The organism is Pandoraea sp. LA3 (assembly GCF_022696215.1).
Taxonomy (GTDB): Bacteria; Pseudomonadota; Gammaproteobacteria; order Burkholderiales; family Burkholderiaceae; genus Pandoraea; species Pandoraea capi.
The window spans coordinates 1-115,343 of the sequence record NZ_PTPY01000039.1 but is presented as its reverse complement, the minus strand read 5'-3'; the positions used below and the strand labels follow the sequence as shown (position 1 = coordinate 115,343).

Here is a 115,343-nt window from a genome sequence, read left to right as displayed (position 1 = left end):
CCGCGCATCATCGAGTTCCGGCAGGGCGAGTTGCCCAAGACGACCGTCGGCAAGATCCTGCGGCGCGAACTTCGCGATCCTGCGCCGAACGCCGCCGCGTCGACGCCGTTTTCGGGGAGGTAACGCAATGCCCCGCCACGCTGCTTCGCCCGCGCGTCGTCAGGTTTGTCGCGTCTGCCATGGCGCACGCGGCCTCGGTCGCATGGCACTGACGCTTGCGCTGATGCCGACGGCGCTCGTTGCCGGTGTTGTGTGTGCGTTGGGTACGGTGGCGGCGTCGCCTGCCGTCGCTCAGACCAGCGCCGCCCCTCCTGCGGCCTCAGCAACCTCGGTGGAAAGCCCCGTCAGCGCGTCTGCCAATGTTGCCGGTGCTGCCGGCGCAGACGCCGACGTCGCCAAACTGGCCGCCCTGCCCGTCGCGGCGCAAACGCAGTGGCTCTCGCGCACGATCAAGAGCGGCGAACTGGCGAAGATGCGCGACGACCAGATCGTCGCGTATGTGCAAGCCATTGCGCCGGACGCCCTCGTGCGTTTCCTGAAGGCCGAGTCCGCCGCCCTGCCCGAGTATCAATACGAGCTCACGCGCCACGAACGCATCAACGACCAGTGGCAGACCACGCCCGATCGCATGCTCGTGAAGATTCGAGAAAACCCGTTGCAGGTGTACGCGAAGTGGCTGCCCGATGGCGCCCACGCGGGTCAGGAGATCCTTTACGACGAGACGAAGCGGCCGAAGGAGATGTACGGCCATCTTGGCGGCATTCTTGGCTTCACGTCGATCTGGAGCAGTATCGACGGCACACTCGCACGCTCGCAGTCGAACCACACTGTGCGCGATCTGGGCTTCGGCTTCATCGCGGAACAGATTGCACACGATGGCAGGAGCTTCCGGGCGGCCGGACTGAGCGGGAAGCCCGCCAAAGTATCGGTCTCCGAAGTGAATGGCGTTCGCGTGCTGGCGCTGGAGTGGAACGCGCCCTCCGGGCCGCCGCAACATTACGCCAGCAAGTCGCGCTTGTTGTTAGACCTGAAGACAGGCAGGCCGCGCGGTATCGAGGCGTGGGATGCCGCCGGTCAGAAGACCGAGGAGATGCGCTTCGAGAAAGTTCGCAAGGAACAGTGGACAGACGCGACCTTCGATCCGAAAAACCCCGACTACAAGTTCTGAGCGGCGCGGCGCAACACTGAGGAATAAGCGACGACGAAAGCCCGCCACCCTTTCTCCAGGGTGGCGGGCTTTCGCGTATTCGCACATCCGGCACTATTCACCGGCGGCGCCATGCGGCGCCTACCGGGGCGGTCAACCGTTCAGGTCTGCGGCAGTTCGATCTTCACTTCGAGCACTTCCAGGTTGTCCTGATGCTCGACGCTGACCTTGATGTCGTCTTGCGCGATTTTCACGTACTTGGAGATGACGGCGACCAGCTCGCGTTGCAGTGCCGGCAGGTAATCGGCCGGCGGCGACGAGCCCGCGCGTTCGTGCGCCAGAATGATTTGCAGGCGCTCTTTGGCAACGGCGGCGGTCTTTTTCTTCTCCCCCAGGAGGAAAGACAGGAAGGACATGGGCGCTCCTTACTTCGAGCCGAAAATGCGCTGCAACAGGCCCGGCTTTTGATAGTCGGTAAAGCGCATGGGCTTGTCTTCGCCCTTGAATCGGCTCACCACGTCGCGATACGCGTCGGCCACGTCCGTGCCGTCCAGATGGATGGCGGGCGTACCCTGGTTCGAGGCATGGAGCACCGACTCCGACTCCGGAATCACGCCGATGAGCTTGATTCGCAGAATTTCCTGAATGTCTTCCAGCGACAGCATCTGACCGTCGTTCACACGCTTCGGGTTGTAACGCGTAATGAGCAGATGCTCCTTGATCGGCTCGCTGCCTTCGATGGCACGCTTCGTCTTCGACGACAGAATGCCCAGAATGCGGTCCGAATCGCGCACCGACGACACTTCGGGGTTCGTCACCACGAGCGCCTCGTCGGCGAAGTGCATCGCGAGCAGCGCGCCCGACTCGATACCGGCCGGTGAATCGCACACGATGTATTCGAAGCCCATGTCGGCGAGGTCCTTGATGACCTTTTCGACGCCAGCTTGCGTGAGTGCATCTTTGTCACGCGTTTGCGAGGCGGGCAGGATGAACAGGTTCTCGCAGGACTTGTCCTTGATGAGCGCCTGATTGAGGTTCGCTTCGCCCTGAATCACGTTGATCAGGTCGTACACCACGCGGCGCTCGCAACCCATGATCAGATCGAGATTGCGCAGGCCGACGTCGAAATCGATGACTGCCGTCTTGTGCCCCTGCAAGGCGAGGCCGGCGGAAAAGCTGGCGCTGGTCGTCGTCTTGCCGACACCACCCTTGCCAGAGGTCACCACAATCACTTTTGCCATCTGTCGATGCCTTCCCAAACTTGAGGATGAAATTAGCTACGAATCATTTGAGCCCGAGGGGCTCGAAAATCAGTTTGTCGTCTACCAGCCGCACCTGCACCGACCGCCCCTGCACGTCAGGTGGCAGCGCATATTCGCCAGTCCGGTAAATCCCGGCGATGGAAATCAGCTCGGGCTCCAGGCAGGTGCAGAAGATGCGCGCATCGAGCTTGCCCTTCACACCTGCCAGTGCCCGCCCCCGCAGCGGCGCGTAAATGTGAATATTACCTTCCGCGATCACCTCGGCCCCATAACTGACAAGATCGAGGATGATCAGATCGCCCTTCGCATAGACCTGCTGGCCCGAACGCAGCGGTTTGTCGATGATGGTCGACGGAATTACGGAGGCCTCGGCGACGACCGGCGTCGGCGCTGTCTGGACCGACTCGACGGCCGTCTCGGTCGCGCCTTCGGCCTCGCGGCTCGCACGCGTTGCACGGCGCTCGTGACGCTCCTGACTGTCCAGTCGCGGCAAACCGCCCACCACCGCCCAATCGGCTTGCTCGGTGTTGGCGACCACGCCGATCGGCTTCATGCGGAATTCGGCCAGCATTTCGGCCAACGCAGGCACGGCAACGCGTTCGTCACCGGCCAGACGCCGTACGTCGATGGCGACCGTGTCGCCAGCAAAAAACTCCGGGGTCGCTTCGAAACGTTGCGCCAACTCGGTGCGCAAGGTATCCAGTTCAGGCGTCTTGACAACGAAATGCAGGGTATCTACGGCACCGCTGCGTAACTCGAAGTACGGCGTTTTCTTTTGCGGCATGTCAGGTTGGTGTGCGCGAATTGCTGGCAAATTGGGCCATTCTACCGCCCCTTCGGCCCCAGCAAACCGCTAATAAGCAGGGCATCACCGCAAATTGCCCAAAAATCGTCATTGCTGCATCGCAATATGACACTGCATTTTGTATACGTTAGATGCGGCGGGAAATGCTAGACGACTGACACGCCAATGTCATTACCACGGCCTATCCTGTGCGTGGGAAAGTCCACCACGAGAAGTGCTGCATAGCAGCATCGAAAGTACGAATTTTGTCGCGCAAGCGTCTTTTTCGTGACCTATCCTTAAAGTCCCTGACGAGGGACCCCCCTGTGGAACCGCAAACCGGGAGACGAAGATGCTGAGTCATCATGAATTTGCCACCCTGATGCTGGTCAAGGAAGCTCCGGAGCAAGTGGAGCTGGATCGCCCGGACCTCGAATCGTTGCTCGAGAGCAAACTGATCGAGTGGGAAGAGTTGGAAGCGGGGAAGAAGTCGCCGCGTCTGACCGTCCAGGGCAAGTACTTCCTTCAGGCCGTTGCCTGAGCGCCCAGCCAGTTGTTAAGGTGTCTTTAGTCGCAAAAAAGCCCGCCGGAAGGCGGGCTTTTCATTGGTCCTGAACGTTTTCCAAAGTCCCTTCCCAGAAGCGTTCCCCGACCGTCGGCACGGTTCAGCCGTGCCGGACATCGCGACGGTGGCGACGCCAGGTATGGCGTGCCGCCGGGTGCTCCTTGCACCAGTTGCGATCTGCCAGCCAGGCCACCGCTGCACCGACGACCAGCGCGATCACGAACATCCCAATCAAGCTCCCTGTAAGCATAGCGGCCTCCTAACTTCGATATGGCGGGATGGCACGATTTCATTCTAGGCAATCCCTATCGAAATAGGTACCCGAAAGTGATTCGGGTATACCGCGTTTGCGTGACGTCAAAATGTACGCAAGATCAGGACCCGGAAGATGTCGCAACGCAGCATCTTCCTGCCTTTCCAAGGCTTGCAGAGGGCTGCGACGAGATGTCAGGCGATCGCACCGCCAGCGTCGATGAGCACCGTTGAGCCCGTCGCGCTCGGCGTGCCGGCGAGATAAAGAATCGTATTCGCCACGTCCTCGGCTGCTACGACTCGACGCGCCGGAAGCCGTTGCGCTGCACTGCGATACATCGCCTCCCGATCGGCTTCGGACAGCTTGTCCCACAGCGGTGTGATCGTCAGTCCCGGCGATACCGTGTTGACGCGCACCGGTGAGATTTCGAGCGCCAGCCCGCGCCCTAGCGCTTCGACAGCGGCGTTGATCGCGCCCTGCACGACCGACGACGTATTGGGTCGCACACTCAGGTACCCCGAGGTCAGCGTGAGCGAACCGCTGTCTTCGATGCGCGCAAACCTGGCAACGTGATACGTCCCCCAGAACTTGCTGTCGAACGCGGCGTGCGCGTCTTCCAGCGACAACTTGCGCACCTGTCCGGTGGGCGTTTGTGCGGCGGAAATCACGACATGCTGCCACGGCGCATGCTCGGCAAAGAATCGTTCGACAGCCGCCGCGTCACCGGTATCGAGCACCACGGCGCGGGCGGTACTGCCGATCGTCGCGAGCGCATCGTCGAGCTTTGCCTGACTGCGCGAAGCGATCGTGACGACCGCGCCGGCCTTGGCAAACGCTTGTGCCGCGGCACGGCCGATACCGGAACTGCCGCCGATCACAAGCACGCGCTGACCTTCGAAATTGAACATGGGGTAACTCCAGAATGAGGGCGAAGCATGAGGGGGGGGAACCGCGTCACCACCGAACCCTCGGTGATGGCATGTGCTTATTGTGATCCTCATCAGAGAAGACGATAATCCCCAGAAAAACAGAATGACTCTCTTCGCCACATTGAGAATCGCAGCACGATGATCGAACAGACGTTGGACCTCACCCTCTTCGACCGAGTAGTCACAACGGGCAGCATGTCAGCGGCGGCACGTGAGTTGGGGTTGTCGCTTGCGGTCATCAGCAAACGCCTGGGACTGCTGGAACAGCGCCTTGGCGTGCGCCTGCTCAACCGCACCACGCGCAAGCAGGCGCTCACCGAGGAGGGGCAGGTTTTCCACGCGTGTTGCCAGCGGATTCTGGCGGAGATTGCAGAGACCGAGCGGTTGATGACGAGCCAGGCGGGCACCGTTGGCGGCGTGCTGCGGATCAGCGCGCCGCGCGCGTTCGGGCGTCGTCATCTGACGCCATTGCTCGTCGCATTTCGCGAACGGCATCCCGATGTGAAGGTGCATCTGTCGTTGAGCGACCTGTGGGTCGATCTCCTCGCCCACAACATCGACGTCGCCATTCGCGTGGGCACCCTGCCCGACTCAAGTCTCGTCGCTCAGGAGCTGGCGCCGAACTATCGGGTGCTCGTCGCGTCCCCCGGTTATCTGGCGCTGCGCGGCACCCCGGAAGACGTGGGCGACTTGCGGCATCACGACTGCATTCTCTTTGGCAACGTTCCGCATGGTGACTGGCGATTTGTCTCGCAATCCGAAACGTTACGCGTTCAGGTGCCCGACACCTATGTCGTCGACGATGGCGACACGGCGCATGAACTCGCGCTGCATGGCGCAGGCATCGCACAGAAATCGATCTGGGACGTCGGCGACGACATTCAGGCCGGTCGCCTTACCCGCGTGCTGCCGGCGCTGCGGATTCCGGCGGCACCGCTGCATGCCGTGTACCCGCACAGCCGCCACATTGCGCCGCGAACACGCCTGTTCGTCGACTTCCTGCGAGACCGGTTGCGCGCGACCTGGCGCTGGCCTCAACACTGACGGAGCCTCTCGCTGGCGGCAACGCGTCAGCCGTTGATAGCGGGTGAATCCTCTTGCACGATGTTCTGCATGCCCTTGCCGCCGCGCCCCCTGGCGCCTTGCCCCCTTATCGCGCTCACCCATTCGCGCCGCGTGCATCGGCGGCCGTGATGGCCTCACGCCCTGCACCCAGCAACGCTTCCGATAGCGCAGGATCGGCACCGACCACCGCCCGCGAAAGCACCAGTGAACCCACCATCTGCGCGAATCGCGCCATGGCGCGCTGGTACGCCTGCTCCCGTGTCAACCCTTGCGCGACGCCGGCCGCCGTCATGTGTTCGAGCGAGTCTGCGAGTCCTTTCGCGTAACAGGCCTGCGCTTCATCGCCGATACGCGGCACATCCCCGGCAAAGCCCGCCATCGGGCAACCGCACGCCACGTCGTCGCGATGCGCCGTCGAAAGATACTTGTCGACGCTCGTCTTCGGTTTCCCGCCCGACGCCGTCGCCGCCTGGCTCTGCGCCAACAAGTCCTCGTTGGCCGCCATCGCCCGCGCCATCACGGCGGCGACGAGCGCGTCCTTCGACTTGAAGTGGTTGTAGAAGCCGCCTTGCGTGAATCCGGCCTCCTTCATCAACGCCGTCAGCCCGACGGCATCGACACCGCGTTCGCGGAACAACCGGTCAGCCGCACTGACGATCGCCTCCCGATTCTCCGCTGCCTGTTCCCGTGAAATGCCCATTTCTGCTCCTTAGCCGCTAGCCGCCAGGGCGACGAGGCGTGCCCAGCACGTGCCGGACGCATCGACGCCCCGACCAATACCCAATCGCCACTATCGGCGTCATCAAAAAAGACAATGTCGATCACCATTGACAAGTGCCCGCGCAGTTTGCACAATCCACCCAAGTTGACGATGGCAACCACCATTGTCATGAACTGTAACCGAATTCACCTGCCGTTGCTACGGCCCATTCGGCCCACCTACCTTGCTGGAGCAATGAAATGAAGATCGAAAATGCCGTCGTGTTCGTCACCGGTGCAAACCGTGGTCTGGGACTGGAGTTCGCCAAACAGGCGCTGGCGCTTGGCGCCAAGAAGGTCTATGCCGGATCGCGCGATCCGTCGAAGGTGACGCTGCCGGGCGTGATCCCCGTCAAGCTCGACGTCAATAACGCCCAGGACGTGGCCGCTGCGGCCGAACTCGCGGGCGATGTCACCCTGCTCATCAACAACGCCGGTATCGCCAGCGTCTCCGAAGGGCTCACGCGCCCGGGTTCTGCTGATTTGCTGCGCAAGACGCTGGAAACCAACCTGTTCGGCGTGCTGGCCATGACGCAGGCATTCGCCCCGGTTCTGGGCCGCAACGGCGGCGGCGCGCTGCTCAACGTGCTGTCCATCGTGAGTTGGGTCAATTCGCCCGTGATCCCCGAATACTCGATTACGAAGTCGGCCGCATGGTCGCTGACCAACGGCGTGCGTCATGAGCTTCGCAAGCAAAACACGCAGGTCGTGGGTTTGCACGCGGGATACATCGATACCGATCTCACGAGCGGCTTCGACGTGGAGAAAACCGCACCGTCGGACGTCGTGCGTCAGGCCTACGCGGCCATCGAGGCGGGTGAACTCGAAGTCAGCGTCGACGAGAAGACGCGCGCGGTCAAACAGGCGCTGACGCAAGGCGTCTACCTGATCGATCCGTCCACGCAATCGTGATCTCGGCGGCATTTCGCGCCGGATGAGAAAACGCCGCGGTGCCCCATGGAGAACGGGGCATCGCGGCGTTGGTGCCGCCGGAACCTGTCGCCTGTCCAGCCTCGGCTACCGGTTCCGGCGAAGCGTCAGTGATGAAAGTGACGTAAGTGACGTTATGCCGCCTTGTCCATCTGACGTTCACCTCCCACGGCCTCGACCAGATCGTCGAGCATGCGGGCGAGTTCACCGGTCATGAGCGCAACGTCGGCATCGAACTTCTCGGCCTCGCCTTCGGCCGTCGGATCGGCAGCGTCCTTGATGATATCGAGCGGCGTCACGCGCTTGATGATGAACGCGTCGGTCAGCACGAACGAGATGCGGTCGTTCCACGTCATCGCCAGCTTGGTGCAGCGCTTGCCGGCTTCGATGTGCTGACGCACGTCTGCACCGTCGAGCGGGTGCGCCACGTAGCGCACGGCGGCCTTCTCATCGGTGTTCGAGCGCAGTTCCACGTCCTGATCGACGGTGAACCCGGCGGGTGCGTCGTTACCCGCGAGCCACGACGTCATCACGGCGACCGGCGCCTCGTTCAGTTCCACGTTCTCGAGAATGATGTCGAGCGTCTTGAGCAGCAGACTGCGCACTTCGTCGGCCTTCGCAGGCGACGCGGCATCGATCACCAGCCAGCGGTTCACCGGATCGATCCACACGCGCGTATCGCGACGAATGCCGAACGCACGCGGCAGCAGTTCGTCGGTGACCTGCTCCTTGAGCTCGCGCATCTGCTTGCGGCCCGGCTTGAAGCCCTGCTGCTCTTCGAGTTCGGCGGCCTTGGCGCGCGTCACCTGATTGACGACGGTCGTCGGCAACAGCTTCTTTTCGGCACGATAGGCCAGCAGGAACTGACGATTGATGCTGTGCACGAGTTCGCCGCCATCGCGCGGCGGCGCCCAGCCCTGCACCTGCATTTCGAGGCTGCCGCCCTCACGGAAGGCGTGCTTTTCCAGCGCCTCTTCCATTTGCGCGACGCTCATGGACCAACCGGCAGGAATTCGGTGCAACTGAAGATTCTTGAACCACATCGGCATCACCGCAAAATCAAAAGCATGGATTTTACCAGCGCCGGGAGGTACGGCGAAGTGCGGTAACCCGAATCGTGCAAGAAGCCTTCGGAAGACGTCAGAGGAAACGGTCGAGAATCTTGCGGCTGGGCTTGTCCAGCGCGGCGGAATCGCGAATCAGGAAGTGAATGCCGTGGTTGTCGGTGATGAGCAACGTTTGCCCACCCAGACGCCGGATGTCCTCTTCGCCGCGCAGCACGAACGAGACCTCGCCGCGATTCGTCTCGACGGTCCAGGTGCTCGGCGTCGCAAACGTCGACACGCCCTTGATGCACAGCACCTCCGGCATGAATTCACGCGCCGCCAGTTCGTCGCGCACCAGCGCGCGCATGTCCGCCGGAAGTCCGTCGAGCGAGTCCAGCCAGACCAGTTCGCGGCCTTCGGTGCTCACGAGCGCGAGCCCTTCGTCCGGCGCGGCAATCGGGAAGGCGCGCACGGGCACGACGCCTTCATGGGCGACGCCCTCGGCGTCGGTCAGCACCAGACGTCCGAAGGCGTTGCGCGAGAGGGTGAAATCGATCTGCATAAATGGCTTCGCGAACGGTTCGGTTGACGATCAGTTGACGGAGAGCGGCTGCGCCGGCGCGGCGGTGACCGCAGCCACCGTGGCGGCGGCTTCGGCCGACTCGACGACGGCGTCGATATCCGTGTCGACGTTGCGCTGCTGCGCCTGATAAAGCTTGTAGTAAGCGCCTTCGCGCGCGATCAGTTCATCGTGATTGCCCACCTCGACGATCTTGCCGCGATCGAGCACCACGAGGCGATCGGCCTTGCGCAGCGTCGAGAGACGGTGCGCGATGGCAATCGTCGTGCGGCCCTTGACGAGGTTGTCCAGCGCCTTCTGAATTTCCTTCTCCGTGGCCGTATCCACCGACGACGTCGCTTCGTCCAGAATCAGAATTCTCGGATCGATCAGCAACGCGCGGGCAATCGAAATACGCTGACGCTCGCCACCCGAGAGCGCCTGACCCCGTTCGCCGACAAGCGAATCGTAGCCATGCGGAAGACGCAGGATGAACTCGTGCGCATGCGCGGCACGCGCAGCGGCCACGATCTCGGCGCGCGTGGCTTCGGGTTTGCCGTAGGCGATGTTGTCCGCAATCGTGCCGAAGAACAGGAACGGCTCCTGCAACACCAGACCGACGTTGCGACGGAAGTCCGAGACCGGCAGCGCACGAATATCCACGCCGTCGATCTGGATCGAGCCTTCGGCCACATCGTAGAAGCGGCAGATCAGGTTCACCAGCGTGCTCTTGCCCGAGCCGCTGTGCCCGACCAGACCGATCATCTCGCCCGGCGCGATGCGCAGATCCATCCCCCGGATCACCGCGCGATTGCCGTAACGGAAGCCGATGTCGCGCAGGTCGATGGCGCCCTTCACTTCCTTCAGATGCACCGGATTGACCGGCTCCGGCACGTTAGAGACGTGATCGAGAATATCGAAGATGCGCTTGGCGCCGGCGGCAGCCTTCTGGGTGACCGAGACGATACGACTCATCGAATCGAGACGCGTATAGAAGCGGCTGATGTAGGTCAGGAACGCAGCGAGCACACCCACCGTGATCTCATGCTTCGAGACCTGCCAGATACCGAAGATCCAGACGACCAGCAACCCGACTTCCGTCAGGAACGTGACCGTCGGCGAGAATAGCGACCAGACCTTGTTTACCCGGTCGTTGACGACGAGGTTATGACGGTTCGCTTCCTTGAAGCGCGCCACCTCGCGATTCTCCTGCGCAAACGCCTTGACCACGCGAATGCCCGGAATCGTATCGGCCAGCACGTTCGTGATTTCCGACCAGATACGGTCGACCTTCTCGAAGCCATGGCGCAACCGGTCACGCACCAGATGGATCAGCCAGGCGATGAACGGCAGCGGCACCAGTGTCACGACCGCCAGCCACGGGTTGATCGACACGAGAATGATCGCCGTCATCACGATCATCAGCACGTCGGTCGCGAAGTCCAGCAAGTGCAACGACAGGAAGACGCAGATGCGGTCGCTCTCCGACCCGATGCGCGCCATCAGATCCCCTGTCCGCTTGCCGCCGAAGTACTCCAGCGAGAGGCGCAGCAGGTGCGAATACGTGGCCGTGCGCAGATCGGCGCCGATCCGCTCCGATACCTTGGCGAGCAAATACGTGCGCGCCCAGCCAAGCACCCAGGCGACCAGTCCGGCACCCAGCAACCCCGACAGATACATTCCCACCAGGTGGTAATCGATCGGTTTGCCGTTCTGGAACGGGATCAGCACGTTGTCCATGAGCGGCATCGTCAGATACGGCGGGATCAGCGTGGCGCCCGTGGCACAAAGCGTGAGCAGGAAACCGGACAATAACTGGAAGCGATACGGACGGGCGAAGCGCCACAATCTGAGCAATGCCCATGTCGACGGCGGGGCTTCTGTTTCCGGATTGCATTGCGGGCACTCTTCGGCCCCCGGGGGCAGTTCCGCCTGACAAATGGGGCAAACGCCCACCTCCTCCGGCTCGTGGCTCGCCGCGTGACCGGCGACCCGCGCGTCGCGCTGGCGCACGATCGTATCCATCAACGTGAGCGCCGCCGGATTGTGACCCAGCGTATAGCGCCAGTTCGCGAGCTTCTTGCTTGCGTCGCACAGCTCCAGCGAGCCCACGCCCGCATGGTCCGTATGCGTCAGCGTCAGATCCGCACGGTACGGCCACGCCTGCCAGGCGCCCGACGGCGTGTCGCGGCGTGCCTCGCGCGCGAGTACACGGCGGTCGGTGGCAACGACCACGCCCTGCGCGAAATGCAGTTGCGCGTCCAGATCGACGGTAAGCCACGCGAGCACGGTCTCGCCATCGGCCAGTTGAGCGGAAAGATCGAGGTACCAGGGTTCAGCAGCGGCATTGCGGGCCGGCGTAGCTGCCGAATGCGCGGCGGCGGAAGGATCTGTCGATGTGGCGGCGGGTGACGCCGCTGAAGCGGAGGTGTCGGTCATTGATGCGGCAGACGTGTCCTCAAGGGGCGGACATCGAGCAATCGGAGAAAAATCGACGCGGACTTTCCCTGTCAGGTCCGCAAAATTGCCGCAAGTATAACCACAGCGACGCTTTTTGCGGCACGGAGTTCCCGCATGACACGGTGCAACATCGAAATATTGTTGCGACTGTCAACCGTTTACGGATTTTTTGCGTTAAGCATCCAGTTAACTGTAAAAGCGCGACCGGCTGTGCCGCCTGAAACCGGCCTCGCCGGCTTTCCCGTACCAGCCCTGACGCGTGAATAAAAGCCTTAGATGAAAAAGAAAGACATTGAGATTTTCGATGTCCTGTCGCTGCGCGGACCGAATATGTGGACATATCGGCCGGTGCTTGAGGCATGGGTCGATATCGGCGAACTGGAAGAGTTCCCGTCCAACAAGATCCCGGGATTCCCCGAGCGGCTGTCCGAGTGGCTGCCCACCCTCATTGAGCATCGTTGCAGCATCGGCGAGCGCGGCGGTTTCCTCCAGCGCCTGCGCGAAGGTACGTGGCCCGGCCACATTCTCGAGCACGTCACGCTCGAGCTCCAGAATCTCGCCGGCATGCCCGGCGGCTTTGGCAAGGCGCGCGAAACCCCGATCTCGGGCGTCTACAAGGTGATCGTGCGCGCCTGGCATGAAGACGTGACCCGCGCGGCGCTGTTCGCCGCCCGCGATCTGGTCATGGCCGCCATCGAAGACCGTCCTTACGACGTCGAGGCCGCCGTGGAAGACCTTCGCGGCCTGGTCGACAAACACTGTCTCGGCCCGAGCACGGCGTGCATCGTCGACGCTGCCGACGACCGTGACATCCCGCATCTGCGTCTGTCCGACGGCAATCTGGTGCAACTGGGCTACGGCGCTGCCGCCCGCCGCATCTGGACCGCCGAGACCGACCGCACGCCCGCCATCGCCGAGAGCATTTCGCGCGACAAGGATCTGACCAAGCAACTGCTCGAATCGTGCGGTGTGCCCGTGCCGGAAGGCCGTCTGGTCGATAGCGCCGAAGACGCCTGGGACGCCGCGCAAGACATCGGCCTGCCCGTGGTCGTCAAGCCGTACGACGGCAACCATGGCCGTGGCGTGTTCATCAATCTCACTACGCGAGACGAAGTCATCACGGCGTTCGGCGTGGCGCTCGAAGAAGGCAACGGCGTGATCGTCGAGCGCTTCGTGCCGGGCCTGGAGCACCGTCTGCTGGTCGTGGGCGGACGTGTCGTGGCTGCTGCGATGGGCGAAATGGCCTCCGTCGTGGGCGACGGGCAACACACCGTCTCCGAACTCATCGAGCTGCAAATCAATAACGATCCGCGTCGCGGCAGTGCGGAAGACCAGCCGCTCAACCGCGTGCGCATCGACTCGTCGGCCCGTCTGGAACTGAAGCGTCAGGGCTTCGATGCCGATTCCGTGCCGCCCGAAGGCAAGAACGTGCTGATCCAGCGCAACGGCAACGTCGCTTTCGACGTGACCGATCGCGTGCACCCGAGCGTCGCCGCGCATGCATCGCTGGCGGCGCGCATCGTCGGTCTGGACATCGCCGGCGTCGATCTGGTGGCCGAAGACATTTCCCGCCCGCTCGCCGAACAACGCGGCGCCATCGTCGAAGTCAACGCCGGTCCGGGCCTGCTGATGCACCTGAAGCCGGCCGACGGCGCCCCCCGTCCGGTCGGCCGCGCCATCGTCGATCACCTGTTCCCCGACGGCGACGCCGGTCGTATTCCGGTCGTCGGCATCACCGGCACAAACGGCAAGACCGTGACGGCCCGCCTGCTCACGCACCTGCTGCAACTGGCGGGCGAGCATACCGGCCTGGCTTGCAGCGACGGCCTGTTCCTCGACAAGCGTCTGGTGCAAGGCGGCGACCGCGCCAACTGGGACGCCGCGAACCGTGTCCTGATGAACGCCGGCGTGACCGCTGCCGTCTTCGAGAACGACAACACCGCCATTCTGTCCGAAGGCCTCGCCTACGACCGCTGCCAGGTCGGCATCGTGACGAACATCGATCGTCCGGACCATCTGGGTCAGTATTTCGTCGAAGACGTCGACCGCATGTTCAGCGTGATGCGTACGCAAGTGGATGTCGTGCTGCCCGACGGCGTGGCCGTGCTGAACGCCCGCGATCCGCTGGTCGTGGAAATGGCCGAGCTGTGCGACGGCGACGTGATCTTCTTCGGACTGGACGAGCAACTGCCGGCCATCGTGGCGCATCGTGCCGAAGGCAAGCGCGCGGTGTTCGTGCGCAACGGGCAGGTGATCCTCGCGACCGGCTCGGAAGAAACCGACATCGGCGCCACCGCCAACATGCCCCTGACCTACGCCGGCCGTGTCGGCTTCCAGGTCGAGAACGTGCTGGCCGCCGTGGCCGCCGCCTGGTCGATGGGCGTGGCACTGGACGTTCTGCGCACCGGCGTGACGACGTTCGACGTCGGTCAGGTCGATGCCCCGGGTCGCTTCACCCTGTTCGAAAAGCAAGGCGCGACGGTCATCGTCGACGACGCCCACAACGCGCCGGCCCTGAACGCACTGGCGGCCGCCCTCGCTACCCTGCCCGCCGAGCGCCGCACGGTGGTGTACGGCCCCGGCGCCGACCGCATGGACGAAGACCTTCAGGCCGAAGGCAAGCTGCTCGGGCAGACGTTCGACAGCGTGGTGCTGTGCGACGACCTGAGCATTGCGCGCAAGCGTGAGTCGGCCGAGTCGCGCGCCCAGTTGCGTGCGGGCATCGACACCGCCGGCCGCAAGGTTCAGGTGACGGATGCCGGCGAGCGCCGCGCCGCTGCCGAAACCGCATTGGCCCAGCTCGCCAGCGGCGACCTGCTCGTGTTGCAGGCCGACGAGGGCGGCGCCGCCGCGATGCTCGATCTCGTGCATCTGTGGATGGGTCAGCCGATGCGGGCGCTGGCCGCCTGAGCACGCCGGACGCGTCGAATGCATGATGAGCGGCGGCCGACAGGATTTCCTGTTGCCGCCGTCGCTATATAGATAGTCATCGAATATCCAAGCCACAGCCGTTTTTCTCGCCAACCATTTGCCATATAGGGACGCGAAGTGGACAGACAGGGATTGCAATTTATGGAAGTCTCCCGTATCCGCGCGCTGCGCGGTCCGAACCTCTGGAGCCGTCACACCGCCATCGAGGCCATCGTGACGTGCACCGATCTGGAATACTCGATCGGCAATCTGGCCGGTTTCGAAGCCCGTCTGCGCGCCCGCTTCCCCGAGCTGCCCGCGCTCACGCCCGACGCCGAGGAGCGTCCGGTGTCGCTGGCCGACGCGCTCGCCACCACGGCGCTGCACCTGCAAGCCGCCGCCGGCTGCCCGGTGACCTTCAGCCATACCACGCAGACCATCGAGCCCGGCACCTTTCAGGTCGTCGTGCAATACAGCGAAGAGCCCGTCGGGCGTCTCGCCTTCGATCTGGCGCAGCAACTGATCCATGCCGCGCTCGAAGACGGCCCGTTCGATCTGGCCGACGCCCTCTATCGCTTGCGCGATCTGGATGAAGACGTCCGTCTCGGCCCGTCGACGGGTTCGATCGTGTACGCTGCCGTCGCTCGCGGCATTCCGTACCGGCGTCTAACCGAAGGCTCGATGGTGCAGTTCGGCTGGGGCAGCAAGCAGCGCCGCATTCAGGCCGCCGAGACCGACCGCACCTCGGCCGTGGCCGAATCGATCGCGCAGGACAAGGACCTGACCAAGACGCTGCTGCACGCCGCCGGGGTGCCAGTGCCGCTCGGCGGCACCGTGCGCGATATCGAAGCCGCGTGGAAGCTGGTGCAGGAGATCGACGCACCGGTCGTGGTCAAGCCGCGCGACGGCAATCAGGGCAAGGGTGTCGCCGTGCGTCTGCGCACGCGCGAAGAAATCGAGAAAGCCTTCGAAGCCGCGCAGGACATCAGCCGCGACGTCATCATCGAGCGCTACATTCCGGGCCACGACTTCCGTCTGCTGGTCATCGGCAACAAGCTGGTCGCCGCCGCGCGCCGCGATCCGCCGCAGGTCACCGGCGACGGCGTGCATACCGTGCGTCAACTGGTCGACGCCGTGAACGCCGACCCGCGTCGCGGTGAAGGCCACGCCACGTCGCTGACCAAGATTCGTTTCGACGACATCGCGCTTGCCACGCTGGCCAAACAGGGCCTGAACGCCGACTCGGTACCGGACGCCGGGGCACGCATCGTGCTGCGCAACAACGCCAACCTGTCGACCGGCGGCACGGCAACCGACGTCACCGACGACGTCCACCCGGAAATTGCTGCACGCGCCGTCGCGGCCGCGCAGCAGGTCGGGCTCGATATCGCCGGTGTCGACGCCGTGTGCGAAACGGTCATCAAGCCGTTCGAAGATCAGGCCGGCGGCATTGTGGAAGTCAATGCCGCGCCGGGCCTTCGCATGCACCTTCAGCCGTCGTACGGCAAGGGTCGCGCGGTGGGCGAAGCGATCGTCTCGACCATGTTCGAAGACGGTGACGACGGCCGTATTCCGCTCGTGGCCGTCTCGGGCACGAACGGCAAGACGACGACCGTGCGCCTGATCGCTCACCTCATCGCCCAGCAAGGGTTGCGTGTCGGTATGACCGGCACGGATGGTATCTACATCAGCGGTCAGCGCATCGACACTGGCGATTGCAGCGGCCCGCGTAGCGCGCGCAACGTGCTCATGCACCCCGACGTCGACGCCGCCGTGTTCGAAACCGCCCGAGGCGGTCTGCTGCGCGAGGGCCTCGCCTACGACCGTTGCGACGTCGCCGTGGTGACCAACATCGGCATGGGCGACCACCTCGGGCTGTCGTACATCAATACGGTGGAAGACCTGGCGGTGCTCAAGAGCGTGATCGTGCGCAACGTGGCGCCGCGCGGCATGGCGGTGCTCAATGCGGCCGATCCGATGGTCGCGCGCATGGCAGACGCCTGCCCGGGCGACGTCACCTACTTCGCCGTGGACGCCGCGCATCCGGTGCTCGCCACGCATCGCGCCAAGGGCAAGCGCGTGGTCTATGTCGACGGCGCTCACATCGTGACGTCGCACGGCAGCGAAGAAACACGTTACGCGCTCGCCGCCATTCCGCTCACGCGCAACGGCACCATCGGCTTCCAGGTCGAGAACGCCATGGCCGCCATCGGCGCGGCCTGGGCGTTGAAGATCGATCCGGTGACGATCCGTGCCGGACTGGTGACCTTCGTGAACGATGCAGGCACTGCGCCGGGGCGCTTCAACGTCTTCGATTACAAGGGCGCGACGCTGATTGCCGATTACGGTCACAACCCGGATGCCATCGCCGCGCTCACGCAGGCAGTGGAAACGATGCCTGCCCGCCGCCGTTCGGTGGTCATTTCGGGCGCGGGCGATCGTCGCGACGAAGATATCCGTCGTCAGACGGAGATCCTCGGCGACGCCTTCGACGACGTGCTGCTCTATCAGGACCAGTGCCAGCGCGGACGCGAAGACGGCGAAGTGATCCGCTTGCTGCAAGAAGGTCTGGTGGGCGCGCGTCGCACGAGCCACGTCGACGAGATCAATGGCGAGTTCGTCGCCATCGATACCGCACTGGCCCGCCTGCAACCGGGCGATCTGTGCCTGATCCTCATCGACCAGGTCGACGAAGCGCTGGCGCACATCGCACAGCGGGTTGCCGAAGCCGGCGCCCGCTGAGCCTGCTCTCCGGGAGCCTCACCGGCTCCCGGGGATTGTCGACGTGCATCCGCCTCCGGATGCGACAAACGGTAGCGCCTCAACGCTGCCCGCACGGTATATAGTCAGGCACCCAGATTCAGGCCCCGCCGACATGACCGATCGTCAGTACATCATTCCGCCATCCATGGCTGCCATTGTCGAGCGCGCCGGCTACGTGCCAGCCGTTCGTGCCGGCGCCACCGTGTTTTGCGCGGGCCAGGTCGGACGCACCCCCGACATGACCGTCATCCACGACCCCGAAGCCCAATTCGAGGCTTGCTGGGACAACCTGCAAACCGTGCTCACCGCCGCTGGCTGCACGTTCGACGACGTCGTCGACATGACCACTTACCACGTCGACATGTCACGCCACATGCCGATATTCCGCACCGTCAAGGACCGGCGTTTCCCTCGCGAAACCTGCGCCTGGACATGCATCGGCGTGTCCGAGCTGGCACATCCCGGATTGCTGGTCGAGATCAAGTGTGTGGCGATCTCGCGCGATGGCGTCACAGAACGTTTCGGGTGACGCCCAGCAATCGCCTGGCATTCGCTTGATGATCGGCGCTGATGGCAGTCAATACCTCGATGTCGATATCCTGGTCATACCTCATCCCCATTTGATAGAGCTGTTCGAAGGCAAATTTGTGGATGGCTGCGGCATCAGCCGGAAGCCCCCGTTGCTCGAAGACATCGGCACACTGCTTGCAGAGAGCGCTGATTCCAGGGTAATTCGGTCCGAATGCACGCACGGCGTCGACGAGTACCTCGTAGACCTTCGCAACGTCTGCGCTCAGGGCAAGGCGCAGGAGCTGCGCCTGCGCCGCGTCTCGCACTGCGCCAGCTTTGGCTTCGCCGGCGAGGTATAGGTGATACGACGCCTTGAACATGTGCATCGCAGAATCACACAGCTCACCGGTCTTCTCCCGATACACGCCTGACCACGCCTGGTTCGCGCCGATTCGCAGTTGCATGCCACGCTGAATCCCGATCTGTTCCTCACGAGCCGCCGCCGGGACCATCACAAGGCAAACGGCCGTCTCCGCATCGCGCCTTTCTGCGATCTGCGCCGCCTGCGCGTGGAGTTCCGCCGCAATCCTGTACTCGCCCAACGCCCCGAAAAAGCGGGCTAGCGGCACGCGCAGCGTGACACTGTTTTGGTCGCCCGCGAGCGCGGTCAACAAGCTTCTGGCCAACGCGCAGGCATGGTTTTTGTCCAGCCCCGACATCACGCTGCCTTCAACGCCAACGGCCAGACCGAACAGAAACGCGCTCATCCCGAAATAGTGTGTCGTGGTATCGGCGAATGCCTCAAGCAACGTCCGGGACGATGCCCCTTCGAAATTCGATTGCAGAAGACTCGTTGCTTCGTGCTGCGTCAGGTCGAGACCATCCCTGGTGAACGTCCGGCCGATGAGCGGGCAGCGAAACACCGTCCCGGGAATCTGCACGGCGATCAGCCCCGCCGATATGGCATGCAGACCGGTCGCATCGACGTTCCGCCAGTTCGCCACCATGGCATCGCGAACATGCGGCTTCAGCGAGGCCAGCAGGCGCGCGGCCGCCTTGTCCGCCACGTCCAGCTTCGGATGCTGCCCCAGAACATGCAGCAAGCCTTCGCGGGAAGTCGCAAGGTGACATTGCACCAGCAGCTTCGCCGTCTCCGGCACGTTGACGTCATCCTTGAAACAGGGCGCAAGATGCTGCCAGTTATGAGGCTTGAAGACTTCCATCTCAAGGAAGGCGGTAGCGATGAGCATGGCCTCCGAACCCGCGCTGGCAGCCCCCGCAACCTCCTCAAACCGGCGCATCGCCGCCGCCAATGGCGTTTCGCCGATACCCGTGCCGAGATCCGGCGTCGCGGGAATGGGCGCACGTCCGACAGGTGTCGACATCATCGCGCCCTCCTCCCCGGCTGAAGCAATTGCAGCAATTCGAGCGCCTCGACCTCGCCAATGAAGTCTGCGCTCGTCAACGCCCGCCCCAGCACCGGGTGAGGCTGCGCCTTGCCCAGCATTTCGCGGCGTCTGAGCGCGTTGACGAGCTGATAGACGGGCTGCCCCTTCGCACCGCTTGCCGTTTCCAGCAGTAGCCAATGCACCGTGGGATCGCCATCGAACGGCAGCGTCGCGTTCGGGCCGATGACGTCCCCGAATTCGATGCGGTAATCCGGCCCGGCAAGCGCGGTCATGCCGTTCATTTTGCCTAGATGATATGCAATGGCTGCGCGCATCGCTGCCGGAACATCAGCCCGATCCGGGTCGAAGCGGGCACGCGTGCAGTACCGCATGGTCTCGGAGACATGGAAAGCGCGCACTTTCGCCAATGAATCGGCATCCTCGACGAGATTCGCTTCATGAATCTGCGGCAGACGCTCGGCCGTCAGATAGTGCGTCATTGCTGCGCTTAAATAGCGCCCTCTGGCAGCAAACGCCGTGGCACACTGCGTGCCGGTCGCGCTTATACGGCCACTACTGACGGCGATGGCGTCGAACGCTTCACGAAGCACCGGCGCGACTTCGGAATAGCGCGCGACGCCTGCGAGCTGGTAAAGGTTCGTGAGACCACGCGTACATGCGTGCTCGGCAAGCGCCGGTTCCCTCGCGGCCGTTCGGCGTTGCGCGGCCTTGAAATGCTGCTTTGCCGCCAACCCCAATTCACCACAACGCGCATAGTAGTGAGCCGCCAGCGCGTGCTCATTTGCGATGCGTATCTCAGCGAGACGTCGCACGTCCGCCGCCGTGTCATGTCCACTGTTTGTAAAACGGGAGATTCCATAGACGTTACCCGGCAAATCACGCGTGCGATGCACCGCTATTTCCGCACGCACGTCAGCGGCACGCCGGTCATCTTCCATCTCGCCGAAGTATCGGGCGAAGGCCTCGCAGAACACGGTGCGCCGTCCATCGTGCCGCAGCGCCTCGAACACCGAAATCGCAAGCGCGTGAAGCGCATCGGCATCCAATGTCGACGGCATACGTCCATTGGTATCGATAAGCGCGCGTAGCAGATGCGCTGTCGTCTCCGGATGATGCGTCGTCAACGCCGGGAGCATGTCGAGTACGGTGCGGCCGTCATCGGCGCCCACTGGACGAGCGAGCATCAGTTGCACCGCTTCCTCCTGCGTGAGATGCAGACCACTCTCACCAACGGCCTTGCCGATGAGCAGGCAGCGAAAGCCGCTGCCCGGGATGTCGGCAGCAATGCAGTGGTCTGCGCTCACGTGCAGGGATCGGTCGCCGGGCATCGACCAGCGCTGCATCATGGCCGCGCGCGTATGTGGCGACAGGATCTTCAGCAGCCGCGCGGCATCGTCGGCGACCCGATGAATCGTCTGCTTGCGCACCAGATGAGCAAAGCCGTTAGGGAACGTTGCGAGGTGGCTCCGCACCAGGACGCCCGCCGTATCGGTATCGTCCTGATTGGCACCGAACCATTGGGCAACCGTTTGCTTCCCCTGCGGCGTGACTATCTTCAATGTGAGCCGCCCCATGGCATGATCCAGCTCCGCTGCACCGGCGAAAACGACATTCGCCGCTTCTTCGACGATTCGTATCGCCGGTCGCAGATCGTACAGATCGCTGTGTGGCGAGACGTCTACCGAAGACCTGACGTCAGGACACCCCATTGCCTCGGATACTGCTGTCATCATCGATCGACTCCTGCTCCTGTTGGATCACGTCCGAGCGCAACGCCTGCTCTGCGTCCTGTGATTGCCTTCCGGCGGTGTAAAGCATGTTCACGACCATCAGACCTCTGACGAAATCCGACTGCTGATAAGCACGGTCATGACTGGGATGCCGGCTCCGGGATGCCATCAACGCGCGCATGGTGGCTTCCGTGACAAAGTCGTAGAGCTTGCGGCCAGTCGTCTGCGTGCCGTGATGCATCAGCAACCAGCGCGAGTCTGGTACAGCATCGATAGGCGCGTAGGTAATGGCGTCGCAGGCTTCGCTGAACCTGATAATGGAGGTCTGTCCGACCACTCCGTCGGGCGATGTCAATTTGCCCCACAACGGACCCGCGGCGAACGCCAGCAAGCTGCCGATGTCTTCTGGCCCCGCCTTCAGATTGGCGCGCGCAAAGCATTCCTGCGCACAGCTTCGGTGGTGCGTCTCGAGCGGGGTTGCGATTGCCACGTCGACACCCTGCGCGCGTAGCTTTGTCACATAGTCGACGGCCAGCATGTGAAGCAACGCCGCCGCGAACGGATGCCCGCATGCCTCGAACGTCTTCGCGCATCGCTCGTAGATCATGCACAGCCCCTCGTAATCGCCGCGCACCTCGCCGCGAGCCTCGTCGAGGATCCTTTCGACCTCACCGAAGGCGTTCGTCAGCGCCGAGGTCTGTGCGGCGCGCGCATAAAATGCCACGGCGTATGCCGCATCGCCGGCGTCGCGAAAACGTCTCGCGCTCGCCAGGCATAACCGTATTTCTTCCGGCTTGTTCGTCTCAAGGCATGCCAGATGCAACGCAGCTGTCGAGAGTCGAGCCGCGGCCGATGTGGAATTGAATATCGCCCGTTCCCAATGCGCATCGCGAAGCGTCTCTGGCACTTTTCTCGAGAGCCCCGCCTCCTTCCTCACAAGTTGCAGACGAAATGCCGCCACAGTGTCGTGTGCTTCCGCCGCGCGCGCGTGATCGCCGCTTATCGCGAAAAACCTGGAGAATCGATCACTAAGCGAAACAGGGACATCGTTCCTTCCTTTGAGTGCGTCGTGCACGATCACCGCAACGCGATAAAGCGCGTCCCGATCGACCTCTGACGGGGGACTTCCATTCGCTCCCAGCACCTCCGCCAAAAGATTACCGACGACGTAGCGTTGCCGAGTTGCCACCTCTGGCAACGCGTCCAACACCGTGGTTGATGTCTGCTGATCTTCAAGACGGGCGAGCAGAAGCTGTGTCGCCTCGCGCTGCGTCAGACCCAGGCCGTCAGGGGAAATACATCCGTCCATCACCGGACAACGAAAAACCGTCCCCGGAATGCCCATCGCGACCCGACCGCTCGGCGTCATCATCAAAGCGGTGTGCTCGGGTGCTGACCATCGACTCAGTATTTCCGCACGTGCGTCCGGCGTCAGTGCATGAACCACACTCGTCGCCTCGTCGCCCAGCGTCTTGATGCGCGCGACGCGTAATGCATGCTTCATGCCGACGTCGGATGTCACGAGATGGCTCCTGACGAGCTTCGCGACCATGGATTTCCGATCCGTACCTTCCCTGAAAGCGGCGCTGATCACGCGCCAGTTGTCGGCGCGCGCAGCAACCTTCTGAAGCCGCTCGATCGCGCGATCTATTTCATGGGACCCGGCGGAACACTGCTGCAATACGGCATCGAACGCTTGTATCGCGACGTCCAGCGACGGTTCCGGCGTGCACTCCCGCCAGACGGGAACACACCCACTTACCCAAGGACGAATGACTTCCCAAACCATTGCCTGCCTCCGCGTCGTCCACTCACGGCCATTGCGCGACGAGGTCGATGCAATGGATAGCGATACGGCAGTGTCCCACCACGTCCGGTCACAGGCGTGCAAAAATCGCTCAGGCTGCCAGTTTCAGGAGGGACAGGGACGAAGATACTGCTCAGCCGCTTGGGCGCTCTGGCGCTCTGGCAAGCAGGAGATTCGCGTGGCGTCACAGGTCAGTCGGCGCGCTGTCGTCATCGAACCTCAGCACGACCTTCAAGGCGTCGGTGGCTTGCTGCGTCGTCAACATGTCGAGCGCCGCGACACCGTCGACGAAATCCGATGCCTCCAAAGGCACCTGACGATAGAGATGCCGCCCGCCACGCGAGATCAACGCCCGGCGCGTGTCTTCGGTCATGAGCTCATAGACTTGCCTGGCGTCGTCCCGAGGGCTTCGTCGAAACAGTACCCAGTCGAGCGACGCATGCTCGTCGAACCCCTCTTGTGAGATCACGTCGCTCGCCCCCTCGAAATAGACGACGAAATCCTTTCCGATCAACCCGTCCTGTGAGGTCAACGTATCGAGATTCGCGGCAATGGCCGAACGAATCAGGCCAGGCAGGTCGCGCATCGATTCCGAGAGCCCGATTGCGGCAAATATCTCGCGCGCCTTTTGCAGATGCGTCTCGGCAAGCGCCCTTTTGCTGGCAGCGCCCGCGTCCGATGGGTTTGCAACGTCGCGACTTTCCCGCTCAGGCCACAGATGGCTGGCCAGCAATTCATGCGTCATCGCCGCGCTGACATGCAGACCGCGCGCAGCAAATGCGTCGGCACAGCGCAACCCGACCTTGGACGCCGAGTCATGAGCGCCGCCGTAAGATCGGATGGCGCCATGAAGTACATCGATCACCTCTGGAAAAACCTCATAAGACGCCATCTTTTCAGCCGCATTGGCGTACATCGTCGCCGCCATGTCGCTTTGACGCACCGCTTCGAAGGCCTTCGCGGACTTCAGATACTGGTCGACGGCCAGTCTCGGTTTCTCAGCGCGCGCGTAGTGAAAGCCCGCCCATTGCCGGTTTTCGGCAACGCTCGCCTGATTGAACGCTCGAACCTCGTCGGTCGTCGTGAGTGCCCCGCGTGCGACTTCCCCAAGGCGCAGATTGTCGCCGGGGTCCATCCCCTCACGCAGCGTCGCTGCGATCTCGCGAGATTGCGCCGCACGGGTGTTGTCGCCCATCCAGTTGAAGAATCTGGCGAGCGGCTCGCGCACCGATACATCGCCCTCGACATCCTTCAGAAAGTCATGGGCTTGCGCCGCAAGCGCGTAAACCGCGTCCGAATCCAGCCCCGGCAACAGGCTGCCGTCCGAGCCGATCGCCGCGCAGATCAGAAAGTAGTTGCCGACCGTGTGGTCCTCCCCCAGCCCCGGCAGCATTTGCAGCAGCGTCGTGCCCGGCGCGGTTCCCTCGGGCCGCGCGAGCAGTAATTGTGTCGCCTCGATTTGCGACAGATCGAGGCCGAGCGACGAAAATCCGCCGTCGATCAACGCGCAACGAAAGTCGGTGCCGGGAATATCCAGCGCCACGACCTTGCCTTCGGTCACGTGCACGGATGACCCGTCAGGTTCCGTCCATCGCCGCACGATTTCGGCGCGCACCTCCGGCAGCAAGCAACGGATCAGCCCCCGAGCCTGCCCATCCAGGTGACGATACGAGTGAGAGGCAAGCGCGTGATCCAGTCCGGTGCGAGATGTGGTGATGTGGTTGCGCACAAGACGTTTGACGAACACGCCGTGATCGATATCCGGCGCGAAGGCACGTTCGATCACCTTCCGGCCATCGCCTTTGGCAAACGCCTTCTCAACGCGTCCGATCGCCTTGTCGAGCTCGGCAGCACCCGCCGAGCAGGTTCTCAGGCTGCTGTCCAGCGCGTCCATCGTATGGGTTAGTTGTGCGGCCGGCGACTCGAAGGTCCGGCACGATTGAAGCGCGCCTCTCAGCGCGTGCAGGGCACTCGAAATCATTGCGGCCCTCGCGACGACGGGAGTATCAGCGCCACGAACGGGCAGTTGCGAGGAAGCGGAATGGCGCTCCGCTCAGTGCGTTGATGAGCGATACGCGCAAGGCAGGCGATCGAGGAAGGGGACGGGGAACGAAGACGGCGATGCGTCGATGACATCAAGGCAGACATGGCGGAGATGAGCGAGCGTGGGCATTTCCACACCCTCAATACAATGAAAAGGCCCAAGTCTCCCATTGGGCCTTTTCACACGCGTGCAGAAATCGCTCAAATCACGACGTCAAACCACCACTTCCTGAGGGGACATTTCCGTGCCGTAGGTCGCCCAGCGCATGTCCTCATCGGCCGCCGCAACGGTCGGTTTGCACTGCGCGGCGGTCTCGTCGAGCCCCTGCAACAACGGGCATCGCTCGAATATTTCCGCGATGAAGTCGACAAATACGCGAACTTTAGGCGACAAATGACGATTATGCGGATAGACCGCCGAAATCGGCATGGGCGGCGGTTTCCATTGATGCAGGATCTCGACCAACTGCCCCGATTGCAGATACGGCAACGCCATGAAGCGGGCCAATTGCACGGTGCCTACGCCCGCCAGTCCAAGCTGAAGGTACGCTTCGGCATCGTTGACCGCGACCGTGCCCTGCATGTGGATTTCGATTTCCTTGCCGTCCACCACGAACTGCTCTTCGATCACGCGTCCCGTGCGGCTCGAAAAATAGTGCACCGCCGTGTGCCGCTGCAAATCGTCGAGCGTATGCGGCATGCCCATGCGCTCCAGATAGGCCGGCGACGCGCACGTCAGGCTCTGGAACAGGCCGACACGGCGCGCGACAAGGCTCGAATCCTGAAGCGTCCCGACACGCAGCACGCAATCCACCCCCTCCTGAATCAGGTCGACGGGCTTGTCACCCATGCCGATCATCAGTTCGATTTCGGGATAGCGATCGCGAAATTCACACATCTGTGGCAACACGACGAGCTTGCCGAGTGAGCCCGGCATGTCCACGCGCAACTTGCCGCGCACCCGTTGGCTACTCTCCCGGAACGAGGATTCGGTCTCCTCGATGTCCGCCAGAATGCGCAGGCAGCGCTCGTAATACGCCGCGCCATCGGGCGTGAGATTGAGTCGCCGGGTCGTTCGCTGAAGCAAACGCGTGCCCAGATGCGACTCCAGGTTCTGAATGATCGTGGTCACCGAGGTGCGCGGCAACCCAAGGTTGTCGGCGGCACGCGAGAAGCTATTCGCCTCGACCACCCGCGTGAAGACCTGCATCGCTTGCAAGCGATCCATGATATTTCCCCATTGAAGACACCGTTTCACTGGTCGGCCCGACGAAATTTCACCTCGTCGCCAATGCATATGCTTATTGGTCGACGGCATAAGTCAATGCCCATACGGCTGAGACCGATTAGTCGAGCTGACCGAACAGTGTTGCCAAATTATAGGCGTTTATCCCAATGTCCGTGGCCTCTAGACTTCGCTCCATCGAATGTCATCAGAGGGGTATCGCTCGCGCGAACCCAAAGCCATATGTCAGCCAACGCCAAGTCGAAGTCGGGCCAAGCGGGAAAATCGGGATCGCCGGGATCGAGCGATCAGGTGTTCCGCACCGATGACGGACTGCGCATCGAAGAGGTGAGCATCGAGGGCCACGTCGCCCCGGTCACGCTGCGCCTGTACCGGCCGGTCGGCAAGTCCACCGCCAGCACGGCCGCCGAATCCTCGGCAGCCACGGGGCAACCGGGCGTCGTCGTGCCGCTCGAAGCCCATTTGCCCGCCGTGCTGTATTTCCACGGTGGCGGGTTCTGCCGGGGTTCGCTCGACGACGGCGATGCCGCCGCGCGCTATCTGGCGCTGAACGTCCCCGCGCTGGTCGTCTCCGTCGGTTACTCGCTCGCGCCGGAACACCCGTTCCCCGCCGCGCCGGAAGACGCCTGGTGCGCCGCGCTGTGGCTGCAACGCAACGCCCGCCGTTACGGCGCCAGCCCGCGCCGGCTCGCCGTGGCCGGTCACGACTCGGGCGGCAACATCGCGGCGGCCCTGACGATGATTGCCCGCGACCGCGGCGAGATCAGTATCTCGGCACAGGCGCTGCTCGCTCCGCTGCTCGATCCCAGCATGACGCGTCTGGCCGACGGCGGCACGCCCAGCGACATCGAAGCGAACGAGTGCGCCCGCTGCTATCGCGCCTATTTGCCGCATGCCACGCAACGTCTGCATCCGTATGCCGCGCCGCTCGAATCTCGCCGTCTCGCGGGCTTGCCGCCCACGCTGATCGCCTCCGCCGAACACGACCTGCTGCACGTCGAAGCTGAAAAATACGCTGCCGAGCTGATTGCGGCCGGCGTGCCGACACAGGTCACGCGCCATCGCAGCGCTTCCCATTACGGTCTGGCCGCACTTCCCGCAGCGCTGCGGGACGTGGCCACGTTCCTGACACGTCGGCTGGCACCGCCTGCCACCGGCTCTACCCAGTGAGTCCATCCGATCCCGGAGATTTGAAAAAATGACCACCCTCGCTCGCAAACCCGTACTTATCGCTGCTGCCGCCACGGCTGCGCTCCTGGCCATCGGCACGCTCACTGTCGTGCGTGTCGACGCCAGCACGCCCGCTGCGCAAGTCATGCCCACCGTGGAAGTCGACGTTGCCAACGTGCTGTCGCGTACCGTGACCGACTGGCAAAGCTATTCGGGACGGCTCGACGCCGTCGACCGCGTCGACATCAAGCCGCTCGTGTCAGGCACCATCACCGCCGTGCATTTCAAGGACGGCCAGCTCGTGAAAAAGGGCGACGCCCTGTTCACGATCGACCCGCGTCCGTACGCCGCCGAAGTGGACCGCGCAGCAGCACAGCTCGCGTCCGCCCAGGCGCGCGACGTCTTCACCAGCACCGACCTCGCGCGCGCGCAGCGCCTGATCGCGGATAACGCCATCGCGAAGAAGGACTTCGACCAGAAGGAAAACGCCGCACGCGAAGCCGTTGCCAACGTGAAGGCCGCACAGGCCGCGCTGGAAACCGCCCGCATCAATCTCGGCTACACGCAGATCGTGGCGCCGGTGGCCGGACGTGTATCGCGCGCGGAAATCACGGTCGGCAACACCGTGTCGGCCGGCGCGCAATCGCCCGCGCTGACCACGGTGGTGTCGGTCTCGCCGATCTACGCGGCCTTCGACGTCGACGAACAGACCTATCTGCGCTATCTCTCGCGCGATACCGCCAAGCCGAGCGGCGTGCCCGTCGATCTGGGTCTCGCCAACGAATCGGGCTACTCGCGCAAGGGCACGGTGTATTCGGTGGATAACCGCTTCGACACCACGTCCGGCACGATCCGCGTTCGCGCGCGCTTCGACAACGCCGACGGCGCGCTCGTCCCGGGCCTCTATGCACGTATTCGCGTCGGCGGCGGCGAGCCGCACCCGGCGCTGCTCGTGGACGAAGCCGCCATCGGCACCGACCAGAGCAAGAAATACGTGATGGTCGTCGACCAGGCCAACAAGGCGCAGTACCGTGAAGTCCAGTTGGGCGAGCGTCACGGCGGGCTGGTGGAAATCGCCGGCGGCCTGAAGGACGGCGAACGCATCATCGTGAATGGTCTGCAACGGGTACGTCCGGGTGATGCCGTTTCGCCGAAGGTCGTGAAGATGGCCGGCGACACGGGCGACGCGCACGACATCGCACCGACGGCTGTCGCCACCACCGGTGCCGACGATGCCGCCAAGGCCCCCGCCCCGGCAACCCAAGACGCCAGCGTGACCCAGGCTACGCAGAAGACTTCGCAAAACGGCAACAAGACGCAATCGGTCGCGGCGGCCAAAACCGCTTCGCGCTCGTAATGTACCCAGTGCATTCATTGCGTCCGATGCTCGAAATGCGCGTGCAGGCACACAGCAACATTGCACGCTGAACGACACCCCAGAGTTTCGTCATGAACATCTCAAAATTCTTTATCGACCGGCCCATATTTGCGGGCGTGTTATCGGTCCTCACGCTGCTGGCCGGCCTGATCGCCGTGTTCCAGCTGCCGATTTCGGAATACCCGGAAGTGGTTCCGCCGTCGGTCGTCGTGCACGCTCAATACCCCGGCGCGAACCCGAAGGTGATCGCCGAGACCGTTGCATCGCCGCTCGAAGAGCAGATCAACGGCGTGGAAAACATGCTGTACATGCAGTCGCAGGCCAATAGCGACGGCAACCTCACCACGACGGTGACCTTCCGTCTGGGCACTGACCCGGACAAGGCCCAGCAGCTCGTGCAGAACCGTGTCTCGCAAGCGCTGCCGCGCCTGCCGGACGACGTGCAGCGTCTTGGCGTGACGACGATCAAGTCCTCGCCCACGCTCACGATGGTGGTGCACCTGATCTCGCCGAACGACCGCTACGACATGACGTATCTGCGCAACTACGCGCTCATCAACGTCAAGGATCGCCTCTCGCGCATCAAGGGCGTGGGCGAAGTGCAGATGTGGGGCGCCGGCGACTACTCGATGCGTGTCTGGCTCGATCCGGCCAAGGTTGCCCAGCGCGGCCTGACGGCGTCTGACGTGGTGAAGTCGATCCGTGAACAGAACGTGCAGGTCGCCGCCGGTGTGATCGGCGCAACGCCGGCCGGTCCGAACACGCCGCTGCAACTGAACGTGAACACGCGCGGTCGTCTGAACACGGAAGAAGAGTTCCGCGACATCATCCTGAAGACCTCGCCGGACGGTGCCGTCACGCACCTGAGCGATGTGGCGCGCGTGGAACTCGACGCGTCGTCGTACAGCCTGCGCTCGCTGCTCGACAACAAGCCGGCCATCGGCCTCGGTATCAACCAGTCGCCGGGCGCGAACTCGCTGCAAATTTCGGACGATGTCCGTGCTGCGATGGTCGACCTGCAAAAGGACATGCCCCCGGGCGTGGAATACCGTATCGCGTATGACCCGACGCAGTTCGTTCGCTCGTCGATCGAAGCCGTCGTGCACACGCTGCTCGAAGCCATCGCCCTGGTGGTGATCGTGGTGATCGTGTTCCTGCAAACCTGGCGCGCGTCGATCATCCCGCTGCTCGCCGTGCCGGTCTCGATCGTCGGCACGTTCGCCCTGCTGCTCGGCTTCGGCTACTCGATCAACGCGTTGTCGTTGTTCGGGATGGTGCTAGCGATCGGTATCGTGGTGGACGACGCCATCGTGGTGGTGGAAAACGTCGAACGGAACATTGCTGCCGGGCTTTCGCCGAAGGAAGCGACGTATCAGGCCATGCGCGAAGTGAGCGGTCCGATTATTGCGATTGCGTTGACGCTCGTGGCTGTGTTCGTGCCGCTCGCCTTCATGTCGGGTCTGACGGGGCAGTTCTACAAGCAGTTCGCCATGACCATCGCCATCTCGACGGTGATCTCGGCCTTCAACTCGCTCACGCTGTCGCCGGCCATGGCCGCCCTGCTGCTCAAGGACCATCACGCCAAGCCGGACTGGCTTACGCGTCAGATGAACCGTTATCTGGGTGGCTTCTTCAACGCGTTCAACCGCGTGTTCCATCGCGGCTCGGAGAAGTATGGCCACGGCGTGACCCGCGTGATCGGTCGCAAGGCCGTCATGATGGCGATCTTCGCGGTGCTGCTGGGTATCACCGTGCTGCTGGGCAAGATCGTGCCGGGTGGTTTCGTGCCGGCGCAGGACAAGGAATACCTGATCGCATTCGCGCAGTTGCCCAACGGGGCTTCGCTCGACCGCACGGACAAGGTGATCCGCGACATGTCGGAGATCGCGCTGAAGACCCCTGGCGTGAAGAACGCCGTGGCCTTCCCGGGTCTGTCGGTCAACGGCTTCACCAACTCGTCGTCCGCAGGGATCGTGTTCGTCACGCTCAAGCCGTTCAGCGAGCGTAAGGACAAGTCGCTGTCGGCCGGTGCCATCGCCGCGAAGCTCAACGGCGAGTACGCGAAGAACAAGGACTCGTTCATCGCCGTGTTCCCGCCCCCGCCGGTGCTGGGTCTGGGTACGCTCGGCGGCTTCAAGCTGCAAGTGGAAGACCGTGGTGCGCTCGGCTACGAAGCCCTGAACGACGCAACGCAGGCGTTCATCAAGAAGGCCTCGCAGACGAAGGAACTGGGCCCGACGTTCTCGTCGTACCAGATCAACGTGCCGCAGTTGAACGTCGACCTCGACCGTGTGAAGGCCAAGCAGTTGGGCGTGCCGATCACCGACGTGTTCGACACCATGCAGATCTACCTCGGCTCGCTGTACGTGAACGACTTCAACAAGTTCGGCCGCGTGTATCAGGTCCGTGTGCAAGCCGACGCGCCGTATCGTGCGCATGCCGACGACATCGGCCTGCTCAAGACACGTAACAACAACGGTGAAATGGTCCCGCTCTCGTCGCTGGTGAAGGTCTCGCCGACGTACGGTCCGGAAATGGTGGTTCGCTATAACGGCTACACCGCTGCCGACATCAACGGGGGTCCGGCGCCGGGTTACTCGTCGGGTCAGGCCCAGGCCGCCGTGGAACGTATCGCTGCCGAAACGCTGCCGCGTGGTGTGAAGTTCGAATGGACGGACCTGACGTATCAGCAGATTCTCGCGGGCGACTCGGCGCTGTGGGTATTCCCGATCTCGGTGCTGCTGGTGTTCCTGGTGCTGGCCGCTCAGTACGAAAGCCTGACGCTGCCGCTGGCTGTGATCATGATCGTGCCGATGAGCATCATGTCCGCGCTGTTCGGTGTGTGGCTCACGCGAGGGGATAACAACATCTTCACGCAGATCGGTCTGATGGTGCTGGTGGGGCTCTCGGCGAAAAACGCGATTCTGATCGTGGAATTCGCCCGGGAACTGGAAATGCAGGGACGCACGGCCATTGCGGCCGCCATTGAAGCCAGCCGTCTGCGTCTGCGCCCGATTCTGATGACGTCCATCGCGTTCATCATGGGTGTGGTGCCGCTGGTGACGTCGACCGGCGCCGGTTCGGAAATGCGTCATGCGATGGGTGTGGCCGTGTTCTTCGGCATGATCGGGGTAACGGGTTTCGGCCTGATCCTGACGCCGGTGTTCTACGTGCTGCTCCGTACGCTGGCCGGCAAGAAGCCGCTGCATAGTGCGCACGCGTCGACCATGCCCGCCAACGTCAAGGCCGAAGTCTGAAGGATGCCAATCATGCAATCGCAATGGATCAAACGTAGTCTGGGCGTCTCGGGCTTGCTCGCCACCCTGCTGGTGGTGGCGGGCTGCTCGATGGCCCCCACATATGAAGTGCCGAAGGTGACCGACAAGGGCACGCCGACGGCCTTCAAGGAAGCAGCCCTGCCGGCCGGTCAGGCCGGCACGTGGAAGACGGCCGAGCCGTCGGAAGCCGTGGCGCGCGGCGAATGGTGGAAAGTGTTCGGCGACGCTACGCTCGACAAGCTCGAAGACGACGCGCTGGCAGCCAACCAGAACCTGAAGGCTGCCGCCGCCCGCGTGCAGGAAGCGCGCGGCGTGCAGCGTCAGGCACGTGCCGCGCTGTTCCCCACGCTCGATGCCGGGTTCGGGCCGACGCGTCAGAAGATCTCGCCGGCGTCGCAGTTGCAGCCGGGCGGCACGAACATCGCGCCGTACACGCTGTGGCGCGCACAGGCGAGCGTCGGGTACGAAGTCGACCTGTTCGGTCGCGTGTCGGATAACGTCGCCGCCGCCCGTGCGGACGCCGAGCAGAGCGAAGCGCTGTATCGCTCGGTGCAGCTGGCGCTGCAAGCCGACGTGGCACAGAACTACTTCAACCTGCGCGAGCTCGACGCCGAACAGGCGCTGTACACGCAAACGGTCACGCTGCGCGAAGAAGCCCTGAAGCTTGTGCAGCGTCGCTTTACCGAAGGCGATATCGGCGAGTTGGACGTGGCGCGCGCCAAGGCCGAGCTGGCCACGGCGCAGTCCGATGCGCTGGCGGTCGCTCGCCTGCGGGCAGCGTCGGAGCACAGCCTGGCGATTCTGCTGGGCAAGACGCCGGCGGAATTCACGTTCACGCCCGCCCCGCTCGTGCCGGTGACGGTTCGCGTGCCGGCGGGTCTGCCCTCGGCGCTGCTGGAGCGTCGTCCGGACATCGCGGCCGCCGAGCGTGCCATGGCCGCAGCGAATGCGCGGATCGGCGTGGCGAAAGCCGCGTTCTTCCCGTCGCTCTCGCTGACCGGCTCGGGCGGCTTCGAAGCGGCAACGCTGGGCGACCTGTTCAACTGGTCGAGCCGTACGTTCCTGCTCGGCCCGGTGGTCGGCGGTCTGCTCTCGATGCCGATCTTCGACGGCGGCGCGCGCAGCGGCAACTTGTCGCGTGCCCGTGCGCAGTACGAAGAAGACGTGGCGAACTATCGTCAGCAAGTGCTCGTGGCGTTCCAGGAAGTCGAAGACAACCTGTCGAATCTGCGCCTGCTCGATCAGCAGACGCGTGCACAGGACGACGCCGTCAAGGCATCGAGCCGCGCCGCACAGCTCTCGCGCACGCAGTATCAGGAAGGCTCGATCGCCTATCTGGATGTCATCGATGCCGAGCGCACCGTGTTGCAGTCGCAACGCAGCGCCGTGCAACTGGCCGGTGCGCAGGCGGTATCGACCGTGAACCTGATCCGCGCACTGGGCGGTGGCTGGGGCGATCTGCCCAAGTCGCCGACGCCGGCCGATGCAGCCACTGCACCGACGGCGGCCGCACCGGGTACACCGCAGACGTCCGGCGCCGCCAACGCGACGGTGGCTGCACGTTGATTCATGTTGGACTGAGTTGGACTGAGTCGCACTGACTGAGCTGCGACCGGCAGGGGGTTCGCCCCCGAGGATCCCCTGCCAGCATGGATGCATCGAACCGGCGGCCGCGCTCGTACCCCCAAGACGAGAGACGCGCCGACCCGCCCCCGACGCGCGCCTGGCGTGCCGCCGGTCTCGATGCGCCTCACGCGTCGCGTGAAGGCTCAGTCGTAGCAGGTTTCTTCCCTGCGTCCCTGCTTGCCCGGTACATGCCCCAGGTCAAAGACCCCGGGCAAGTCCGGGCTCTTTTTTTGCCGACGATGGTAGGATGGACGCACGGTTTTCGCTTTCTTGCCGCTCATATTGCATCTCCGGGGTCCATTCCCCGACATCGACCATGCGAACGGCATGACGGCGGCAACCGTTGCTGGCAAGTCATCTCGAATGCTTCCCCCGAGTGCGGTCCTTCGATCCGACGGACCCTACGATAAGGAGTGCAAACAATGAAGATGCGCAAGACACTGTCGCTGTGCCTCGCCGCCGGTCTGGCGGTTTCCTCATCCCTCGTCCTCGCGCAGGGCGGCCCACCGCCGCAGGGTGGCCCAGGGGGTCCGCCGGGACATCAGCCGGGTGGCCCGCACGGCGGTCCTCCGGGACACGGCCCTCAGAAGGGACACCCTGGCGGTCCGCCGCCACGCGCGCAAGGCGGTCCCGGCGGTCCGGGCAACGATGCATGGCAACACCCCGATTGGCGCAAGGGCGACCGCGTACCGCAGCAGTATCGTGACGCCCAGTACCGCGTCGACGATTACCGCCAATATCATCTCGACGCCCCCAAGCGCGGTCATCACTGGGTTGGCGTGGGCGGCGACTTCCTGCTGGTCAACGGCTCGGGCGTCATCGTCCAGATCGTAGGCGGACACTGATAGGCCGCCGGCGTCGGGCAGTCGCTCCGGCGTCGCGAAATTCCGCTGACTCGCCAGCCATGCGGCAGCGCGCAAAGCTCTGCCGCATTTTCATTCGCGCCGTTTCATTCCCGCCTTTCCTGCCGCGCCTCCTGCGCCTAACTGCCGCTCGCGTCTCTCCAGCCTCGTGCTACGCCCAGCAGATATCTCGACGCACCGTCATCCGTGCGCACCACCTCACGTTTGACTGTCCGCATGCGCACCAGCCTCCCCGCACTCCCCGCTCAGCAACCTTCACGCCCTATACGTCTCGTTTTCCTCATTTTGGTGCGCCGCTTTGCCCACAGCTTGGTAGGAACGCCGATTTCGCTGCGACGCAGCATTAAAATCACGCGCTCCCGCCCTCCCAATTCATCGATATACGATATATCATGCACAAAATATCAAGACGCCGCCCCAAGAAGGTGCGGCCGATGGAGCGGGATGACATGGCAATGACACGACGTGACGTAAGCGACTGGATGGCGGGCTTCCTCCCTGCCGTAGCGGCGGTGCACCTGCGCGAGCGGCTTCGCGCGGGCATCGGCGCCCTCTGTGGCATCGGTCTGACCGGCGGCCTGATGCTCTGGTTGCTCGGCCCGGCGACCTACATCCCCTGGCTGGTGGCGCCGATGGGCGCCTCCGCTGTTCTGCTGTTCGGCGTGCCTGCCAGTCCTCTCGCACAGCCGTGGTCGATTCTCGGCGGCAATCTGGTCGCGGCGCTAGTCGGCGTGACGTGCACCATGTTCATCCCCAGCCCGGTCATTGCGGCCGCCGCGGCGGTAGGCGTATCCATCGCATTGATGTTCACGCTGCGCTGCGTGCACCCGCCCTCGGGCGCCGTCGCCCTGACGGCCGTGCTGGGCGGCCCTTCGGTCCATGCGCTGGGTTACGGCTTCGTGCTCGAACCGATTGCGTTGCAAACCGTCATGCTGCTCGGCTCCGCCATCGCCTATCACGCGATCACCGGTCACCGTTACCCGCATGCCGTGCGCGCTCAGGCGCCTGCGAAGCCGGTCAACGCGCAGGCGATTCCGGTCACGACGGCCGATGCTGAGAAGGCCCTCGCCCGCCGCAGCGAACTCCTCGACATTTCGGCAGACGATCTGGCAAGCCTGCTTCGCGACACGCAGCGCGAGGCCTATGCACGGCGCGCGCGTGAATTGACGGCAGCCGACGTCATGGGCCCGCCGCTGGCGAAGGTGCAGGCGCACGACGAGGCGCCGGCCGCATGGCGGTTGTTGCAGCGTCACGGACTGGATGTGCTGCCCGTCGTCGATGGCGACGCACGTGTGATCGGCCTGGTGACGCGTCACGATCTGCACGCGCGGCGCGCTCGCGCACAACGCTGGCCGCGCTTCGCGACATCGTTCGGCTCGGGACAACGCCCGGCGATACGTGACCTCATGCAGGGCGAGCTGAAATCGGCGACCGCCGGTATGCCGCTCTCCGAACTCGTGCCGCTGCTCGCGACGCAACGTCACGGCACGTTGCCCGTGCTCGACGATGCCGCCCGACTGGTTGGCGTTATCACGCACGCCGAAGTGCTTCGCAAGGTGATGAGCGCATAGCGCTTGGCCCCACGCCTGACACGCCTGGCTTAACACGCATCACCACCATCGCCCTGCCCTCAGACTCTCCTGCGTCGCCCCGCCACACGGTGGGCCGACGCGTGCTTCAGCCCTCCCCAACGCGGCATCGAGACTGCCCTCAAGCCCCCTCCCCAAGCCGCGATTGTCAGCCGTAGGCCGATCTGCAAGAATGGCGGCGTTGTAACGCACAACGCCGTACAGCTTCGATCAACGAAGCGATATTCGCTCAGGGGGAAACATGGAACCGATAACGTTCAAGCAGTGTTTCAAGGGAGCATGGATCGACGGTTTTAACGCGTTGCGAAGCCGGCCATTGTTGTGTGTATCGGTCGCGGTGGTCATTCTCGTGTCGTCGGCACTCGGTATTTCTCTCAAGCAACTCGCGCAGGCCGCCGCGCAAAACGGCGACACGGCGGGCTACCGTTTCAATCTCGCACTCACCTCGCTAGGTGTCGCCTTCGTCAACACCGTGGCGGTCGCGATACTTTCCGTTCACGTTCTACGTTACGTGGTACTCGGCCCGGAAGCCGCACGGCAAGCACCCTGGATGGGACGCGATGTGTGGCGTTATCTCTGGCTGACGCTCCAGATCGTGATCGGCGGTGTCATCGTGGGATTCGTACCGGCTTTTCTCATCGGTCTGGCGCTGGGGCTGGCCAAGAGTACCAACGCCTTAGCGTTGATGGCGACTTTCCTCGTGCTCGTCGCGTGTGCCGTCATCTTTATCGGGGTACGCGTCTCGTTGATTTACGGCCAGATCGCCGCAGGACGAAGTAAACGCTGGCGGGCCGCCTGGCAGGATTCCCGTGGTCATTTCTGGTCGATGTTCGGCACGGCCTTGGCGGCGATACTGCCCCTGTTTGCCGTGGGCCTCGTCTTGACATTGCTGCTGGGACTCACAATAAAACTGATGCCGGACGTCACCGTCGCAGTGCTGGGGTCACTGATGCTGAAAACCGTGTTTACCGTGGTGTGGGTCGCAGTGGGATGCGGTGTAGCGGGCTGGCTTTACCACCGTTACGCCCATCAGTTGCTCGATCTCGAAGGTGCGCCCGACGACGTCTGAGCGTCGCGTGAGCAAAAAAGGGGGCGCAGTTCAGTCTGCGCCCCCTTTTTCTTTCTTATCAGCCGTCGGTCGACGGTCGTTCGACCGTCGTTAGGATTACGCCGCGTTCACTGCAGCAACGCCGCTGTCCAGCGCGCCATAACGCGCATACTCACCCAGTCCGTCCGGCCATTGCGTGAGCACCTGAAAACCGGTCTCGGTCACGGCGACCATGTGTTCCCACTGCGCGGAGAGCGAGCGGTCGCGCGTCACGACTGTCCAGCCGTCGGCCAGTTGCTTCGTGTCGGGCTTGCCGACATTGACCATCGGCTCGATGGTGAAAATCATGCCAGGACGCAGCGTCAGCCCCGTGCCCGGACGGCCGTAATGCAGCACCTGCGGGTCGTCGTGATACGTCGTGCCGATGCCGTGACCGCAGTAATCGCGCACGATGCTGAAGCCTTCGCGATGCGCTACCGTCTGAATCGCATAGCCCACGTCACCGAGCGTCGCGCCGGGGCGCACCGCACGAATGCCCGCGAGCATCGCCTCGTAGGTCGTGTCGACCAGACGCTTGGCCAGAATGCTCGGCTTGCCCGCGTAATACATACGGCTCGTGTCGCCGTACCAGCCGTCCTTGATGAGCGCGACGTCGATGTTCACGATATCGCCGTCGTGGAGCTTCTTGTCGCCGGGAATGCCATGGCAGACAACGTGATTCACCGACGCACACACCGTCTTCGGATACCCGTGATAGCCGATATTGGCCGGAATGGCCTTGAGTTCGTTCACGATGAAGTCGTGGCACAGACGGTCGAGTTCGTCGGTCGTGACGCCCGGCTTCACATGCTCGCCGATCATCGCGAGCACTTGCGCGGCCATCTCCCCGGCGCGACGCGACAGGGCAACTTCTTCGTTCGAGCGGATTACAACGCGTTCGCGCACCATTACGCCACCTTGTTCAATACGGTGACGGGTGCACCGGTTGCTGGAGAAGCGACGGTCCCGGTCTCTCCGACCGGGCCGCCTTCTGATTCGATGAGTCGACGGCAGATCTCGCCGTAACTCAACGTCGGATTCAATTCGGCGAGCATGCCGACGCGCAGCCAATGCTCGGCTTGCGCGTTGATCGAGCGACTGAGCGCGCCGCTGGTGTTGCGCAGCGCCTCATGCATTTGCTCCGATATCTTGACGATACCCATGTTGCGGGCTCCATATATACGAAATAGCTACGAAACGTATATTAGCAGCCTTACGCCGAATTGTCTTCCCTGCACCACCCCGGCCAACCCGGCGATCGACGCCGGTTGGCGCTCAGGCCATCACCAGGTCAGCCGGACGCCGGCATTGCCTTCGACCGTACGGCGATAATCGCCGCCCATATTGAACCAGTACCCTGCCGTCAGATAGACGCTCACCTTCTGGTTCACGCGCGCGTAGATGCCACCGCCCACGTGTCCCTGCGTCGAGCCGACGTTCGTGGTGAAGCGATCCGCGCCGGAGTACGTCACCGTGTCGGACCCGCCGAAGTAGCGCAGCACGTCGAAGCGCAGATAAGGCTTCCAGTTCACCCCGCTGGCCTGGAACTGGGATTGCAGACGCAGCCCCAGCCGCCCGATCACCTCGTTGGCACTCTTGAACGAGACGGTTGCCGCCGGGTCGGTCAGGTCGTTGATGTGGGAATACTGATAGATCAACTGCGCCTGCGGTTCGAGCGTCACGTTCTGAGAGACCGCGAACGGCAGCCCGCCTTCGACCGACGCCGTAAAGGCATTCGCACGCGTCGACGCCGTATTGCCCTGCAATGAACTCGGATTCACCGACGACGTGGTTCCCATCAACACCGTATCGGTATAGCCGCCGTTCGGGGCGATGTGCGTCCAGTAGCCGCCGAAGCTGAACGCGTTCATCTGCAAGCTGCCTGCGGACAGATTCGGTGTGGCTAGGGCGAAACCGCTGACGTCGCCGCTCGCCCGGGCATATCCGGCGAACAGACCGTAGTGATTACGATGCCCGCTCTCGGTCGAGGCGGCGTAGAGATCCTGCCCGACCTGGAACCCGAAGATCGTGCCGCTGAACGACGGATTGACGCCGCCACTCAGGTCCTGCGACAGATGATCGCCCCACACACGGCCCCATCCGGCACGCAACGAACCGTCTTCGGAGAGCAGCGACTGCCCGCCGAGGCGATCGTGGAACGTGCCGATCTGCTGCACGGCCAGTTCGCGCAGGAGTGAAGGCACGGCGCTATAGACCGGCACCTCGGACCGATAGATCGGGGTGCCCGGATCGGTCGTCGGCGGAATCGGCACCGTCGGATCGACGACCAGCGGCGGTGGCGTCGTCGTGTCCGGCGTTCTTGAGCGCAGATACCAGTTATTCTCCGTGCCCGCGCTCACACCACCCCGATACAGGTAGTACGTGTATGCGCCCGCACTGGCCGAGCCGCCCCTGAAGGCACTTGTCGATGTCGTGCCGCCATTGGTTGCCTGCACGACCTGAATACCGTCGGCCAGTGTCTGCGCCCCGCTGCCCCCTGCGTTGACGATCTTCAGCGCCGTCGCACCGCTCGCACTGCCGCCGTTAATGACGATCTTGTCCGTCGGCGAGTTATCCGCGCCGAGCTGGGTGTTGAGCGTCGCATTCGCGTTCTGGCCGACGTAATTGCCCACCACGGTCAGCGTGTTGCCGACGCGGGAGCCGGCCAGTTGCAGCAGGCCGGCGTTCGTGAGCGTGCCCTGCACCGTGAAATTACCGGTACTACTCGAGGCAAACGCCGGTATGGCGTCGGCGACCGCAATCGTGCCGTTGTTCTGCACGTTGCCCGTCACGCTGCCGTAGCCGCCGAGCGTCGCACCGCTGGCCACCGTCACCGCCCCGCCTCCGGAGAGCGCGGCCGTCGGCGAGGTCGGCGCGCCAATGGCAAGCGTGCCCGCATTCACGTTCGTCGCGCCGGTGTAGCTGTTGTTGCCGTTCAGCAGCAACATGCCGCTACCCAGCTTGGTGAGCGCGCCCGTGCCTGTAATGCCCTGCGTGATCGTCGAATTGAACGCCTGCGTGTCGATCGTGCCGCCGTTGGTATCGAGCACGACGGGACGACCGGCAGCGAGATCGAAGCTCGCGCCGAGTTGCAGCGTGCCGCCGTTGAACGTCAACGTCCCGGCAGGTGCGCCGAGGCTGGCGTCCTGACTGACCGCGAGCGTGCCTGCAAACAGCGTCCAGGGCGTCAGCGCGGTTGTCGTGTTGTTCAATGTCCAGGTACTGGTTCCCGTCTTGTGATACGCGACGAAGCCCTGATACTGCGCCGCAGCTCCGATCAACGACGCATCGAACGCAGCGTTTTGCGCACCGCCCAGAATCAGTGTATTGGTCCCGGTGTTCGCATTGACCGTACCGTTGATGACCGAGGTCGCGCGCAGCTCCAGCGAGTTCGTTCCCCCGGTGAAGCGAACGGCGTCGTTCTGAACACCGGCACCGGATAAACCGCCGGTGATGGTCCCGGCGTTTTCCACCGTGATGTTCTGCCCCTGCACACCGACGCCACCGACGCCCGCGGGCCCGGCCGCGCCTCCGGTGCTGTCGCCCCCGCCTGTCCCGCCGACGATAGTCCCGGTGTTGATGATTCGCCCGCCATTGTTGGAGACGAAAACCCCCGCGCCGCCGGCGCCGCCCGTGCCGCCCACGCTGCTGGAACCGCCTCCGCCGCCCCGATTGCCGTCACCGCCGGTGATCGTGCCGCCGTTGGAAACCGTGCCGCCATCGGTCACGATCACACCGGCGCCACCCGCTCCGCCATTGCCCCCGGCAGACGCCGCGTTCCCGGCGCCGCCGCCCGTACCGCCACCGCCACCCTTGACCGTGCCGCCGGTCACGATGTTCACGGTACCGGTTCCTCCGATACGAACACCCGCACCGCCTTCGCTGCCCGTACCGCCGGACGTATTGGCGCCGTTGCCGCCGTTGCCCCCTTCGCCGCCGACAATGGCGCCGCTGTTGGTGACCGTACCGTTGCCGCTCAATGCAATCCCGTCGCCCCCCAGCCCGCCGCTTCCGCCACCGCCCGCGCTATCGTCGCCACCGACGCCGCCGACGATGCGTCCGGTAGCGGTGTTGAAGACGTTGCCGCTATTGAGCGACACGCCGTTACCGCCGGCAGCCGCCTCACCACCGACGCCCGCGCCGGTGCTGTTCCCGGCGCCGCCGCCGCGATTGCCTGCGCCGCCGAGAATCTGGCCGTTGTTGATGACAGTGCCGCCGCCGTCGAGCTTCACGCCGTCGCCACCGGCACCGCCATCCGCGCCGACACCGCCGGTGATCACGCCGCCAATGCCCGTGTTGACCTGACTCTGCGCATTGCCGCCACCGCCTGTCCCGCCGTTACCCCCGCGAATCGTGCCGCTTTGCTGGTTGATGACGGTACCGCTGCCATTGACGAGCACGCCGACACCGCCCGCACCGCCGAGTCCGCCGCTGCCGGCCACGGCGAGTGGCCCACCAGTGGCCAGTGCAAAGCCGCCGTTCTCGCCATTGCCGCCGTGACCGCCCGTGATGTTGCCGCTGTTGTTGACCGTACTGCCGCCGGACAGCGTCGCGCCGTGACCGCCCGCGCCCCCGTTACCGCCGCTGCCACCGTAAGGCGTAACACCCGGTGCCGCGCTGACTGAACCAGAGCCGCCGCCGTTGCCACCATTACCGCCGGTGACGGTCGCGCCCGCGTTGTTGACGAACGAGCCGCCCTGGAGAGAGACGACCGCGTCGCCGCCCGCGCCGCCATTGCCGCCGTTACCGGCGATGAGATTGTTCGCGTGACCGACGCCTTGTTGACCGGCATTGCCGTAGCCACCGCCACCGCCGCCGTTACCGCCGTTGCCACCGACCACAGAGGCATTGTTCGTCGACTGGCCGGACGTCGTCAGCACAACCCCCGTGCCGCCTTCGCCGCCACCGCCGCCATTGCCGCCGCCACCGCTCCCCGTGGTGTCCATGCCGCCGCCGCCGCCACCGATGCCGCCGTTGCCACCGCTAACGGTCTGCGTATTGGTGCCACCGGCGGTCAGGACTGCGCCGGTCCCCCCCGCGCCGCCACCGCCGCCGCCTGCGCCGTTCGCCGTCGGTCCGGTTGAATTGGCCGAGCCTCCCGTGCCGCCGGTACCGCCCGCACCACCGGGAAAGAGCGCGGCGCCCGAGCCTGCCGTACCGTCGGTCCCATTGCCACCGCCGCCGGCATTGGCGCCGCCTGCGCCACCCGCGCCACCATTTCCGGCATTGCCGTTGGTGTCCACACCGCCGCCACCACCACCGCTACCGCCGGTGCCGTTGGCATCGCTGGCGTTACCGCCTGCACCGCCGTTGGGGCTGCCCGCAGCGCCGGGCGTGCCACCGGTACACGTCGCACCGGGAGACGCCGAGCATCCCCCGGCCCCGTCTGTCGAGAAAGCGGGCGGCGCCATCATGCCCAATATCACGACCGCACTCGCCATTGCGATCGCGCGACGCAAAGGAAAATGCGGTGCACCGGGGATCACCGGCGCCGTCTGGATTTTCGGGAAATAGAATTGCAGGGAATGAAAACTACCGGGTACCGAGGAGAAATCGGTTGAATCGTTGAGGAGAGCTCTATCGAAATGTTGTTTCTGCTGAAACTGCCGGGAACCGCATTCTTTCACGTTACTGCTGGTACGACATTCGATACTTGGGGGCATATCGCCAGTCTCCATCGCAATTAAAACGCCGATGAAGTCTAACAAATCCTTACAACACACCAAACCCTCATTTCATTGAAACATTATTAACGAACAATGCAATCAATCATTAAAAAGTAATTTAAATTACGCAAATAGAAATTAAAATACCTGCGCAAAACCGATCATCGAGCGCGGGACGCAACCCCTGTTCGCCCCGCGCCTGACCGACGAACAATCAGAACCGGTGTCTCATGCCGATGCGCAACAATCCCTGCCCATTACTCGACGAGGCGCTCACGCCATAAATCTGCGCGACGCTCGCGGCGGCAGTGGAATCCGTGCCGCTGGCGCGCTGGTAGATTGCAAGCGCGTAGATGTCGGTGCGCTTCGACAAAAAGTAGTCGTACACCGCGCTCAATTGCTGGTAACCCGCCTTTTCCGCGCGCGTGAGCGTGTAAGCCGCCGAAATCACCACTGCATTCGACCACGTGTATTGCGCGTTGAATTCGTAGTTGTTCATCCTGGCCGTGCCGCTGAACGGCGTGGCGCTTGAGAACGAAACGTCCTTGAACTGGGTATTGGTGTAAAGCGTCCCGAGCTTGAGCGCCCCGAACTGATACGCACCGCCCGCACCGATCACCTGCAACGACTGTGCACTCGAATAGCCACGATTGACCGGGCTCGTCATGCTGCCGTCGTACATCGAGTTCAGCGGGTTCTGTGCATTCAGATAGCCGAAGCCCAAATGCACCGGTCCATTCTGATAACTTGCGCCGAAGCTGTAGATCTGATTCGTCTTCATCGATCCGGCAACACCACCAAAGCTGTATACCCCGCCGAAAGTGAAGCCGTTGTAATCCGCGCTGTTAAAACGCACTGAGCTATTCACGCGTGCCGTCGAATCGACGTTATCGGCATCGCCCGGGTGCGAGCTCATGAAGCCCACCAACTTGTTACTGGACGCGAGCGGCCCCAGAAACGTCCCCAGCGAATCGTAATGACGGCCCAGGGTCAGCGAGCCGTATCGGTTCGACGACAGGCCCACGAATGCCTGACGCCCGAACTCCCGGCCGTTGTTCGCGAGCTTGCCGTTGGTAATGTCGAATCCGTTTTCGAGACGGAAGATCGCCTGCAACCCCCCACCCAGATCCTCCGTGCCTCGCAGTCCCCAACGGTTCCCGTTCAACGCACCGCCCGCCATCTGCACATTGTGCGCCCCGCCCTGATTGGTCGTGTAGTTGATGCCGTTGTCCAGAATCCCGTATATCGTCACCTGACTTTGCGCCGCTGCATACCCACTCACCGTGAGCAGAGCGCCAGCAGCGATACATCTTTTTTTCATAATACGTAGTCCTAATTGATAAAAGCAATCGAATACCCGAAGCAAGCTGCGGGATCGAGCGAGAAGAAAAATGCGCATGCCAACGCCCTCGACAGGGCGCCCTGATGCCGGTGACGAAGGCATGCGGCACCTGCTGCTACCAAACCATCTCCTGCCATGCACGCGCCAGCCGCCTTCGCAGCCAGCACATACCCTCTCGGCAACGATCCGGCGTCGACCGTCATTCCGATCGTGTCGTCGACGCCGCCTTCATTGCCATGACTCGCCGCGCTCAGGTCGTCGCGCGAAACAACATGCAGCGCTCTTGCGGCAAACGCAGCCACAGTGTGCTGTCATCGACCTCGCGCGTCGTGCGAACCCGCATTTCCGAACCGCCCGCTGCCACCAGATATTCCATATGTGTCCCAAGGAAATCGCGCTGAAGCACGCTGGCACGAATGACGTTGGATGCCCCGTCCGGTCGCAGATCGCGCTCCGCCACGATTTCCATGTGATCCGCGCGAATGGCAATGTGGCCGGCGTCGCCCGGCGAGAGCAAACCGCCGGTTGCCTGCAAACGTTGCCCGTCGGACAGGCATAACGTCGGCTCGCCCATCGCGTCGAGCGATTCCACCGTGCACGCGAGCATGTTGCTGTGCCCCACGAAGTCCGCCACGAAGGGGCTTTTCGGGGATTGATATATCTCGCGCGGCGTACCGATCTGCACGATGCGCCCTGCACTCATCACCGCGATGCGGTCGCTGAGCGACAACGCCTCGTCCTGATCGTGGGTGACATAGACGGTGGTGATCTTCAGCCGTCGCTGCAACTCGCGCAGCCAGCCACGGGCACGCAGCCGCAGCGTGGAATCGAGATTCGACAGCGGCTCGTCGAGCAACAGCAACGTCGGCTCGTACACGAGCGTTCGGGCAAGCGCCACACGCTGCTGCTGGCCGCCCGACAATTCGTGCGGATAGCGCTGTGCGAGCGGCAGCATCTCGACGAGCGAAAGCGCCTCGTCGACCTTGTCGCGCATCGCCCGCGAACGCACGCCGCGCAACTTCAACGGGTACGCCACGTTCTCGCGCACCGTCATGTGCGGCCACAGCGCGTACGACTGGAACACCAATCCACAGTTACGCGACTCGGGCGGCAGTTCGATGCGTCGCGCGTCGTCGTAAAGCACCGTGTCACCGAGCGTGATGCGTCCGCCAGACGGCGTCTCCAGACCGGCGATGGAAAACAGCGTGGTCGACTTGCCGCAGCCGCTGGGCCCGAGCAAGGTCAGAAACTCTCCGTCGCGCACCTCCAGCGAGACCTGCTTGAGGATATCTACGTCGGCGTGACGCTTGCATAACGATTCGATTTTCAGAGCAGCCATGTTATTTCCCTACCTTCTTTCGACTGAGGATGCGAGCCACCGCGATCAACACCAACGTCAGCGTCAACTGAACGATCGAGAGCGCCGCCACCGGCCCGAAATCGCCATTCGTCCACAGACGCAGCATGGTCGGCCCGATCACCTGACTCGACGGCGCGACCAGAAACACCGCCGCCGCGTACTCCTTGAGAAAGCTCACGAAAAGCAGCAGATAGCTGCCTGCCATGGCGTGACGTCCCAGCGGCAGCACGACGTTGCGGCATGTCTGCCACCATGTCGCCCCGCAAGTGCGTGATGCCTGATCCAGTTCGCGGCCAATCTGCATGAACGTCGGCGCCATGGCGGCGAACGCGGTCGGCAGGTTACGCATGGAGAATGCGATGATGAGCAACCACAGGGTCCCGTACAGCACGCCCATGCCGGGCAACCACAGCGTGAGCCAGAGAAACCCGATGCCCACCACAATGCCGGGCACGGCGCGCGGCGCGAGACACAACACTTCGAGCCATCGCCCCGCCCGGAACGACGAGCGCTGCACACAAAGCACGACGAGGGCGACGAACGCGGTGGCGAGCGCGGCGCCGATACCTGCGACGAACAGGCTGTTGGTGATGGCATGCCAGTATTCCGGCTGCGTGAAAATCTGCGCGTAGTTGGATGTCGTCAGATAGGCCAGCGGCGAGACCAGCGGACTGAGAAACTGCACGGCCGAGCGCGCCAGCAGACCGACGATCGGCAGCAGGATCGTGATCGTCAGATAGCACCACCAGAGCATCGCCAACCCGTAACGCCACTTCCCCACCCGCAGCGGCCGATGCCGTTGTGCCTTACCGCGCAGCGTGACGAAGCGCTGGGTATTGCCGAGCACGCGCTGTTGAATCAGCACGAGAACCGCCACGCAAATCAGCATGCAGACCGCGGCCGCCCCGAGCAGGCCATAGTCGGGCGTGGTCTGGCCGAGCGCCTCGCGATACAGAAACGTCGTGAAGAACTCCAGGTTCGAGGGCGCGCCGAAGATCAGCGGAATCGAAAGCAGCTCCAGCCCGCCGACGAAGGCCAGCAACGCGCTGTAGAAGATCGACGGTCGCATGAGCGGCAACGTGATCGTGCGCATGACGCGCCAGGGCTTCGCACCGGTCGAGCGTGCCGCGTCTTCGAGCGATCCGTTGGACAGCGACAACGCACTGGAGCACAGCACGGTCACGTACGGCGCCTGCGACACCCCGGCAAGCACCCCCATGCCGAGAATGGAGTACAGATTCCATGGCGTGTCGGACAACCATCGTTGCACGGCCAGCGTGATATAGCCGGACGGGCCATAAAGCACGTACCACCCGAATGCCAGCACCAGTTGCGAGAGGTAGACGGGCAGCGCCATCACGCCACGCAGCCAACGCACGCCCGGCATCTCGAGACGGGTGAAGCAGAACGCCCCGAACACACCGACCACCGTAGCCACGAGCGTCGACACGATCGCGAGCATGAACGAGTTGCCCGCCGCCGACAGGAACGCCCGACTCGTGAGCAGGTCGACGTAATTGCGCACGGTCAGCGCCCCGCCGCCGTCGTAAAGCGGTCGATCGCTCAACGACTGGTACAGAACGAGACAGAGCGGCGTGGCAACGAGCAGCAGCGTGGCGAGGAACACCCATCGCGGCACCCACCGCTCGGCACGGAATCCGCGCTTGCTCGGTGTGGCCGGCCACGCACTGGAAAGCAAAGCCATGCTTACTTCCTCCCGCCGTTGAAGGTGGCCTGCCATTTGGCGACGAAACCCGCCTGCTCGCGCAGCATGTCCGGCGAGTATCCGATCTGGATCACGTTCTTCGGCCCGAGTTGTTCGAGGATTTGCGAATACGTGATGACGGGCACTTCGGCAGGCTTCACATCGCTGCGGTAGGGCACCAGACCGCCCTTCGCAATGTTGACCTGCCCGTCATGCGACAACAGCCAGTTCATGACCAGTCCCGCCGACGCCTTGTTCTGCGATTTGCGTGTGATGGCCATGCCGCGCGGCATGAGCGGCGTGCCGTCCTTGATGAGCGTCCAGCCAAGAATGTCGCCCCGGTTTTCCTGACGCAGGCGCTCGAAGAATGTCGCCCCCGACGCGAAGTACACGACCGCGTATTCGCCCGTCGTCACCTTCTCGATCATCGTCGCCCCGCTGCTCTCCAGTTGCGTCGCACGGGCCACCTTCTCCAGTGCGGGCCAACCGCGCTCACGGGCGTAAGTCCACTGCAAGACATAGGCGAACGCGTGCTTGGCAGCGTCATACGTCGTGATACGCCGGTTGAAGAGACCGGGAAACTGACTGGACAGGCGCGCCAGATCGGCCAGCGACTGCGGTCGCTTGTCCGCCGGCAGTAACAACTTGTTGTAGACGATGACCAGCGGATCGGTCGAGAACGTGTAGAGCCCGGGCAAGGGTTTGCTCCACGCCGGCAAGACCGCCGACTCGCTCGCAGCAAAAGGTTCGATGCCGTCCTTTTCGTGAAAACGCAGCCAGGCGTCGGGCGCCGCCGTGATGATGAGATCTGCGCTGCGGCGGCCGACCGAAGACTCGCTGTAGTAGCGCTCGAACACTTCGGCGGGGCCGAGGTGCAGCGCTTCGACCTTGAGCCACGGGTACTTCGCCTTCAGGCCCGCGAGAAACGGCGCCATGTTGGCGTTCGACAGATTCGAGTAGATCAGCACGCCCTGCTCACCACGGGCGCGCGCCTCCATGTCCTGCGAGGCCGGTGCCGCCAAGGCGGACGCCGTACCGCCCGTCAGACACGCCAGCGCGCCGGCCACCCCAACGCCGAGCACACGTCTGCGCGAGGTGTTCGCCACGAGATGGCCCGCGCCATGTTCGGATTTCGTTTCCAAATACGCCTCCAGTCACGCCAATCACTTGGCTTACGAGTTGCCTGATCGCTGCCACAAGATCTCACGATCAGCTTGATGTCAAATAGTAGCCAATTTAAGATACACTCACAACCGATCAATAACGTTGTTTACCTCCGGGGTATCCCTAATACGTGTCGTCTGACGGCGACCGGCGCCCCGGCTTCTGACCTCCCTTTCGTCAAAGGACCTGTGTTCGTGAAGCTCACCGCCTATCACGTTGGCGCGACGATGTCGTTCTCGTGCCGAATGGATCCGCGCTTCTCTTATTGCCTGTATGTCCCGCGAGACTATGCCGATGCAGGCCGTCCGCCATGCCGATTGTTGCTCGCCGTTCATGGCACCGAACGCGCGAACCAGCGTTTGCGCGACTTGTTCGCAACGTTCGCCGAGCAGGAAAACTACATCGTGGTCGCGCCGTTGTTTCCGGCAGACCTGAGCGACGACGGCGACATCGACGCCTACAAGTATCTGGTGCACGGCGAGATGCGTTACGACCTCATCGCCTGCGACATGCTCGACGAGGTGGCTGCTGCCTATGGGGTACAGGCCGACGAATCGCTCGTCTTCGGATTCTCGGGCGGCGCACATTTCGCGCATCGATTTCTCTACGGTCACGCGCCACGCGTGCGCGCCGCGTCCATCGCCGCGCCCGGCGGCATCACCCTGCCCGACGCAACGCAGCCGTGGTGGATCGGTGTGCAGGATTTCGAGGCGCGCTTCGGGCACCCCGTCGAATGGCATGCGCTCGGGCGCATTGCGCTGCATCTGGCGGTCGGCGCGGAAGATACGAATCCCAAGGGGATGATCCAGGGGCCGACGCATCCTCACTGGATGCCGGGTGCCGACGCCCTCGGCAGCACACGTGTCGCGCGCTTGCAGCGTCTGCGCGATGCGCTTCAGGAGGTCAATGCCAATGTGCGCTATGAAGCGCTCGACGGCGTGCGCCACGAGATGGCGCCGCTGGTCGACGCGGCGCAACGCTTCTTCGCGTCGCTGACGCCGCAGGCCGTCTGAACGGGACATGGCGGCCGCCGACATCGCGTCGGGCGGCCGCAGTGCCCGCCGTGCCCTAAGTCCCCAGCAAGAACGCCCGCAGGATCGAGCGATAGCGCTCCGGTGTTTCGTAAAACGGCATGTGCGACGCCTCGGGAATGACCGACAGTCGCGCATCGGGCAAGGCGTCGAACATCGCACGCGAACACGTCGGTGTCAGTTCGTCATGCTCCCCGCAAACGACCAGCGTCGGCACGGCAATGTCTTTCATGTCCGGCACGCGGTTCCACTCGCGCATATTCCCCGTGTACGTGAACTCGTTCGGGCCCTGCATCGTGCAATACGGCCCGCGCGGACCGTCGTTCCATTGCGCGAGCGAGCGCGTAAGTGCGTCGGGCCAATCTTTCAGACGACAGACGTGCCGATAGTTGAGCAATGTCACCGCAGCCACATATTCGGGGTGGGTCAGCGTTCCCGCCACTTCGTGCGCACGCATCATCGCCACCGTCTCCGGACCGAGCGCGGCCCGCAACCGTTCGAGTTCTCCACGAAGCTGCGGTATGTCGCAGGCCCCATCGGCAATGATGTAGCGGCTTACCCGCGACGGATGCGTCAGGCAGTACTCCGTGCCGAGCCACGTCCCCCACGAATGCCCCAGCAGGGCAAAGCGCTCGATACCCAACGCCGTGCGCACCTGTTCGACTTCGTCGACATACCGCGCCAATGTCCATAGCGCCGGGTCGTCCGGACGATCCGAGCGCCCGCACCCCAACTGATCGAAACACACCAGCGCGAAACCTTCGTCGAGCAGCCATTGATGCGGCTCGCGCAGATAGTCGCAGGGCAGCCCGGGGCCGCCGTTGAGCGCGAGCAAGACGCGCTCGCCCGCACGCGCGAGATCCCCGTCCACGTACGCCTGCACCTCATACCCCTCATGCCCCTCATGCCCCTCATGCCCCTCATGCCCCTCATGCCCTTGCGTCAGGCGGATACGGACCGATTCGTGACGATGCGTCATGCCTGCGCTCCCCAGACCACCTCCCGATCCTGATGCAGGCTGGGGATACGGGTGCGCGCCTGCGCAACGAGCTCCAGATCGATATCTGCTATGACGATTCCAGGCGACTCCCCCCCGTCCGCGAGCACCGTGCCCCAGGGATCGACGATCAGCGAGTGGCCGAAGCTGTAGCGCTCGCCATAGTGATGACCGCACTGCGCTGGCGCGATCACGAAGCATCCCGTCTCGATGGCGCGCGCCCGCACGAGCACATGCCAATGCGCCTCGCCGGTCACTTTCATGAACGCCGCAGGCATCGCTATCATCGACGCCCCGGCTTGCGCCAGCCCCCGGAAGAGATGCGGGAAACGCACGTCGTAGCAAATCGATAGCCCGAGCGCGCCCCACGGCGTGTCATGCACACGCGCATGCTGCCCCCGCTTGTACAGCCGCGACTCGGTGAAGCTGGACGATCCGGGTAGTGCGTCGAACAAATGGATCTTGTCGTAACGGCACACCGTTTCGCCGTCCGGCGAGAGCAGGAAGCTGCGATTGACGAGTTCGCCATCGTCATCGCGCACGGTCAGCGAGCCGACGAGCAACCAGAGACGCAATGACTTCGCGATAGCGGAAAACGCTGCCAGCGCGGCGTGCGACGACTCTGGCCGGGCATACGCCCTCGTGCGCTCGAAATCGGCATCGAGATAGTCGACGGCCTCGGGCAGCGCCACGAATTGCGCCCCGGCCTGAGCCGCGAGACGAATTTGCGCCAACGTGCGCAGCACATTGTCCTCGGCGTTATCACGCGCGCAGACCTGCACGCAAGCGACACGCAGATGGCGCGGCGCCATCGCCGCATCGGAAGCATCGGAAAAAGACGAGGAAGCTGGTGAAGCGTAGGACATGGAAATCTCCTTGATGAAGACATTCGGGACGCCCAAGCATAGACGAGGAAACTAATAACGGCTACTATTTTGGCTACTATTCGATAAGAGGCCAATGTGCCCCTAGGGATCTCGACATGTTTCGAAAAAACCTGCTCAAGCAAAGCCTGACGCAAGGACGGAAGACCTTCGGTGCGTGGTTGTTCCTTCCCGGCGCAGATACTGCGGAAATTCTGGGCACCGCGGGATTCGACGCCCTCATCGTCGATCACGAACACACCGCCGGTGACGTGCAGACGACGATCGCTCAGCTACGCGCCATCCGTTCGGCGGGCGACGCCACGGTGCTGGCGCGCGTGCCGTCATGCGACGCCCCGATCATCAAACCGCTGCTCGACGCCGGCGTCGAAGGGTTGCTGCTGCCGACCATCGAGTCCGCCAGCGAAGCCCGGCGACTGGCGAGCGCCGCGTGGTATCCGCCGCACGGCGCTCGCGGCGCCCACTACACGGTGAGCCGGGCAGCGGGCTGGGGAACCGATACGTCCCCCTACCGGGCGAATGCCCGCCGCGAGTTGTTGCTGATCGGCATGATAGAAAGCGCCCGGGGTGTGGCCGCCCTGCCCGAGATCCTTGATGAAAACGTGCTCGACATGATCTTCATCGGCCCGCTCGATCTGGCGGAGAGCCATGGGTTTGGCCCCGCCATGAGTCATCGCGTCGTGCAGGCGGCGATCACCGAGGTGGAGCAACAGGTGCTCGCCCGTGGCGTCTTGCTCGGCGGCGCGCTGCGTCCGGGAGAGACGCCCGCGCAGGCGTATGCCCGGGGCTACTCGTTCGTCACCATCGGCTGTGATTCCGCCTTCCTGCGACAAGCCGCCGAAGCCGGAGCCCAGATCGCAAAGCTCGCGGCAGACGCGGTTCATCAGCCCAAACCGGCGAGCGATATCATCAAGACCCAGTGATATACTTCGCGCACAAAATTGGCGACTCCCGGCGCATGGAAACCACCCCACTGACCTTTGATTCCCTGAACGATCTCAGCCGCGAAATCCGGAGCGATCTTTTCGCGGGCAAGTACTTCCCCGGCGACTGGCTCAAGCAGTCGGACGTCGAGCAACGCTACGGGGCCAACCGGTTTGAAGTGCGCATGGCGCTTAACGAGTTGGCGGTGCGCGGTTTGCTGGAGCACATGCCGAACCGGGGATATCGCATTGCCAGCCAGTCGTCGATCCAGCGCGATCAGTTGTACGAAGTGCGCACCATCATGGAACTGGCCGCGAGCCGCCTGATCGTCGTTCGTGCCACGGCCGATCAGATCGAGGCGTTCGCCGTGCACGTCAACGACTTCGATGCCGCCATCGAAAACAAGAGTCGCGAGGAGCTTCGCGTCATCAACTTCCAGTTGCACGAATCGTTTTATGCGATGGCGGGCAATCCGCTGCTCGCCGAAGAAATTCGTCAGAATCGTGAACGCGGCATCCCGGGACGTACCGGCACGTGGGACACCGTCGCGTCGTTGCGGGCGAGCAATGCCGATCACCTTGCGATGCTCGATGCACTGCGCAAACGCGACGCCGAAGCGCTTTGCGCGGTCGTCTACCGCCATCTGAATCAATGGCGGGCGTTTTCCACGTCGACGTAACCCCCCTTCTCCGGTCTCCTCGTCATCGCGACAAATTGCCGCAAGGCGTCGCATTCATCGCGAATTTGACCGCGATGACAAATTGACGGGCGGGGTCGCGTGATAGCATCCGGGCTCGCCTTCACGAACGCGGCTTGCCGCCGCGCGCCCTGAACATGCCGGTATGGTCACGCAGCAAACGCATCGCATGGATCGGCCTCGCCGCCATGTGGATGCTGCTTTGCGCGCCGCTGATCAGCCAGTATCTGCGCACGCATCCGTCGTCCATCGACGACGCGCTGTCGAGCGCCTTCTGTACCAGCCTCGACGAAGCGGCCGCTCAGGGCCGACACACGCCGATATCTCATGCGGCCAGCGCCGCCTGCGGCTACTGTTCGCTGCTTGCCCACAGCCCGCCACTGCCCTCGGCGTCGCTCACGCTCGCCGATATTCGCGTCGGGGGCATCCGGCTCACCCCATCCCCCGCGCTGACGGTCGTCGGCGCACCGCTGCGCCTCACACCGCCTTCACGCGCCCCGCCTTCGCTCTGATGTTGCGCTGATCGGCTTCGGTCGTTCGCATGCCTGATGGCTCGCCGCTGTCCGTAGTCCATCGCGCCCGATGGGCTCGTACGGACACGTGCGTGCGCATCCGGGGGCGTCCGACCTTGCCGCAACACCTTCTCGAATTACCTCGAATCCCGCTGGCGCCCCGGAAAGGGCGACGGCCTGCACGCGCCTGCGCCCGACCGCATTGGTGACGCTCGCGCGTGCCCCGACAACGATAACGACAACATCAGACGCGTCATGAAAACGTCATTCCCAGTGCGCACCGCCGTCGCGGCGGCCATTGGCTCGCTGTGCGCCTTCGCGCACGCCGCCGACGGCACCACAACCAGCAGCAACCCCGGCAACACTTCGCAAAACGTCCAGCTCCCTGCCACGCAGGTGCAGGCCGATACCGTCAAACCACTCGACGAAACGGTGCAGACCGGCAGCCGTCTCGGCCTGTCGATCAAGGAGACGCCTGCTAGCGTCGAAGTCATCGACCGTCAGCAACTGGTGGAGCGCGGCGACGCCAGCATCATCGACGCCGTGAGCCGCGCGACCGGCATCAATGCGTCGCCCCACCCCGGCAACGGCGGCTCGGAACTCGGTGCGCGGGGCTTCGTGGGCAGCGCCTCCGTCACGCAGCTCTACGACGGGGTCCGGCCGTACGGCGCCATCGGCGTGACCTTCCCGTTCGACACCTGGTCGGTCGATCGCATCGAAGTCCTGCGCGGCCCTGCGTCGGTCATCTACGGTGAAGGCGCCATTGGCGGCGTCGTCAACATCGTTCCGAAGAAGCCCGAGCAGGGCCCGATCGAAAACGAGATCCAGTTGGGCATCGGTACGGAAAAGACCGGCCGGGCAGCGTTCGGCAGCGGCGGCGCGATCACCGACAAGCTCTCCTACCGGTTCGACGCAAGCGCCAACAGCTCCAATAACTGGGTTGACCGGGGTAACTCGCACAACGCGTCGTTCTCCGCTGCGATCAAATACGACGTCACGCCGCGCTTCTCGGTAACGGCGTCGCTGGCCGAAGGCAACCAGCATCCGATGCAGTACTTCGGCGTGCCGCTCGTGGGAGGCCGTCTCGATCCCGCCACGTACCAGAAGAACTACAACGTGGGCGATTCGCTCATCACCTACCGCGACAGCTGGGCGACGCTGGCGGCGTCATGGCGCCCGACGGACGACATCACCATCACCAGCACGCTCTACCGCATGAAGAGCAAACGGCACTGGAAAGACGCCGAGTATTACAACTACGTGCCGTCGTCCGGTCTGGTTCAGCGCAGCAGTTACACCGAGATCCTCCATGACCAGGAGCAGATCGGCAACGTGACGACCGCCACGCTCAAGGGCCATCTGTTCGGCATGGAAAACACCGTCTCGACGGGTTTCGAGTTCAACCACACGACATTCCAGCACACGAACAATTCGCCGTACGCCGGCACGTCGCTCGTCGATCTCTACAACCCGGACCCGGGCAGTTTCGTGAATGTCGCGGGCACTTATCCGAAGTACCGGTCGCAGGCAAATCAGTACGCGATCTTTGCGGAGAACCGCCTGAAGGTCACGTCGCGCTGGTCAGTGATCGGCGGCGTGCGCTATGACCATGCCAGCATCCACCGCGACGATCTCATTGCAGGCAGCGCGTTCTCGAAAGACCTCGGCTACACGGGCTGGCGTGTCGGCACCGTCTATGACGTCACGGCCAATACGACGGTGTACGGTCAGTACTCGGTCGCAGCCGATCCGGTCAGCTCGCTGCTGATGCTCACGCCCGCCAAGGCGAAATTCGATCTCGCCACCGGCAAGCAGATCGAACTGGGGGTGAAGCAGGACTGGCTCGACGGCCGTGTCGACGGCACGCTCTCGGTCTATCGCATCGTGAAGAACAACCTGCTGTCGGTGGACCCGCTCAATCCGTCGCTTAGTTTGCAGGTCGGTCAGCAATCGTCGCGTGGCGTGGAACTGACGCTCGGCGCGCAACTGTCCCGCGACGTTCGCATCGATGCGAACGGCACGTGGCTTCGCGCCAAGTACGATCAGTTCGACGAAAGCGTCGGGGGCGTGTCCGTCTCGCGGGCAGGCAATATCCCGGTCAACGTGCCTCAGCAGATGGCAAACCTGTGGATGAGCTGGCGTTTCGCGCAGGCGTGGAGGGCGAGCGGCGGACTGAAGTACGTGGGCAAACGCTACGCCGATACGGCGAACACGCTGACGCTACCGTCCTACACGACGGTCGACCTGGCGCTCGCCTGGAAGCCGCGGCGTGAGCTCACGCTCACCGGCCGCATCTACAACGTCTTCAACCGGCATTACGTGCAGACGGCCTACTACAACGCGACCCAATGGCTGCTGGGCAACGACCGCCGCGCCGAACTGGTGATGAGCTACCGGTTCTGAGCGTCCCGCACCGCCAGCCGCTTGCCAGTCACTTAACCAAACCGGCAAGCGGCCCGCCGACCTTTTCATTCGACTTGCACGACGACGGTCACGATACTGGACTCATCGCCATCGCCCGGACATGAGCGCCGCTTGCGGCCCCGGGCGTCAGTCAGTTCGGATGAGGAGGTTTCGGTGGAGCGGCAGTACTTTGTCTTTCGAGGGATCGACCACGCCAGTCTGGAGAAGCTGCGCGAACAGCAACTCGCGGCCCACCGCGAATACGTCCGGCGCGCCGATGCCGTGAGGATGCGCCACGGCGGCCCGCTGTTGGACGATGCCGGACGGGTCATCGGAACCTGTCTCGTACTGGAGGCCGACGCCCGCCCCCAGATCGACGCATGGCTGACGAACGAGCCGTTTTTCCGCGCGGGACTGTTCGCCATCGTCTCCATCGAGCAATGGGGGTGGACGTATGGACGCTGATGTTCGCAACGCGCCAGCCACCGGATTCTTGCTCGATCTCAAGGCCCATCGTGTCGTCTGGGGATGGCGCGACGGTCAGGCACTGGCCAACGTACTCGACGACGCCAGCGCAGCCCGGTTCCTGCTGGTCACATCGTCCGCCCGGAGCCGCGACCGGTTTACCCGCCTCGTCACCCCGGCGTTGACGACCCGGTGCGCGGGCGCCTTCACCGGCGCGCTCGAACATGTTCCGCTGCCGAGTGTGGACGCAGGTGTCGACGCTGCACAGCGTCTTGCCGCCGACAGCCTCGTCGCGTTCGGCGGCGGCACCGCGCTGGATACCGCCAAGGCCATCGGGCAGCGACTCGGGCTGCCGGTATTTGCCGTGCCGACGAACTTTTCCGGATCGGAAGTCACGTGGAACTTCGGTCTGACGGTGGATGGCACCAAACAGACGGTGCGCGATCCGGCAGTGCTGCCACGCGCCGTCATCTATGACAGTACGCTGATCCAAAGTCTGCCGCTCGCGCAAGCGATCTGTAGCGGGATAAACGCCGTAGCACACGCCATCGAAGCCCTCTACGCACCGGAAGCCAATCCCTTCACGCAAGCGATTGCCAACGCCGGCATCGCGCGAATGATTCAGGGATTGCGTTCCTGGGCGTCGTTCGCCGACAAACACGACGCCGCCGAGCAATGTCTCGCCGGCGCATGGCTGTGCGGCGAAGCACTGTCGCAGGTCGGCATGGGCCTGCACCACCGGATCTGCCACGTACTCGGCGGCACCTACAACCTCCCGCACGCGAGCGTGCACACCACCTTGCTGCCCTATGTGATCGGCTTCAACCGGCATCACGTGCCCGCGCTCAAACAACTCGACGAACGGTTCGACGGGCTGTCGTTCGCGCCCGCCCTTGCATCGTTTGCCTCAGCGCACGGCGCGCCGGCGTCGTTGCAGGCCATTGGATTGCGCAGGCAGGACATTCCCGACGTTGCCCGCAGAGTCCTCGCCGCCCCCGTTGCCAATCCCCGGCCCGTTGCGGTTACCGACGTCGAAGCCCTGCTGTTGCGCGCCTATCGCGGCGATCTGCTCGAACGCGCCTGACCGGGCGCCGCTTCCATCCCCCAATCCCCATCCGCAGGAGAAGAGACATGAAAATTCCGGACGCTTTCCATCTGGGTCAATGGACCGAACAGCACCTTCCGACATCGCTCGGCGCGATCGGCAATCGCGAAGTGTTCAAGGACACCGACTTCATCTTTCAGGTCATCAAAGGCCCGAACGCCCGCAACGACTTCCACATCGATCCGTGGGACGAAATCTTCTATCAGCTTCGCGGGCACATCTTCGTCGATACGGTGGAAGACGGCCGCGTCGTGCGACATCGCATCAACGAAGGCGAAATCTTCCATCTGCCGAAGCATGTTTTCCATTCGCCGCGCCGCCCGCCGGGTAGCGTGGGCGTGGTCATCGAGCGTCCGCGAAAAGCCGGTGAAGAAGACGGCATCGCCTGGTTCTGCGAGCACTGCGGCAACATGCTGCACAGCGTGTACTTCTGGTGCGAAGACATCGAAACCAGCCTCAAGCAGTACGTCCAGCAGTTCAATGCCGACGAGCATCTGCGCACCTGCAAACAATGCGGCACCACCCTGCCCGACCCCACGACCGTCCCCCAATGGGACGGCGACGACTGGAAGTAACGCCATGCTCTACATCCTCTATTGCCGCGATGACCCGAGCGTCTCGCACGCGATTCGCAGCGCGCACAAGGACGCGCATCTGGCCTATCTCGCACGGCACACCGATCTCATCGTGATAGGCGGCGCGATGCTGGCGGAAGACGGGCAAACGCGCGTGGGCAGCACCCTCATCCTGAATGTCGATCGACGCGAGCAAGCCGAACAGTTCTCGCTCAACGAGCCGTTCCGTCAGGCGGGTTTGTATGCGTCGGTCACCATCACGCGCATGCGGCGCGCGCAGTGGTTTCCCGAGCACGCGCCAAAAACGGTGGAAGGTCAGTGACGTCGGCGCCGTCAGTGCCGTGTCGCACGGGGGCATCGTCGGCATCGCCCCCTTCGGACATGACCTTCACGCGGCACGCCGAAGCGGCCCTCGAACGCGCACTGGCCGACCGGTGGCACTGCCTGTCGGACGTCACCGCCGCCCGCGCGCTGCGCGACGCCGGGGCGCTGGACTCGACCGTTTCCGGCAGCGGGCTGCCGTTGGCCGGCGTGCCTTACGTCGCGAAGAACGCCTTTGACATCGCGGGCATCGTGACGCTGGCCGGTGGACCCTACCCAACACGCCCAACGCTTCCGACGCATCCGACGATCGCCACACCATCACGACACGACGCCGCTCTCGTGCAGATGTTATCCCGCGCGGGGGCCATCCTCGTCGGTGCTGCGCATATGGACGAATACGCCTATGGCTTCCTCGGCGACAACCCGCATCACGGCGCGGTCGTCAATCCGGCCGCACCGTCGTGCTACACGGGCGGATCGTCGAGCGGTTCGGCGGCGGCCGTCGCCGCGGACATCGTACCCTTCGCCATCGGCACCGATACGAACGGATCGATTCGTGTGCCTGCGGCGCTCTGCCGGATCTTCGGCCTGAAACCCACGCATGGCGCCCTGTCGCTGGACGGTTGTTTTGCGCTCGCCCCAAGTCTCGACCACGCCGGCGTTCTCGCCAGCTCCCTCGACATGCTCGCACGCGTCTGGCTCGCGCTGGCCCCCGGGCACGCACCGCCTCCCTTGCAAACGCTCTGGGGCGACGTACGCATCGGATGGGCCAGCGGGCCGTATCGACGGCTAGCCAGCGACATGGTCCGTCATGCGTTCGACGCCCTGCGGCAAAGCGCCGCCGACACGCCAGACGTCGCGCTGCCCGACCCACTCGCATGTCTGGAGACGGCTTCCGTCATCACGGGATTCGAAGCCGCGCAGCAGCATCGCGCGCGATTGGCAACCATGCCGGATCGCTATGGCGAGGCCGTCACCCGACGCTTGCGCGCAGCCATGGCCATTTCGTCGTCCACCTATCAGCGCGCACGCGCGACTCAGCATGCCGTGCGACAGCAAGTGGCAGCGCAATTCGAAACCGCGGGCGTCGACGTGATCGTTGCGCCCGTCGCTCCGGTCAACGGTGTCGTCAAGGGACAGTCGACTTGCAGGCTCGATGGCCGGGAGCTATCGGTGCCCGATGCGCTCGGCCTGTTCACCCGGCCGTTCTCGCTGACAGGATTCCCCGTGATGACCGTGCCCGCGACGGCCGCCCCGCCCGGCATGCCGGGCATGGGCAGTCTGAGCACTGCGATTCAGGTGATCGCCCCACCGGGGCGGGAAGATCGGCTCTTCGCGTTCGCGAGCCAGTGGCAGCGCACGGGATTTTGACGGATAGCGCGTTCGCCGGAAGTTTGCCATTCTTGAACGGTCCATTCAGAAGGGCCGGCGACCATGAACCCGCTCCGTACTCGTCTCAAGATTCGTCATATCCAGGTTGTGCTCGCCATTGCCGACATGGGCAATCTGTTGCGCGCAGCCCAGGTACTCAACATCTCTCAGCCCGCCATTTCCAAGGCGCTGTCGGACGTCGAAGATGTCGTGGGCGAGCGCCTGTTCGACCGGACACCGTTCGGCACCCGGGCCACGCCTGCGGGCGATGCGCTGATTCAGTACGGGCGCAACGTTCTTGCCGACATGGACCGCATGCACGATGCGTTGTCCGCCATCAAACGGGGAGACGCCGGCAAACTGCGCGTCGGCGTCTTCTCACTGATCTCTCAGTGGACACCGTTCATGCGCGCACTCAGTCGTTTGCAGGCCTCCTCGCGTGGCATCCTGCTCACGGTCGAAGACGGCAACATGGAAGACCTCATGCCCAAACTCGACGGCGGCGGCCTCGACATCGTGGTCGGTCGCTATCCGTTCGCCAGTCAGCAGGCACATCACACAGTGAAAGGCCTTTGCGCCGACCGTATCGTCGCCGTGGTGCGCAACGATCATCCGGTGCTGACGCTAGGGGCGATCGGCTTCGACGATCTCGTGCAATATCCATGGATTCTGCCGCCCGAGCGCAATATTGTGCGTCTACAGCTTGAGATGGAACTGGCGGCCTGCGGACTGCGCTTTCGCGACACACCCATCTCCTCGCTGGTGATCCCGCTGAACACCCGCTTCGTGCAGAACACCGATGCCGTCATGCTCATGCCGAGTTGCACAGCACTGGAACATGTGCGAGCCGAATCGCTGGCCATCGTCCCCTTCGACCTGCCCATCAGCGTGGGTCCCCTGATCGCGATCTGGCGAAGCGAGCGCATCGTCGACCGGCTGCGCGACACGTTCGTCAACGCCTTGTCGGCCGAAGCGGAAGGTACCGCCGCGTGACCCGTGGCATCGCTTACCGGATTGGTTAAGTGGCGCGCGCCACAATTCATTATTCTTTCCCCTTCCTGAAATCTACAGTCGATCCAACCCCACCGCAGCCGCACATCGAGTGGGCCTTTCACAGGGATCGACAAGGATGGAGAGGAAGGGATGAAAAGCGATTGGGCGCTCGCGCTGCTCTGCGCGACGTTGGCAACAACGTCACTGACCAGCCACGCGCAAAGTTCTGTCACGCTGTACGGCATCATCGACGAAGGCATCACCTACACCAACAATCAGAACGGCGGCGCCGCCTGGCAAGTGCAAAGCGGCGAGGCCTCCGCGTCGCGCTTCGGCTTTCGCGGCACGGAAGATCTTGGTGGCGGTTATCGTTCGGTCTTCGTCCTGGAAAACGGTTTCGACCCGTCGAGCGGCACCCTCGCGAACAACGGCCGTCTGTTCGGACGTCAGGCCTTTGTGGGCGTCTCGTCGCCATACGGCACCGTCACCCTGGGCCGGCAGTACGATGAAATCGTCGACATGCTCGCGCGTGTCGACGCCAGTCTGCAATGGGGCATCTACTTCGCTCATGCGGGCGACGTCGACAACACCAGCGGTAGCGTGCGCATCAACAACTCGGTCAAGTACACCAGCCCCACCGTTCACGGCGTAACGTTTGCCGGTCTCTACGGCTTCGGCGGTCAGCCGGGTTCGGTCTCGACACAAAGTACCTCGTCTGTCGGGGCGAGCTACAGCGAGGGACCGATCTATCTTGCCGCCGCGTATCTCTACATGAAGAACCCATTGCAAGCCGGGTTCGACAATCTCGCACCGAAAAACGTCATCTATTCCGCCTACGTGCCGTCGGCGACGAGCTGGCGCGTGATCGGCGCAGGCGGGTCGTACAAGCTGGGCGACGTCACGCTGGGCGCCGAATACACGACCACCCGTTTTGCCAATGGCTTCAACAACGCCGACGTGTCGTTCGATAACTACGAGGTGAATGTGGGTTGGGTGCCACGTCCCGATCTGTCGCTCGGCGCGGCGTTCGTCTACACGCACGGCAAGCTCGACGCGACCGGTGCGATACCGAACTACCGGGCCATCGATCTGAATGCGGATTACCTGCTCTCGAAACGCACTGACGTGTATCTGTCGTGCGCCTATCTGAAAGCCGGCGGCGCGGCGCCCGTGGCCGCCATCACCTATATTCCCGCGCCATCGTCCACGCCGACGCAATTGGCGGTGCGTGTCGGCGTTCGACATCGTTTCTGAACTCATGAGCGCCGGCGGCGTTGTGCGACGGCTCGAACAGCCGCCGCCGGTGGTTTGACGGAGAAAGGTATGAGTGAAGTGGTTTTTCCCCCGCAGTCGATCCACGACGTTTTCAATTCCCGCGCGTTCGGCGCACGCCAGTGGACGGTGTTCGCGATGTGCTTTCTGGTGACCGCGCTGGAAGGATTCGATACGACGGTGATCGGCTTCGTCGCCCCTGCCATCTCGGCGCAGTGGGCACTCCCGCCCAGCGCGCTGGCGCCGCTCGTCGGTACCGGTCTCGCCGGGATTCTGCTCGGTTCCATCGCTGGGGGTACGCTGGCCGACAGGTACGGACGCAAATGGGTCGGCGCTGCCGCCATCGCCTGGTTCGCATTGACGAGCCTTGGCTCGGCGCAATCCGCATCGGTCATGCAACTCGTCGTCTGGCGCTTTGCGACGGGATGCGGCGTCGGTGCCGCCATGCCCGTCATGTCAGCACTGGTCGCGGAGTATTGCTCGGACAAGGCGCGGGCCTCGATGCTCGCGGCAACGTTCTGCGGTTTCCTCTTCGGTGCGGCGTCCGCAGGGTTTGCTACCGCGTCGCTGATCGACAGCGTCGGCTGGCGCGGCATGCTGATGCTCAGCGGCGTCGCGCCGCTGCTCGTGCTGCTCGGGTTCGTCGCACGCGTTCCGGAGTCGCCCCGTCACATGCTGGTCAGGGGATGCGGCGACGGCGCCATCCGTCGCACCATGCAGACGATCTTCCCCGATCTCGACACGCGTGGTCTGACGCTGGACAGTGCGAACCGCACCGGGAGGACCGATCCGCCGCGTCACGTGCGTGGCGGCGTTCTCTCGCAGGACCTGCGCACTGGCACCCTGCTGATCTGGGCCGCCGAGTTCTGCGGCTATCTGGTCTTCTTTCTTGTCGGTAGCTGGTTGCCCACTTACCTCAAGAACACCGGTCTGAGCATTGCCGTGGCGTCGCAACTCTCTGCAATGTTTCAGTTCGGCGCGCTGGGCGGTGCCGTGCTGTTCGCATGGGCCGTGCGCCGCATCAACGTGGCGACGGTCGTGGCTGTGGCCTTCGGCGCCGGTGTCGCCCTGATCGTTGCGCTCGGCGCACTTCAGGGTCGTCCCGGCTATCCCGCGATGGTCTTCCTGAGCGGCATGACGGTCGGCGGCCCGCTCATCTGCATCAACACGATTTCGGGGATTTTCTATCCGACAGCGTTGCGCGCGTCGGGCGGGGGGTGGACGCTGGCCATCGGACGTCTGGGCTCGATCGTCGGCTCGATGCTGATCGGCCTGATCGTGTCGTCGCACGCATCGTTCGCAATCGTCTGTCTGTCTCTGGCCGCACCCTTGCTCGTCGCCTGCCTCGCAATGATCGGCATGCGCCCCGCCATGGCGCGCGCCACAGGCGGCATCGGCGCGGGCCTATCCAACACGCCCGCCGCGTCGCGCGCACATCCGGCCAAATCGCTCGGCACGGAACACCCCACGGGCCGCAACGCCCACTAGTCCGTCACCATCGACATGACATCTCAGCTCCCGAACCCGCCGCGCGCCATCTGCGACAGCGGTGAACTGGCCGGCGCGACGCACCATGGCGTCGACGCCTTCTTCGATATCCCCTACGGCACGGCGCAAAGATTCGCGCTGCCTAGTGCGCCGCAACGCTGGCAAGGCGTGCGGGACGCGACGCGCCCCGGCCCCGTCTTCCCGCAGGCCCCTAGTCGGCTGAGCGCCGTCATGGGCGACACGCAGGGCTTTTCACACCAGTCGGAAGACGCGTTCACCCTCAACGTCTGGACGCCGACTTCACGCACCGGCGCGAACAACGCACTCCCTGTACTGGTCTGGATACACGGCGGCGGCTGGCTGACCGGCGGTGCGCCGCTGGATTGGTATCACGGCGACGCGCTTGCGCGCAGCGCGCGTGCGGTCGTGGTCAGTGTGAACTATCGGCTCGGCGCGCTCGGCAATCTCTACCTGCCCGGACAGACGCCCGGCAGCATGGCGCTGCACGATCTCATCGCTGCGCTGCAATGGGTCGGCCGCAACATCGGGGCGTTCGGCGGGGACGCGTCGCGCATCACGGTTTGCGGACAATCGGCCGGTGCGTGGTACACGGCCGCGCTGGCGAGTTCTCCCCTCTCCCGGGATCTGTTCTCCCAAGCGATCCTACTCAGTCTGCCCGGGTCGATCGCGCCACAGACACCGGACGACGCTGAATCACTCGGCCGGCAGTTCTGCGCGATGCTGAACGTCCCCGCCGACCTCGGCACCCTTCGTCAATTGCCGACAGCCGCATTGCTCGACGCTCAGGCTGGCCTGGCGCGCACCAACCCCGTCTTCGCCGATATTCCACCCACCTTTCTTCCCACGATTTCAGACGCGCTCCCGGAAGATCTCATCGGCACACTCGCCGCCAGAGGACCGGCGCTCCGACTGCTGATCGGCACGCTGCCCGACGAGATGGGTGCGTTCTTCTCGCACGACAACCGTGTCAAGGAGGCGAACGACGCCGACACGCTGGCCCGTTATCAGGCGTGCTTCGGTCACCACGGCGCGCAACGGCTGGCGTTGCGCCGTCGCCGCGCGCCCGAACTGCGAAATTACGATCACCTGAACCGCGCGGTATCCGACGCGATTTTCCGTGAGCCAACCCAGCGCCTCGCTCGCGGGCTGTCGAGCGCAGGCGGCGACTGTTTCGTCTACGAGTTCAGGTACGCGTCCGCGATGCCGGACGTCGGCGCATGCCACTGCTTCGAACTTCCGTTCCTGTTCGGTACATTCCCGGCATGGGCGCAGGCGCCGATGTTCAGCGGGCTGCATCTGCCGCAGGCGATGTCAGTCGCTGCGGACTTTCAGGCCGCCGTTCTGCGCTTTACCGAAACCGGAGACCCCAACGGCGACCGGCTGCCGTCGTGGCCGCGTTACAACGGAAAAGCACCGATAGCGATGAAATTCGATCAGGCGCCGTCCACCGGCACGTTCACGGTCGACGACTGACCGGGTATCACGCCGTCGCGCACTGCGATTGTTCCGTCCGCGCAACTTGAAGTTACCGAAGCGCCTATATTCCACGGCGAGTCCGGTCGGTATGCTGTCGTTCATACCAAAGTCAATGGCAGGGACAGCATATGGACAAGACGAGCGACACGGGCGCTTCGGTACGGATCTCCGGCGTGATTCGCGGGCATGACATGACCCTTCGCGACGGCTTCCGGGCGAAGCACTTCGGCGAGCAGACCTTCGGCGGCCTGATGGATCCTGTCGTCATGCTGGATCATTTCCACATGACGGCCCCGACGTTTTCGCCGCATCCGCACGCAGGCATCTCCGCCGTCACCTACATGTTCGAGGACGCTGTCGGCGCCCACGTGAACTACGACTCGCTCGGCAACCACGGCCCGATCCACCCCGGCGCCCTGCATTGGTTCGCCGCCGGTCGCGGCGCCGTGCACACGGAGCAGCCCGAAGGCGACGGGCATCATGTCCACGCGCTGCAAATCTTCGTCAACCTGCCCGCCTCGCAGAAATACGACGCGCCGTATGCGTTCGACGTCGCCCCTGCCGAGGTCCCCGAGGTGCTTGCCCCCGGCCTGCGCGTGCGCGTCGTCTCCGGTGAGAGCAACGGCGTACGTGCTGCGAAGAACGACGAACTGCCGCAACCGTTCACCCTGCTCGACGGCTTTCTGTCGAGCGCCGCCACGTTTCATCACGACCTGCCGCGCGGCTGGAACGCGACCGTCTGCGTGATCTCCGGTGCGCTTCAGGTCGACGTTGCCGGGACGACACGGCAGTTAAGTGCGGGGGATGCCGTCGCCATGGGCCTGAGCGCCGGCGCCAGCCAAGCCTCACTCGCCATCGCCATTCGTGCGGACGCCGGCGACGGCCACTTCGTCGTCTTGTCCGGCCCGGCGCTCAACGAACCGATCGCGAAGCACGGTCCATTCGTCATGAACTCGGTCGAGCAACTCAACGATCGCATCTCGGCCTACCGACGCGGTGAATTCGGCGATCTGGACGATGAAGCCTTTCCGCAACTGAAAACGTATCGCACGCAGGGGTAAGCCATCTAGCATCGCGGCAGACGCCGGTCAGCAAGCCTTTTCGGTCACGGCCGGCGTCACCTCGTGCGTTCGCCCGCCACCGCCAAACGCGACGACACTGAGCAACGCCATTACCCAGGCGCCGGCAACCCCGTACACCATCACTGCGCCGAAACCATGTACGAGTGCCGCATGCGCCGCATGAGCGGCTTGCCCTTGCGGGTCAGCAACCGCGAGCGCATCGAAACTCCCCGCCGCGACTTTCTCCGCGAGCGCGCGCAGTGTTGGCGCATCGACATTCCCCGACAGCGCGCTGGTCAGATGCCCGTGCACCCCCTTGAGCAGAATGAACCCCATCAGCGCGATGTTGACGGCCAGACTGATCAGTCGCGCGCTCATGTCGATGCCCGACGCCATGCCGGCACGGTTGGCCGACACCGCGCCCGTTGCCGTGTTGGTCACCGGCGTGTTCGTCAGCCCCAGCCCCGCGCCGCACAGCAGGCAACCCGGCAGCATCGTGAGCCAACTGGCATGCGCCATGCCCGAGCCGATCTTCATCAGCAAAAAACCCAGACCGATGGTGAACAGACCCAGCGGAATCACGCGACGCGCATCGATTCGCTGCGACAGACGCTCGGCAAACGGCGGCACGACCAGCGTCGGTAACGTGTAAGCCAGCAACGCCCATCCCGCCTCGACGCTCGAATACCCCAGCGCCCCCTGAAAGTAGATCGGCAGGTAGATCATGAACGACCAGTAGCTGAAGTTCATGCCCATCGAGCCAAACATCGCTCCCGAAAAACGGCGAATCCGGAAGACGGAAAAGTCGAACATCGGACGCGGACTGCGCTTCTCGACCCAGAGAAAGGCAAGGAAACTCGCGAGCGTCGCAGCGGCAATGCCCAACGCCTGCGGACTGGCCATGCCGAGATCGGGCCCTTGCGTGATGAAGTACACGAGACCGAACGTTGCCAGCGACAGCGTGACGATGCCCGGCACGTCGAGGTAGTCGGCATGCGGATCACTCGATTCCTGCACACCGGCGAACACCAGCCCGAGCGCCACGATCGCGAGCACCACATGCACAAGAAAGACCCACTGCCAGTCGGCGACGGCAACGATCATGCCGCCGACGATAGGGCCGAAGCCGAGTCCGATGCCAAAGATGATGCCCCAGGCGCCGAACGCCTTGCTGCGCTCCTGCCCTTCGCGGAACTGGTGCGAGAGCAGTGCCACCTGACAGATCAGCATCGCGCCCCCGCCCATGCCCTGCAAGAAGCGGCTGACGATCAGCACCGGCGCACTCTGTGCCAAACCACAGGCGAGCGACGTCAGGGCGAACACCACGATGCTGATCACGTAGACGCGCCGGCGTCCGAAGCGGTCGGCGAGCGTACCGGTGGCCATCAACACCGTCGTACAGGCGAGCGTGTACGCGTTCATGATCCACTGGATGTCCTTGAAGTCGGCGTGCAGCACGCGCTCAAGGGTCGAGAGTATCGTCGGTATGCTTGAGATTTCGAGGCCGAACATCAACGATGTCAGGCAGATGGCGGCGAGCGCCAGCGTATTTTGGGGGGCGCGAGAGCGTGTCATGAGTATCGCGAAAGAAATGAGGTGAGAGGTAATATATCGGGAACCAGATTCCCGATTACCGACATTTCTTCCCGCGATACGCGCCTCAATGGACCCAATATCATGAACAAACTCGACGGTGTGGCGGTCTTCGTCCAGGTCATCGAAGCCGGCAGCTTTACGCTCGCCGCCGAGCGGCTGCACCTGACGCGCTCGGCCATCGGCAAAGTGATTTCGCGTCTCGAAGCGCGGCTGGGGGTGAGGCTGCTGCATCGCACGACACGCAGCCACACGCTCACGGAAGCCGGGCGCGTCTACTACGAGCGCTGCGTCAGAGCGCTGGCCGAACTCGATGCGGGGGCAGCGGAAGTCGAAAGCGGCCTGACCGAGCCGCGCGGCCGCCTGCGCGTGAGCGTGCCGATTGCCTTCGGCCATCAGTGCGTGGCACCGGTGTTGTTCGGGCTGGCACGTCAGCACCCGAAGCTGCAAATCGACATTTCATTCTCAGACCGCGCCGTCGATCTCATCGACGAAAACGTCGATCTCGCGGTCCGTATCGGCGAGTTGCGCGACAACACCACGCTGGAGGCCCGGCGTCTCGGCACGCAGTACCTGAGCATTGGGGCGTCGTCGTCCTATCTCGAGAAATACGGGATGCCCGTCGCGGTCGAGGACTTCGAAGGGCACATGGCGATCTCGTACTCGTGCGACGGCGCGACGTCGAAATGGCGAATCCTCGACGCCGACGGCGACGAACGGGAACTGCATATCACCCGCCAACTGAGTCTCGACGACGTGCAGGCCATCGCAGACGCGGGCATTGCCGGTCTGGGACTGGTGTATCTGCCGTGCTGGCTGCTTGAGCGGCACGTGGCGGCGGGCAATCTCGTCGCGGTGCGCGAACGCTGCGGCGTGCGACCGCAACCGATCCATGTCGTATGGCCGAAAACGCCCTACCTGCCCTCCAAGACACGCTGCGCCGTCGATGCGCTGGCGCTGGAGATTCCGAAGCTGAAACTCGGTTGAAGCGGTAGCGCCCCGTCCGTCGCGGAACCCCATCGACCGGACCGGGGCGTCGCAGAAGACGCCCGGACATCCGTCGTCCGGGCGCAAGCGAACGGCTTATCGGCCAGCGGGCTCTGCCAGACGCCACTGAGCGTGTTCGATCTTCACCATCACGCGCGCGCGAGCGTCGAGCCCCGCGTGATCGGTCGGACTCATATTGAAGATGCCTTGCGATCCTGCGACGTCATGCACGTTTTCCAGCCCGTCACGCAGTGCCGAACGGAACGCTTCGGTGCCCGGCTTCGCAACCTTGAGGGCGCCCTTCACCGCGTTTTGCAGCAGCAGACCGGCATCCCAGCCGTTCGCGCCGAAAGGCGACACGGTGCCCGCGCCGTAGGCCTTCTCGTAGACCTGCTTGTAACGTTGGGCCGACGCGTACACCGGGTTGGTCTGCGGGAGGTCGTCCACGACCAGTAACGGACCGGCGGGCAGCAGCGTCCCTTCGCAATCGGCGCCGCACAGGCGCAGGAAGTCGTTATTGGTCACACCGTGCGTCTGATAGATCACGCCCTGATAGCCGCGCTCCTTGAGCGTCTTCTGCGGCAACACCGCCGGCGTTCCCGCACCGGCGATGAGCACGGCATCCGGATGACCGGCGAGCATGCGCAGTACCTGCCCCGTCACCGACGTGTCGGCACGTGCATAGCGTTCGTTGGCGACGATCTTGATGCCGCGCGCCTGTGCCGACTTCGAGAACGAGGTGTACCAGCCCTCACCGTAGGCGTCGCTGAAGCCGATGAACGCGACCGTCTTCACCTTGCGGCTCGCCATGGACTCGGTCACCGCATCGGCCATCAGCGCATCGTTTTGCGGCGTCTTGAAGATCCAGCGGCGCTTGTCGTCGACCGGTTCGACGATGGCGGTACCGGCGGCAAGCGAGATCATCGGCGTGTGCGACTCGGCAGCCACCGCCGACATCGCCAGCGAACTCGGCACAGTGGTCGAGCCGAAGATCGCATCGACGTGGTCCTCGGACACAAACTTGCGCACGTTGGCTACGGCCTGTGCAGGATCGCTCGCGTCGTCGAGCACGATGTAGGTCACGGCCTCGTTGCCGATGCGCCGAGGCAGCAGCGCCATGGTGTTCTTCTCGGGAATGCCGATGGACGCCGCCGGTCCCGTCGTGGACAGACTGACCCCGACCTTGATTTCGGCAAAGGCGCCCGGTGCATGCAGACCGAGCAGAAAGGCGCTGCATCCCAGCGTGATGGCAGCGCGCGACAAAGCGGGAAATTTCATGAGATCTGACGAAAGGCGACACCGCCCGGCGAGCGACAGACGAAGCGGCGCAGCGGATACGGGGGGCTGAAAACACGCTCGCGGGGCGCAGCTTAGCAAGCACGAAAACCGCGCCTGCCGCATCGCTTCGTTTCAGGACTCATGCGAAGTTTCGGCAACCAATACCCGCATACATCGTGCGGACATTCGCCCGTTTTGATCGCATTGCAATCGCGCCGATCTCACGCGCTGAAACTCGCACAACGGTCGTTAAAGGACCAAAACTCAAGATTGCGGAACGCGCGTCAGCGCTTCGGTACGGAAAAACCTCAAGCAATACGGCGTGGAAGACTCACTCGCAATTGCAGGTGCAATCCCGGCGCGCCATGCGTCGTACTGAAGCGGTCCGTATGCCTGAACTTGATACGTTGTCCACGATGACCGAGGCGCTGATCGACCTCGATGCCATCGCCTATAACACCGCGCTGCTCGCCAACGTCTGTCGCGACGCGCAACTCATGGCCGTGGTCAAGGCCAACGGCTTCGGCCACGGAACGCTCGAAGTCGCGCGTACCGCACTGGCCAATGGCGCGACGTGGCTCGGTGTCACGTCGCAGACCGAAGCCCTCGCGCTGCGGCGCGCGGGCATCGACGCCCCCATTCTGATGTGGCTCTTCGGACCGAACGAAGATCTGAGCGCCGCCGTGCGGGCCGGTATCGACATTTCGGTCGCCAGCGTTGCGCACCTCGATCTCGTGGCTGAAATTGCGTTGCGTTCGAGCATTCGCGCAGGCATCCATCTGAAGATCGACACCGGACTCTCGCGCAACGGCGCGCTGCCTGCCGACTGGTCTGCGCTCACCCATGCGGCTCGCCTGCTGGAACGCGCAGGTCTGGTGCGCGTGAATGGCCTCTGGTCGCACTTTGCCAACGCGGAAGATCCCGCCGACGACTACCTGCACACACAGCAGTCGCGCTTTCACGACGCTATCGCCACGGCCGCCGCCGCCGGTCTGTCGCCCAAGGTGTGCCATCTCGCCAACTCGGCGGCCATGTTGCTGGCCCCCGGCACACACCATGATCTGACCCGCGCCGGGCTGTCGCTTTACGGCATCGAACCGGTGCCCGGCAAGACCTTCGGCTTGCGCCCCGCCATGACCCTTCGCGCGCAGGTCATCGGCATCCGTCGCGTGAGCGCAAACACGCGGGTGTCTTACGGCAGCGATTACGCGACCGCACGCGACACCACGCTCGCACTGGTGCCGCTCGGGTTTGCCGACGGTGCGCCGCGCGTGGCGTCCGGCCAGGCGCAGGCCCTCGTGCACGGTGTGCGATGCCGCATCGCCGGGCGCATCGCCATGGACCAGTTCGTGCTCGACGTCGGCGACTTGCCCGTGACACCCGGCGATGTCGTCACGCTGTTCGGCGACGGTGCCGACGGCGCACCGACGGCACTCGACTGGGCGAAATGGGCGCAAACCAATCCTCACGAAATCCTCACCGGCATCGGTTCGCGCGTGCCCAGACGTTTCTTGCCATTGCGCGACGTCCGGCAACGCTGGCCGGGCCGGCTATCCCTATGATTCTGGAGACGAAACACATGTCCAACCGCAGTCCTGTCAACACCCGTGTGGCCGTGATCTTCGGCGGCGCCAACGACGAATACACCGTGTCGTGCAAGTCGGCCGCCAACGTCATCGCCGCACTCGATCCCGCGCGCTATCGCGTTACGCCCGTGCGCATCGATCCGACGGGCCAATGGATCGTCGGCGCCCCCATCGAGACGAATGACCGCATCGATTTCACGTCGCTGCTGGAGGCAACCCGCAATGCGCTGCTCGGCGACTCGACCACCCGTGCCAGCAGCCTCGCGACGGCCCTGCCCGCGCTCGGCGCTCAGGACGTTGTCTTCCCTGTGCTGCACGGCCCCTATGGCGAAGACGGCACCGTGCAAGGCCTGCTCGAACTGCTTGGCGTGCCTTACGTGGGCAGTGGCGTGTTCGCGAGCGCTGCCGGCATGGACAAGGTGCAAACCAAGCGCCTGCTGGCGTCGCAAGGCCATCGTGTCGCCGATGGCATCGTCGTCGAAGGACCGGACGACGTCGCTCGACAGCTCACCGACAACGTTCGCGACCGCCTCGGCCTGCCCGTCTTCGTCAAGCCGGCGCGCAGCGGCTCCAGTGTCGGCGTGACGCGCGTGACCGACTGGGCCGATGTGCATGACGCCCTCGCCGTGGCATTTCGCAGCGACGCCAAGGTGCTGATCGAGCAGGCCGTGCATGGCCGCGAGATCGACGTCGCCGTTCTCGAACATGCCGACGGCCGCCTCGAAGCCGGCCCGCCGCTGGAAATCGTGCTTCACGGTCGTCAGTCCTTCTTTACATTCGATGCCAAATACGAGAGCGGCGAATCGGAGTTCCGAATTCCGGCCGCGCTCTCCCCTGAAGACACGCAACGACTGCAAGACGCTGCCATCGACGCCTTTCGCACACTCGGTTGCCGGGGCATGCTGCGGGTCGACTTCTTTCTTCGACCACGCGCCGACGGCACGCTGGAGCCGGTCATCAACGAGGTCAACACGATTCCCGGTCTCACGGCGCTCTCGCAATTCCCGCAGATGTGGCAGCGCAAAGGGCTGGCTTACGACGCACTCCTCTCGCATATGATCGACACCGCCGTTGCCATAGCCCATCGCGCGTAGCGGCGAATCAAGCCTGAACGAACAGCAGATCGGCCAGGCGCGATGCCATCTGCGGATCGCTCGGCTGCTCGTACATCCGGGTGAACACTTCCGTGGCATCCTGCGCCGACTTCGTGTTGCGCAGCGCGCTGAGCGTGCTGCTGTACGGCCCTTTCATCTCCTGCACGATGAACTCGGCAGCATTAAGCGGGCTGCCGACATCGTTGCCGGTCTTGGCCGCGAGTGCTTTCAGCCCTTCGAGACGCGTGCCGCTCCACTGCCCCAGACCGAAGCCGCTGCGGTTGTCGTCGGCGTGGAATGCGCCATCGAGACCGCGGAAGTGGTCGGTCTCGCCTTGCGAGATGTTGGCGTTCAAACCAGCACTCTCGTGATACAGGCTCGCCACCATCCCCTCTGCGGCGTGCTGCGGAATGTCGAGCTTGTCCATGAAGTACTTGACGAGCGACTTGGCCATGCCACGGCTCTCGTCCTCGCTCAGCGCACGCGTGCTCGCCTTGCCGCTCAGCCCGGCCGCGCCGTGCGAGCCGTCGTCGCCCGCGCCCTTGGTGCCGGACGTGGCGGAAGTCTCCGGCGTGTCGTCCACATCGCTGTCGTCGTCAGTATCGTCAGCGTCATCGACATCGCTGTCGTCGTCCACGTCCCCGCTACCGTCGACATCGCTACCCTCGTCAACGTCGCCATCGCCTCCGGCATCAACGTCGTCATTGCCCGCCGGCATGGCCAGACGCGTTTGCGGCGCCCCCGCACCGCCCACGGCAGACGGGCCGCCCTCGTCCGACGAATTCGACAGCGCGCGTTGCAGCAACACCATCATCTCCTGCATCAACTGTTTGATTTCCTCCTCGAGATGCGAAATGTCTTCGAGCGCGCCGGACAGGTCGTCATTCGAGAGCGGCGAGGTGGCAGCGTGGGCTGCCAACGAATTCACTGTAGTCATGGTCGTAGGCCTTGCGAGGCGAATTAGGAACGCGTTAGCCGAGGTGGCGCAGGAGGTTCGGAAGGAAACTTTCCAGCGACCTCCCTGTCCCGCCCGGCGATGGTGCGCCAGCGCCGTTGATTCACCAGCCGAAATCGGTACGAATGGCGAAAAAAGCGAATTTTGGATTGTGAATCTCAACTTATTTCGCTATTGCGCACAACGCTTCGCATAGGATTCCTAATCGTAAACCGCGGTATACAGAATCGATTTCATCAGCCCGCATCCGCTCTCGCCTGATCGCAGCGCTGTAGGAAACATAACCAGACCGGACAAATAACTGCCGGCAAAGCGCGAGATGCCTGTCCCGTCTCGCACGGAGTACCCGATGGTAAAACGCCTCACATCACACGCCACATCGACGCTGCCCTCCCAGCCCGCCGGGCCTGCCGCTACGGGAAGCGGCACGCCGAGGGCAGTCACCGCTCAACCGGCATCGCGTCAGTTCGATGCGCCAGTGGCGACGCTTCCCGCACGCGACAAGGCAACGCCAGCCTCGGCGTCGGGTGACAAATCGTTGATCTCCCGCATGCAATCGAAGCTGTTCGCGCGCGCCGTGGTCATTCAGCCGGGCGTCACCGGCACGACACTGACCCGTCATCGTCCCACGGGCCCGGCGGCCACCCCCGCCAAACTGCCCGGCGACCCCGACCTCAGTCCCGGCGCACTGCTCACGCTGGCGCAACAGATGCATGAAAGCCTGACGAAATCGGAGATCGAGGTGTGGACGCGGCCCGCGCCCTCGCCCGCTCGCCAGCGTCTGGTGCGCATGTTCCCGTTTCTGTCCGCCGGGCCGACACGCAACATCGCACGACTCAATGTCCACCACGTCAACGATGTGGGCCGCACGCCGTCCGGCAACGCGAAGCCGAGCGCCACCGAACCGCACACGGGAACGGTGCCCGCCTCCGTCAAAACGCTCATCGAGCGTATCGACCGCTTGCAGGGGGAGCTGGATACCGCGCTGACCCACGCGAAAACGGCTGAACAGGGTCTGAGAGCGGCAATGCAGGCGCATGACCGCCAGATGCGTCTTGGGGCTGCGCCCGGCACGCCTGACTTCGTGACGACAGAAGCCGCGGTGACGGAGGCCAGCGCCGCGCTTGAGCGCGCCAATCGTCTTTGCGACGCGAGCGCCAACGCGCTGCACCGCACCCTGCACGGTCCCGAAGCCCTGATGATCGCCTCGATCAACTTCCACGAGCAGGAAGCACAGGCGCACACGGCGTTCGCCCTCGATCGTATCGGTGACTTCTCCCGCCAGGTGGACCGATGCCGTCAGGAGACGCCAGGGAAGCTGGACGACATCAAGGCCGCGATGCAGACCGGCAACGAGGCCGTGCGTCACCTCATGACACTGGCGCAGCAGGCCGACGAGGCCCGTCAGCAGGCGGCAAGCGCGGAGGCGGAAGTGAATCGTCTGAGCGCAAAGCTCGCGAAGCTTCCGGTCGATCAGGCCCCGAATACCGGCGCAGCGCGACGCGGCCAGAACGACGGGGCGGACCCGTCGCCCCATGCCAGAACGCTGCTGCACCGGCTGCAAACGGCACAGGCGAGCTATGAGCGGGCGATGTCGGTCGTCGCACGAATCGAGGCCGACCATGGCGATCTGGACGCCGCCATCACGCAGAAGATGGGCGAACTGGAGACGCTCCTGTCGTCGCGCGGCGCGGTCGTGCGCGACGCGCATCACGCGGAACGTCTCGCGAGCCAGCTCGATGTGTTGCGCCGAGACACGCCCGCATTGAAGACACCGACCGGCAAACGACCGGATAGCCAGGATGCGATCCAGACGCTTAGCGATCATATCGCCCGGGTCGGCGCCGCCAACACTTCCCGATTCCCACCGGCGGTGCAGGCAAGAATCGCCCCGTTGCTCCAGGCGATGGCCGATCGGCTGCGCGCGCAGACATCCGTGCCGATGCCCGATCACGGCATCGCCGAAATCGTCTCCGACGCCCTTCGCACCGTGCTCGGCCATGCCGCGAACGACGAACCCGCCGACGGCGAGTACGCGGTACGCGCCGAACGCATCTTGAGCGCCATGGCCGCCCGGCCTGCCGCCTACTGGACACGTCCCGACGGCGCGTCCAACCAGACGGCGAGCGACGTCCACAACCTTTGCCGGGAACTGTCGCGGCTGCCGCGCGGCGCCGATCTGATCCATTGCCTGAGTGCGGACGGCGACGCCGCCCCGGACAAGGAAACGCGCACGGCACTGCGTGTGTTCTGGGCCGCCGACGCCGCCCGCACCCAAACCGGCGACGACACGCCCGACGACGACGTCAAGGCGTGGCTCGGCAGTGCGTGCGATGTGGCCGCCGCCAAACTCGCGGCACGCGGCGACACCGGCGCGGATGACACGGCCCGGCACGACGACGTCGCCCTCTCCGCCTATCACGCCCTACGCAACGGCTACACCAGCAACGCGGCGGACTCGCCATATGCCGTGCATAACGCGCGTATTCACAAGGCATCGGAAGACTGGGTCATGTACGCGAATGCCAGTGCGTCCCCGCAGCAACGGCCCCGCGTGCCGGTATGGGTCAAGCTGTGGCGCAAGGTTTCGCCGCTCAGCGAGAAGACACCGTTTCGCCCCGCCACGATCCGAAACGCGAATCACCTCAGCGAACGCATCGGCCTGAGCCATCCCACCCTCTCGCTCGACCGTGCCGTGCGCCGCAAGATCGAGACCGCCGAAGCGCAGACGACGCAGGCGCTCACACAGCCCTTGCCCCCCGAAGCCATCGAGACGGTGCTCGTCGCGAAGTGCATCGTGTCCCATCTCAAGCAACTGGAGGCGAAGGGCGCTCACCTGTCCGAGGTCGCGCTCGGGCCTCACGATCTCGCCGACGTCAAAAGACGCGTGCTCCGCGCGCACAAAGCGGCGACGCCGACCGACGGCGCGCCTGCGGCCCCGAACAACAGGCATCACACCGCAAGCAAGGCGCCCATGGTAGCGCTGCCTGCCGAGTACTTTGCATTGTTCGACGAGCGGCGCTCGGCTTACGAGGCGATGGAAACCATCAATCGATCGCTGACCGACCTCCTGCCACCGGCCGCGCCCGACACCGGAGACACCGGCAACCGTACCGCGAACGCAAACGCCAACGCCTCCGGCAAGCGCGACAGCGCCGCGCTCGAAAAGGCAGCACTCGATTACGTCCGCACCGGCAAACTGGCCGACAAGACCGGCGTCGAGATGCTGCTCAGCAGTTACGTCGAGGACTTCCGCACCGGCCACCGCATCCGTGTCGCGGGCGGTGGCACGCTCGGCGGCGGATTGCCAAAGCTGCCCGTCGTCGTGTCACCCTCGGTCGTCACTCCGGTGTTAAGCGCCGAGGCATCGGTCTCACGCGAGGCGTCGTTGCAGATCGCGATGAACACGCTGAGTCTCGAAGTCTCCATCGGTCAGGTGCAGACCAAAGCCGCAGAAACGACCGTCGGCGCGGCCATTGGCGGTGCGATCGGCGGCCCTGTGTCGGCGCAAGGCGCCATCACGGCAAAATTCGCGACGTCGCGCACCCGCACGCAGGCGACTGTGCTGCGTGAACCCCGCACCCCCAAAAACGACGACAAGACACGCAACGAGATGCTTGACGTGCTCCACAGCACCCTCCAATGGGACACGCTCAAGCCCGAGCGGGGGCCGTCGTTCGCGAGCCCGCTCGAAGCGATCTTCGCGCGGCATCCCACGATCTCCATCGTCGAACTGCTCGAACGCGGCCGCTCGGATACCACGACCGTACGCGCTGCGGCCACGCTCCCCGGCATCAAGCGCAAGTCGGGAGAGATGGCGACGCAGACAGCCGGGCTCGAACTCTCGATCGCCGGCGAACACGACAAAGCCCGCTCGCGCCGCACGGAAGCAGGCGGCGGCGTGCAGATCAATGCGATGGGGGTGAACGCGCAGCAGCGTGTCACCGTCGGCGCCGCGGCTGCCTTTTCGCCTATTGCCAACCAGACCGCCAAGCTCAACGAACACGGCGCCTCGGCCCCCACCCAATCGCTGCCGCTGGGCATCTCGATGACCCGCGACGTGTACTGGCACATGGACCGCAAGGACATCAGCGCCTTTCAGGTCGACGGCAAGTTCGACGCCGATCTCGATCGCTATCACGCGACGGCGCGCGACATGCTGACCGAGATTTCGGCGAACCGGGAAAGCTGGCTGCGTCAGGCTGTCTCGAAGATGACGCCCGACGAGAGCGGCGAGAAGAATACGCCGATGAACCGCATGCGCGCAGCGGCGCAGTTGGAAGCCTTCGAGTCCGCCGTGCGCGAGATCGACCGGACCAACAAGCTCTGCCACTTCCAGATCAACTACAGCCTCTCGCCGCACATCGGCCCGTGGATCGACAACCTGCGAGCGCTCGCCCAGCAGGCGGAGGCACGCGGCGACCACGAGGCGGCCAACCGGGCGCGCAACGATATCGACGCCGTGCTGCAAATGCCGGGCGCCTGGCACGCCACCCGTCTGGCGGTACGCAAACGCGTGAAGGATCAACAGGCGCTGGGCGTGCGAACGTTCATCCGCATGCAAACCACCCGCACGGCAGAGGGCCAGCAAACGCTCGCGCAATTCCCCGCGCCGTGACCGCACATCGTCCTTTCATGCCGAGTGGGTCCGGCATTGACCGGGGCAGGATCCGAAGGCCCCGAATCTTGTCGGCTCGACAGTCCGGCGACGCCGTCAACGCGTCGCCGGGGCTGTCGTCGCGCCCCCGGCGGCGCCCGTACCCGCCGTACCCGCCGGCGTCGAGAGGTTCTGCATCAGTTCCGAGAAGCCGTGCAGATGCAGCGCGTCGCGCACCTGATCCGCGACGGCCAGCGTCATGGTCGCGAGCATCAGAACCCCGATGAAGCCGCGCACGGGCTGACTGAGCGACGACGGTTCGAGCTTCCCCGCCGCGCGCGCCACGATCCCGAGTCCGACATCGACCAGCACCAGCGCCAGCATGATCGGCGTAGCCAGACGCACGGCCGTATCCGTCACCCCGCCGCCGGTCGTGATCGCAAGTTCAATGGCGCGCGTCTGGAAGTCAGGCAGCGTGGACGCCAGCGGCCACCAGTGAAACGACGAAAACACCACGCCCAGCACCACCGGCATGCCGCCCGCTACGTAAAAGAGCGTGCTGGCCAGTTGCAGCAACAGGTTCGACACCGGCGTGCTCTGATCGCCCTGCTGCGGGTTGGTCATCTGCACGTTGTTGAAGCCGGTCAGGTCGTCGATGATCACGCCCGCGCTCTGCGCGATCCAGAAGATCGACGCGCTCGCATAGCCGATCAGCAAGCCGATCAGGCTCTCCTTGAGCGTGAGCATCAGGAGCATGCCGGCGGACAAGCCATCGAAGTCGGCAGGCGACTGCCCGGCTGCAATGAACCCCGTCAGCAAATAGACGATGCCCGCACGCGCCAGTCCGGGAATGGCCTGCGAGCCGGTCGGCGGCAGCACGAGAAAGAGCACCAGCACGCGTATGCTCGACAGCGCGATCATGTACAGCAGGCCTTCCACATTCGAGTGCAGCCCCTGAAGCGCGTTGAAGAAGGAGGTCAGATCGAGCATGGGGACGATGTGAGATGGCCGAGTCGTTGCGGATGAATTAAGGACAAGTCGCGTGAGCGCCGATCAGGTGCGGGAGGTTCTCGCGCGTTGGCGGGCGCGATAGATGCGAGCGGCGGCCACCTCGCCGCTCTCGTCGTCCATCGCCATTTCTGCGGCGAGCGCGGCTTCACGCACCAGAGCGTCGCGCGCCTCGATGCAGGCGTCTCGCGACGCTTCGGCACGCCGCAGCCCCTGCTGCGCTTCGGTCACCCCGGCTTGCGCCGCCGCAACGCGATCCTGCGCGTGCGCGCATTGCTGCTCGGCCTGTCCGAGCATCGCCACCTGATCCTTGAGACGAAGGTCGTGACGCAGCCAGTCTTCCGGCGAGAACACGGGGTTATCGTGGATCGACTGCGCCCACACGGCCTGCGTGTTGTCCAGCCGGGCTTGCACGGCGTCGCGCTGCGCCTCGGCGTCGGCGGCCGTCTGCTGCGCGTTCGTCAGCACGGCGGATGCCTCTGCCACCGCCGTCTGCGCGCGCTCGCAGTGACGCGTCTTCACCCGTACGACCGTCGACCAGGCACGCAGACTGGCGGCCATGACTTAGGCCCCGTAGGCGTATTGCGCGATGGTCCCGAGCGTCTCTTCGAACGGCGTGAGGTCGTCGACCCGTTGCCCGAGAAACGCTTCAAGCGCATCGTGATGCGCCAGCGCCTCGTCACTGAGCGGATCGGCGCCAGCGGCATACTCGCCGACCTGCAACAACGTTTCGATCTCGTTGTAGCGCGCGAGCAGCTTGCGCATGTGCCCGGCGCCCGTCTGGTGGTCGGGATGCGCCACCAGCGACATCACCCGGCTCAGACTGTTCAGGATGTCGATCGCCGGATAGCGATTTCGCGCCGCGATGTCGCGCGACAGAATCAGGTGGCCGTCGAGAATACCCCGGACTTCCTCCGTCACCGGGTCGCTGCCCGACTCGTCTTCCGCAAGCACGGTGTATAGCGCGGTGATCGAGCCGGTGCTCCCCATGCCGGCGCGTTCGAGTAGCCGCGGCAATTCGGCAAAGATCGACGGCGGGTAGCCGCGCCGGGTCGGCGGCTCCCCCGCCGCCAGACCGATTTCGCGCTGGGCACGAGCGAAGCGGGTGAGCGAATCCATCATCATCAGCACGCGCAGCCCACGGTCGCGGAAGTACTCGGCAACGGCGGTTCCCACGTAGGCGGCTTTCGCCCGCTCGATGGACGAGCGATCCGACGTCGCACACACGACCACCGAGCGGCGCATGCCTTCGGGGCCCAGCGTCAACTCAATGAATTCGCGAACTTCACGGCCCCGCTCGCCAATCAGCACGATCACGTTGATATCCGCCTCGGTGCCGCGCGCGAGCATGCCGAGCAACGTACTTTTACCCACGCCGGCGGGTGCGAAGATCCCCACGCGCTGGCCTTCGCCGAAGGTGGTCAGGCCGTCGATGGCACGCACGCCGGTCGCGATGGGCGTATCGATCATGCGCCGGTGCATCGGGTCCGGCGCGTTGGCGTGAATGGAGATCGACTCCGTCACGCGCAAGGGGCCGAGTCCGTCGATGGGCTCACCCAGTCCGTCGATCACGCGGCCCAGCAATGCATCGCCCACGCCCACGGACAGGGGCTTGCCAGTGCCCGCGACACGGGTTTCGCGCGACAGGCCGATCATGTTGCCGAACGGCGCAAGCAACAGCCGGTCGCGGCTGAAGCCGACGACTTCGGCCCGCTGGCGCACGGTGCCGTCCTTATCGAGCAAGGTGCAGAGTTCGCCGAGGCAGGCGTCGAGCCCGGTGACCTGAATCAGCGTGCCCGTGATCTCCGCGATCTTGCCGTAGCGTTTGCCGAACGGCAGCGCGTCGACAGCATCGCCGAACCAGCGGTCGATGGGCGGGGCTTCGGGGGCGTGGCGCACCTCGTTCATGCGTCGTATGACTCCGCATAAGTGTCGGCGGGATCGCCGGCGTCGCTGATGTCGCTGACATCAACGGGATCGATGGAATCGGCGGACTCGGCAACCGCCATGCGTTCGACCGCATGGCCGAGCGCTTGCTGCAAGGCATCGAGCTGCATCGAAAGGCTGGCATCGAGCATGCCGTCGTCCCACTCGCACCGGCAATCGCCAGGTTGCGCGCCGTCGTCCGGCACGACGTCGAAGCCGCCACGCCAATCCGTTGCCGCGCTCATCTCGAGCAGCGAGGTCCGTGCAAGTTCGACGTCGTCGGGATGCACACGCAGCACCAGATGCGTCTGCGCATCGATCATGCGATGCAACGTTGCCAGCACCGTGCGCAAGCGGGCTTCACGACCAGCGTCGCCCACGATCTGTTCGACGGCACGGCACACGACACCGGCAAGACGCTCGCCCATCTGCTGCATCGTCGCCCGGCGATCTTCAACGCGCGCCTGCATCGAGGCATGTGCCGCCGCGATTCCCTGCGCGAAACCCGCGTCGTGCCCGGCCGCCTCGGCCTGCGCATATCGTTCGCGGGCCTCGTCGTCGATCTGTGCGGCGAGCACGGTAGCGTTCGAGACGAGCGCCTGCGCCTGCTGACGGGCGTCATCGAGCAACGCCTGTGCCTGTGCCAGCGCGGCGTCGAGATCCATCACGCTCGCGACCTGTTCGCGACGCAACACGCGCTGACCCAGCCCGATACGGGGTGTGTCATGGGACGGAGCGTTCAGCCAGACGATCATACGAATTCGGGTAGCAATGAGGGCAAGTCGGTGAAGAATCGAGCGGTCTCGCGGGCGAGTTCCGCGAGTTCCGTATCGGCGTCGAGCGCGCCCGACAGCAACGGGCCAGCCCCATCCAGACGCCATGAGAGCAGGCGCAGCAGTGACGGGTCGTCGATACCGCCCGGATGGCACAGGCGCGACAGGCCGTCGACGATCAGCGTTTGCGCCGTCAGGTCCGCAGGCCATGCTGGTTCGACCGCGCCATTCACCGGCGCGATGGTCAACAGCCGCGTAAAAGCCTCGTGACCCACGGCGTTACGCAACGTCATGAGCCGGTCCCGGTCCACGCAACGCCGTACCTGCGCGCCGCGCGCGTACAGCGCACGCATCGCCAGCGCCCGCGAGAGTCGCGCGTCATCGGCGACGGCCAGTCGTGCGGCGGGCGAAAGGAACGTCGCGGACGACACGGTCGTTAGCGCCGCGGCGCTCCGCCACGCTCCGCCGCCCTGCGATACCACGCCCGAAACCCCGGATAGGGCGCGCCCGGCAAGCTCCCGCAAGCGTTGCTCGAAATGCTGCAGCGCGTCCAACAGCACCTCGATTGGAACATCCGGCGCCATCACACTGGCGCTGCCGGGGGCACGTTGCCCGATCATGACGGCGTGGAAGCACCCGAGGCGCCTTCGATATCCTCTGGCGTCGTGGTGTCTGCATCGGCAGCCCGCTTCGCACCGACTCTGCCGCCGAGCAACCCGGCGATGCGATGGCGCAGCACGAAGCCGGCCACGCCGAGGCCCGCCAGCACGACACCCGCCAACGCCGCGATCGCCCACGCGGGGAAGGCCCCCGTGTCGCGACGGCGCACATTGCCCGCATTCGCCGTGGCCGCAGGCACAAACGTCACGCTGACGTTCTCATACGTCAGCCCTTCGACGCTGTGCATCACCAGATTCTTGATGTTGGGCGTGAGCGACGCGACATCGGTATTCGGTCGATACGTAATGAAGACCGCTGCGGACGAGGGTTTGACGACGGTCGAGAGCGGATCGTTGTTCGGGAGCACGATCTGCACGCTCGCATAGGACACCCCGTCGATTCGCGAGAGCATCGCCGACAACTGCTGCGACACGCCGTAGATGAACCGAACCCGCTCTTCCGTCGGCGTGGAAATCAGACCGTCCTTCTTGAACATCTCGCCGAGGTTGGCGTACTTGTCGTGCGGCAAGCCGTGCGCATGCAGCACCTGCACGGCTGCGGCGAAGTCTTCGTCCGCCACGCTCACGGTCCAGGACTTGCCGTTGTCCGGCGACTGCTTGTCCGAACGAATGCCCTGCTCGTAGAGCACCGTGAGCATGTCGTCGGCGTCGCTCTCGCTCAACTGGGAATACAACTGTTTGTTGCATCCCGCGAGCAACAACACCAGCGCTAACGCCAGCACCTTCCACTTCAGGCGCCCACGGGGCGCAACGGCTTGCGTCATGTCACTGGTTCTTCATCAGGTTCTGCACGGCCCCTTTGCCGCCCTGCGCGAAGCCCACCCCCAACTCGATGCGCGCCATCGTCTCGGCCATTTCGAATTGCAGACGCACCATGTTCGCCGTCAGTTCACGCGTGTCCATCTCACCGGCCTCGGCCTGAAAGTGGGCGACGTCGGCGGATACACGATTGACGGCATCGTCCTGACTCGCCACCATCTGCGCGGCGACCGACGTATGGGCGCCGCCCACGTTACCGGGGCGCTCCAGCGCCGCATTCGCCATCGACTGACGAAAGCGCGCTTCCATTTCGGCGGATGCCGGTGGCGGCATCGACGCGGCGGGCCCGGTGCCCGACGGGGCGACGGGCATGGCCCCCGGGCCGACGGCCGAGACAGCGCTTTGCGCGGCCAATGCGGCAACGGGTGGAACCGGCTTCACAGGCACGATAGCCATGGACTGCCTCGCTCGGCGCGATCAGGCGCGCATGAAATGCATGGTGGCGAACGGCGACACGTCGCCGGTCGTGGTGGCCGACGGCTCGGCTTCCTTACGCTTGCCCATGAGCAGGCTCACGAGGTTGACCGACTCCTGATCCTCGTTGCGCGCGAGGACTTCGTTGGCATAGATGCGCCACGAGGGGTCGCGCAGCGAGAACAGGCAGATGGCCGTGAGTGCGCTCACATAGGCGCCATACGGCGAGCGAAGCGGCTGGTTCTCCAGCTCGCGCAGCAATTGCGTCGCTTCGGTGTACTTCTTGCGCCCCATCAGCAGCCAGACGTCATACACGTGCAGTTCGCGAAAGCGCGGGCGCATCACATGCAGCGCCGCGAGCAGGCGCTCGGCTTCGTTGAGGTATTCCTTGTTGACGCTCGTCACGAGCAGTTCGATAAGACCGGATACCAGATTATCCGGACAGGACGTCAGTTCGAGCACGCTCGCCTCCGTGGGTGGTTACCGCGCCGACGTCACACGCGCATCGTGAGCGTCAGCCATATGCCACCCACGATAGCCGTGCCACCGGGGAGGCTACGTAGCGCAATGCGAACTATCGTCGCCCGGTGCGAACGCCTATCCCCCGGGGCACAAATCCTCACTTTCCCTTACCGGGCGCTTCGCGGAGCGCATCGCGACTTCGCATTGCGTTCGAGTCACGCGCAAGGCATCGACCAACATCGTGCCCATGTCCGATGAAAAAACCGAACAGCCCACAGAAAAGAAGCTAGAGCAGGCGAAGAAGGACGGGGAGTCGCCCAAGAGCACCGACCTGCCTGCCGCCCTGCTCTTTCTCGCGGGCGCTGCCGTGCTCGACTTCGCCCCCGGGTTTCAGGGCGATCACTTGCGCCAGATGTTCGTGATTGCGTTCGACGTCGGTCATGTCGGATCCCAAAGCTACGACATCTTCGATGCCATGCGCGTCATCGGCATTCAGGCCGCCTGGGTCCTCCTGCCCATGCTCGCCCTCGCCTTTCTCGTGCCCGTCATCGGGCTGGTATCGCAGGTCGGCGTCAACATCACCTTCAAGCCGCTCACGCCGAAATTCGACGCGATCAACCCCGGCGCCGGCCTCAAGCGCATGTTCTCGCTGCGCTCGTTCATCGACCTGATCAAGATGACGATCAAGGCGGTGGTGCTCGTTGCCGTGCTCTACAAGGTGACGTGGCTGCTCATGCCCGCCGCCGCCGGGCTGGTTTATCAGTCGACGTTCGCCGCCGCGAGCATCGCCTGGACGCTGCTGTGCCGCTTCATGGCCATCGGCGGTTTTGTCACGCTGCTGCTCGGGGTCGCCGATTACGGCATCCAGCGCTGGCTGTTCATTCGCGATCACCGCATGACCAAGGATGAGGTCAAACGCGAGAGCAAGGAGTCCGAAGGGGACCCGGAGATCAAGCAAAAGCGCAAGGCGTTCGCCAAGGAACTGCTCAATGAGCCGCCGAAGGCCTCGCTGTCGCAGGCGAACGCGCTCGTGGTGAATCCGACGCATTACGCCGTGGCGATTCGTTACGCCCCCGAAGAACACGGGTTGCCGCGTGTCATCGCCAAGGGGCTCGACGACGACGCACTGCGCATGCGCGCCCATGCCGAAGCCATCGGTCTGCCGATCGTGCCCGCGCCGCCGCTCGCGCGTGCGCTCTATGAAGTCCCGCTGGGAGACGCCGTACCGGATCCGCTGTTCGACGCCGTCGCCGAAGTCCTGATCTGGGTCAGCCAGCTACCGCAGCCCGGTGGCTCGGGTCTGCTCGCATGAGGTTCACGCCGCCGAGGTTCACGCCGACATGAAAACCAACGTCCATCGCTACTCCGGTGAAGTCGCCATCGCTGCCCTGATCGTGGCCGTGGTTGCGCTCATGATCCTGCCGCTGCCCACGCTGCTCATCGACATGCTGCTCTCGGTGAACATCACCCTCAGCGTGGTGCTGCTGACCGCCACCATGTATGTGCCCAGCGCGACGTCGCTCTCGTCGTTTCCCTCGCTGCTGCTCTTCACGACGTTGCTGCGCCTGTCGCTGAACATCGCCTCGACCAAGTCGATTCTGCTGCATGCCGACGCGGGACACATCATCGAGAGCTTCGGCGAGCTGGTCGTCGGCGGCAATCTGGTCGTCGGTCTGGTCGTGTTCCTGATCATCACGACGGTGCAGTTCATCGTGATCGCCAAGGGTTCGGAGCGCGTGGCCGAGGTCGGTGCGCGATTCACGCTCGACGCCATGCCCGGCAAGCAGATGAGTATCGACGCCGACGTGCGCGCCGGGAACCTCACGGGCGAGGAAGCGCGCAAACACCGCGCGTTGCTCGCCGTCGAGAGTCAGTTGCACGGCGGCATGGACGGCGCGATGAAGTTCGTCAAGGGCGACGCCATCGCGGGGCTGGTCATCACGATGGTCAACATCGTGGCCGGCATCGTGATCGGCGTGACCTACCACGGCATGACGGCCGGCGAGGCGGCATCGCGCTTTGCCGTGCTATCCATCGGCGACGCCATGGTCTCGCAGATCCCGTCGCTGCTGATCTCCGTGGCCGCCGGCGTGATGATCACGCGCGTGGCGAACGACCACGACAAGCCCCGCTCGCTGGGCATGGAGATCGCCGCACAGCTCTCCACCAGTCCGCGCGCCCTGTGGACGGCATCGATCCTGCTGTGCGGTTTCGCGCTCGTGCCGGGCTTTCCGTCGACGATATTCCTCGTACTCGCATCCGCCATCTTCATCGGCGGGCGTGCCGTTCGGGCGCATCTGCAACGCAATGCCCGCACCGATGGCGAAGCGCTCGCCTCGTTGCAGCGCGAAGGCGCGAAGAAGCTGGCGGGCAACATGCTGCGGCACGCCCCGTCGTTCGCGGCACCGCTCGCCGTCAAGCTTTCAACGTCGCTCGCCACGCAGATCGACAGCACTGTGCTGAACGAAGCGTTCGAGAAGGGCCGCCGCGCGGTCACCGACGAACTCGGCCTGCCCTTCCCCGGCATCGTGTTCTGGGCCGACGAAAGCTTCGCGGACGACGAGTTCGAAGTGCTCATACACGATGTGCCGGTCGCGCGCGACGTCTGCGCTGCCACCTCCGCCGACTCGCGCGAAGTGCAGATCAGCAAGTGCGTGGTGACGATGCTTCGACGCGAAGCGCGGCTCTTCATCGGCGTTCAGGAAACGCAGTGGATCATGGAGCGCGCCACGCCCGACTATCCCAATCTCGTCACGGAAGTGCAGAAAGCGGCACCGGTTCAGCGTATCGCCGAAGTCCTGCGCCGACTACTCGAAGAGCAGGTGCCGATCCGTGACATCCGCGCCATCATGGAAAGTCTGGTGGCATGGGGACCGAAGGAAAAAGACCTCATCATGCTCACCGAATATGTGCGCAGCGATCTGGGCCGGATGATCGCGCACCGCGCGGCGCAGGGACAAGGCCGCCTGCCCGCCATCGTGCTCGATCAGTCGCTGGAGCAGACCATTCGGCAAGCGATCAAGCCCACACCGGCAGGTAACTTCCTCACGCTCGAACCCCATCTCATCGAAGCGATCGTGCGGCGTCTCGCCGAACTGGCAACCGACAGCCCGCCGGAGAACCTCTCCGTGGTGACGGCCGCCGACATCCGCCGCTACTTCCGGCGTCTGATCGAAAAGCGCTTCCACTGGATGAATGTGTATTCGTTCCAGGAGCTGAACGGCGAAGTCGACCTGCGCATGGTCGGTCAGTTGTCGATCTGAACATCACCATGAACCATCGGATACGGCTTCAGGGTGCGATCTTGCATGCACCCGCCACAGATGAGGCGACGACGACCGAACTGCCGCGCCCCCGCAGCGCTGCCGACGGGGAGGCTGCGGGGCGATTTCGCCAGTTGTTGATGCGTCGCGGGCCGACGCCCGACGACACTGGGACGCCCGACGGAATCGCCAGCGAAGACGAGAAGCCGCACGGCGGAGAAGACGAGCGACCACCTGGCGGCCAAAGCGACGACGCACTCACCGGCATCACGCCGGACGGCGCCTTGCCTTGGCAGCAAAACGACGCCCGCGAGCGAATGATGGCCACCGCGGACGCGTCCCCCGGCACCGCTCGCACGCCTCACCATCGTCCCCATCCCCAACGCACGCAGCCCCGTCGCACGGGCGTGTCGGGGGCATCGGCCACGCAGGCACCGGCAGCGCAAGACGCCGAGCAACCCGACGAAGCCATGCCGCCTGCGCGCATCGAAGGGCCAATCAGCGTGTCGGCGATGCCGGCCGATCGTCAACGGTTCGGCGACAGCCGCGTGCCGCAGCGACTGGACGACACCACGTCCACCGTCGAAGCCGCAAACGCGGCGCAACGCTTCAATGCGTTCGGGCTACCCGCTATCGTCGATGCGCTCACGCAGGCGCTGACCGCGCATCGCACGACGTCTGCGCAGGCCATGACCCAACGCACGGACCCTGTGAGCACACCTCGCGAGATCGTCCTGACGCTCAACCCGGCGATCCTGCCGGACACACGTGTGCAACTTCAACTTTCGGGTGGCGCCCTATCGCTTCGCTTCGAGACGGAACACCGTCAGTCGGTCGCTCTACTCTCGGATCAGGCGGCGCAGCTCGCACAGCGCGTTTTCCACCGCACCGGCCGCGCCGTCACCGTCAGCCTGAACGGCGACACGCTCGTCAGCAGCCACCGATCCGCTTCATGAACACGACGCCGTCCCTGTCCCCCACCCCTTCGCCGCTGCCACTGCGACGCTACCGCCCGGCGCTCGCCAGCGTCGCGCGCTGGCTGGTGCGCGACGCGACGTACGGCTTGCAGGTGTCGACGGGACCGGCCTCGCTTAGGTCCGGCGCACTGGCCCGCCTCGTGCTCGGGAGCGCGTTCGGCGAGCTACGTCTGCGTGTCGACCTGTCCCGCGCGCCGGCATTGGCCGCGATGGCGCGTGACCCGGACACGCTGCGCGCACGCATACTCGTCAACCTTTATCTCGACGTCCATCTCGCAGCGCTTCGCCGGGCGGGCATCGCCGGGCTCGTCGTGCGCGAATGCGAATGGGACGACGCGCCGCTGGCGGATGAGGCGCTCCCCATTGCTACGCGAGACGGCGAGATCACCGGCGCCATCGAGTCGGTGGACGACACCTTTGCCGATGCGCTCGCCGGCATCCATCTCGTGCAGACGACCACGCGGCCTGACGTCGTGCATGCCGTCGATGCCATCGACACCTTATGCCTGCCCTGCCGGCTGTGCCTCTCTCGCCAGAAAGTCGCGCTTTCGCTGCTTGCCTCGCTGCGTCCCGGAGATGTGCTGTTCGGCTGGCACGATCCGCTGCCGCCCGATGCCGCGCAAGATGCCCCGCTGTCGATCTGGCTTCCCGACGCGGCGCCGACGAACGCTTCGGGCGCCACGGGATGGGTCGCCTACGCGATGCGCCTTGGCGCCTCCCTCACCCTAACGTCCCCATTTGCCATGACGACCGATTTCAACGCTGACCTGCCGGACTGGCATGCCGGAGACGACATGTCCGAAGGATTCGACGCACACACGGCACCGGACGCCCGACTCACCGCAACCGACACCGATATCGATACCGGTATCCACGCGATGCCGAGCGCCGACACCGCGCCCGACACCTCTCCTGTCGGTGTCGTGGCGTCGGGCAACCCGCTTGCCGGTCTGGTCGTACCGCTGCACCTCGAAGTCGGCACGCTCGATCTGACGCTCGCCGATATCGCCCGCATGCAACCCGGCTATCTGCTGGAACTGCCGAATGCCGCCGCCTGCGCTCAGGTTCGCCTGACAGTTCACGGTCAAACCGTCGGGCACGGCGAACTCGTTGCCATCGGCGAGCATCTCGGCGTGCAGATCACGCATATGGATGCCCGGGCATGAACACCAGCCTGAATTTCGCCTCGCTGCTGGTCACGCTCCTCGCGCTGGGGCTGCTGCCCTTCGTCGCGATGGTCGTGACGTCGTACACGAAGATCGTGATCGTGCTCGGTCTGCTGCGTAACGCGCTGGGCGCACAGCAAGTACCGCCGTCGACGGTCACCAACGGCATTGCGCTGATTCTGTCGTGCTTCATCATGGCGCCCATCGGCATGACGGCATTCAAGGGCACGAACGATCTCGCGGCAGACGGCGGTGCGAACGCCGTGCAGGTCTTCGACGCGGCGCGCGAGCCCATGCGTCAGTTCCTCTCGAAGCACGCGAGCGAGCGCGACAAGGCGTTCTTCCTGCGCTCCGCACATGAGATCTGGCCGGCTGCGCTCGCCGACAAACTCGGCCCCGACGACCTCATCGTGCTTGGCCCCGCCTTCATGACGAGCGAGCTGACGGCATCGTTCAAGATCGGGTTCCTGATCTACCTGATGTTCATCGTGGTCGATCTGATCATCGCGAACGTGCTCATCGCGCTCGGGCTGTCACAGGTCACGCCGACGAACGTGTCGATTCCCTTCAAGCTGCTGCTCTTCGTCGTGCTCGACGGATGGTCCGTGTTGCTGCACGGCCTGATCTCAACCTACAAGTGATGCGATGGATTACGAGAACATTGTCCAGTTGACGACCGGTGCGCTGACCGTCTGCCTGCTCGTCTCCCTGCCCCCGGTGCTCACTGCGGCATTCGCCGGGCTGTTCATCTCGTTCATTCAGGCCGTGACGTCGCTCCAGGACGCCAGCATCTCGCAAGTCGCCAAGCTGATCGTCGTCACCGTGGTGATTTTGGCGACGGCGTCATGGGGCGCCTCCACGGTCGTAGCCTTTGCCAAATCCATTCTGAACGTGGTGTTCGCATGAAGGTGATCTCGAACCTGCCCGGTATGGCGCCGATCGCCGTCCCCACGGGCGACGATACCCCGGCGGCCGGCACGACATCGCCCGCGACGTCCGGTGCGCATCACCATCACCACCACCACGCCACGTCGACGAACAATACGTCGCGACGTCGCGGACGTGGCACGCACGATCCGGCGCACACGCCCGATGCTCACGAACTGCTTGAAGAGCTTCATCAGCTCGCGCAGCATCATCCGTCGACGCATCGTCGCAAGACGCAACGACGCGGGGCCGCAACCAGCACCGATCCGGAATCGCCGCAGGAGATGGACTCGTCCGACGAGGACGAAGCGCTCCGATGGGAAGCGATCGAAGCGCAGGAGCAGGCGCTGGAGCGCTTGATAGTGCAAGTCAGCGCGCGCGACAGCGGTAACGAACGCGACCAGAAGGATCGCGAACGTGATAATCGTCGTGAAGCCTCGCTGCGGGCGATGAGCCATGCGGCAGAGCAATTGGCCTCGCCGTCGCAGACGACAGCGAAGTCAGCCGCGGAAGCTTCTCGCGTCACGCCAACGTTTGCCCGCACGCTGAAACTCAGCCCGAGCGAACTCGCGCGAACGACTCACGCCGCGGCCGTCGATGCGTTCGCTCGTCCGGCCACGCAAGAAGAGATCAGCACGCTCGCCGCGAAAGCCTTGCTTGCCTTGGGCAATCGGTATCGCGCGTCGCGCCACACGTCGACACCCGGAGACGCACTGAGGGAAGCCACAAGCATCATCGCTCACGCCCTTGCCATGCCCGTTGCGGAGGGCCCCGCGTCGCGTCGCTACGCGACGTTGCGAGCGGTGCGGCATGCCCTGGTGGAAGCGATCCGTCAGGTGCCATCGGGCAGCAAGACGCCGGGACACGATGGTCAGGATTCCTTTTTGTTGTTGCTGCCGCTCATGATGCTCGGGCTCGCCGCACCGATGCGGGCATCGCAGCGCGGTATTCGTCAGGCCCGTTTTCAGGCCGCTACGCGTGAGCGTCTTCCTGCCGCCGAAGGACTTCGCAAATGACCCAAAGAATTCGGATTCTCACCGGAATACACGCAGGCGCTCAGATAAATTTGTTTGCAAGCAGGACGGCAATCGGTTGCAGCGAGCAGGCGCAGGTGCAGATCAGCGACTGGCCCGGCCCCGACGGCACACTGACGTTGCCGGGCGACGGATCGATGTGGTTGACGCTGACGGCAGAGAACGGTTCGCCGCAGACGATTCCGCTGCAAGAGAAGGTGCCGGTCCAGTTCGGCGACATCGTTTTCTGCCTCGGTGCCGACAACGATGCGTGGCCGACAGACGCCGCACTGCTCCAGCAACATTTCGCCGTGACGCATGGCGCTGCGGCGACGAGCGACGCGGCAGTACCCGGCGAACGAGCGTCGGCACGACCCGACGCACGGCGCGGGTGGCGAAATGTGTCGCTCGCCATGACGGTGGTGGTATTGAGCGCGGGCGGTCTGACGTGGTTCGGCGTGCGCGATGGCAGTGCCGTCGCCGCCCCGGAAGCCAGCGTGCGCCCCGTATCGGCCGACGCGTCGCTCGATGCTGTAAAGCAGGTGGTCGCTACCCTTGGGCTGGACGATCTGAGCGTGCAGCGTCAGGGGCGACGGTTGGTGGTCAAGGGTGTCGTGGCGACAGCCGAGCAGGCGACCGCACTCAGCCATCGACTCTCGAAGCTCGATGCCGAGGGCGTCGACATGCGAGTGGTCGTGGCCGCGCAGGTGGCAGAAGACATTCGCGCGCTGCTCGGTGAAAGCGGCGTGAGCGTGGAATACCTCGGCAGCGGACGTTTTCGTGTGACGGGTGCAGTCGTCGACATGAACCGAACGACGACGCGTCTGGCGCAGGTGCAACGAGATTACGCAGGCGCGATAGCCGGTATCGAAACATCGTTGAGCGCGAGCGAAGCCCCGCTGCGCAATGTCAGCGCGATGCTCGATTCGGCGGGCGTGCAGTACGTGGAACAGACCGACGGGACGAAGCGTTTTTCGTTGAATGCGCAGTAGCGCCTCACGAAGTCGCCACCGTGACGATGGTGAAAAGACAGGCCGGATCGATCGCAGGTATCGATGACGAACAAGGCCGAAAAGCAGTCCTCATGAATCAGGAGTACGAAGATGTTTGAAGCGATTACGCCGGAAGTCGGCGCCGCCCTCGACAGGATCAACGATCTCGTGGCGGCCAACCCGCTCGATGCCCGCATCGAGAATAGCGTTGCGACGCTGCGCGAAGTGGCGCAAACGGTCACGCAGGCATCGGTGCGTTGCGCCGAGCCGCTTCAGCGCAACGAAGGACACATGGTGGCCGATGGCCTGATCGCCGCTGCCACGATCTGCAACAAGTTGCGCGGCATGTAAGGGTTTCGACCGGGGCGCAGGTAACGCGCGTCGGTCGTCAATGGAGTAGCACCCCGACCGGCGGGTAAGCCGGCAATCTCACTATTGTTCGGTTCGAGTCGAAAGAGGAGTTTTATCATGAGCAAATTCAGCACTGGCATGAACGCAGGTGCCGCCGCCGCAGGTGCAGCAGGCGCCGCAGGTAACACCGGCATGGACACGGCAAGCGCGATCGCCCAGATCAACGCCGCCGCCGAAGCCGAAAACGAGATCAACCTGGCCACCACGTACGCGCAGCTGCGTGAAGCGGGCCCCAAGAACATGAAGAGCCTGACGCAGGGCTGATCGGCGCGACGTCGGGGCGCGGCCACAAGTCGCGCGCCCACGCCGCCCATCGCAGTACTGTGCGGACGCCCCGGGCGTCCGCGCTTTCGTTGTACCGCCCGATGTCTGCGACGACGACTTTCGCCACTCCCCTTTTGCCTCGCACACGCCCCGAGTCTGGCGGGCGAGAGACGACCCCGATGCCCCGATGAGCCTGGAACGCCGCAACGAACTGCTCGCAGAACTCTGCGCGCTGCTGGAGATTCCCGACGTAAACGGCATCGTCCAGGCCGGGCGTCTGAACGTCAACGAGTTCGAAGTGGCCGTCGATTTCTTCGAGCAGGATCCCGAGGCGATCTATCTCGACTTCGAATACGGGATCGTGAGCGGCGGCCGGACGTTGCGCATTTACCGCCTCATGCTGGAGGCGAATCTCACCGTCTACGCGCAGGACCAGGCACAACTCGGTGTGAATCCGACCACCGGCGGCATCATCCTTGTCGTGCGCGTGCCGCTCGGACACGACGTGAACGGCGGCTACCTCTGTGAACTACTCGATCACTACGTCGAACATGGCCGGTACTGGCAGGACAACATTCTCCAGTCCTCGGACGACATGTTCGACCAGCTCGCCAGCGGTGAGTATCAATGGATTCGGGCTTGATTGCCGACGCGCGCTCGGTACGATCAGTGCCTGACGTCGCGCGGACCGTCCAGCCGATAGCCGGACGCATAGACGGCGCGCAGCGCTACCGGCCCGCCACCTGACAGGCCTAACTTGCGGCGCAACTGGTTGATGTGACGTGTCAGGGCGCTTGGCTCGCGTGCGCGGGCCTCGTCGCCCCAGATTTTCTCCGAGATCCGCGGGCGGCTCAGTACCGCGCCGGGATGCGAGAAGAATAGCCACGCCATCGCGAATTCATAGGCGGTGAGGTGGATGAGGCTGCCCTCGCGCGTGCAACGGCAGTTCGCCTTGTCGAAACGATAGCCACCGTATTCGATGATCGTCGATTCCAGTTCGTGCATGCGACGGCGCGCCACGCAGCGTTGCGCGCGCGCCTGCAATTCGTCGAGCGACAACGCACCGGCGACGATATCGTCGACCCCGCTGGCGAGCGCATCGCGCATCACGGTGGCGCAAAGGTATTGCCCGGTCACCAGAATCGGCAAGTCGTGGCGGGCATGGCAATCGCGCCATGTAGCGAGAAAGGGAATGGCTTGCGCGTCGGTGTCGGCGTCGATGACGACCAGATCGGCGTTGGCGCGCAGGGAAAGATAACGAATCAGTTCGATACGATCGTCGAAGTCGACCACCCGGCAATCGCCCGTACCTTGTTCAAGCACCGAAACGACGGCGCGCAGCGTCTTGCTCCGTGTCAGTAACACGATGACCACACTCAATCCTCAAGTCAGACGGCCCCGGCGAAAAGTTTGCTGGGTCTGCCGGGTCTGTCGCGCTCTCTTGCGGCGCTTATTCGGCAGGCAGCACGGGACGCCGCGCTTTGATCGCAGCGTGCCGACCTCGGGTAAAGCCTTGGGATGACGGGTATCGGTTCCAGAAAACAACGCATCCGTCCGGTGGGTTCGGAGGCGTCTGTCGAGGCGGACCGTTGCAGTCTGCCTGAGCACTCCGGCGAAATCTGAAATCTCACCGGCGTGTCATATTACGTTTCATTACAAGCGCACCCTCCCGGGGCTTGTCGCCCGGAAGGGTGCGAGGGGAATCCTCAAGATGGGGCATTTGCATGACACGAGCCAGCGACGCCAGCTCGCGTCCCGGTCGCGATCAACTGTTCTGATTCTGGTTCTGACCGGTCACCGCGCCGTAGACCTGGCTTTCGACCTGATCCTTGACGTTGTCCTTGACGGTGTCCTTCGCCCCGTCCTTCACGGCGTCGGTCACGGCGCTGCGATCGACGGTGTGCCCCGCGAACGAGAAGGTCTTGCCCGCGGCGGCTTCCGCCCCCTTCGTACCGGCATCGGCAACAGCGCCAGCCCCGGCTTCCGCGCCCTTCACACCCGCGTTGGCTGCCGTGCTCGCGGCCTTGGCCCCGGCTTCGGCTGCCGCCGTCGCACCGGCTTCCGCCCCCTTGACGATGCCCTTCATGACGACCTTGCCCATGCCCGGCGCTACGAGACCGACGGCTGCCGCACCCAGCCCGATGGCCGCGTCGCGTTCCGCCTTGAGAATGTCGGCCTTGCTGCCGCCACCGGCGGCCACCGCCGCCACGTCCAACTGTCCCGATACCGCTTCGGTGGCCATCGACGCGGCCGAGAACAGCGGTCCGATCCCCGGAATCTTGCCGAGGAAGCTCAGCACCGTGGAGATGACCTCGAATATCTTCGCGAAGGCATGCAGGATCTTCTGACCGATGTTCTGCAACTGTCCGCCCTTCTCCTTCTTGATCGCCGGCTGATCCATGGCACCCGCCTGCATGGCGGCCACCGCTGCCTTCTCGGCGTCACTGGTCGGTTTGTGCGTCGGCGGCGTGGCCGGCGGCGTCTGCCCCCACGTCTTCGAGTTCTTGATGAAGTTGTTCAGATCGCCCTTCGAGATGTCGCCATCGTCGGCGGCGTGGCGGGCCGAGCCGTTGTTGCCGTGCGTGGCGTTATCGAGCATGCCGAACAGCGCCGGGTCGTCCAGCATCTTCTGCGCGGCTTTGCGCACGGCATCGCTCTGGCTCGAATCGTTGGCGATCGACTTGAGCTTGTCGCGCGTCATGTCGCCCTTGCCGAAGAACGCGTCGCTGTTGTTCTGGATCGTCTGGATCGTTTGCGTCTCGTCTGCCGTCAGATGAACGCCGTGCGAGATGTTGTCCAGCAGATCGCCACGCTTGATCGAGCCGCCCGTGCCCGCAATCGCCTGCCATTGCGCCGGATTGTCGAGATAGAACTGTGCGGCGGCAATCACCTGCGGCGGCATCTTGCCTTCGCCGCCGGTCCCGTTCACGATGTCCTGCAACGTCTGCTGCGAAACGTTCTTCGGCAGATAGTCGGAGTACTTGAACAACTCGTGCTGCGCGTCGTCCGTGGTCATGTCGCGCGGCTGGGTCGTGCCGCTCGTGTCGTCCGACGGAATGTAGTTGTGCGTGAACGTCTCGGCTTCCTGCTGCATGTACGCCTGCACTTCCGGGTGCTGCGAGATCAGCGAGGTGACGTCCTGCGGCGCGTAGGAGCCGTCGCGCTTGCCGGTCTTGCCCGCGTCGAGCTTCTGCTGAAGGATCGGGTCCGAGGCGAACTGTTGCAGCGCGGCCTTGAGATCGGGCGGCGTGTTCGGATCGTTGATCTTGTTGATCAGATCGCCCGTGTTGCCCTTGATGGCATCCTGATGGCGGGCCAGCACGGAGAGTGTCTGAATCTCGTCGTCGGAGAGCGGCGTGTCATGGTCGGCGACCACGTAGTCCGCGAAGTTGTTCTGGTGCGCGACACCGCCCTTGCCGGCGATCTCCTTCGTGAAGCGATCGCCGCCGTCGGCCAGCATCGTCTTGGCGGCCTGCTTGAGATCGTCCGACGCACCGGCGCCGACCCCCGTGCCGTTCGCGATGTCCTGGAGATCGGACACGCTCACCCCCTTGCCCTTCATGTCCGGGCTCGTGCTCATCCAGGCGTCGAGCGTGCGGGCCGCGTTGCCGAACGCCTTGTCGTCGTCATCTTCACCGGCGTCGCCATTGGCATCGCTCGGCGGCACCATCATCGACGCCAGCTTGGCTTTCGCGTACTCGGGGTTGTAGAAGCCGCCCGCCGTGAACATGGAAATGGGCTTGCCGTTCTCGTCCTTGACGGTGTCGTCGTCGCCGCCGGCGCCCGACGTGCCCGATGCACCGGCATTGCCTTCAGCGGCTTTGGGATCGGCCACGGCTGTGCGCGTTGCGGGAGCGGCCGCGCCCGTAGCGCCGTTCGGCACGACCAGGCCGATACCGAAATGTTCGAACTGTCCGTGCAGGGGCGGCTGGAGGTTCTCCGCGCCCGCCGGGCCGGCATTGACCAGACGCGCCTGCGGCTGCCCCGGCATCCCAATACGGCCTGCGGCACCGCCCAGCATGCCGGAAATTTCGGTCTCGAGGTCCTTGACAGCGTCCTGCACGCCTTCGAGCGCCGACTCCAGTCCGGCCAGCGCCGGAGAACTTGTTCCTACACGCATGTTCATCGTTTTTCACCGTATCGTGACGTCACACCGACTTCGCCGGACCCGCAATACACCCACTGCGCACCTGGCGGCCTGACGCGATTATCGGAAGCGCCTTTTGCGCATCACGGCGGGAATGCGAACTTTGCGACGCGCCGACGAAAGCCGGGGAAAACCGGTGACGTGCGCGGGAACTCACTCGATAGGAATACTGACTAGCGAAGGCGCACCACCGATGCCCGGTTCGCTCTGCGCCGCGCAGCTTCGCCTCGTGTCCATGGCACGCACGGGGGCAAGCTACGCTGCAAGCTCCTCTACGTCCCCTAAAAGGAGTCACCGTGAGAATTTCGGGAAGTCATTCTTCGTCGACGCATCACTCCGGCCCATCGGAGCCGTCGCATGGCCCGTCGGGCAGTCAGCACGGCAGCAGCGGTGCGCATGGCACACAAGGCGGCAAGCACAGCGATTCCGGGATGGACATTCCGCCCGTCGGCGGCAAGTCCGGCGCGGGCGGCGCCTCGGGTGCCAGTGGCAGCGACGTCACGCAGGCCCTCGATCAGATGATTCTTCAACTCGGTCAGAACATGCTGAGCAGCGGCAAGAAGTGGGCCGCGCAGCTCAAGGCGGACAACGACGACAGTTGATGCCGCATTGATGCCGCATTGATGTCACATTGATGTCGTGCGGCTTTGCCCGGCGCGTCGGTCCGTGATGAGGGCGTCACGGACCGACGGGCTATTCCACGGACTGATCAGCGAACCGGTAGCGGCACCGCATCGACCGAATCGCTCGGGATAGCCGTCGCCGAGGCCGGACCTGGCGGCACGACGACAACCGGCGGCACGCGGCCATTCGCGGCATCTGCCGCCAATGCCGCGGCGTCGAGACCACGACGCCCGTCCTCGAGACCGCCCTGCACCGCTTGCTGCAACGACGTTGCACGCCGCTTGTCGGCTTCGGCCGTGCGCGCGGCGTCTTCGAGCGAGCCTTGCGGCGTGATGATGCGTGGCGTCACGAGAAACAGTCGCTGCATCTTCTTAGCCGAGTCGTTGCTGTACCTGAACAGGCCGCCGATCCACGGAATCTTCGAGAGGAAAGGCACGCCCGAGCCCTGCTTCTCGCTCGCGTCCACCGCGTACCCGGCGATCAGCAGGCTCTGCCCCTCGTTGATCAGCGCTTGCGTATCGATGGTGCTGTTCGTCACGACAGGCAACGTGCCGACCTGATCGGCGGTGACCTTGCCGTCTTCGATATGCACGCTCAGACGGATATGCGATGCATCGCCTTCCTTGACCACGGTCGGCAGCACACGCAGCGTCACCCCCGCCGAGATGCTGTAAAGATCGGACGATTGATAGCCCTGCACCGGCACGTAGAAGGTCTTCTTGCTGTCCATCAGGGCTTCCACATTATCGAGCGTGGCGACCTTCGGGCTGGCGTTGATCGTGGCCTGATCGGTCTGCGCGAGCGCGTTGATACGCGAGAGCAGATAGCGCCCCGTGTTGCCGAGCACGGCGGTGAAGACCCCACCCGTCGGCGTGGCCAGCACGCTCGTCTGCCCCGAGATGTTCGGGTTGCCGAAGCCCTGCGGGTTGATGGAATCCGGGAAGCCTGCCTGCTGGTTCAGGCCGTTGCCCGTTTCGAAATCGAAGTGGCTGTTGTGAAACCGCCAGTCGATGCCGAGCGACTCCAGCGCGGTGTCGGAGATCTGAATGATGCTCGCGTCGATCTCGATGACGGCCGGTCGCGTATCGAGCGATGCGATCAGCGCTTCGAACGCCGGCATGGCGTCGGCCCTCGCCCGCACGAGCACGGCGTTGGTGCGCGGATCGGGACGCACGATCGGGCTGTCGAAACCGACGATATCGGTCTGCCCGTTCGCCGGTGCGGCGGCTGGCGCGGACTGAGAATTCGCCGCGTTGGCGCCGTAGCCGGACGGCGGCAGCGAGCCGGGCATGCCGGGTGGCAAGGGTGTGGTGGGCGCCGCCGCGCCGGGCGTGCCGAGCAGGCCGGGCAAACCGGTCGTCCAGCCGCCGGGCCCGGGCGCCGGCGTATCGCGACGCGGCGCACTCGGGCCATTGCCGCCCGCCGCCGCGCTCGACATGCGTTTCGCGTCCGAGCGATTCCCCTGAGCCGTGCGCGCCACCGGCGTCTGCGCGTCGTAGAGACTGCGCAGAATCGAGGCCACGCCGAGCACGGAAATCGACTCGCCGTCCAGATTGATGACGTGATCCGCCGCCCATGCGTAGCGCAGCGGAAAGACGCGTACGACCTGACGGTCCTGCGACTGCGAGTGACTCTGGTCGACGAGCTTCGCCGCGTTGGCGACCAGTTCGACGAAGTTTGGCGGCCCGGAGACCAGCGCCGCGTGCACATCGTCGTCGTACCGCACCGGGAAACGGGGGTCGGTAATGCCCAGACGGTCGAGCGTGCGACGCAGCTCGCCGGGTTGCGCCGCGCCCGTGCCGATCGTGGTGCTGACGATTTCATCGGGTGAATAGAGCCTCAGCACGGAGCCGTCGAAGTACCAGATAAAACCGAACGTGCTCGCCAGACGCTCCAGCAATTGCTGCGGGCTGGCGTGAAAGCGTCCCGTCACGCTGCCCTGCACCTTCGGCGACACCCAGACCGCAACGCCGCTGCTGGCCCCGATATCCCGCACGGCGTCCCGAATGTCCTTGTGCTCGGCCGCGTAGTCGATCACCGTGGTCCGCCACGGGATGATGGCCGCGACCGCGCTCACCGACATCGCCATCAACACACTTGCCGCACAGCTTTCGACCAGGCGGCGTGCGCGCTTATGCATTGATCGTCTCCGACGGCGATTCGTCGAACTGCTTGCGGTAGCTCTTGACCAACGCCGAGCGGCTGGTCACGCCCCAGCGGTTGGCCGTGCCGAGCACCGAACCGGTCACGCTCGCGTCATCCATCAGATCGCTGCGAATGCCTTCGAGCCGCAGTTTCCGGATCAACGCACCGGGCGACATGCCGAGCGAGCGCTTGAACACCATTTGCAGCGCCCGTTCTGTGACGTTGACCTCCGCTGCCACCTCACGCGTGGTCAGTTCGCTATGCGCAATGTGCTCGACAATGTAGCGATAGGCCTTGCGGTACTTGGCCGGCAGGCGCGCGGCAATGTCGTCGCCCCGGGCGAGTTGCGCGGCATCGGCCTGCGGATCGAGGCTGCGCGCCGGCACGATCTGCGTGCGCAGGCAATGCAGGGCCTGCAATGTGTAGGTCGTGTACAGCGACATGCTCTGATGGACCTGCCCGCGCTGAAACGCGAGCTTGGCGTTGACGTAGAGCCATTCAAGATCCGAATGCCGCGTGGCAGTCTGAATGCTTCGCGCGCAATTGACGTCATACAGACGCAACGCCAGCTCGCCCTGACCGCCGGCAAATGCCGCCAGCACGACATTGAGCTTCATGTGCATGACCATCTGCGGACTGCCGGTCGCACGCATCGTCTGTAGCAGATCGTTGAGCGCTTCGACCTGACTGCGCGCGCCGTCGGCCAGTTCGCGAAGATGGCGCATGTAGGAACGATACCTACGGATCAACACACCTTCCGTCTCAAACGCAGACGAATTGATAGATGACAATTCATCTCCATTGACGGAATCATTCTCCTGCATTGACGCGGTCAGCGGCTCCGCACTTAACCACGCCGATTGCCAGAATACGTGATCGGATAATGCGGAAGAACGACGAATCCGGGTGTGAAGCGTTATATCCGAAATTAATAACGAAACAATCGATCGCCAAATCGGATTTAAATCACCGACCGACCGGTCGGCTCTGTGCAGGACTTGCATGGCGGCATGTGGACGACCCAGCCGATGCTCCACGATCGCGAGCCCAACACGCGCTTCAATCTCCTGTTCGGCATCGGTAGCCCGATCGCGCACGATGCTCACGAAGCAGTTGCGGGCTACTGCAAACCGGTCGCGCAGCAGCGCTTGCCAGCCGGCATTACGCGCAGACATCAGACGCAGCGCGTCGCCGCCCGCACGGCAACTGCGCTGGGCACGTGCGTAGCTCTGCTCAGCTTCCTCATCGAGTTCGCGCAACGCCTGGATATCGGCGAGGGCACACAGATTCGCGCCGCTCAGGTCCAGCAGTTGCTTCTCGTCGCAATCGGCCACGCCACACACGGCGGCATAGGCCCGTGGCCAGTCGCCTGCGAGCAGCGCTTGCGCGCTGCGCGGCAACATCTCGCGCATACGTGCGCTGGCAATCAAAGCGAAGTAGATCCGAACGTTCATGGCTTTCGCCTTCCGTTGAGTTGGGGGGTGAAACAAAAAATAAATCCCCCGCCCTCCGGAAATTCTCAACAATCTGATGCGAAATCTTCACTTTTCAATGTTCGGCTTCAAGTGTTTTATCCATCAAAGGACTAACGCCTGACCAGAGACATCAGGCAATGAAAAGGCTGGCAATTGGAAAAACCGATGAAGTTTGCAATCCTGACGAGAGACTTTGCGCTTTTCGAAGCGGTTCGCAATAGCTTTGAAACCGATGGCACCTGCCATCACTTCAGCGATGCCGAGCAATATGCCGCTGCTGCCATGTCCACGAGCTACTGCGCGATTCTCGTCGACGCGTCGTTGGGGCCGGGAGATATGCAACGGGTGCTCGCCAGACGGCGTGGCGGTCGCGGCGAAGGCGTGCCGGTCATCAGTATGGCGACACCGGCGTGGATGCTCGATTTCGCGTTTCGTTCCGGATGCGATGACGTCGTTATGTATCCGCTCGACGTGAACGAATTGCACGTTCGTCTGAGTCTTGCCCTGCAACGCCGCGCCGACGCCACGGCCGCGCGCGGCAACGATATTCTCGAAATCGGCGCCTATGTGGTCGACCGCGGGCGCGACACCGTGGCGGTCCATGGCGTGGAAGTCATGCTCACGGCCCGCGAATTCGCCGTGGCGTGGCTCTTTTTCAGCCAGCCGGAGGTGCGTATCAGCCGTGCGCAAATTGCCGGCGCCATCTGGGCCAACGATGAGGGTGTCGTGGGGCGCAGCATCGAGCAACACGTCTATAAGCTGCGCAACCGGCTGGGATTGCGCGGCGACCACGGTCTCGTGCTCCGCACCGTCTACGGCGGCGGGTACACGCTGGAGCGGCAAGGGCAACGCGTGGAACCCGCGCAGCGTAACGCCGGGAGCTTCGCGCCGGCCTGAGCGAAGCACTGACTGTTATCGCGAAGTCGGCATACGCGCGATGACCGTCACGCGGTTACGCTGCCCAGACTGCGGGGCTGAACATCATCGGACGTGACGTGAGTCCGACTGACGCGATGCAACGTGCCGCGCACGCCCCGCCTGTCCCGACGCCTAGTGAGATCGCCATGCCGCCAAGACTGCCGCGCGCTCTGCCGCCCACGCCAACGTCAGTGCCTGCGGGCACGACTGGACACCCGTCGCCGTCTCCTGGCGCCGGCGCGCCACCGTCGCGGCCAACCGCGCCGTCACGCCCGGCACAACTGAGCGGCCTGAACGCGCGTCCGGCGACACTCGCCACACCGGCCGGCACTGCGCAGCCTTCGCTGCGGCGCAGACCCCTGCCCCCGCTGCCCCAGGTGCCGCCAAGGCCTTCGCCCACCCGCACGCATGGCGACCGGGCCATCCCCGTGCCGGCCAATGCGCAGGAAGAAGCAGCACAACTGGCATTCGCGTTGCGCGAAAGCCGTATCGACGCCATGTTGGCGAGCCTGCCGTCGCAATTGACGAACTCCGCGCGCATGCAGGCCGAGTTCGATTTCGACGCGTTGCCGCACGAACTCAAAGCCCCCTATCTGGCGATGGGCGAGGCAGGAAAGCTCAAGTTTCTCGAAGAGGTGATGACGACGCATTCGCACACCGGTCCGCTGCAAGCCGCAATCGCCGCGCATGGCATGGAAGTTGTCCCGAATGACGGCCGCACGCCGAACGGCGTCAACAATTGCTTCATGCTGTCCGTGTTCGAGCATGTGGATGGACTGGATCGCGCGCAGCACGGCATGCTGGCCGATCACTTCCGCGACATCCTTGTTTCGACGCCGGGGTCGGGCGCCAGACACGGCGAGCCACTGAGCGCGGGCGGCGCGGCCGCCAGACAGTTCGTCAACCTCATCAACAGCGATCCGTCGATCAAGACGAAGCTCAACGTCGAGGTGCTGTCGATGGTCGGCGGTCATCTGATTCGCGATCGCATCGACTCGGGGTCGCCTACGGCGAAAACCGTTCTGGTCATCGATCACGGCGGGCATTTCGAAGCGGTTCGCGACGTGGCGAACCATGCAACACCTGAAGACGCGCCGCCGCCCTATTCCGAAAGCGATTCGCATTCCATGGGCCCGACGCCACCCATGCCGCATCAAGCGCCGCCGCCATCACATGACGCGCCGGAAGTCTCGACGATGGCCGGCATCCAGCGAACCCATATCGGGCAGTTGCACCTGGAAGTCGCACATGCCCATCACAAAGCGCGAACGGTGCTCGGCGAGGCGCTGCGCAGCCTGACGAACATCACCTGATGCTGGACGGTGCGGCGCTCACCGCATGAGCGGAGCGCGCCGGTCGCGGCTTGATCGCCATCGACGTCAGGCAACGGCCATCGACAGCGCAAACTGGCGCACGCTTTGGGGAATGCCAGCGAGTTCAGACGCCGCGATGCCAGCGCTATCCGGCTTGTCCTGCGGTAACGTGCTACTACCGTGCGCAAGCCGCCCATTCAATGGCATCGCGCTCGCCTTTCGGGAGCGCGCGCGGCAAACGAGCCGGATGTCGGGAACGAGCTCACCTGGAATGAGCACGTCGTTGGCGAGGATACTGCGCATGCCGGCGAGCACGCCGGCGGCGTCCACTTCTTCCTCTCGCGCACGCACCATCAGCATTTCGATGGCGGCAATTTCCGCGCGCGCCGACGCGAACGGTGCCGTGCCGGACCGCCCGATGTAGTCGGCGAAACTGTCGCGCAGTGCGGCGAGCGAATCCGAGTACCGACGCGTTCTGAGCACGCGGGCGAACATGCCATTCTTTGCGAAGACGTCGACGACGACGGCATCGACGAAATGACTGTGATCGGCGATCAGTTGATCGAGCGTGCTGCGGCGCAGGTCCGGGATGGCGCGTTCGGCAACACGCGAGACTGAGGTCCGATACCTCGCACGTAACGCGACATCGCGTCTGGCGAGGCCTTCGAGTTCTTTGCGCGACTTGTCCATCGCAGCGGCGAGCCGTTCGATGGCGTCGCGCATGTCCTGGCTTCCGGGGTGCTCCATTCCTGCTCCGACAACGCAAGGTGCAAGCCGTATCGGCAACATGCCGGTAACGAACGGGATCACCTGTCGCGAACGATGCTACCCATCAAACAAGGATAAATCGTGGAGACATTGCGCAGAATCGGGTGAACTCGTATAGTGTCGGGCGTGAGGACGACCTCACCTGTCGAAGATACATTCCGGGACGGCCCGGCTCTTTTTGGGAGCGCCGTCATGGCCTGGATCTATCTGGTGTTTGCAGGTGTACTGGAAGTGCTTTGGGCGTACACGATGAAGCAGTCTGCCGGCTTCACGAAACCGCTACCTTCTCTTGTCACGTTCGTGACGATGGCCGCCAGCTTCGGTTTGCTGTCGGTTTCCATGAAATCTCTCCCGCTGGGCACGGCCTACACGATCTGGACCGGCATCGGTGCCGTCGGCGCATTCGTCGTGGGTATCGTGGTGCTTGGCGAACTCGTCAGTACGACGCGCCTCGCTGCGGCTGCGCTGATCGTCAGCGGACTGGTGCTGATGAAGCTCTCCTCGTAAATCGCAGTCCTTTTCATAGCGTTGCCCGACCGGCGAAGGCATGGTGCGAAGACGCGATGACACGATAACGTGATCACGCGATTGCCACTTTGCGCGAACTCCGCCGGCCTGCTCTTCCTCTCACGTGGTCGCTCGATGGACGTCTCCGAATACTATCCCGTACTGCTTTTCCTCGTCGTTGCCTTGTCGATCGGCGCAGGCTTGCTGGTCGTCGCGAAACCCATACGTCCGGACCGGCCGGACGAAGCCAAGGGCTCACCTTACGAGTGTGGATTCAACGCATTCGGTAACGCACGAAAGCAGTTCGACGTGCGCTTTTATCGCGTGGCGATATTCTTCATCATCTTCGACATCGAACTGGCCTTCACCATCCCCTGGGCCGTATCGTTGCGCGAAGCGGGCATGGTCAGCCTCACAGCCATGATCGCGTTTCTCGGCGTGCTGGTCCTCGGCTTCGCTTACGAGTGGAAGAAGAAGGCTTTCGAGTGGGAGTGAGTCGTCGCGTACAGCCTTGCGACGGCGGTCATGCGACGCTGGCGAATATGGCCTCGAGATCCGCTTCCTCCGACGCCGTGCCCAGATCCAGCGAATGCTCGATGTGGTCCAGATGTTCGAGCATGATTTCCGCCGCCTTCTCGCCGTCTTTATCGGCAAGCGCGCGGACGATTCGTTCATGCTCGTCCGCGCGGCAGCTCTCGACGATCGGTGCGTTGTAGACGAGGATCACGAGGCAGGTCAGCGTCGAGAGCTCGCGAAGACTCCGGGTAAAGGACGAATTCCCCGCTAGCATCGCCGCCAGGTTGTGGAACTCCCCGGACAGACGGATAACGGCACGTTTGTCGTCCCGCTGCCGCGCGTCCATCTCCTTGTCCAGATGCGCATGCAGCGCGGCCAGCTTGTCGGCATCCATCCCGGCCGCCAGGCGTCGCATGACGGCGGGCTCGATCGTGCGGCGAGCTTCGAACACGTCGCGCGCCTGTTCGACGGAAGGTTTTGCCACGAACCAACCCTTCTTCGGATACACCTCGACGATCTGCTCATAGGCCAGCTTGCTCAGCGCCTCCCGGACACGCGCCCGGCTGGCGTTGAAAATCGCGGCCATCCGCTCCTCGGCCAGTTTGGTGCCGGGCGTCAACCGATGCTCCAGCAACGCGAGGTAGATCCGCTCGTAGATTTCCTCGCTGGTGCTTTCGGGGATGGTTGATTTCGGCGTCTTGTCGCGCGACTGTTGAGAGGCTTTAGGCATGTTGTCAGGAAACATTTCCAATAAGAACTAGTCGACAATAATGTACACAACAACCTCATACTAAAATCAGCGACCTAACGCCACAATACCCTCGGGGCTGCCTCGCTCGCCCCCCCCGTCGTCGAGACCGATAACGCCAACGTCCCCTCCTTCGCGAGTACATCGCGGCCGAACAGTTGCCCGCGCCAGTGATTCCGGGCCGTGATTCGCTCGCTGCCGAAATGCTGGGCGGATGATTGCGACACCTCTCACTGCATCGTCAGCTTGCTGAAACCCGGATCGATCATTCGCGCATTGGCGAACCGATGCAGCGATGCGAGGATGCGCGCCTTGTCAAGGCCGTCGGTGATGAACACCAGCCGGGACGTCGATACCTTGCCTTCGTCTTGTGGTCCCGCTGGCAAATGTCCCGGTGGGTAGACGCGATGACGCACGCCCTGCACGACCAGTTGCCCCGGCGCGGAGCGTACCGAGAGGACCGACTTGAAGCGCAGGATGCGATCTCCATGCCGGTTGAGCAACGCCGTCAGCCAGACGGAGAACGTGGCCCAGTCGAGCGAGTCGTCGAGCGCCGTCGAGAAGCTTTGTATCGAACTCGTGTGGGCGTGCGTGCCCGATTGGCGCACTACCGCCGTGTCGTTGATGGCGGTGGCTTCGCCCGGTGCGAAGAGTGCATCGGGCACTTCGCTCGTCATGATGGCGCACGCGGGATTGACGGCGCGAACGGCGTCTACGAGTGTGCCCAGCCGACTCTCGTCGAGCAGATCGGTCTTGGTCAGCGCCACCCGGTCTGCGGCCGCCAGTTGGGCGGCTGCTTCCGGAAACCGGCCGAGCGATTCAATCCCCTCTAGCGCATCGAACGTCGTGATGCAGGCGCCGACGCGCAAATACTCTTCGAGATTCTCGTCCGACAGTACCGTGCCAAGAATCGGACCAGGGTCGGCCAGACCGCTGGTCTCGATGATGATGCGCTCAAGCTCGGGCAACTCGCCGCGTGCGCGACGTGTAAGCACGTCGAGCAGCGTTTCGCGCAGATCGTCGAGCACGGTGCAGCACAGGCAGCCGTCGGCAATGGTGGCGATCTCGGAGTTGAGATGCAGCGTCAGACGGTCGTCGATCGATTCGCGTCCGAACTCGTTGATGATGACCAGCGTCGACGCCGGTGGACACCCCGCCAGAAAACGCTTGAGCAACGTGGTTTTGCCACTGCCGAGAAAGCCCGTGACGATATTCAGTTCGAGACGCGGTACGAGTCTGACCATGATGATGGAGCGATGACGAACTCGCCCTCCAGAGGATCGATGAAAGTGTCGCCCAGTTGCTCGGCAACCCGCCAGAGCGTGGACAGATCGGAGGCCAACTGACGTCGGCCGCTGGCGTCTTCCACGGCGTAAGACTCGCCGTCCCAATCCTCGGCCTTCAGGCCATAGGGACGCAGGATCCGGTTGATTAGACGCAGACGGCGCGCTCGCTCCGCCCGGTTCTCGAGAATGCCGGCGGCGACCGAATGCTGGCCCATCGGATCGCCCGCATCCGTCCAGTGTTCGCTCACGCCGAAGACAGCACAGACTTCACACATCCTTTCCCCCGTCAGACGATGCACTCGACAGCGTGCCGACCGCCATGCTCCCCAACGCGCTGAGCGAGATGTACTCGGTCACACGTTTGCGCGCGAGATTGGTGTGCGAGGCCGACAGCCGGTCGGCACGCTCGGCGTCGCGCTCACGCATCGCGTCGAGAATCTCGCGGTGCTCCTCGAGAATCTTGTTCAGGTGCGCCTGCCGCGCGTCTTGCGTCGGAAACGTCTCGTAGCTCATCGCCAGCCGCGCGATCCGCAGATTCTCCGTGAGCAGGTTGGCATAGATCTTCGAGAGCACGCGATTGCCGCAGGCGTTGCCGATGGCGATATGCAACTCCCAGTTGCCGTCGATCATGCCGTTGACGTCCTGCCGGTCGTGCGCCTTTTCAAACGCGACGACCAGCGCTTCGATGCGTTCGAGATCGGCTGCCGTGCGCCGCAGTGCGGCCAGTCGCGTGGTCGCGCGCTGCGCGAGTTCGAACGCTTCCAGATGCTCCTGCAATTGCGGGATGTCCATCGACGACACCCGCGCGCCGCGATTGGGCAGCAGCGAGATCAGCCCTTCTGCCGCCAGCCGGATCATGGCTTCGCGCAACGGCGTGCGCGAGATTCCCAGTTCGTCAACGAGCGCCTGTTCGTCGATGTCATCGCCCGGATGCATCTCCAGCGAGACGATGCGCTCGCGCAGCAACTGATAGGCCTTGGAAGCCCCGGAACCCTTGATGTGCTTGGTTGCCGCCTCTTGAACGGCTTCTGCTTTCTTGCGCATTGCGAGACAAAAAATAGACGAAAAGTGAACAAAAAGCGGATCGATTGATGGGCAGTGTAGCGAACAATCCCCACTTGACACAACATTTTTATACACAAACAATTTGTCGTGTATTTACTGTGTATTTTGGAGATTGCAATGAATGACGAACCGATGGATCTGGTGATCCAACGCGGACGGGTGCACACCCCGGAAGGGTTTTCGACGCTGAACGTCTGCGTTCGGGGCGGGAAAATCGTGGCCCTGACGGACGAGGCGAACACCCCGCCGGCGGCACGTACCGTCGATGCGAACGGACTCGACGTGCTCCCCGGGCTGTGGCACGTGCACTGCCACTTCCGTGAACCCGGTCACACCTACAAGGAGGATTTCACGTCTGGCACCACAGCGGCGGCAGCCGGTGGCATCACGTTCTGCATCGACATGACGAACAACGATCCGCATCCGACCACGCTGGAATCGTTCATGCTCAAGCGCGAGACGATTGCGCCGAAGGCCATGGTCGATTACGCGCTCTACGGCGGCGGCCTCTACCCGAAGACGGTCGAGGCGCTCGCCGGCGCGGGCGCCATCGGCATCAAGGTGTTCAACACGCGGCACGTCAAGGAGGTGTATCCGTACATCTCGGAACTGGGGGTCGTCGATCACGGCATCCTGCATGAGCTGTACGAGGCGGTGGCCGACAAGGGACTGATCTGCGCGGTGCACCACGACGACTCCGAGTGGTGCAAGCGCCTCACGTTTCGCGACTACATCAACCCCGGCAAGACGAGCAACCGCGACTATATGGAAGCGTACGAGCGCGGGTACATGTACGGCCACGGCATGGCAGCCGGGCTGGCGGCGTCGATCTATTACGCGCGACTGACCGGCGTGCGTCTGCATGTGCTGCACATGGGGGTGATGCCGCCGGGCGCGAATGAGCTGGTGCGACAGGCCAAGGCGCAGGGGCAGGACATCTCCGGTGAAATGGAGTCCGCCACGCTGTTCATGACGCGCACGCAGGCGGAAAAGATCGGCCCGGGGGCTTATGCCTGGGCCTATGCCCCTGAGAGTCACTGGCAGGCGGTTCACGACGGCACGGCGGACATGCTCGTCGGCGAACACGCGCCGCACACGCTCGAAGAGATCACGCCGGGCTGGCAGGACAACTTCTCCGTGCCGCTGGGCATTACCGGCGCGCAGGAATTCATTCCGCTGGTGCTCAATGCCGTGAATGAAGGCCGCCTGACGCTACAGGATGTGGCACGTCTGTGTGCTGAAGCGCCGGCCAAACGCTTCGGTCAATACCCGAAAAAGGGGCGTATCCAGATTGGGGCGGACGCCGACTTCACGATCGTGGACATGAAACGCGAGCAGACGTTTACGGTGGCCGACATGCATACGAAGGCCGGCTATACCGCGTGGGAAGGCATCCGCACGACCGGCATGCCCGTCTACACCATCGTGCGCGGTGAAACGGTGATGGACCACGGAAAGATCGTGGGCACGCCGGGGCACGGCCAGTTCCATCCGGGCATCGGCGCGAGCGCCTGACGCCCATCTCACGCCATGCTGTAATTCTCATGACACCGATGCCGGCGCGAGTCGTCGGCATCCACAGACAGACCAGACCATGACGACCTCTCAATTCGACTCACGGCACGCGGGCGACGCCCTGCGCACGTCCACGGCAAGCACAACGGCGGCCTCCGTGGCCGGTGGGCTGACCCAGCAGGACATCGCCCGTCGGCTCGACCGCCTGCCGGTGTCCCGCTTCCATCTGACCGTGCTGATCGTGGCCGCATTGTCGTTGTTCTTCGACACGCTCGACACCGTCATTACCGGCTTCGTGCTGGCGACGCTCAGACCGCTGTGGGGATTCGATGCCGCAACCATCGGTGTGATTTCCGCCATCGGCCTTGGCGGTTATCTCGTCGGCTCGGCGCTGGCCGGGTTCGCGGCCGATCGTTACGGCCGCAAGCGCATGATCATGCTGACGCTGGTGCTTTATTCGCTGTTCTCGGCGTCGCGCGGATTGGTGAACGACGTCTGGTCCTTCGCCGCGCTCAACTTCTTCACGTGGCTGTTCGTCGGGGCGGAAAGCTCGATCGTTCCGCCCTATCTGGCGGAGCTTTGGCCCACGCGTGTGCGCGGCAAGCTCGGCGGCTGGATGATGGGCTTCTTCGCACTCGGCATTGCCGTGTCGCCGATCTGGGCGCTGAACATCATTCCGCATTGGGGTTGGCGCGCGGCGCTGTTCCTGACGCTGCCGTTCGCGGTCGTGGTCGGTCTGATGCGTTCCGGACTGCCCGAGTCGCCGCGCTGGCTGCTGCAACGCGGACGTGCAGCCGAAGCGGAAGCGGTGCTCGCGTCGATTGAGCAACGCGTCGGTCGCCGCTTGCCGGAAGATGGTGTCACGACGAGCACGCCCACGACACCCACCGCATCGACCAAGCCGACGAAGGTCTGGCGCGCTCGCGATCTGCTTAGCCCGCGCTTTCGCAAAGTCACGCTGATGCTGTGGATGGCATGGTTTGCGGAATATGGGGTGCTCTATACGTTCATGACTTTCGTGCCGACGTTGCTGGCGATGGAGGGGTTCAGCATCGTCAAGTCGTTCGAGTTCTCGATCGCCATTTATGCGTCGGTGATCCCGGGTTATGTGTTCGGCGGTTACGTGGTCGACTGGCTCGATCGCAAGCCGACGGCCATTCTGGCGTTCATCGGTACCGCGATCTTCGGCACGCTGTTCGGGTTGTCCACCACGTCGGGGGCGCTCATGGCATTCGGCGGTCTGATGGCGTTCTTTCTGGCGCTGGGTTCGACGGCCATCTACAGCTACACGCCGGAGCTCTACCCGACGGAAATTCGTGCCACGGGCATGGGGCTGGCCTCTGCCTGGGGACGCGCCGGTGCGATTCTGTTGCTGCTCGTCTTCGGCGTCTTCGCCGTACTCAAGGGCAAGCTGTTCGTGTTCGTGATCAGCGACGTCATTCTGCTGATTGCCGCCATCTGTATTGCACTGCTCGGCCCGTCGACGAAAGGCCGTTCGCTCGAAGATGCGTCTACGGGTGCCGGCGATTAAGGCATACAAGGGGTTGCGACGCGTTGTGCTTGCGGGCGATGAGTCCCTGACGGGATCGCACGACATCGCCGCTCGCGCACGCATCGCCCCCATCAAGCCATGTCGCTTGAATCCCCGTCGGTTAGGTCCGTGTCGGCTAAGTCCTCGTCGGTAAGTCCTCGTCGGCAAGTCCTCGTCGGTTAACCAAGCCGCAGCGACAACTCCACGTCGCCGCCGAACGGCACGGACAAATAGCCGTTACCGGGCTCACGAACGTACGCCAGATACTCCGGGCTGAAATCGGCGTTATCGGCAACGACGAGTGCCCCCGGACGCAGACGGCTTTCGATCAGCGCGAGTACATCCGGGTAAAGCGCTTTGGCGCCATCGAGCAGCAGCAGGTCGATGGTTTCGGGAAGATCGGTCGCGAGCGTCTTTAGCGCGTCCCCTTCCCGGATTTCCGCAAGATCGGCCAAACCGGCCTCCATCAGGTGCTCGCGCGCCTTCGTCACTTTGCCCGGCTCGAACTCGCTGCCGATGAGACGACCGCCGCCGTTGTCGCGCAATGCAGCGGCGAGGTGCAGGGTTGAGATACCGAACGACGTGCCGAATTCGACGATGTGCCGGGCGCGTGCGCTACGGGCAAGCATGTAGAGCAAGGTCCCGGTCTCACGCGAGACCGGCAACCACATGTCTTTCAAGCGGCCATACAGGTCGAGGTATTCGGTCTTGCTGTGCATCAGCCGCTGCACTTCTTCACGCGACACGTCGGCAAATGCGGGGCTGCCCGCATCGTCGGCTTGCTTGAAGAGGCGGGTCAACAGCTGCGCCAGCGGTGCAGACGTCAAAGTTGTGTTCATGAGGGAAATCCAATCGGGTGGTTGAGCATCAGGCGACGCCTGACTAAAATGCGATGAATTCGTCGCATTTAAAGTATGCGGCGAAACGCGTTTCTCCTCTATTCGCATTGCGCACGGGTCTCCAACGTCACCATGAACAGCCGTCGAAAGCCGCAGATTTCCTTGAGAAAACAGCCGAAACAGGCCCGTTCGTCGGAGCTTGTCGCCGCGATCCTCGAAGCCGCTATTCAGGTTTTGGCGAAGGAAGGCGCACAGCGTTTCACCACGGCGCGTGTCGCGGAGCGAGCCGGTGTCAGTGTGGGGTCGGTGTATCAGTACTTCCCCAACAAGGCGGCGATTCTGTTTCGGCTGCAAAGCGACGAATGGCAGCAGACGACAACCTTGCTCAGCGACATTCTGGAAGACGTCGGGACGCCGCCGTTCGAACGGCTACACCGGCTGATTCACGCGTTCATCCAATCGGAATGCGACGAGTCCGAGATGCGGGTCGCGCTAGGCGATTCCGCCCCGCTCTACCGGGACGCGCCTGAGATGCAAGAGACGAAAGCATCGGGGGCACGGATTTTCCAGACTTTCATCGACGAGGTACTTCCCGACACGCCGCAGGCGACGCGCGATCTGGCCGGTGACCTGATCGTCACGACGATGGCGACCGTCGGGAAGCAGTTCTCGGAAACGCCGCGGACGCCGTCAGAGATCAAGGCTTACGCGGGTGCGATGGCGGATATGTTTTGCGCTTATCTGAGGAATCTGAGGAGTATTGAGAAGCCGTTGCCCGAGCTGGAGCGCATGTTCGAGCGCCCTCAATGAATAGCTCGCGGGTCAGCAATTGCCCTTCTTCGCTTGCCCCGGCGGACAGAACCCGTTACCGGGACCGCCACGGCCACCGTGCGGGCCATCATCAGGGACATAGACGGCGCAACTTGCGAGCAAAACAGTAGCAGCGAGCATCAAGAAAGAGAGTTTGCGCATTTGCGGGAGCCTCCATGGGGTCAGAAAAAGGTGCAGCATCTACGTGCCGTCTGCCGATTATTTTAACGGGGGAGAAGGTTACGCTCGCAGCGTCACTCGCAGCCTAATCACGATTTCCGGTGAGACCATGGAGACGAGGTACGGGCAGTGCCGCAAATTGCCCGCCCGTGCCCTTTTATCGCGGATTCATACTGGCGAAGATTGCGTCGTACGATCCATCCCGCTCGGCCCATCGACGCGCGAGATCGCGATCGAGCAAAAGCTCACCGCGCGGATGCTGGCCGCGATCCAGCATTTGCATTACCTGCGCCACGTAATCGCTCAGCGGCATGGCACGGGGGTCGATAGCCTGCTGCGTCCCCGTCAACGCGGTTTGGACATACGGCGGCAGCAACTCCAGGACTTCGACAGGCACATCGCGAAGCTGATGCCGCATGGATACAAGCCATGAATGCAGGAATGCCTTGCTTGCGCAGTACGTCGGGAAGCTGGCGAGCGGCAGGAACGCGAGGGCTGAACTGGTCGCCAGCATCGCGGCGTTCGGTTGCCCTTTGATCAACGGTAGAAACGCCGTGGCTGCGCGGATAACGCCGAGGATATTCGTTTGCACGATGGCCTCGGCGTCGATGCCTTGCCAGTCGTCGGCCGTCACGTCTTCCGGCTTCGAAATGCCGGCGTTCGCAATGAGTACGTTGAGTTGAGGGTAGGAAGTGCGGACCTCGTCGAGGACGACAGCCAGGGAGGCTGGCGAGTTCAGGTCGAGCGGGAGCCCGACCATTCCGGGACGTTTTGCAGTGATGTCGTCGAGCAGTGCCTGACGTCGCCCCGTCACGATCACGCGATTACCGCGATCGTGAAAGGCTTCGGCGAGCGCGCGGCCGATACCGCTTGTGCCGCCGGTGATGAGAATCGTATTTCCAGTCGTCTTCATGATGCGTCTTTCCATGGGTGGCGTGAAATCACGTCAGGAAAGCCACGGATACATTCCGTTGGTCGCTACGCATGCGAAACGTTGATGCGTAGTTCGTCCCCATGCGATAAGCATGGTCTCGAAGCCTTAGCCAAAGGAATGAAAAACAGAAAGCATTACCGTGGCGCCTGTGCATCGAGTTCCCTCTGCTGAGGCCCACTCGGTTGGGCGCGTTGGATGACGATAACGCCTGCGGCATGACCACGAAGATGGCTGCGAAGCGGAGTTTAGCGCTGTGGGTGGCGGAGCGTCAACTTTGAGTGACGTGGGGGCGGGCGCAACGGGAGCGCTTCAGTTCTTGCGAAAAAAAGCCCCGATGTGGGCAACATCGGGGCCAACTCTCTTCAGCTCAGTCAGAACACATGACAGAAAAACTGCCATGCGGGAAAGGAGTTTAGTGAACCATTCGACGTGCGAACGCGAGCGGAACTTCGGAGCGATGGCAAATCGAGATCATCTCGGCCCGCTTGGCCCACTGCATGGGCGTTCCACAGGTCTGCATCTGCCGTAAAACGAAGTGCGACGAATTTGAATATTCGGAAGATCACCAAACGGCAGCGACCAAATGTGGGGTAAGAATGGCGGCCCGGGCAGTGGTCACATGGCGTTATCGCAATTGGTGCTGAGGATTTGAGGTGCAAAGACCCAAAACTCAGGGCGTACTACTGACCTGCCCCCTACGAACAGGGCCAGCCGGAGTCTAGTAAAGTTCGTTTTCGGAGAAGAAGACGAACATGAAGAAGCGATTTACGGAACAGCAAATCATCGGGTTTCTGAAGGAAGCTGAAGCCGGGATGCCGGTCAAGGAACTGTGC

General features: G+C 63.9%; 101 protein-coding genes (1 of these 101 running past the window's edge). 55 read left to right on the top strand and 46 right to left on the bottom strand.

Features of this window, described 5'->3' with window-relative positions:
• Together C5N93_RS25655 and C5N93_RS25650 are read left to right on the top strand one after the other, a co-directional pair.
• On the top strand, positions 1 to 123 hold the final stretch of the coding sequence (locus C5N93_RS25655) for an AMP-binding protein (RefSeq protein WP_242561492.1). 1,620 nt of this gene lie to the left of the window's left edge; only the last 123 of its 1,743 coding nucleotides appear in the window; its start codon lies off the left edge, out of view; it ends in the stop codon at positions 121 to 123.
• Positions 124 to 127: 4 nt separating this feature from the next.
• On the top strand, positions 128 to 1,168 hold the full coding sequence (locus C5N93_RS25650; protein ID WP_242561491.1) for a DUF1571 domain-containing protein: 1,041 nt from the start codon (positions 128 to 130) through the stop codon (positions 1,166 to 1,168).
• Between the two features lie 140 nt (positions 1,169 to 1,308).
• On the opposite strand, the gene minE is transcribed toward C5N93_RS25650, so the two are convergent.
• The 3 genes from minE to minC are packed head-to-tail and all read right to left on the bottom strand — an operon-like array spanning position 1,309 to position 3,193.
• Positions 1,309 to 1,563, bottom strand: coding sequence for a cell division topological specificity factor MinE (minE, locus tag C5N93_RS25645; protein WP_010808102.1), 255 nt, complete (start codon positions 1,561 to 1,563; stop codon positions 1,309 to 1,311).
• Between the two features lie 9 nt (positions 1,564 to 1,572).
• On the bottom strand, positions 1,573 to 2,388 hold the full coding sequence (gene minD, locus C5N93_RS25640) for a septum site-determining protein MinD (RefSeq protein ID WP_069343771.1): 816 nt from the start codon (positions 2,386 to 2,388) through the stop codon (positions 1,573 to 1,575).
• A 43-nt stretch (positions 2,389 to 2,431) separates the two neighbouring features.
• A complete protein-coding gene (minC, locus tag C5N93_RS25635) occupies positions 2,432 to 3,193 on the bottom strand; it encodes a septum site-determining protein MinC (RefSeq protein ID WP_242561490.1) in 762 nt (253 codons plus the stop codon).
• Positions 3,194 to 3,545: 352 nt separating this feature from the next.
• On the opposite strand from minC, the gene C5N93_RS25630 reads away from it, so the two are divergent.
• Positions 3,546 to 3,734, top strand: coding sequence for a hypothetical protein (locus C5N93_RS25630; protein WP_044456015.1), 189 nt, complete (start codon positions 3,546 to 3,548; stop codon positions 3,732 to 3,734).
• Positions 3,735 to 3,858: 124 nt separating this feature from the next.
• On the opposite strand, the gene C5N93_RS25625 is transcribed toward C5N93_RS25630, so the two are convergent.
• Entirely contained in the window at positions 3,859 to 4,008 is a 150-nt protein-coding gene (locus C5N93_RS25625; RefSeq protein ID WP_170836285.1) for a hypothetical protein, read from the bottom strand.
• A 197-nt stretch (positions 4,009 to 4,205) separates the two neighbouring features.
• Positions 4,206 to 4,919 (bottom strand): SDR family oxidoreductase, encoded by a 714-nt coding sequence (locus C5N93_RS25620; protein WP_242561489.1) that lies wholly within the window; start codon positions 4,917 to 4,919, stop codon positions 4,206 to 4,208.
• Between the two features lie 159 nt (positions 4,920 to 5,078).
• Between C5N93_RS25620 and C5N93_RS25615 the strand changes: the two genes are divergently transcribed.
• Positions 5,079 to 5,984, top strand: coding sequence for a LysR family transcriptional regulator (locus C5N93_RS25615; protein ID WP_242561488.1), 906 nt, complete (start codon positions 5,079 to 5,081; stop codon positions 5,982 to 5,984).
• A gap of 115 nt (positions 5,985 to 6,099) precedes the next feature.
• On the opposite strand, the gene C5N93_RS25610 is transcribed toward C5N93_RS25615, so the two are convergent.
• Positions 6,100 to 6,705, bottom strand: coding sequence for a TetR family transcriptional regulator (locus tag C5N93_RS25610; RefSeq protein WP_242561487.1), 606 nt, complete (start codon positions 6,703 to 6,705; stop codon positions 6,100 to 6,102).
• Between the two features lie 260 nt (positions 6,706 to 6,965).
• Between C5N93_RS25610 and C5N93_RS25605 the strand changes: the two genes are divergently transcribed.
• Positions 6,966 to 7,676, top strand: coding sequence for an SDR family oxidoreductase (locus C5N93_RS25605; protein ID WP_150720441.1), 711 nt, complete (start codon positions 6,966 to 6,968; stop codon positions 7,674 to 7,676).
• Between the two features lie 152 nt (positions 7,677 to 7,828).
• On the opposite strand, the gene C5N93_RS25600 is transcribed toward C5N93_RS25605, so the two are convergent.
• From C5N93_RS25600 to C5N93_RS25590, 3 genes are all read right to left on the bottom strand, one after another.
• Complete coding sequence (locus C5N93_RS25600) at positions 7,829 to 8,737, bottom strand: recombination-associated protein RdgC (protein ID WP_069343779.1); 909 nt, start codon at positions 8,735 to 8,737, stop codon at positions 7,829 to 7,831.
• A gap of 97 nt (positions 8,738 to 8,834) precedes the next feature.
• Positions 8,835 to 9,302 carry a DUF1854 domain-containing protein gene (locus C5N93_RS25595; RefSeq protein ID WP_242561486.1) on the bottom strand — a complete coding sequence of 156 codons (468 nt, stop codon included), beginning with the start codon at positions 9,300 to 9,302 and terminating at the stop codon, positions 8,835 to 8,837.
• Between the two features lie 30 nt (positions 9,303 to 9,332).
• Complete coding sequence (locus C5N93_RS25590; RefSeq protein WP_242561485.1) at positions 9,333 to 11,738, bottom strand: ABC transporter ATP-binding protein; 2,406 nt, start codon at positions 11,736 to 11,738, stop codon at positions 9,333 to 9,335.
• Between the two features lie 297 nt (positions 11,739 to 12,035).
• Here C5N93_RS25590 and cphA (C5N93_RS25585) point away from each other — a divergent pair, with 297 nt between their 5' ends.
• From cphA (C5N93_RS25585) to C5N93_RS25575, 3 genes are all read left to right on the top strand, one after another.
• Positions 12,036 to 14,669, top strand: coding sequence for a cyanophycin synthetase (gene cphA / locus C5N93_RS25585; protein WP_242561484.1), 2,634 nt, complete (start codon positions 12,036 to 12,038; stop codon positions 14,667 to 14,669).
• A 162-nt stretch (positions 14,670 to 14,831) separates the two neighbouring features.
• Entirely contained in the window at positions 14,832 to 17,411 is a 2,580-nt protein-coding gene (gene cphA, locus C5N93_RS25580; protein ID WP_242561483.1) for a cyanophycin synthetase, read from the top strand.
• A gap of 133 nt (positions 17,412 to 17,544) precedes the next feature.
• The gene (locus C5N93_RS25575; protein WP_242561482.1) at positions 17,545 to 17,961 is read left to right on the top strand and encodes a RidA family protein; all 417 of its coding nucleotides are present in this window, start codon (positions 17,545 to 17,547) and stop codon (positions 17,959 to 17,961) included.
• On the opposite strand, the gene C5N93_RS25570 is transcribed toward C5N93_RS25575, so the two are convergent.
• From C5N93_RS25570 to C5N93_RS25550, 5 genes are all read right to left on the bottom strand, one after another.
• Entirely contained in the window at positions 17,942 to 19,330 is a 1,389-nt protein-coding gene (locus tag C5N93_RS25570; protein WP_242561481.1) for a hypothetical protein, read from the bottom strand. The genes C5N93_RS25575 and C5N93_RS25570 overlap by 20 nt on opposite strands.
• Positions 19,327 to 21,084, bottom strand: coding sequence for a hypothetical protein (locus tag C5N93_RS25565; RefSeq protein ID WP_242561480.1), 1,758 nt, complete (start codon positions 21,082 to 21,084; stop codon positions 19,327 to 19,329). The genes C5N93_RS25570 and C5N93_RS25565 overlap by 4 nt, the downstream gene beginning before the upstream one ends.
• The gene (locus C5N93_RS25560; protein WP_242561479.1) at positions 21,047 to 22,870 is read right to left on the bottom strand and encodes a hypothetical protein; all 1,824 of its coding nucleotides are present in this window, start codon (positions 22,868 to 22,870) and stop codon (positions 21,047 to 21,049) included. Before C5N93_RS25560 ends, C5N93_RS25565 begins: the two co-directional genes overlap by 38 nt.
• Positions 22,871 to 23,072: 202 nt before the next feature.
• Complete coding sequence (locus tag C5N93_RS25555) at positions 23,073 to 24,869, bottom strand: hypothetical protein (protein ID WP_242561478.1); 1,797 nt, start codon at positions 24,867 to 24,869, stop codon at positions 23,073 to 23,075.
• Between the two features lie 276 nt (positions 24,870 to 25,145).
• Positions 25,146 to 26,159 carry a LysR family transcriptional regulator gene (locus C5N93_RS25550; protein ID WP_150720448.1) on the bottom strand — a complete coding sequence of 338 codons (1,014 nt, stop codon included), beginning with the start codon at positions 26,157 to 26,159 and terminating at the stop codon, positions 25,146 to 25,148.
• Between the two features lie 240 nt (positions 26,160 to 26,399).
• Here C5N93_RS25550 and C5N93_RS25545 point away from each other — a divergent pair, with 240 nt between their 5' ends.
• From C5N93_RS25545 to C5N93_RS25530, 4 genes are all read left to right on the top strand, one after another.
• Positions 26,400 to 27,347 (top strand): alpha/beta hydrolase, encoded by a 948-nt coding sequence (locus C5N93_RS25545; protein ID WP_242561477.1) that lies wholly within the window; start codon positions 26,400 to 26,402, stop codon positions 27,345 to 27,347.
• Positions 27,348 to 27,375: 28 nt separating this feature from the next.
• Positions 27,376 to 28,704 carry an efflux RND transporter periplasmic adaptor subunit gene (locus C5N93_RS25540; protein ID WP_242561476.1) on the top strand — a complete coding sequence of 443 codons (1,329 nt, stop codon included), beginning with the start codon at positions 27,376 to 27,378 and terminating at the stop codon, positions 28,702 to 28,704.
• 92 nt (positions 28,705 to 28,796) lie between these two features.
• Complete coding sequence (locus C5N93_RS25535) at positions 28,797 to 31,982, top strand: efflux RND transporter permease subunit (protein WP_242561475.1); 3,186 nt, start codon at positions 28,797 to 28,799, stop codon at positions 31,980 to 31,982.
• Positions 31,983 to 31,994: 12 nt separating this feature from the next.
• Positions 31,995 to 33,569 carry an efflux transporter outer membrane subunit gene (locus C5N93_RS25530; protein WP_242561474.1) on the top strand — a complete coding sequence of 525 codons (1,575 nt, stop codon included), beginning with the start codon at positions 31,995 to 31,997 and terminating at the stop codon, positions 33,567 to 33,569.
• Positions 33,570 to 33,772: 203 nt separating this feature from the next.
• Here the strand turns inward: C5N93_RS25530 and C5N93_RS25525 are convergent, their stop codons facing one another.
• Entirely contained in the window at positions 33,773 to 33,910 is a 138-nt protein-coding gene (locus tag C5N93_RS25525; protein ID WP_242561473.1) for a hypothetical protein, read from the bottom strand.
• Positions 33,911 to 34,051: 141 nt separating this feature from the next.
• On the opposite strand from C5N93_RS25525, the gene C5N93_RS25520 reads away from it, so the two are divergent.
• The 3 genes from C5N93_RS25520 (at position 34,052) to C5N93_RS25510 (ending at position 37,150) form a co-directional block, all read left to right on the top strand.
• Positions 34,052 to 34,474, top strand: a complete 423-nt coding sequence (locus C5N93_RS25520) for an RcnB family protein (protein WP_242561472.1) — start codon at positions 34,052 to 34,054, stop codon at positions 34,472 to 34,474.
• Positions 34,475 to 34,947: 473 nt separating this feature from the next.
• Complete coding sequence (locus tag C5N93_RS25515) at positions 34,948 to 36,063, top strand: HPP family protein (RefSeq protein WP_242561471.1); 1,116 nt, start codon at positions 34,948 to 34,950, stop codon at positions 36,061 to 36,063.
• Between the two features lie 259 nt (positions 36,064 to 36,322).
• Positions 36,323 to 37,150, top strand: coding sequence for a hypothetical protein (locus C5N93_RS25510; RefSeq protein WP_242561470.1), 828 nt, complete (start codon positions 36,323 to 36,325; stop codon positions 37,148 to 37,150).
• 96 nt (positions 37,151 to 37,246) lie between these two features.
• On the opposite strand, the gene map is transcribed toward C5N93_RS25510, so the two are convergent.
• From map to C5N93_RS25460, 7 genes are all read right to left on the bottom strand, one after another.
• Positions 37,247 to 38,077, bottom strand: a complete 831-nt coding sequence (gene map, locus C5N93_RS25505; protein WP_242561469.1) for a type I methionyl aminopeptidase — start codon at positions 38,075 to 38,077, stop codon at positions 37,247 to 37,249.
• On the bottom strand, positions 38,077 to 38,331 hold the full coding sequence (locus C5N93_RS25500; protein ID WP_069343747.1) for a ParD-like family protein: 255 nt from the start codon (positions 38,329 to 38,331) through the stop codon (positions 38,077 to 38,079). The genes map and C5N93_RS25500 overlap by 1 nt, the downstream gene beginning before the upstream one ends.
• A gap of 120 nt (positions 38,332 to 38,451) precedes the next feature.
• A complete protein-coding gene (locus tag C5N93_RS28405) occupies positions 38,452 to 42,582 on the bottom strand; it encodes an autotransporter outer membrane beta-barrel domain-containing protein (protein WP_277990468.1) in 4,131 nt (1,376 codons plus the stop codon).
• 466 nt (positions 42,583 to 43,048) lie between these two features.
• Positions 43,049 to 44,155 carry a porin gene (locus tag C5N93_RS25475; RefSeq protein ID WP_242561468.1) on the bottom strand — a complete coding sequence of 369 codons (1,107 nt, stop codon included), beginning with the start codon at positions 44,153 to 44,155 and terminating at the stop codon, positions 43,049 to 43,051.
• A gap of 271 nt (positions 44,156 to 44,426) precedes the next feature.
• Entirely contained in the window at positions 44,427 to 45,515 is a 1,089-nt protein-coding gene (locus C5N93_RS25470) for an ABC transporter ATP-binding protein (protein ID WP_242561467.1), read from the bottom strand.
• Position 45,516: 1 nt separating this feature from the next.
• A complete protein-coding gene (locus tag C5N93_RS25465) occupies positions 45,517 to 47,241 on the bottom strand; it encodes an iron ABC transporter permease (RefSeq protein WP_242561466.1) in 1,725 nt (574 codons plus the stop codon).
• A 2-nt stretch (positions 47,242 to 47,243) separates the two neighbouring features.
• Positions 47,244 to 48,383: an ABC transporter substrate-binding protein gene (locus tag C5N93_RS25460; protein WP_242561465.1), complete on the bottom strand. Its 1,140-nt coding sequence runs from the start codon at positions 48,381 to 48,383 to the stop codon at positions 47,244 to 47,246.
• A 216-nt stretch (positions 48,384 to 48,599) separates the two neighbouring features.
• On the opposite strand from C5N93_RS25460, the gene C5N93_RS25455 reads away from it, so the two are divergent.
• Positions 48,600 to 49,418, top strand: a complete 819-nt coding sequence (locus C5N93_RS25455) for an alpha/beta hydrolase (RefSeq protein WP_242561464.1) — start codon at positions 48,600 to 48,602, stop codon at positions 49,416 to 49,418.
• A 55-nt stretch (positions 49,419 to 49,473) separates the two neighbouring features.
• Here the strand turns inward: C5N93_RS25455 and C5N93_RS25450 are convergent, their stop codons facing one another.
• The gene (locus C5N93_RS25450) at positions 49,474 to 50,415 is read right to left on the bottom strand and encodes a proline iminopeptidase-family hydrolase (RefSeq protein WP_242561463.1); all 942 of its coding nucleotides are present in this window, start codon (positions 50,413 to 50,415) and stop codon (positions 49,474 to 49,476) included.
• Positions 50,412 to 51,299 carry a carbon-nitrogen hydrolase family protein gene (locus C5N93_RS25445; RefSeq protein WP_242561462.1) on the bottom strand — a complete coding sequence of 296 codons (888 nt, stop codon included), beginning with the start codon at positions 51,297 to 51,299 and terminating at the stop codon, positions 50,412 to 50,414. Before C5N93_RS25445 ends, C5N93_RS25450 begins: the two co-directional genes overlap by 4 nt.
• Before the next feature lie 116 nt (positions 51,300 to 51,415).
• Here C5N93_RS25445 and C5N93_RS25440 point away from each other — a divergent pair, with 116 nt between their 5' ends.
• From C5N93_RS25440 to C5N93_RS25375, 14 genes are all read left to right on the top strand, one after another.
• Complete coding sequence (locus tag C5N93_RS25440; RefSeq protein WP_242561461.1) at positions 51,416 to 52,240, top strand: aldolase/citrate lyase family protein; 825 nt, start codon at positions 51,416 to 51,418, stop codon at positions 52,238 to 52,240.
• Positions 52,241 to 52,275: 35 nt separating this feature from the next.
• Positions 52,276 to 52,920, top strand: coding sequence for a GntR family transcriptional regulator (locus C5N93_RS25435; protein ID WP_242561460.1), 645 nt, complete (start codon positions 52,276 to 52,278; stop codon positions 52,918 to 52,920).
• A 134-nt stretch (positions 52,921 to 53,054) separates the two neighbouring features.
• Entirely contained in the window at positions 53,055 to 53,450 is a 396-nt protein-coding gene (locus C5N93_RS25430; RefSeq protein WP_242561459.1) for a DUF2946 domain-containing protein, read from the top strand.
• 255 nt (positions 53,451 to 53,705) lie between these two features.
• Positions 53,706 to 55,853 carry a TonB-dependent siderophore receptor gene (locus C5N93_RS25425; protein WP_242561458.1) on the top strand — a complete coding sequence of 716 codons (2,148 nt, stop codon included), beginning with the start codon at positions 53,706 to 53,708 and terminating at the stop codon, positions 55,851 to 55,853.
• Between the two features lie 174 nt (positions 55,854 to 56,027).
• A complete protein-coding gene (locus C5N93_RS25420; protein WP_174980850.1) occupies positions 56,028 to 56,318 on the top strand; it encodes a YciI family protein in 291 nt (96 codons plus the stop codon).
• On the top strand, positions 56,308 to 57,402 hold the full coding sequence (locus C5N93_RS25415) for an iron-containing alcohol dehydrogenase (RefSeq protein ID WP_150720459.1): 1,095 nt from the start codon (positions 56,308 to 56,310) through the stop codon (positions 57,400 to 57,402). Before C5N93_RS25420 ends, C5N93_RS25415 begins: the two co-directional genes overlap by 11 nt.
• A gap of 47 nt (positions 57,403 to 57,449) precedes the next feature.
• Positions 57,450 to 57,998, top strand: coding sequence for a 3-hydroxyanthranilate 3,4-dioxygenase (gene nbaC, locus C5N93_RS25410; protein WP_150720460.1), 549 nt, complete (start codon positions 57,450 to 57,452; stop codon positions 57,996 to 57,998).
• Between the two features lie 4 nt (positions 57,999 to 58,002).
• The gene (locus C5N93_RS25405; RefSeq protein ID WP_242561457.1) at positions 58,003 to 58,320 is read left to right on the top strand and encodes a YciI family protein; all 318 of its coding nucleotides are present in this window, start codon (positions 58,003 to 58,005) and stop codon (positions 58,318 to 58,320) included.
• Between the two features lie 59 nt (positions 58,321 to 58,379).
• Positions 58,380 to 59,693 (top strand): amidase family protein, encoded by a 1,314-nt coding sequence (locus tag C5N93_RS25400; protein ID WP_242561456.1) that lies wholly within the window; start codon positions 58,380 to 58,382, stop codon positions 59,691 to 59,693.
• Positions 59,694 to 59,756: 63 nt separating this feature from the next.
• Complete coding sequence (locus C5N93_RS25395; RefSeq protein ID WP_150720463.1) at positions 59,757 to 60,686, top strand: LysR substrate-binding domain-containing protein; 930 nt, start codon at positions 59,757 to 59,759, stop codon at positions 60,684 to 60,686.
• 150 nt (positions 60,687 to 60,836) lie between these two features.
• Positions 60,837 to 61,940, top strand: a complete 1,104-nt coding sequence (locus tag C5N93_RS25390) for a porin (protein WP_242561455.1) — start codon at positions 60,837 to 60,839, stop codon at positions 61,938 to 61,940.
• A gap of 69 nt (positions 61,941 to 62,009) precedes the next feature.
• A complete protein-coding gene (locus C5N93_RS25385; RefSeq protein ID WP_242561454.1) occupies positions 62,010 to 63,446 on the top strand; it encodes an MFS transporter in 1,437 nt (478 codons plus the stop codon).
• 15 nt (positions 63,447 to 63,461) lie between these two features.
• Complete coding sequence (locus tag C5N93_RS25380) at positions 63,462 to 64,940, top strand: carboxylesterase family protein (RefSeq protein ID WP_150720466.1); 1,479 nt, start codon at positions 63,462 to 63,464, stop codon at positions 64,938 to 64,940.
• A gap of 131 nt (positions 64,941 to 65,071) precedes the next feature.
• A complete protein-coding gene (locus tag C5N93_RS25375) occupies positions 65,072 to 66,004 on the top strand; it encodes a pirin-like C-terminal cupin domain-containing protein (RefSeq protein WP_242561453.1) in 933 nt (310 codons plus the stop codon).
• 27 nt (positions 66,005 to 66,031) lie between these two features.
• On the opposite strand, the gene C5N93_RS25370 is transcribed toward C5N93_RS25375, so the two are convergent.
• A complete protein-coding gene (locus tag C5N93_RS25370) occupies positions 66,032 to 67,579 on the bottom strand; it encodes an MFS transporter (protein WP_242561452.1) in 1,548 nt (515 codons plus the stop codon).
• Positions 67,580 to 67,678: 99 nt separating this feature from the next.
• Between C5N93_RS25370 and C5N93_RS25365 the strand changes: the two genes are divergently transcribed.
• Complete coding sequence (locus C5N93_RS25365) at positions 67,679 to 68,584, top strand: LysR family transcriptional regulator (protein ID WP_242561528.1); 906 nt, start codon at positions 67,679 to 67,681, stop codon at positions 68,582 to 68,584.
• 96 nt (positions 68,585 to 68,680) lie between these two features.
• On the opposite strand, the gene C5N93_RS25360 is transcribed toward C5N93_RS25365, so the two are convergent.
• On the bottom strand, positions 68,681 to 69,862 hold the full coding sequence (locus tag C5N93_RS25360) for an ABC transporter substrate-binding protein (protein WP_242561451.1): 1,182 nt from the start codon (positions 69,860 to 69,862) through the stop codon (positions 68,681 to 68,683).
• 389 nt (positions 69,863 to 70,251) lie between these two features.
• On the opposite strand from C5N93_RS25360, the gene alr reads away from it, so the two are divergent.
• Positions 70,252 to 71,424: an alanine racemase gene (alr, locus tag C5N93_RS25355; RefSeq protein WP_242561450.1), complete on the top strand. Its 1,173-nt coding sequence runs from the start codon at positions 70,252 to 70,254 to the stop codon at positions 71,422 to 71,424.
• 17 nt (positions 71,425 to 71,441) lie between these two features.
• Positions 71,442 to 72,542: a D-alanine--D-alanine ligase family protein gene (locus tag C5N93_RS25350; RefSeq protein ID WP_242561449.1), complete on the top strand. Its 1,101-nt coding sequence runs from the start codon at positions 71,442 to 71,444 to the stop codon at positions 72,540 to 72,542.
• 7 nt (positions 72,543 to 72,549) lie between these two features.
• On the opposite strand, the gene C5N93_RS25345 is transcribed toward C5N93_RS25350, so the two are convergent.
• Positions 72,550 to 73,479 (bottom strand): phage tail tip lysozyme, encoded by a 930-nt coding sequence (locus tag C5N93_RS25345; RefSeq protein WP_242561448.1) that lies wholly within the window; start codon positions 73,477 to 73,479, stop codon positions 72,550 to 72,552.
• 367 nt (positions 73,480 to 73,846) lie between these two features.
• Here C5N93_RS25345 and C5N93_RS25340 point away from each other — a divergent pair, with 367 nt between their 5' ends.
• Positions 73,847 to 78,115: a hypothetical protein gene (locus tag C5N93_RS25340; RefSeq protein WP_242561447.1), complete on the top strand. Its 4,269-nt coding sequence runs from the start codon at positions 73,847 to 73,849 to the stop codon at positions 78,113 to 78,115.
• Positions 78,116 to 78,211: 96 nt separating this feature from the next.
• Here C5N93_RS25340 and sctT read toward each other — a convergent pair whose 3' ends face one another.
• The 8 genes from sctT to C5N93_RS25300 all read right to left on the bottom strand — a co-directional run bounded on the left by sctT (position 78,212) and on the right by C5N93_RS25300 (position 84,176).
• Positions 78,212 to 79,084: a type III secretion system export apparatus subunit SctT gene (gene sctT / locus C5N93_RS25335; protein ID WP_242561446.1), complete on the bottom strand. Its 873-nt coding sequence runs from the start codon at positions 79,082 to 79,084 to the stop codon at positions 78,212 to 78,214.
• Between the two features lie 63 nt (positions 79,085 to 79,147).
• Positions 79,148 to 79,663 (bottom strand): hypothetical protein, encoded by a 516-nt coding sequence (locus tag C5N93_RS25330; protein ID WP_242561445.1) that lies wholly within the window; start codon positions 79,661 to 79,663, stop codon positions 79,148 to 79,150.
• Between the two features lie 3 nt (positions 79,664 to 79,666).
• Complete coding sequence (gene sctN / locus C5N93_RS25325; RefSeq protein ID WP_242561444.1) at positions 79,667 to 81,010, bottom strand: type III secretion system ATPase SctN; 1,344 nt, start codon at positions 81,008 to 81,010, stop codon at positions 79,667 to 79,669.
• Positions 81,007 to 81,783, bottom strand: coding sequence for a type III secretion system stator protein SctL (sctL, locus tag C5N93_RS25320; RefSeq protein WP_242561443.1), 777 nt, complete (start codon positions 81,781 to 81,783; stop codon positions 81,007 to 81,009). Before sctL ends, sctN begins: the two co-directional genes overlap by 4 nt.
• The gene (locus tag C5N93_RS25315) at positions 81,780 to 82,421 is read right to left on the bottom strand and encodes a type III secretion protein HrpB4 (RefSeq protein ID WP_242561442.1); all 642 of its coding nucleotides are present in this window, start codon (positions 82,419 to 82,421) and stop codon (positions 81,780 to 81,782) included. Before C5N93_RS25315 ends, sctL begins: the two co-directional genes overlap by 4 nt.
• Positions 82,418 to 83,245, bottom strand: a complete 828-nt coding sequence (gene sctJ / locus C5N93_RS25310) for a type III secretion inner membrane ring lipoprotein SctJ (protein ID WP_242561441.1) — start codon at positions 83,243 to 83,245, stop codon at positions 82,418 to 82,420. Before sctJ ends, C5N93_RS25315 begins: the two co-directional genes overlap by 4 nt.
• Before the next feature lies 1 nt (position 83,246).
• Positions 83,247 to 83,696, bottom strand: coding sequence for a hypothetical protein (locus C5N93_RS25305; RefSeq protein ID WP_242561440.1), 450 nt, complete (start codon positions 83,694 to 83,696; stop codon positions 83,247 to 83,249).
• 21 nt (positions 83,697 to 83,717) lie between these two features.
• Positions 83,718 to 84,176, bottom strand: coding sequence for an HrpB1 family type III secretion system apparatus protein (locus C5N93_RS25300; RefSeq protein WP_069341206.1), 459 nt, complete (start codon positions 84,174 to 84,176; stop codon positions 83,718 to 83,720).
• Positions 84,177 to 84,423: 247 nt separating this feature from the next.
• Here C5N93_RS25300 and sctU point away from each other — a divergent pair, with 247 nt between their 5' ends.
• The 11 genes from sctU (at position 84,424) to C5N93_RS25245 (ending at position 93,832) form a co-directional block, all read left to right on the top strand.
• On the top strand, positions 84,424 to 85,488 hold the full coding sequence (gene sctU, locus C5N93_RS25295) for a type III secretion system export apparatus subunit SctU (RefSeq protein WP_069341205.1): 1,065 nt from the start codon (positions 84,424 to 84,426) through the stop codon (positions 85,486 to 85,488).
• A 28-nt stretch (positions 85,489 to 85,516) separates the two neighbouring features.
• Entirely contained in the window at positions 85,517 to 87,439 is a 1,923-nt protein-coding gene (locus C5N93_RS25290) for an FHIPEP family type III secretion protein (RefSeq protein ID WP_242561439.1), read from the top strand.
• A gap of 8 nt (positions 87,440 to 87,447) precedes the next feature.
• Entirely contained in the window at positions 87,448 to 88,395 is a 948-nt protein-coding gene (locus C5N93_RS25285) for a type III secretion HpaP family protein (protein ID WP_242561438.1), read from the top strand.
• Positions 88,392 to 89,582: a type III secretion system cytoplasmic ring protein SctQ gene (gene sctQ, locus C5N93_RS25280; protein WP_242561437.1), complete on the top strand. Its 1,191-nt coding sequence runs from the start codon at positions 88,392 to 88,394 to the stop codon at positions 89,580 to 89,582. Before C5N93_RS25285 ends, sctQ begins: the two co-directional genes overlap by 4 nt.
• Entirely contained in the window at positions 89,579 to 90,223 is a 645-nt protein-coding gene (gene sctR, locus C5N93_RS25275; RefSeq protein WP_069341201.1) for a type III secretion system export apparatus subunit SctR, read from the top strand. Before sctQ ends, sctR begins: the two co-directional genes overlap by 4 nt.
• A gap of 4 nt (positions 90,224 to 90,227) precedes the next feature.
• Positions 90,228 to 90,488, top strand: coding sequence for a type III secretion system export apparatus subunit SctS (sctS, locus tag C5N93_RS25270; RefSeq protein ID WP_069341200.1), 261 nt, complete (start codon positions 90,228 to 90,230; stop codon positions 90,486 to 90,488).
• Positions 90,485 to 91,525 (top strand): hypothetical protein, encoded by a 1,041-nt coding sequence (locus C5N93_RS25265; RefSeq protein WP_242561436.1) that lies wholly within the window; start codon positions 90,485 to 90,487, stop codon positions 91,523 to 91,525. The genes sctS and C5N93_RS25265 overlap by 4 nt, the downstream gene beginning before the upstream one ends.
• Positions 91,522 to 92,514 carry a hypothetical protein gene (locus C5N93_RS25260; RefSeq protein WP_242561435.1) on the top strand — a complete coding sequence of 331 codons (993 nt, stop codon included), beginning with the start codon at positions 91,522 to 91,524 and terminating at the stop codon, positions 92,512 to 92,514. Before C5N93_RS25265 ends, C5N93_RS25260 begins: the two co-directional genes overlap by 4 nt.
• Before the next feature lie 111 nt (positions 92,515 to 92,625).
• Complete coding sequence (locus C5N93_RS25255; protein WP_242561434.1) at positions 92,626 to 92,865, top strand: hypothetical protein; 240 nt, start codon at positions 92,626 to 92,628, stop codon at positions 92,863 to 92,865.
• Between the two features lie 117 nt (positions 92,866 to 92,982).
• Complete coding sequence (locus C5N93_RS25250) at positions 92,983 to 93,189, top strand: hypothetical protein (RefSeq protein ID WP_069341196.1); 207 nt, start codon at positions 92,983 to 92,985, stop codon at positions 93,187 to 93,189.
• A gap of 187 nt (positions 93,190 to 93,376) precedes the next feature.
• Positions 93,377 to 93,832, top strand: coding sequence for a CesT family type III secretion system chaperone (locus C5N93_RS25245; RefSeq protein WP_242561433.1), 456 nt, complete (start codon positions 93,377 to 93,379; stop codon positions 93,830 to 93,832).
• 23 nt (positions 93,833 to 93,855) lie between these two features.
• Here the strand turns inward: C5N93_RS25245 and C5N93_RS28510 are convergent, their stop codons facing one another.
• Both C5N93_RS28510 and C5N93_RS25235 read right to left on the bottom strand, forming a co-directional pair.
• Positions 93,856 to 94,563, bottom strand: a complete 708-nt coding sequence (locus tag C5N93_RS28510) for a response regulator transcription factor (RefSeq protein ID WP_242561432.1) — start codon at positions 94,561 to 94,563, stop codon at positions 93,856 to 93,858.
• Positions 94,564 to 94,954: 391 nt separating this feature from the next.
• Positions 94,955 to 97,315 (bottom strand): HrpF/NolX family T3SS translocon protein, encoded by a 2,361-nt coding sequence (locus C5N93_RS25235; protein ID WP_242561431.1) that lies wholly within the window; start codon positions 97,313 to 97,315, stop codon positions 94,955 to 94,957.
• A gap of 317 nt (positions 97,316 to 97,632) precedes the next feature.
• Here C5N93_RS25235 and C5N93_RS25230 point away from each other — a divergent pair, with 317 nt between their 5' ends.
• Positions 97,633 to 97,938: a hypothetical protein gene (locus C5N93_RS25230; RefSeq protein ID WP_242561430.1), complete on the top strand. Its 306-nt coding sequence runs from the start codon at positions 97,633 to 97,635 to the stop codon at positions 97,936 to 97,938.
• Between the two features lie 107 nt (positions 97,939 to 98,045).
• Here the strand turns inward: C5N93_RS25230 and sctC are convergent, their stop codons facing one another.
• Positions 98,046 to 100,100 carry a type III secretion system outer membrane ring subunit SctC gene (sctC, locus tag C5N93_RS25225; protein WP_242561429.1) on the bottom strand — a complete coding sequence of 685 codons (2,055 nt, stop codon included), beginning with the start codon at positions 100,098 to 100,100 and terminating at the stop codon, positions 98,046 to 98,048.
• A complete protein-coding gene (locus tag C5N93_RS25220) occupies positions 100,093 to 100,830 on the bottom strand; it encodes a helix-turn-helix transcriptional regulator (RefSeq protein WP_242561428.1) in 738 nt (245 codons plus the stop codon). Before C5N93_RS25220 ends, sctC begins: the two co-directional genes overlap by 8 nt.
• Before the next feature lie 285 nt (positions 100,831 to 101,115).
• Here C5N93_RS25220 and C5N93_RS25215 point away from each other — a divergent pair, with 285 nt between their 5' ends.
• The 3 genes from C5N93_RS25215 to C5N93_RS25205 all read left to right on the top strand — a co-directional run bounded on the left by C5N93_RS25215 (position 101,116) and on the right by C5N93_RS25205 (position 103,811).
• Positions 101,116 to 101,694, top strand: coding sequence for a hypothetical protein (locus C5N93_RS25215; protein WP_242561427.1), 579 nt, complete (start codon positions 101,116 to 101,118; stop codon positions 101,692 to 101,694).
• Between the two features lie 51 nt (positions 101,695 to 101,745).
• Complete coding sequence (locus C5N93_RS25210; protein WP_069341189.1) at positions 101,746 to 102,477, top strand: response regulator transcription factor; 732 nt, start codon at positions 101,746 to 101,748, stop codon at positions 102,475 to 102,477.
• A gap of 167 nt (positions 102,478 to 102,644) precedes the next feature.
• Positions 102,645 to 103,811: a hypothetical protein gene (locus tag C5N93_RS25205; protein WP_242561426.1), complete on the top strand. Its 1,167-nt coding sequence runs from the start codon at positions 102,645 to 102,647 to the stop codon at positions 103,809 to 103,811.
• Positions 103,812 to 103,877: 66 nt separating this feature from the next.
• On the opposite strand, the gene C5N93_RS25200 is transcribed toward C5N93_RS25205, so the two are convergent.
• Complete coding sequence (locus C5N93_RS25200; protein WP_242561425.1) at positions 103,878 to 104,558, bottom strand: hypothetical protein; 681 nt, start codon at positions 104,556 to 104,558, stop codon at positions 103,878 to 103,880.
• Between the two features lie 213 nt (positions 104,559 to 104,771).
• On the opposite strand from C5N93_RS25200, the gene C5N93_RS25195 reads away from it, so the two are divergent.
• Positions 104,772 to 105,086: a multidrug efflux SMR transporter gene (locus tag C5N93_RS25195; protein WP_242561424.1), complete on the top strand. Its 315-nt coding sequence runs from the start codon at positions 104,772 to 104,774 to the stop codon at positions 105,084 to 105,086.
• 135 nt (positions 105,087 to 105,221) lie between these two features.
• On the top strand, positions 105,222 to 105,581 hold the full coding sequence (gene ndhC / locus C5N93_RS25190) for an NADH-quinone oxidoreductase subunit A (protein ID WP_242561423.1): 360 nt from the start codon (positions 105,222 to 105,224) through the stop codon (positions 105,579 to 105,581).
• 28 nt (positions 105,582 to 105,609) lie between these two features.
• On the opposite strand, the gene C5N93_RS25185 is transcribed toward ndhC, so the two are convergent.
• From C5N93_RS25185 to C5N93_RS25170, 4 genes are all read right to left on the bottom strand, one after another.
• The gene (locus C5N93_RS25185; protein WP_242561422.1) at positions 105,610 to 106,332 is read right to left on the bottom strand and encodes a GntR family transcriptional regulator; all 723 of its coding nucleotides are present in this window, start codon (positions 106,330 to 106,332) and stop codon (positions 105,610 to 105,612) included.
• Between the two features lie 248 nt (positions 106,333 to 106,580).
• Entirely contained in the window at positions 106,581 to 107,594 is a 1,014-nt protein-coding gene (locus C5N93_RS25180) for a GTP-binding protein (RefSeq protein ID WP_242561421.1), read from the bottom strand.
• Positions 107,564 to 107,911: a hypothetical protein gene (locus tag C5N93_RS25175; protein ID WP_242561420.1), complete on the bottom strand. Its 348-nt coding sequence runs from the start codon at positions 107,909 to 107,911 to the stop codon at positions 107,564 to 107,566. The genes C5N93_RS25180 and C5N93_RS25175 overlap by 31 nt, the downstream gene beginning before the upstream one ends.
• Complete coding sequence (locus tag C5N93_RS25170) at positions 107,904 to 108,680, bottom strand: GntR family transcriptional regulator (RefSeq protein ID WP_242561419.1); 777 nt, start codon at positions 108,678 to 108,680, stop codon at positions 107,904 to 107,906. The genes C5N93_RS25175 and C5N93_RS25170 overlap by 8 nt, the downstream gene beginning before the upstream one ends.
• Before the next feature lie 138 nt (positions 108,681 to 108,818).
• Here C5N93_RS25170 and C5N93_RS25165 point away from each other — a divergent pair, with 138 nt between their 5' ends.
• Positions 108,819 to 110,216, top strand: a complete 1,398-nt coding sequence (locus C5N93_RS25165) for an amidohydrolase family protein (protein ID WP_242561418.1) — start codon at positions 108,819 to 108,821, stop codon at positions 110,214 to 110,216.
• Positions 110,217 to 110,295: 79 nt separating this feature from the next.
• Positions 110,296 to 111,747, top strand: coding sequence for an MFS transporter (locus C5N93_RS25160; RefSeq protein WP_242561417.1), 1,452 nt, complete (start codon positions 110,296 to 110,298; stop codon positions 111,745 to 111,747).
• A gap of 179 nt (positions 111,748 to 111,926) precedes the next feature.
• Here C5N93_RS25160 and C5N93_RS25155 read toward each other — a convergent pair whose 3' ends face one another.
• On the bottom strand, positions 111,927 to 112,586 hold the full coding sequence (locus C5N93_RS25155) for a class I SAM-dependent methyltransferase (protein WP_242561416.1): 660 nt from the start codon (positions 112,584 to 112,586) through the stop codon (positions 111,927 to 111,929).
• Between the two features lie 132 nt (positions 112,587 to 112,718).
• Between C5N93_RS25155 and C5N93_RS25150 the strand changes: the two genes are divergently transcribed.
• Positions 112,719 to 113,396: a TetR family transcriptional regulator gene (locus tag C5N93_RS25150; protein WP_242561415.1), complete on the top strand. Its 678-nt coding sequence runs from the start codon at positions 112,719 to 112,721 to the stop codon at positions 113,394 to 113,396.
• A 337-nt stretch (positions 113,397 to 113,733) separates the two neighbouring features.
• Here C5N93_RS25150 and C5N93_RS25145 read toward each other — a convergent pair whose 3' ends face one another.
• Positions 113,734 to 114,489, bottom strand: coding sequence for an SDR family NAD(P)-dependent oxidoreductase (locus tag C5N93_RS25145; RefSeq protein ID WP_242561414.1), 756 nt, complete (start codon positions 114,487 to 114,489; stop codon positions 113,734 to 113,736).
• A gap of 773 nt (positions 114,490 to 115,262) precedes the next feature.
• On the opposite strand from C5N93_RS25145, the gene C5N93_RS28505 reads away from it, so the two are divergent.
• On the top strand, positions 115,263 to 115,343 hold an 81-nt coding region (locus tag C5N93_RS28505; RefSeq protein WP_337961915.1), incomplete at its 3' end, for a transposase.

Coding starts and splice junctions, on each gene's coding strand:
- minE (WP_010808102.1), bottom strand. CDS start 1,563: ATGTCCTTCCTGTCTTTCCTCCTGGGGGAGAAGAAAAAGACCGCCGCC.
- C5N93_RS25255 (WP_242561434.1), top strand. CDS start 92,626: ATGTTTGAAGCGATTACGCCGGAAGTCGGCGCCGCCCTCGACAGGATC.
- minD (WP_069343771.1), bottom strand. CDS start 2,388: ATGGCAAAAGTGATTGTGGTGACCTCTGGCAAGGGTGGTGTCGGCAAG.
- C5N93_RS25340 (WP_242561447.1), top strand. CDS start 73,847: ATGGTAAAACGCCTCACATCACACGCCACATCGACGCTGCCCTCCCAG.
- C5N93_RS25405 (WP_242561457.1), top strand. CDS start 58,003: ATGCTCTACATCCTCTATTGCCGCGATGACCCGAGCGTCTCGCACGCG.
- map (WP_242561469.1), bottom strand. CDS start 38,077: ATGGTGCGCGAACGCGTTGTAATCCGCTCGAACGAAGAAGTTGCCCTG.
- C5N93_RS25470 (WP_242561467.1), bottom strand. CDS start 45,515: ATGGCTGCTCTGAAAATCGAATCGTTATGCAAGCGTCACGCCGACGTA.
- C5N93_RS25220 (WP_242561428.1), bottom strand. CDS start 100,830: ATGCGCCATCTTCGCGAACTGGCCGACGGCGCGCGCAGTCAGGTCGAA.
- C5N93_RS25590 (WP_242561485.1), bottom strand. CDS start 11,738: ATGACCGACACCTCCGCTTCAGCGGCGTCACCCGCCGCCACATCGACA.
- nbaC (WP_150720460.1), top strand. CDS start 57,450: ATGAAAATTCCGGACGCTTTCCATCTGGGTCAATGGACCGAACAGCAC.
- C5N93_RS25595 (WP_242561486.1), bottom strand. CDS start 9,302: ATGCAGATCGATTTCACCCTCTCGCGCAACGCCTTCGGACGTCTGGTG.
- C5N93_RS25530 (WP_242561474.1), top strand. CDS start 31,995: ATGCAATCGCAATGGATCAAACGTAGTCTGGGCGTCTCGGGCTTGCTC.
- C5N93_RS25515 (WP_242561471.1), top strand. CDS start 34,948: ATGACACGACGTGACGTAAGCGACTGGATGGCGGGCTTCCTCCCTGCC.
- C5N93_RS25160 (WP_242561417.1), top strand. CDS start 110,296: ATGACGACCTCTCAATTCGACTCACGGCACGCGGGCGACGCCCTGCGC.
- C5N93_RS25540 (WP_242561476.1), top strand. CDS start 27,376: ATGACCACCCTCGCTCGCAAACCCGTACTTATCGCTGCTGCCGCCACG.
- C5N93_RS25400 (WP_242561456.1), top strand. CDS start 58,380: ATGACCTTCACGCGGCACGCCGAAGCGGCCCTCGAACGCGCACTGGCC.
- C5N93_RS25235 (WP_242561431.1), bottom strand. CDS start 97,315: ATGAACATGCGTGTAGGAACAAGTTCTCCGGCGCTGGCCGGACTGGAG.
- C5N93_RS25380 (WP_150720466.1), top strand. CDS start 63,462: ATGACATCTCAGCTCCCGAACCCGCCGCGCGCCATCTGCGACAGCGGT.
- C5N93_RS25200 (WP_242561425.1), bottom strand. CDS start 104,558: ATGGAGCACCCCGGAAGCCAGGACATGCGCGACGCCATCGAACGGCTC.
- ndhC (WP_242561423.1), top strand. CDS start 105,222: ATGGACGTCTCCGAATACTATCCCGTACTGCTTTTCCTCGTCGTTGCC.
- C5N93_RS25360 (WP_242561451.1), bottom strand. CDS start 69,862: ATGAAATTTCCCGCTTTGTCGCGCGCTGCCATCACGCTGGGATGCAGC.
- C5N93_RS25205 (WP_242561426.1), top strand. CDS start 102,645: ATGCCGCCAAGACTGCCGCGCGCTCTGCCGCCCACGCCAACGTCAGTG.
- C5N93_RS25165 (WP_242561418.1), top strand. CDS start 108,819: ATGAATGACGAACCGATGGATCTGGTGATCCAACGCGGACGGGTGCAC.
- C5N93_RS25215 (WP_242561427.1), top strand. CDS start 101,116: ATGTGGACGACCCAGCCGATGCTCCACGATCGCGAGCCCAACACGCGC.
- C5N93_RS25415 (WP_150720459.1), top strand. CDS start 56,308: ATGGACGCTGATGTTCGCAACGCGCCAGCCACCGGATTCTTGCTCGAT.
- C5N93_RS25570 (WP_242561481.1), bottom strand. CDS start 19,330: ATGATGTCGACACCTGTCGGACGTGCGCCCATTCCCGCGACGCCGGAT.
- C5N93_RS25600 (WP_069343779.1), bottom strand. CDS start 8,737: ATGTGGTTCAAGAATCTTCAGTTGCACCGAATTCCTGCCGGTTGGTCC.
- sctC (WP_242561429.1), bottom strand. CDS start 100,100: ATGCATAAGCGCGCACGCCGCCTGGTCGAAAGCTGTGCGGCAAGTGTG.
- C5N93_RS25545 (WP_242561477.1), top strand. CDS start 26,400: ATGTCAGCCAACGCCAAGTCGAAGTCGGGCCAAGCGGGAAAATCGGGA.
- C5N93_RS25560 (WP_242561479.1), bottom strand. CDS start 22,870: ATGGTTTGGGAAGTCATTCGTCCTTGGGTAAGTGGGTGTGTTCCCGTC.
- C5N93_RS25520 (WP_242561472.1), top strand. CDS start 34,052: ATGAAGATGCGCAAGACACTGTCGCTGTGCCTCGCCGCCGGTCTGGCG.
- C5N93_RS25145 (WP_242561414.1), bottom strand. CDS start 114,489: ATGAAGACGACTGGAAATACGATTCTCATCACCGGCGGCACAAGCGGT.
- sctT (WP_242561446.1), bottom strand. CDS start 79,084: ATGCTCGATCTGACCTCCTTCTTCAACGCGCTTCAGGGGCTGCACTCG.
- cphA (WP_242561484.1), top strand. CDS start 12,036: ATGAAAAAGAAAGACATTGAGATTTTCGATGTCCTGTCGCTGCGCGGA.
- C5N93_RS25150 (WP_242561415.1), top strand. CDS start 112,719: ATGAACAGCCGTCGAAAGCCGCAGATTTCCTTGAGAAAACAGCCGAAA.
- C5N93_RS25500 (WP_069343747.1), bottom strand. CDS start 38,331: ATGGGTATCGTCAAGATATCGGAGCAAATGCATGAGGCGCTGCGCAAC.
- C5N93_RS25370 (WP_242561452.1), bottom strand. CDS start 67,579: ATGACACGCTCTCGCGCCCCCCAAAATACGCTGGCGCTCGCCGCCATC.
- sctL (WP_242561443.1), bottom strand. CDS start 81,783: ATGATCGTCTGGCTGAACGCTCCGTCCCATGACACACCCCGTATCGGG.
- C5N93_RS25180 (WP_242561421.1), bottom strand. CDS start 107,594: ATGGTCAGACTCGTACCGCGTCTCGAACTGAATATCGTCACGGGCTTT.
- C5N93_RS25390 (WP_242561455.1), top strand. CDS start 60,837: ATGAAAAGCGATTGGGCGCTCGCGCTGCTCTGCGCGACGTTGGCAACA.
- C5N93_RS25385 (WP_242561454.1), top strand. CDS start 62,010: ATGAGTGAAGTGGTTTTTCCCCCGCAGTCGATCCACGACGTTTTCAAT.
- C5N93_RS25620 (WP_242561489.1), bottom strand. CDS start 4,919: ATGTTCAATTTCGAAGGTCAGCGCGTGCTTGTGATCGGCGGCAGTTCC.
- sctN (WP_242561444.1), bottom strand. CDS start 81,010: ATGAACGAGGTGCGCCACGCCCCCGAAGCCCCGCCCATCGACCGCTGG.
- C5N93_RS25535 (WP_242561475.1), top strand. CDS start 28,797: ATGAACATCTCAAAATTCTTTATCGACCGGCCCATATTTGCGGGCGTG.
- C5N93_RS25630 (WP_044456015.1), top strand. CDS start 3,546: ATGCTGAGTCATCATGAATTTGCCACCCTGATGCTGGTCAAGGAAGCT.
- C5N93_RS25305 (WP_242561440.1), bottom strand. CDS start 83,696: ATGGCTATCGTGCCTGTGAAGCCGGTTCCACCCGTTGCCGCATTGGCC.
- C5N93_RS25435 (WP_242561460.1), top strand. CDS start 52,276: ATGGAAACCACCCCACTGACCTTTGATTCCCTGAACGATCTCAGCCGC.
- C5N93_RS25185 (WP_242561422.1), bottom strand. CDS start 106,332: ATGCCTAAAGCCTCTCAACAGTCGCGCGACAAGACGCCGAAATCAACC.
- C5N93_RS25155 (WP_242561416.1), bottom strand. CDS start 112,586: ATGAACACAACTTTGACGTCTGCACCGCTGGCGCAGCTGTTGACCCGC.
- C5N93_RS25525 (WP_242561473.1), bottom strand. CDS start 33,910: ATGAGCGGCAAGAAAGCGAAAACCGTGCGTCCATCCTACCATCGTCGG.
- C5N93_RS25350 (WP_242561449.1), top strand. CDS start 71,442: ATGTCCAACCGCAGTCCTGTCAACACCCGTGTGGCCGTGATCTTCGGC.
- C5N93_RS25330 (WP_242561445.1), bottom strand. CDS start 79,663: ATGGCCGCCAGTCTGCGTGCCTGGTCGACGGTCGTACGGGTGAAGACG.
- C5N93_RS25440 (WP_242561461.1), top strand. CDS start 51,416: ATGTTTCGAAAAAACCTGCTCAAGCAAAGCCTGACGCAAGGACGGAAG.
- C5N93_RS28405 (WP_277990468.1), bottom strand. CDS start 42,582: ATGATGGCGCCGCCCGCTTTCTCGACAGACGGGGCCGGGGGATGCTCG.
- C5N93_RS25575 (WP_242561482.1), top strand. CDS start 17,545: ATGACCGATCGTCAGTACATCATTCCGCCATCCATGGCTGCCATTGTC.
- alr (WP_242561450.1), top strand. CDS start 70,252: ATGCCTGAACTTGATACGTTGTCCACGATGACCGAGGCGCTGATCGAC.
- C5N93_RS25375 (WP_242561453.1), top strand. CDS start 65,072: ATGGACAAGACGAGCGACACGGGCGCTTCGGTACGGATCTCCGGCGTG.
- C5N93_RS25650 (WP_242561491.1), top strand. CDS start 128: ATGCCCCGCCACGCTGCTTCGCCCGCGCGTCGTCAGGTTTGTCGCGTC.
- C5N93_RS25345 (WP_242561448.1), bottom strand. CDS start 73,479: ATGACTACAGTGAATTCGTTGGCAGCCCACGCTGCCACCTCGCCGCTC.
- sctQ (WP_242561437.1), top strand. CDS start 88,392: ATGAACACGACGCCGTCCCTGTCCCCCACCCCTTCGCCGCTGCCACTG.
- C5N93_RS25260 (WP_242561435.1), top strand. CDS start 91,522: ATGACCCAAAGAATTCGGATTCTCACCGGAATACACGCAGGCGCTCAG.
- C5N93_RS25465 (WP_242561466.1), bottom strand. CDS start 47,241: ATGGCTTTGCTTTCCAGTGCGTGGCCGGCCACACCGAGCAAGCGCGGA.
- C5N93_RS25290 (WP_242561439.1), top strand. CDS start 85,517: ATGAAAACCAACGTCCATCGCTACTCCGGTGAAGTCGCCATCGCTGCC.
- C5N93_RS25475 (WP_242561468.1), bottom strand. CDS start 44,155: ATGAAAAAAAGATGTATCGCTGCTGGCGCTCTGCTCACGGTGAGTGGG.
- C5N93_RS25170 (WP_242561419.1), bottom strand. CDS start 108,680: ATGCGCAAGAAAGCAGAAGCCGTTCAAGAGGCGGCAACCAAGCACATC.
- C5N93_RS25625 (WP_170836285.1), bottom strand. CDS start 4,008: ATGCTTACAGGGAGCTTGATTGGGATGTTCGTGATCGCGCTGGTCGTC.
- C5N93_RS25450 (WP_242561463.1), bottom strand. CDS start 50,415: ATGACGCATCGTCACGAATCGGTCCGTATCCGCCTGACGCAAGGGCAT.
- C5N93_RS25265 (WP_242561436.1), top strand. CDS start 90,485: ATGAAGGTGATCTCGAACCTGCCCGGTATGGCGCCGATCGCCGTCCCC.
- C5N93_RS25395 (WP_150720463.1), top strand. CDS start 59,757: ATGAACCCGCTCCGTACTCGTCTCAAGATTCGTCATATCCAGGTTGTG.
- C5N93_RS25615 (WP_242561488.1), top strand. CDS start 5,079: ATGATCGAACAGACGTTGGACCTCACCCTCTTCGACCGAGTAGTCACA.
- C5N93_RS25550 (WP_150720448.1), bottom strand. CDS start 26,159: ATGGATCGCTTGCAAGCGATGCAGGTCTTCACGCGGGTGGTCGAGGCG.
- sctU (WP_069341205.1), top strand. CDS start 84,424: ATGTCCGATGAAAAAACCGAACAGCCCACAGAAAAGAAGCTAGAGCAG.
- C5N93_RS25510 (WP_242561470.1), top strand. CDS start 36,323: ATGGAACCGATAACGTTCAAGCAGTGTTTCAAGGGAGCATGGATCGAC.
- sctJ (WP_242561441.1), bottom strand. CDS start 83,245: ATGACGCAAGCCGTTGCGCCCCGTGGGCGCCTGAAGTGGAAGGTGCTG.
- C5N93_RS25250 (WP_069341196.1), top strand. CDS start 92,983: ATGAGCAAATTCAGCACTGGCATGAACGCAGGTGCCGCCGCCGCAGGT.
- cphA (WP_242561483.1), top strand. CDS start 14,832: ATGGAAGTCTCCCGTATCCGCGCGCTGCGCGGTCCGAACCTCTGGAGC.
- C5N93_RS25610 (WP_242561487.1), bottom strand. CDS start 6,705: ATGGGCATTTCACGGGAACAGGCAGCGGAGAATCGGGAGGCGATCGTC.
- C5N93_RS25605 (WP_150720441.1), top strand. CDS start 6,966: ATGAAGATCGAAAATGCCGTCGTGTTCGTCACCGGTGCAAACCGTGGT.
- C5N93_RS25555 (WP_242561478.1), bottom strand. CDS start 24,869: ATGATTTCGAGTGCCCTGCACGCGCTGAGAGGCGCGCTTCAATCGTGC.
- C5N93_RS25195 (WP_242561424.1), top strand. CDS start 104,772: ATGGCCTGGATCTATCTGGTGTTTGCAGGTGTACTGGAAGTGCTTTGG.
- C5N93_RS25285 (WP_242561438.1), top strand. CDS start 87,448: ATGAACCATCGGATACGGCTTCAGGGTGCGATCTTGCATGCACCCGCC.
- C5N93_RS25565 (WP_242561480.1), bottom strand. CDS start 21,084: ATGATGACAGCAGTATCCGAGGCAATGGGGTGTCCTGACGTCAGGTCT.
- sctR (WP_069341201.1), top strand. CDS start 89,579: ATGAACACCAGCCTGAATTTCGCCTCGCTGCTGGTCACGCTCCTCGCG.
- C5N93_RS25315 (WP_242561442.1), bottom strand. CDS start 82,421: ATGATCGGGCAACGTGCCCCCGGCAGCGCCAGTGTGATGGCGCCGGAT.
- sctS (WP_069341200.1), top strand. CDS start 90,228: ATGGATTACGAGAACATTGTCCAGTTGACGACCGGTGCGCTGACCGTC.
- C5N93_RS25445 (WP_242561462.1), bottom strand. CDS start 51,299: ATGTCCTACGCTTCACCAGCTTCCTCGTCTTTTTCCGATGCTTCCGAT.
- C5N93_RS25210 (WP_069341189.1), top strand. CDS start 101,746: ATGAAGTTTGCAATCCTGACGAGAGACTTTGCGCTTTTCGAAGCGGTT.
- minC (WP_242561490.1), bottom strand. CDS start 3,193: ATGCCGCAAAAGAAAACGCCGTACTTCGAGTTACGCAGCGGTGCCGTA.
- C5N93_RS25175 (WP_242561420.1), bottom strand. CDS start 107,911: ATGTGTGAAGTCTGTGCTGTCTTCGGCGTGAGCGAACACTGGACGGAT.
- C5N93_RS25425 (WP_242561458.1), top strand. CDS start 53,706: ATGAAAACGTCATTCCCAGTGCGCACCGCCGTCGCGGCGGCCATTGGC.
- C5N93_RS25245 (WP_242561433.1), top strand. CDS start 93,377: ATGAGCCTGGAACGCCGCAACGAACTGCTCGCAGAACTCTGCGCGCTG.